The organism is Geodermatophilus aquaeductus (assembly GCF_900182545.1).
Classification (GTDB): Bacteria; Actinomycetota; Actinomycetes; order Mycobacteriales; family Geodermatophilaceae; genus Geodermatophilus; species Geodermatophilus aquaeductus.
This window is the reverse complement of sequence record NZ_FXTJ01000011.1, coordinates 57,247-149,428: the sequence shown is the minus strand read 5'-3', so window position 1 is coordinate 149,428 and position 92,182 is coordinate 57,247. Positions and strand designations below refer to the sequence as shown.

At 75.6% G+C, this 92,182-nt stretch carries 78 protein-coding genes, 1 tRNA gene and 1 pseudogene; 38 read left to right on the top strand and 42 right to left on the bottom strand.

Annotated elements, in window-relative coordinates; genetic code table 11:
* The first annotated feature begins 634 nt into the window (after positions 1 to 634).
* The 4 genes from mobF (at position 635) to FN207_RS21680 (ending at position 6,225) form a co-directional block, all read left to right on the top strand.
* Positions 635 to 4,255 carry a MobF family relaxase gene (mobF, locus tag FN207_RS21695; protein ID WP_246066253.1) on the top strand — a complete coding sequence of 1,207 codons (3,621 nt, stop codon included), beginning with the start codon at positions 635 to 637 and terminating at the stop codon, positions 4,253 to 4,255.
* A 162-nt stretch (positions 4,256 to 4,417) separates the two neighbouring features.
* A complete protein-coding gene (locus tag FN207_RS21690; protein WP_142460526.1) occupies positions 4,418 to 4,645 on the top strand; it encodes a helix-turn-helix transcriptional regulator in 228 nt (75 codons plus the stop codon).
* Between the two features lie 169 nt (positions 4,646 to 4,814).
* Positions 4,815 to 5,033, top strand: coding sequence for a helix-turn-helix domain-containing protein (locus tag FN207_RS21685; protein WP_142460525.1), 219 nt, complete (start codon positions 4,815 to 4,817; stop codon positions 5,031 to 5,033).
* 97 nt (positions 5,034 to 5,130) lie between these two features.
* A complete protein-coding gene (locus FN207_RS21680; protein ID WP_185938480.1) occupies positions 5,131 to 6,225 on the top strand; it encodes a site-specific integrase in 1,095 nt (364 codons plus the stop codon).
* Between the two features lie 77 nt (positions 6,226 to 6,302).
* On the opposite strand, the gene FN207_RS21675 is transcribed toward FN207_RS21680, so the two are convergent.
* Together FN207_RS21675 and FN207_RS21670 are read right to left on the bottom strand one after the other, a co-directional pair.
* Positions 6,303 to 6,389 (bottom strand) — tRNA-Ser (locus FN207_RS21675).
* Between the two features lie 49 nt (positions 6,390 to 6,438).
* Positions 6,439 to 6,846, bottom strand: coding sequence for a YkvA family protein (locus FN207_RS21670; RefSeq protein WP_142460523.1), 408 nt, complete (start codon positions 6,844 to 6,846; stop codon positions 6,439 to 6,441).
* Between the two features lie 221 nt (positions 6,847 to 7,067).
* Between FN207_RS21670 and FN207_RS21665 the strand changes: the two genes are divergently transcribed.
* Positions 7,068 to 8,861, top strand: a complete 1,794-nt coding sequence (locus tag FN207_RS21665; RefSeq protein WP_246066252.1) for a helicase-related protein — start codon at positions 7,068 to 7,070, stop codon at positions 8,859 to 8,861.
* Here FN207_RS21665 and FN207_RS21660 read toward each other — a convergent pair.
* The 8 genes from FN207_RS21660 to FN207_RS21625 form a co-directional block, all read right to left on the bottom strand.
* Positions 8,858 to 9,925: an ABC transporter ATP-binding protein gene (locus tag FN207_RS21660; RefSeq protein WP_246066250.1), complete on the bottom strand. Its 1,068-nt coding sequence runs from the start codon at positions 9,923 to 9,925 to the stop codon at positions 8,858 to 8,860. The two genes, FN207_RS21665 and FN207_RS21660, sit on opposite strands and share 4 nt — an antisense overlap.
* The gene (locus tag FN207_RS21655; protein WP_142460522.1) at positions 9,922 to 10,920 is read right to left on the bottom strand and encodes an ABC transporter ATP-binding protein; all 999 of its coding nucleotides are present in this window, start codon (positions 10,918 to 10,920) and stop codon (positions 9,922 to 9,924) included. Before FN207_RS21655 ends, FN207_RS21660 begins: the two co-directional genes overlap by 4 nt.
* Positions 10,917 to 11,855, bottom strand: coding sequence for an ABC transporter permease (locus FN207_RS21650; RefSeq protein ID WP_142460521.1), 939 nt, complete (start codon positions 11,853 to 11,855; stop codon positions 10,917 to 10,919). Before FN207_RS21650 ends, FN207_RS21655 begins: the two co-directional genes overlap by 4 nt.
* Positions 11,852 to 12,784 carry an ABC transporter permease gene (locus FN207_RS21645; RefSeq protein ID WP_281282155.1) on the bottom strand — a complete coding sequence of 311 codons (933 nt, stop codon included), beginning with the start codon at positions 12,782 to 12,784 and terminating at the stop codon, positions 11,852 to 11,854. Before FN207_RS21645 ends, FN207_RS21650 begins: the two co-directional genes overlap by 4 nt.
* 8 nt (positions 12,785 to 12,792) lie before the next feature.
* Positions 12,793 to 14,316 (bottom strand): ABC transporter substrate-binding protein, encoded by a 1,524-nt coding sequence (locus FN207_RS21640; RefSeq protein WP_142460519.1) that lies wholly within the window; start codon positions 14,314 to 14,316, stop codon positions 12,793 to 12,795.
* Positions 14,317 to 14,433: 117 nt separating this feature from the next.
* Positions 14,434 to 16,209 (bottom strand): glycoside hydrolase family 2 protein, encoded by a 1,776-nt coding sequence (locus FN207_RS21635; protein ID WP_142460518.1) that lies wholly within the window; start codon positions 16,207 to 16,209, stop codon positions 14,434 to 14,436.
* An 83-nt stretch (positions 16,210 to 16,292) separates the two neighbouring features.
* Positions 16,293 to 18,017, bottom strand: a complete 1,725-nt coding sequence (locus FN207_RS21630; protein ID WP_142460517.1) for a fibronectin type III domain-containing protein — start codon at positions 18,015 to 18,017, stop codon at positions 16,293 to 16,295.
* A gap of 280 nt (positions 18,018 to 18,297) precedes the next feature.
* Positions 18,298 to 19,374: an ABC transporter ATP-binding protein gene (locus FN207_RS21625; RefSeq protein WP_142460516.1), complete on the bottom strand. Its 1,077-nt coding sequence runs from the start codon at positions 19,372 to 19,374 to the stop codon at positions 18,298 to 18,300.
* A gap of 225 nt (positions 19,375 to 19,599) precedes the next feature.
* Here FN207_RS21625 and FN207_RS21620 point away from each other — a divergent pair, with 225 nt between their 5' ends.
* Both FN207_RS21620 and nagA read left to right on the top strand, forming a co-directional pair.
* Entirely contained in the window at positions 19,600 to 21,075 is a 1,476-nt protein-coding gene (locus FN207_RS21620) for a glycoside hydrolase family 3 protein (RefSeq protein WP_142460515.1), read from the top strand.
* Entirely contained in the window at positions 21,072 to 22,202 is a 1,131-nt protein-coding gene (nagA, locus tag FN207_RS21615) for an N-acetylglucosamine-6-phosphate deacetylase (RefSeq protein ID WP_142460514.1), read from the top strand. The genes FN207_RS21620 and nagA overlap by 4 nt, the downstream gene beginning before the upstream one ends.
* Here the strand turns inward: nagA and nagB are convergent.
* The 9 genes from nagB to FN207_RS21570 form a co-directional block, all read right to left on the bottom strand.
* Positions 22,199 to 22,981: a glucosamine-6-phosphate deaminase gene (gene nagB / locus FN207_RS21610; protein ID WP_142460513.1), complete on the bottom strand. Its 783-nt coding sequence runs from the start codon at positions 22,979 to 22,981 to the stop codon at positions 22,199 to 22,201. The two genes, nagA and nagB, sit on opposite strands and share 4 nt — an antisense overlap.
* Entirely contained in the window at positions 22,972 to 23,928 is a 957-nt protein-coding gene (locus FN207_RS21605) for an ROK family protein (protein WP_142460512.1), read from the bottom strand. Before FN207_RS21605 ends, nagB begins: the two co-directional genes overlap by 10 nt.
* Entirely contained in the window at positions 23,925 to 24,842 is a 918-nt protein-coding gene (locus FN207_RS21600) for a carbohydrate ABC transporter permease (protein WP_221888343.1), read from the bottom strand. Before FN207_RS21600 ends, FN207_RS21605 begins: the two co-directional genes overlap by 4 nt.
* Entirely contained in the window at positions 24,839 to 25,825 is a 987-nt protein-coding gene (locus FN207_RS21595) for a carbohydrate ABC transporter permease (RefSeq protein ID WP_142460511.1), read from the bottom strand. Before FN207_RS21595 ends, FN207_RS21600 begins: the two co-directional genes overlap by 4 nt.
* A 65-nt stretch (positions 25,826 to 25,890) precedes the next feature.
* Entirely contained in the window at positions 25,891 to 27,216 is a 1,326-nt protein-coding gene (locus FN207_RS21590) for an extracellular solute-binding protein (protein WP_142460510.1), read from the bottom strand.
* A gap of 62 nt (positions 27,217 to 27,278) precedes the next feature.
* Positions 27,279 to 28,457, bottom strand: coding sequence for an ROK family transcriptional regulator (locus FN207_RS21585; protein ID WP_221888342.1), 1,179 nt, complete (start codon positions 28,455 to 28,457; stop codon positions 27,279 to 27,281).
* A gap of 179 nt (positions 28,458 to 28,636) precedes the next feature.
* Positions 28,637 to 29,482 (bottom strand): MaoC family dehydratase, encoded by an 846-nt coding sequence (locus FN207_RS21580; protein ID WP_185938479.1) that lies wholly within the window; start codon positions 29,480 to 29,482, stop codon positions 28,637 to 28,639.
* Complete coding sequence (locus tag FN207_RS21575; protein WP_142460509.1) at positions 29,482 to 30,837, bottom strand: 3-oxoacyl-ACP reductase; 1,356 nt, start codon at positions 30,835 to 30,837, stop codon at positions 29,482 to 29,484. Before FN207_RS21575 ends, FN207_RS21580 begins: the two co-directional genes overlap by 1 nt.
* A gap of 73 nt (positions 30,838 to 30,910) precedes the next feature.
* Positions 30,911 to 32,200, bottom strand: a complete 1,290-nt coding sequence (locus FN207_RS21570; protein ID WP_142460508.1) for an acetyl-CoA C-acetyltransferase — start codon at positions 32,198 to 32,200, stop codon at positions 30,911 to 30,913.
* Positions 32,201 to 32,291: 91 nt separating this feature from the next.
* Between FN207_RS21570 and FN207_RS21565 the strand changes: the two genes are divergently transcribed.
* Both FN207_RS21565 and FN207_RS21560 read left to right on the top strand, forming a co-directional pair.
* The gene (locus tag FN207_RS21565) at positions 32,292 to 32,960 is read left to right on the top strand and encodes a TetR/AcrR family transcriptional regulator (protein ID WP_142460507.1); all 669 of its coding nucleotides are present in this window, start codon (positions 32,292 to 32,294) and stop codon (positions 32,958 to 32,960) included.
* Positions 32,957 to 35,008, top strand: coding sequence for an acyl-CoA dehydrogenase family protein (locus FN207_RS21560; RefSeq protein ID WP_142460506.1), 2,052 nt, complete (start codon positions 32,957 to 32,959; stop codon positions 35,006 to 35,008). The genes FN207_RS21565 and FN207_RS21560 overlap by 4 nt, the downstream gene beginning before the upstream one ends.
* An 18-nt stretch (positions 35,009 to 35,026) precedes the next feature.
* Here FN207_RS21560 and FN207_RS21555 read toward each other — a convergent pair whose 3' ends face one another.
* Positions 35,027 to 35,929 (bottom strand): ABC transporter substrate-binding protein, encoded by a 903-nt coding sequence (locus tag FN207_RS21555; protein ID WP_142460505.1) that lies wholly within the window; start codon positions 35,927 to 35,929, stop codon positions 35,027 to 35,029.
* The gene (locus FN207_RS21550) at positions 35,926 to 37,923 is read right to left on the bottom strand and encodes a putative bifunctional diguanylate cyclase/phosphodiesterase (RefSeq protein WP_142460504.1); all 1,998 of its coding nucleotides are present in this window, start codon (positions 37,921 to 37,923) and stop codon (positions 35,926 to 35,928) included. Before FN207_RS21550 ends, FN207_RS21555 begins: the two co-directional genes overlap by 4 nt.
* A 104-nt stretch (positions 37,924 to 38,027) precedes the next feature.
* On the opposite strand from FN207_RS21550, the gene FN207_RS21545 reads away from it, so the two are divergent.
* Positions 38,028 to 38,756, top strand: a complete 729-nt coding sequence (locus tag FN207_RS21545) for a trimeric intracellular cation channel family protein (RefSeq protein ID WP_142460503.1) — start codon at positions 38,028 to 38,030, stop codon at positions 38,754 to 38,756.
* 27 nt (positions 38,757 to 38,783) lie between these two features.
* The gene (locus FN207_RS21540; RefSeq protein ID WP_142460502.1) at positions 38,784 to 40,007 is read left to right on the top strand and encodes a saccharopine dehydrogenase family protein; all 1,224 of its coding nucleotides are present in this window, start codon (positions 38,784 to 38,786) and stop codon (positions 40,005 to 40,007) included.
* Positions 40,008 to 40,131: 124 nt separating this feature from the next.
* Here FN207_RS21540 and FN207_RS21535 read toward each other — a convergent pair whose 3' ends face one another.
* On the bottom strand, positions 40,132 to 42,861 hold the full coding sequence (locus FN207_RS21535; protein WP_246066246.1) for a SpoIIE family protein phosphatase: 2,730 nt from the start codon (positions 42,859 to 42,861) through the stop codon (positions 40,132 to 40,134).
* Positions 42,862 to 43,028: 167 nt separating this feature from the next.
* Between FN207_RS21535 and FN207_RS21530 the strand changes: the two genes are divergently transcribed.
* Positions 43,029 to 44,123 (top strand): EAL domain-containing protein, encoded by a 1,095-nt coding sequence (locus FN207_RS21530; protein ID WP_142460500.1) that lies wholly within the window; start codon positions 43,029 to 43,031, stop codon positions 44,121 to 44,123.
* A gap of 43 nt (positions 44,124 to 44,166) precedes the next feature.
* Entirely contained in the window at positions 44,167 to 44,340 is a 174-nt protein-coding gene (locus tag FN207_RS21525; RefSeq protein ID WP_142460499.1) for a DUF1059 domain-containing protein, read from the top strand.
* A 21-nt stretch (positions 44,341 to 44,361) separates the two neighbouring features.
* Here FN207_RS21525 and FN207_RS21520 read toward each other — a convergent pair whose 3' ends face one another.
* Positions 44,362 to 45,285 carry an aldo/keto reductase gene (locus FN207_RS21520; protein WP_142460498.1) on the bottom strand — a complete coding sequence of 308 codons (924 nt, stop codon included), beginning with the start codon at positions 45,283 to 45,285 and terminating at the stop codon, positions 44,362 to 44,364.
* Between the two features lie 262 nt (positions 45,286 to 45,547).
* Between FN207_RS21520 and FN207_RS27580 the strand changes: the two genes are divergently transcribed.
* Positions 45,548 to 45,832: an HU family DNA-binding protein gene (locus tag FN207_RS27580; RefSeq protein WP_110004650.1), complete on the top strand. Its 285-nt coding sequence runs from the start codon at positions 45,548 to 45,550 to the stop codon at positions 45,830 to 45,832.
* Between the two features lie 146 nt (positions 45,833 to 45,978).
* Entirely contained in the window at positions 45,979 to 47,235 is a 1,257-nt protein-coding gene (locus FN207_RS21510) for a serine hydrolase domain-containing protein (protein ID WP_142460497.1), read from the top strand.
* A gap of 57 nt (positions 47,236 to 47,292) precedes the next feature.
* On the opposite strand, the gene FN207_RS21505 is transcribed toward FN207_RS21510, so the two are convergent.
* The gene (locus tag FN207_RS21505; RefSeq protein WP_110906659.1) at positions 47,293 to 47,754 is read right to left on the bottom strand and encodes a MaoC family dehydratase; all 462 of its coding nucleotides are present in this window, start codon (positions 47,752 to 47,754) and stop codon (positions 47,293 to 47,295) included.
* A gap of 84 nt (positions 47,755 to 47,838) precedes the next feature.
* On the opposite strand from FN207_RS21505, the gene folP reads away from it, so the two are divergent.
* The 4 genes from folP (at position 47,839) to FN207_RS21485 (ending at position 51,501) form a co-directional block, all read left to right on the top strand.
* The gene (gene folP, locus FN207_RS21500) at positions 47,839 to 48,699 is read left to right on the top strand and encodes a dihydropteroate synthase (RefSeq protein WP_142460496.1); all 861 of its coding nucleotides are present in this window, start codon (positions 47,839 to 47,841) and stop codon (positions 48,697 to 48,699) included.
* Between the two features lie 93 nt (positions 48,700 to 48,792).
* Complete coding sequence (locus tag FN207_RS21495) at positions 48,793 to 49,371, top strand: universal stress protein (RefSeq protein ID WP_142460495.1); 579 nt, start codon at positions 48,793 to 48,795, stop codon at positions 49,369 to 49,371.
* Positions 49,372 to 49,402: 31 nt separating this feature from the next.
* Entirely contained in the window at positions 49,403 to 49,825 is a 423-nt protein-coding gene (locus FN207_RS21490; protein WP_110906656.1) for a PaaI family thioesterase, read from the top strand.
* Between the two features lie 77 nt (positions 49,826 to 49,902).
* A complete protein-coding gene (locus tag FN207_RS21485) occupies positions 49,903 to 51,501 on the top strand; it encodes an AMP-binding protein (protein ID WP_142460494.1) in 1,599 nt (532 codons plus the stop codon).
* Between the two features lie 57 nt (positions 51,502 to 51,558).
* Here the strand turns inward: FN207_RS21485 and FN207_RS21480 are convergent, their stop codons facing one another.
* Positions 51,559 to 52,281, bottom strand: coding sequence for a hypothetical protein (locus FN207_RS21480; RefSeq protein WP_142460493.1), 723 nt, complete (start codon positions 52,279 to 52,281; stop codon positions 51,559 to 51,561).
* 91 nt (positions 52,282 to 52,372) lie between these two features.
* Between FN207_RS21480 and FN207_RS21475 the strand changes: the two genes are divergently transcribed.
* Both FN207_RS21475 and FN207_RS21470 read left to right on the top strand, forming a co-directional pair.
* The gene (locus FN207_RS21475) at positions 52,373 to 53,365 is read left to right on the top strand and encodes an NAD(P)H-quinone oxidoreductase (protein WP_142460492.1); all 993 of its coding nucleotides are present in this window, start codon (positions 52,373 to 52,375) and stop codon (positions 53,363 to 53,365) included.
* Positions 53,366 to 53,439: 74 nt separating this feature from the next.
* Positions 53,440 to 54,342 (top strand): annotated as a pseudogene (locus FN207_RS21470) (IS982 family transposase).
* Positions 54,343 to 54,375: 33 nt separating this feature from the next.
* Here FN207_RS21470 and FN207_RS21465 read toward each other — a convergent pair.
* On the bottom strand, positions 54,376 to 55,605 hold the full coding sequence (locus tag FN207_RS21465; RefSeq protein WP_142460491.1) for a cysteine desulfurase-like protein: 1,230 nt from the start codon (positions 55,603 to 55,605) through the stop codon (positions 54,376 to 54,378).
* 78 nt (positions 55,606 to 55,683) lie between these two features.
* Here FN207_RS21465 and FN207_RS21460 point away from each other — a divergent pair, with 78 nt between their 5' ends.
* A complete protein-coding gene (locus FN207_RS21460) occupies positions 55,684 to 56,229 on the top strand; it encodes a bacterial proteasome activator family protein (RefSeq protein ID WP_142460490.1) in 546 nt (181 codons plus the stop codon).
* 12 nt (positions 56,230 to 56,241) lie between these two features.
* Positions 56,242 to 56,472, top strand: coding sequence for a DUF1707 SHOCT-like domain-containing protein (locus FN207_RS21455; protein ID WP_246066244.1), 231 nt, complete (start codon positions 56,242 to 56,244; stop codon positions 56,470 to 56,472).
* A gap of 13 nt (positions 56,473 to 56,485) precedes the next feature.
* Here the strand turns inward: FN207_RS21455 and FN207_RS21450 are convergent, their stop codons facing one another.
* The 7 genes from FN207_RS21450 to FN207_RS21420 form a co-directional block, all read right to left on the bottom strand.
* Complete coding sequence (locus FN207_RS21450; protein WP_142460489.1) at positions 56,486 to 57,307, bottom strand: slipin family protein; 822 nt, start codon at positions 57,305 to 57,307, stop codon at positions 56,486 to 56,488.
* A gap of 158 nt (positions 57,308 to 57,465) precedes the next feature.
* A complete protein-coding gene (locus FN207_RS21445; protein WP_142460488.1) occupies positions 57,466 to 59,091 on the bottom strand; it encodes a methyl-accepting chemotaxis protein in 1,626 nt (541 codons plus the stop codon).
* A gap of 118 nt (positions 59,092 to 59,209) precedes the next feature.
* The gene (locus tag FN207_RS21440) at positions 59,210 to 60,013 is read right to left on the bottom strand and encodes an HAD family hydrolase (RefSeq protein ID WP_142460487.1); all 804 of its coding nucleotides are present in this window, start codon (positions 60,011 to 60,013) and stop codon (positions 59,210 to 59,212) included.
* Positions 60,006 to 60,908: an HAD family hydrolase gene (locus FN207_RS21435; RefSeq protein WP_142460486.1), complete on the bottom strand. Its 903-nt coding sequence runs from the start codon at positions 60,906 to 60,908 to the stop codon at positions 60,006 to 60,008. The genes FN207_RS21440 and FN207_RS21435 overlap by 8 nt, the downstream gene beginning before the upstream one ends.
* Entirely contained in the window at positions 60,905 to 62,206 is a 1,302-nt protein-coding gene (gene serS, locus FN207_RS21430) for a serine--tRNA ligase (RefSeq protein ID WP_142460485.1), read from the bottom strand. Before serS ends, FN207_RS21435 begins: the two co-directional genes overlap by 4 nt.
* Positions 62,203 to 62,706 carry a MerR family transcriptional regulator gene (locus FN207_RS21425; protein WP_246066242.1) on the bottom strand — a complete coding sequence of 168 codons (504 nt, stop codon included), beginning with the start codon at positions 62,704 to 62,706 and terminating at the stop codon, positions 62,203 to 62,205. Before FN207_RS21425 ends, serS begins: the two co-directional genes overlap by 4 nt.
* Before the next feature lie 10 nt (positions 62,707 to 62,716).
* Positions 62,717 to 63,745 carry an NAD(P)-dependent alcohol dehydrogenase gene (locus FN207_RS21420; RefSeq protein WP_142460483.1) on the bottom strand — a complete coding sequence of 343 codons (1,029 nt, stop codon included), beginning with the start codon at positions 63,743 to 63,745 and terminating at the stop codon, positions 62,717 to 62,719.
* Between the two features lie 72 nt (positions 63,746 to 63,817).
* On the opposite strand from FN207_RS21420, the gene FN207_RS21415 reads away from it, so the two are divergent.
* Together FN207_RS21415 and FN207_RS21410 are read left to right on the top strand one after the other, a co-directional pair.
* Positions 63,818 to 65,248: a GuaB1 family IMP dehydrogenase-related protein gene (locus FN207_RS21415; RefSeq protein WP_142460482.1), complete on the top strand. Its 1,431-nt coding sequence runs from the start codon at positions 63,818 to 63,820 to the stop codon at positions 65,246 to 65,248.
* Positions 65,245 to 65,592 (top strand): metallopeptidase family protein, encoded by a 348-nt coding sequence (locus FN207_RS21410; protein WP_110004666.1) that lies wholly within the window; start codon positions 65,245 to 65,247, stop codon positions 65,590 to 65,592. Before FN207_RS21415 ends, FN207_RS21410 begins: the two co-directional genes overlap by 4 nt.
* A 67-nt stretch (positions 65,593 to 65,659) precedes the next feature.
* Here FN207_RS21410 and FN207_RS21405 read toward each other — a convergent pair whose 3' ends face one another.
* Positions 65,660 to 67,357 (bottom strand): LPXTG cell wall anchor domain-containing protein, encoded by a 1,698-nt coding sequence (locus FN207_RS21405; protein ID WP_142460481.1) that lies wholly within the window; start codon positions 67,355 to 67,357, stop codon positions 65,660 to 65,662.
* Between the two features lie 254 nt (positions 67,358 to 67,611).
* On the opposite strand from FN207_RS21405, the gene FN207_RS21400 reads away from it, so the two are divergent.
* Both FN207_RS21400 and FN207_RS21395 read left to right on the top strand, forming a co-directional pair.
* Positions 67,612 to 67,947, top strand: a complete 336-nt coding sequence (locus tag FN207_RS21400) for a GroES family chaperonin (RefSeq protein ID WP_246066241.1) — start codon at positions 67,612 to 67,614, stop codon at positions 67,945 to 67,947.
* Positions 67,948 to 68,019: 72 nt separating this feature from the next.
* A complete protein-coding gene (locus FN207_RS21395) occupies positions 68,020 to 68,499 on the top strand; it encodes a DUF6624 domain-containing protein (RefSeq protein WP_221888341.1) in 480 nt (159 codons plus the stop codon).
* Between the two features lie 61 nt (positions 68,500 to 68,560).
* Here FN207_RS21395 and FN207_RS21390 read toward each other — a convergent pair whose 3' ends face one another.
* The gene (locus tag FN207_RS21390) at positions 68,561 to 69,013 is read right to left on the bottom strand and encodes a MarR family winged helix-turn-helix transcriptional regulator (protein WP_246066239.1); all 453 of its coding nucleotides are present in this window, start codon (positions 69,011 to 69,013) and stop codon (positions 68,561 to 68,563) included.
* A 58-nt stretch (positions 69,014 to 69,071) separates the two neighbouring features.
* Here FN207_RS21390 and FN207_RS21385 point away from each other — a divergent pair, with 58 nt between their 5' ends.
* Positions 69,072 to 71,183, top strand: a complete 2,112-nt coding sequence (locus tag FN207_RS21385) for an MMPL family transporter (RefSeq protein WP_142460479.1) — start codon at positions 69,072 to 69,074, stop codon at positions 71,181 to 71,183.
* Positions 71,184 to 71,232: 49 nt separating this feature from the next.
* Here the strand turns inward: FN207_RS21385 and pheA are convergent, their stop codons facing one another.
* Entirely contained in the window at positions 71,233 to 72,168 is a 936-nt protein-coding gene (pheA, locus tag FN207_RS21380; protein WP_142460478.1) for a prephenate dehydratase, read from the bottom strand.
* 106 nt (positions 72,169 to 72,274) lie between these two features.
* Between pheA and FN207_RS21375 the strand changes: the two genes are divergently transcribed.
* Positions 72,275 to 73,945 (top strand): GGDEF domain-containing protein, encoded by a 1,671-nt coding sequence (locus FN207_RS21375; protein WP_142460477.1) that lies wholly within the window; start codon positions 72,275 to 72,277, stop codon positions 73,943 to 73,945.
* Between the two features lie 113 nt (positions 73,946 to 74,058).
* Complete coding sequence (locus FN207_RS27370) at positions 74,059 to 76,686, top strand: diguanylate cyclase domain-containing protein (RefSeq protein WP_281282153.1); 2,628 nt, start codon at positions 74,059 to 74,061, stop codon at positions 76,684 to 76,686.
* Positions 76,687 to 76,718: 32 nt separating this feature from the next.
* Here FN207_RS27370 and FN207_RS21365 read toward each other — a convergent pair whose 3' ends face one another.
* Positions 76,719 to 77,828 (bottom strand): MFS transporter, encoded by a 1,110-nt coding sequence (locus FN207_RS21365; RefSeq protein ID WP_142460475.1) that lies wholly within the window; start codon positions 77,826 to 77,828, stop codon positions 76,719 to 76,721.
* A gap of 319 nt (positions 77,829 to 78,147) precedes the next feature.
* On the opposite strand from FN207_RS21365, the gene FN207_RS21360 reads away from it, so the two are divergent.
* Together FN207_RS21360 and FN207_RS21355 are read left to right on the top strand one after the other, a co-directional pair.
* Positions 78,148 to 78,747, top strand: a complete 600-nt coding sequence (locus FN207_RS21360) for a TMEM165/GDT1 family protein (protein ID WP_246066238.1) — start codon at positions 78,148 to 78,150, stop codon at positions 78,745 to 78,747.
* Between the two features lie 61 nt (positions 78,748 to 78,808).
* Entirely contained in the window at positions 78,809 to 80,248 is a 1,440-nt protein-coding gene (locus FN207_RS21355) for a sensor domain-containing diguanylate cyclase (protein WP_142460473.1), read from the top strand.
* Here the strand turns inward: FN207_RS21355 and FN207_RS21350 are convergent.
* Positions 80,229 to 80,786 (bottom strand): TetR/AcrR family transcriptional regulator, encoded by a 558-nt coding sequence (locus tag FN207_RS21350; RefSeq protein WP_185938477.1) that lies wholly within the window; start codon positions 80,784 to 80,786, stop codon positions 80,229 to 80,231. The two genes, FN207_RS21355 and FN207_RS21350, sit on opposite strands and share 20 nt — an antisense overlap.
* Positions 80,787 to 80,852: 66 nt before the next feature.
* On the opposite strand from FN207_RS21350, the gene FN207_RS21345 reads away from it, so the two are divergent.
* The 4 genes from FN207_RS21345 to FN207_RS21330 all read left to right on the top strand — a co-directional run bounded on the left by FN207_RS21345 (position 80,853) and on the right by FN207_RS21330 (position 84,630).
* Complete coding sequence (locus FN207_RS21345; protein ID WP_142460472.1) at positions 80,853 to 81,242, top strand: DUF4188 domain-containing protein; 390 nt, start codon at positions 80,853 to 80,855, stop codon at positions 81,240 to 81,242.
* A 42-nt stretch (positions 81,243 to 81,284) separates the two neighbouring features.
* A complete protein-coding gene (locus tag FN207_RS21340) occupies positions 81,285 to 82,253 on the top strand; it encodes an ABC transporter ATP-binding protein (RefSeq protein WP_142460471.1) in 969 nt (322 codons plus the stop codon).
* On the top strand, positions 82,250 to 83,068 hold the full coding sequence (locus tag FN207_RS21335) for an ABC transporter permease (RefSeq protein WP_142460470.1): 819 nt from the start codon (positions 82,250 to 82,252) through the stop codon (positions 83,066 to 83,068). Before FN207_RS21340 ends, FN207_RS21335 begins: the two co-directional genes overlap by 4 nt.
* Positions 83,069 to 83,484: 416 nt before the next feature.
* Positions 83,485 to 84,630: a hypothetical protein gene (locus FN207_RS21330; RefSeq protein ID WP_142460469.1), complete on the top strand. Its 1,146-nt coding sequence runs from the start codon at positions 83,485 to 83,487 to the stop codon at positions 84,628 to 84,630.
* Between the two features lie 51 nt (positions 84,631 to 84,681).
* Here FN207_RS21330 and FN207_RS21325 read toward each other — a convergent pair whose 3' ends face one another.
* A complete protein-coding gene (locus tag FN207_RS21325) occupies positions 84,682 to 85,569 on the bottom strand; it encodes a haloalkane dehalogenase (RefSeq protein ID WP_142460468.1) in 888 nt (295 codons plus the stop codon).
* A 108-nt stretch (positions 85,570 to 85,677) separates the two neighbouring features.
* Here FN207_RS21325 and FN207_RS21320 point away from each other — a divergent pair, with 108 nt between their 5' ends.
* On the top strand, positions 85,678 to 86,430 hold the full coding sequence (locus FN207_RS21320; protein WP_142460467.1) for a MerR family transcriptional regulator: 753 nt from the start codon (positions 85,678 to 85,680) through the stop codon (positions 86,428 to 86,430).
* A gap of 48 nt (positions 86,431 to 86,478) precedes the next feature.
* On the opposite strand, the gene FN207_RS21315 is transcribed toward FN207_RS21320, so the two are convergent.
* Together FN207_RS21315 and FN207_RS21310 are read right to left on the bottom strand one after the other, a co-directional pair.
* The gene (locus FN207_RS21315) at positions 86,479 to 87,273 is read right to left on the bottom strand and encodes a methyltransferase domain-containing protein (RefSeq protein ID WP_142460466.1); all 795 of its coding nucleotides are present in this window, start codon (positions 87,271 to 87,273) and stop codon (positions 86,479 to 86,481) included.
* A 48-nt stretch (positions 87,274 to 87,321) separates the two neighbouring features.
* The gene (locus FN207_RS21310) at positions 87,322 to 88,830 is read right to left on the bottom strand and encodes a glycerol-3-phosphate dehydrogenase/oxidase (RefSeq protein WP_142460465.1); all 1,509 of its coding nucleotides are present in this window, start codon (positions 88,828 to 88,830) and stop codon (positions 87,322 to 87,324) included.
* Between the two features lie 38 nt (positions 88,831 to 88,868).
* On the opposite strand from FN207_RS21310, the gene FN207_RS21305 reads away from it, so the two are divergent.
* Entirely contained in the window at positions 88,869 to 90,566 is a 1,698-nt protein-coding gene (locus FN207_RS21305) for an FAD-binding oxidoreductase (protein ID WP_142460464.1), read from the top strand.
* Between the two features lie 195 nt (positions 90,567 to 90,761).
* Here the strand turns inward: FN207_RS21305 and FN207_RS21300 are convergent, their stop codons facing one another.
* Positions 90,762 to 92,033, bottom strand: coding sequence for an FAD-binding oxidoreductase (locus tag FN207_RS21300; protein WP_246066254.1), 1,272 nt, complete (start codon positions 92,031 to 92,033; stop codon positions 90,762 to 90,764).
* Positions 92,034 to 92,182: the final 149 nt, after the last annotated feature.

The following is a 92,182-nucleotide window of genomic DNA, read 5'->3' as shown; positions in this document are numbered from 1 at the left end:
GCCCGCCGCCACGCCCGGACGGTCATGCGTGTCGGCGGAGCGCTGCTGATCGTTCTGGGCATCCTGCTCCTGACCGGCTGGTGGGACGCCCTGATCATCTGGCTGCGGGCCTGGCTCGGCGCGACGGGGCTCGGCACGTCCTCGCTGTGATCCGAGCCAGCGGACCGATCGTGCGCAACGACCTCAGCTCACGGGTTTGGGCTCCAGCAGCGGAAGCGGCCGGACTTCCGGCCGACGCTCATGGACATGACCTTCGTGGCTGGGGCGCCACCATCGCCGCCAGGCATGGAGCCACCACCGAGGAGCTCCGGGACCAGGCGCCGGCATTGATGATCGGCGCCTCCCCCCGTAGGGCTCGGGCGCTCCGCCTCAAGGTCCCCACCAAGCGTCCGGACACAATGATCGCGCCTTGCGCTCGCGACAGCGTCCATAGCCACTGACAGCCATCTACCAGCCCGGCATGTTGGACGCCCTGATCTCGCAGTCAACAGCTGCCACCGCCGTCACTCGCCATGCAAACATTTGCTGCAGAACGGCACGCATGCTACCAATATGGGTAGTCCGGGTCCCGCTTCGCGGGGCCCATCGCCGTTTCTAGGGGTGACCTGTTGGTCATTGTTGGGTGGCGTTGAAAATGCACGGCGGAATCAAGGTCTACACCGGTCCGCCGGCGGCTGCCCGGACGTACCTGGAGGCCGATCGCGGCCGGCCCGATGACTACTACCTGGCCGAGGGCACCGGCCTGGCCCGCCGCTTCACCGCCCGCGACGGGCGGGTGCAGGAACGTGCGGCGCTGACCGGAGGGACCTACGAGACGTGGGTGGCCGGCTGCGACCCGGACACCGGCGAGCCACGAGGGCGGCTACGCACCGACGAGCGCGCGGTGCGGTTCGTCGAGGTCGTGGTCAATGGCCCGAAGTCCTGGTCGCTGGCGGCCGCGGTACACCCGGACATCGCCGCGGCCTACGACGCGGCCCAGGACCGCGCCGCCACCGAGATCGTCGGCTGGCTGGCCGGGCACGCCACCACCAGAGTCGGCCCGCGCGGCGGCCAGGTGCAGGTACCGGTCCAGGTGCTGGAGGCGGTGACCGTGCGGCACCACACCTCCCGCGCCGGGGATCCGCACCGGCATCTGCACCTGCAGATCGGCGCCCGGGTGTTCGCCGCCGGAAAGTGGCGCGGGCTGCACACCGTCGGCGTCCGAGACTTCCTCGCCGCGATCAACGGAATCGGGCACGCCGCGGTCGGCTGCGATCCACAATTCCGGGCCGCGCTGGCCGCCCACGGCTTCACCGTGGATGCGACTGGAGAAATACTGGAGCTCGCCGAGTACGTCGGTCCTTTCTGTGCGCGGGCAGCGCAGATCGGGCGCAATTTGGACCGCTACGAACGCGACTGGATCGCGGCGCACCCCGGCGAACAGCCCGGCCCGGCGCTGCGGCGGGCGTGGGATGCCCGGGCGTGGGCCGACGGCCGCCCGGACAAGGTGACCCCCCGCTCGGGCGCCGACCTGATAGCGCGCTGGCGGGCCGAACTGGCCGCACTCGGCTACCGCGACCCCGACACCCCGGTGGAACTACGGCCCGCCTCGGTCGGCGCCCTCGACCGTGACCGCGCCGTCGACCGCGTGCTGAGCCGGCTGGCCGCCGGCCGGTCGGCGTGGAACGCCGCCGACGTGCGCGGCGAGGCCGAGCGGCTCATCGCCGCGGAGGGTGTCGTGGCCGAGGCCGCGGTGCGCAGCGAGCTGGCCGAGGACCTCACCGCCCGCGCCCTGGCCCGCTGCGTCCCGCTGCTGCCGCGCGACGGGGTCCCCGAGCACGTCCGGGCCTGGACCTCGCCGGCGGTGCTTGCGGTCGAAGCCGATCTGTCCGCCCGCCTCGCCGCCCGCGGCACACACCCTGGGTGTGACGTCGACCCCCGGCCGGACCTGGCGGCCGGCCTGGAGCGGCTGGATGCCGGGCAGGCCGCCACCGCGGCCGCGCTCGCCGGGACCCGGCCGCTGGTCGTGGTGGAGGGCGCGGCCGGCGCCGGTAAGACCACCACCCTCGCCACCACCCGCCGCTTCCTCGCGCAGCAAGGCCGGGGGCTGCTGGTGGTCACCCCGACCTTGAAGGCGGCCCGGGTCGCCTCCGCCGAGGTCGGCAGCGCGGCCGGGTCGGCGGCCTGGCTGGCCTTCCAGCACGGCTGGCGCTGGACCGATGACGGGGCCTGGACCCGGCTCACCGCCGGGCAGGCCGACTCGGTCACCGGCGCCGTCTATGCCGGACCGGCCGAGGAGGCGCGGCTGTTCCCCGGGGATCTCCTCGTGGTCGACGAAGCGGGCATGCTGGACCAGGACACCGCCCGCGCCCTGCTCACCGTTGCCGACGAGTGCCGAGTTCGCATGGCGCTACTCGGTGACCGCCACCAGCTCGCGGCGGTCGGCCGCGGCGGCGTCATCGATCTAGCCCTCCGCGCCGCCGACCCGGCCGCCCGCCTGACCCTGGACACGGTGCACCGGTTCGTCCGTACCGACGATGCCGGGCGCACGGTGCCCGACCCCGAGTACGCCGAGCTGACCCTGGCCATGCGCGCCGGCGTCGATCCCGGTGCGGTGTTCGACGCGTTGTGCGCCCGCGGCCAGATCCGTCTCCACCCCGATCCCGCCTCGCCGCAGGAGACCCTGGCCGCCATTGCCACCACGGCCTACACCGAGGGCCAAGAGCTGGCGGTCGTGGTGGACACCCGCGAGCAGGCCGCCGAGCTGGGCGCCGCCATCCGGGACCGGCTGGTCGCCGACCGCCGCGTCGACGACACCCGGACGGCGACCACCCGGGCCGGGCAGCGGATCGGCGTCGGCGACCGGATCGCCACCCGCCGCAACGACCGCACCCTGGGCGTGGCCAACCGCGACACCTGGACCGTCACCGCGGTCGGCCCCGACGGCGAGTTGGTTGTCACCCCTTCTGACACCGTTCCTGCCGACGTCACCCCCGGTGTCACCCCAACCGGCGCAGCAGGCCGGCCGCTGCCCGCCGACTACGTCACCGCGCACGTCGAACTGGCCTACGTGACCACCGCGCACGGCGTCCAGGGCGACACGGTCACCGCCGCCCACACCGTGATCGGCCAGCACACCGGCGCGGCCGCCACCTACGTCGGCATGACCCGCGGCCGCCTCGCCAACACCACCCACCTGGTCGCCACCGATCTGGCCGAGGCGCGGGCGCAGTGGATCGCCGTGTTCCGCCGCGACCGGGCTGACCTCGGCCCCGCCCACGCCGCCGAGCTGGCCGCCGCCGAGGCCGCCCGCTACGCGCGGCCCCGGCCGGTCGACCAGGTCCTGGCCGAGCTGCAAGAGGCGTGGACGGCCGAGCAGCGCTGCCTGGACCGGCTGGCCGTCGAGGAGCCGCTGCGCGACAGGCTGCGCACCGTCGTCGCGCTCGAGGCAGGCCGGGCCGACCGGCTCGAGGCGCTGGAGGCGGCCTATCGGCAGGCAGCAGCCGGCGCCGAACACGCCCGACAACAGGCTGAGGTCAGCGGTGCGATCGTCACCGCAGAGGCAGACCGGATCCGCGACGCGCTGCTCGGCGGCTGGGACGCCGAGTGGACAGCCGCACGCGAGGCCGCCCGCACCGTGCTGGCCGGTCCCGGCCGGCTCGGGCTGCGGCGGGCCACCGTCGCCCGCGCCGGACAGCAGCTGACCGACTGGGCCGACCGCTGGCGCACCCACCTACCGGAGCTCCCCGCCGACACCCACCACATCGCGCAGGTCGCCGGCCGGTTCGACGACCGGCCGGCGACATGGGCGGCGTTCGACACCGCCGCCCGCCGCGCCACCGAAGGCGCCCACCCTGAGTACGCCGAGCTTCGCGCGGCCGTCGATGCCGCTCAGCACGCAGTCGAGCAGGCTCGGCAAGCTCTGGCCGAGGCCCGCCGTCAGCGCGATGAACAGCTCGCCGGCTTCGGTGCCGTGGCCTGGGCCCCCGATCCCGCCGGCCGGCTCGCCGACCTCGACCGCAACATCGCCGCCGACCAGCGCAAGCTGATGGCAGCACGGGTCCGCATCGCCCAGCTGCAGGCCGAACCGGCCCTGGCCGCCCAGTCGGCCGACCGGATCGCACGAGAGCGGGACGCCTGGCGCGTAGCCCACCGCCGGCCGGTCCAGGCGATCCCCCGGCGGTCAGCGCCTGCCGAAGCCGGGGTCGGTGGTCCGCAGCTGCGGCACGAGCTGCCCCCCAGCAGTCGTGGTGTCGGCCCGTCCCTCGGGCGCTGACCGAGGGAGTCTCCAGTAGCGAGACGCAGACTCGGCAGGAGAAGTACCGCAGGGGGACCGGAGCCCGTCGGAAGAAGGTGGCTGGTAGCTGTCACCAAACGCCCCGAAAGACCGCCCTCACAAGCGAAGGCCCACACACGCCGATCAGATGCGGAGTCCGCCATGCCCCCGCCCGACACCGGCCGCGAGCCCGACCTGCTCACCATCACCGAAGCAGCCGAGCTCGTCCGCGCCCCCGTCGCCACCCTGCGCTACTGGCGACACCTGGGCACCGGGCCGCGCAGCTTCCGCCTCGGCCGCCGCGTCCTCTACCGCGCCGACGACCTCCACAGCTGGATCGACGCCCAGCACGACGGCCCGAGCGCCCCCGGCCGGGGCGTCCGGCGGTGAACCCGCGCCACCACTGGCGCACTCACCAGAGTGCGGGGTGCACTGCCCGCCAGGCCAGTGCACCCCTCTGCGGCCCGCTCGGGCCGTGCGGGAGAACCTCGGAAGGTCACCCGGGCCCCCCTCGCGGCTGGTGCCCCTGAACATGGTCCGGACGACCCAGGGAGGGGCCATGCCACAGGCGTCCACCGACGGGCACGTGCCCCTGGGCGACTTCGGTCAGCTGCTCACCGTCGGCCAGGCGGCCGAGTACCTGGGCACCGGGCAGCGCTTCGTCCGCCGCCTCATCAGTGAGCGGCGGATCCCCTACGTCAAGCTCGGCAAGCACGTGCGCCTCGAGCGTTGCGCGTTGGACGCCTTCGTGGCGGCCGGCCGGGTGCCCTGCCGGTAGGGCGTCGACCGGCGGCCACAGACCAGTTCCCTGCAGAGCTGAAGGCGGCCAAGGTCGGAGCATGCGAGCAAGCAGCAGCAGGAGGCGCTTCGGTCGCGTGCGCAAGCTGCCCTCCGGCCGGTGGCAGGCCCGCTACCCGGGCCCGGACGGCCGGGACCGGTCAGCACCGAGCACGTTCGCCACCAAGACCGACGCGGCACGCTTCCTGGCCGTGGTCGAGGTCGACATGGGTCGCGGCGTGTGGCTCGACCCCTTGCGCAGCGGCGTCACGCTCCGCGAGTACAGCCAGGCGTGGCTGGCCGAGCGGACCGTTCGAGGTCGTCCCCTGGCCGTGCGAACCCGCGAGACCTACCAGCACTCCCTCGACCGCTGGGTGCTCCCTGCGCTCGGAGGCCTGCCGCTCGACCGGATCACCCCGGCCGCGGTGCGGCGGTGGCACGCCGAGACGAGCGCAGCCACCGGACCGACGGCGACCAGGCAGGCCTACGCCCTCCTCCACGCTGTCCTGGCCACGGCCGTCGCAGACGACGCGCTCCCCCGGAATCCCTGCCGGATCAAGGGTGCGGGCCAGGCACGCAGTGACGAGCGACCGCTGCTGGACGTCGACCAGGTGCAGCACCTCTCCGCGCACATGCCCGAGAACCTCCGGGGCCTCGTCGGCCTGGCCTTCTGGGCGCACCTGCGCCTCGGCGAGCTGCTGGCCCTCCGCATCGGCGACATCGACGTGGACGCCGGCACCGTGGCCGTGCAGCGGCAGGTCGTGGAGACGGACGCGGGCCCCGTGGAGGGCCCACCGAAGGCGGGTAGCCAGCGCGTCGTCCATCTCCCCCCGCAGGGCGTCTCAGCACTGGCCGAGCACCTGAAGACCCGCTCCCCGGCGCTGCCGACCGCTCGGCTGTTCGTGCGGAGGGACGGAAGAACCCTCCGCGCCCATCACGTGCACGCCGCCTGGAGCACGGCCCGGCGAGCAGCCGACCTGCCCGACGTCCATCTGCACGACCTGCGGCATGCGGGACTCACCCTGGCGGCGCAAAGCGGGGCGACCCTGGCCGAGGTCATGCGACGTGCCGGCCACTCGTCGTCCCGCGCGGCGATGATCTACCAGCACGCGGCCGAGCGGCGCGACGCCGAGGTCGCGGCTCGACTGGGGCGCCTCGCAGCGGGCACCACCTCGAACCGTACGGGCACGTAGCGGGCACGCGAGCGGACGACGGCGCCGGGCGCCCCTCGCCGGAGCTCTCCGGGCAACACAAATCCGCAGGTCAGAAGCGGAGGGCGTGGGATTCGAACCCACGATGGGTGTGACCCCATAGCGGTTTTCAAGACCGCCGCCATCGGCCTCTAGGCGAGCCCTCCTGACCGGTCGAGGCTAACCCGACACGGTGCCCGGCCGGCGGGTGTGCCCTCACGAGGGCAGCCGGGTGGCCCGCCGCAGCGCCGCCAGCCCCTCAGGGGTGCCGGGCCAGTGCCGGGCGACGGCTCCCGCGCCGGCACGCCGGACGACCGACCGCAGCACCAGCGCGACGACGACGGCGTCGTCGGCGTAGCCGAGCACCGGGATGAAGTCCGGCACCAGGTCGATCGGCAGGGCGAGGTAACCCAGCAGCAGCCACAGCCGGATCCGCACCCCGCGCGGCAGCTCGGCGTCGCTGGCCAGCCGGCGCACCAGCCGCAGGACGTCGGGCAGGAGCCGCAGCAGGTCCCGCAGCCGCAGGTCGTCCGGGCGGGTGCCCCACAGCACCGCGACGAGGACCAGCCAGCACAGCAGCAGGCCTCCGGCGACGCCGACCAGCGTCCACGCCCACCCGGGCATCCCGTCCTCCTCCGCCGCCCGGCGCCGCCCGGCGCCGCGGAGTACCGGGCGGGTCGCAGGGCACCAGCGTGGCCCACGACGGCCGGGCGGGCATGATCCGGGCACGCGCGGTGTTGCACCGCGGTCAGGTCGTGCGTCCCGTGCCCGGCCTCCCCCGTACGCCGATCCGAGGACCCCTCCTGCCCGAGACCGCTCCCCAGCCCTCCGTCTCCCGCCGCCGTGTGCGCCCGCCCGCCGGGCAGCGCGCACCCCTGCGGACGACGACCGACCGCACCGACCCGCGCGACGCCGCCCGTGACACCGCCCGTGACGAGGCCCGCGAGGCCGCCCGCCTCGCCGCCCGCGAGGAGCGCCGCGCCCAGCAGGCCTGGGTCGAGGGCGCCGCGCCGGAGCTGCCGGTCCGCGAGACGCCGCCGGAGTCCGTCGTGTTCCACCTCGGCCCCACCAACTCCGGCAAGACCTACGAGTCGCTGCAGGCCCTGGCCGCCACCGGCTCCGGCGTCTACGCCGCACCGCTGCGCCAGCTCGCGCAGGAGGCCTACCTCAAGCTGGCCGCGCAGCTGCCCCCCGGCGCCGTCGGCCTGTCCACCGGCGAGGAGGAGGTCGACCCCTTCGCGCCGATCGTCTGCTGCACGGTGGAGAAGGCCCCGATGCGGGGCGAGCTGCTCGTCCTCGACGAGTCGCACTGGGTCGCCGAGCCCGACCGCGGCCACCACTGGGCCAAGCTGCTGCTCACCGGCGAGTACCGCGAGATGCACGTCATCGCCGCGGCCGAGGCGCACCCGACGCTGTCCCCGCTGGTCGCCGACGCCGGCCGGGTCGACGTCGTCCACCACCGGCGGCTGTCGCGGCTCGACGTCCTGAACGCCCCCGTCCGCGCCCGCAGCGTCCGCCCGCAGACGCTGGTGGTCGCGTTCTCCCGCAAGGCCGTGTACGCCGTCGCCGCCGAGCTCGACAAGCACCGGCCCGGGAAGGTCGGCGTCCTCTACGGCGCGCTGCCCCCGGCCACCCGGCGCGAGGTGATCGAGCGGTTCTCCACCGGCGAGCTCGACGTCCTGGTCACCACCGACGTCATCGGCCACGGCATCAACGTCCCGGCCACCACCGTGCTCTTCGCCGAGACCATGAAGTACGACGGCACCCGCATGCGGCCGCTGCGCAGCTGGGAGGCCGCCCAGATCGCCGGGCGGGCCGGCCGCTACGGCCTCACCGGGCACGGCACGGCCGGCGTGCTCGCCGGCGTCGCGGGCCTGTCGCCGTCGCTGGCGCTGGTGTCCGTCGGCGCCGAGGTGGCCCGCGGCGACCGCCCCAGCGACCTGCCCGACCGCCTGCCGCGGCTGCGCCCGGAGTTGGAGGACCTCGGCGCCGTCGAGGCCGCCGAGCTGCCCGAGGCGCTGGTGCGCTGGCAGGCGTGGGCCCGCACGGCCACCCGCGGCCAGGCGGTGACCCCCGACGACGTGACCGAGTTGGTGCTGCGCGTCGAGGCCCTGCTGCCGCTGCTGCGCGGCCCGCTCGGCGCCGTCGGCGACCTGCAGACCGTCTGGCGGCTGGTCAGCCTGCCCATCGACTACGACCCGCCGCGGCGCACCCGCTGGCTGGTGCTGGCCCGCGCGGCGCTCCGGCACGCCGCCGGCCTGCCGGTCCGGCCGGAGCTCGTGCTGCCCGACGTCCCGGTCGACGGCGGCGTCGAGGACTTCGAGCAGGCCGCCGCGGCCGCGCGCGACGCCCAGGCGCTGCTGCGGCAGTTCCCGGGCGTCGCCGACCTCGACGGCGATGACGCGGCCTGGGTCGAGGAGGAGTGCGCCGAGGCCATCAGCGAGCTGCTCCCCGACGCCATCGCGCTCAGCGGGTCGGGCACCTGCTCCTCGTGCGGCACCGCGATCGCGCCCTGGGTGAGCACCTGCCGCCCGTGCAGCGCGCCCCGCGGCCGCGGTCCCGGGCGGGACGGCGCCCGGCGCGGCCCGCGCTCGGGCTCCCGGCAGGGCCGGCGCCCCGCCCGCAGCGGCCGGGGCTAGCTCGCGGGGTCGCCGGCGCCCACCGGCGCCCCGGGTTCGGCCCGCTGCACGGGAGCGCCGACGACGCCGTGCAGGTGGCAGGCGGCGAGGTGCCCGGGCGCCGACCCGACCGGCTGCAGCACCGGGTCGACGTCGGGACAGGGCTCGAAGACGTCGGGGCAGCGGGTGCGGAACCGGCAGCCGCTGGGGACCCGCGCCGGCGAGGGCACGTCGCCGCGCAGCACGATCCGCTGTCGCGACCGCTCGAGCTCCGGGTGCGGCACCGGAACCGCCGACAGCAGCGCCCGCGCGTAGGGCATCTGCGGCTCGGCGGCGACGGCGGCCGCGGGCCCGACCTCGACCACCCGGCCCAGGTACATGACCGCGATCCGGTCGGAGACGTGCCGCACCGCGGACAGGTCGTGGGAGATGAACAGCAGCGTGAGCCCGAGCTGGCGCTGCAGCCGGCGCAGCAGGTTGAGCACCTGGGCCTGCACGCTGACGTCGAGCGAGGCGATCGCCTCGTCGCACACCAGGAAGTCCGGCTCGCCGGCGAGCGCCCGGGCGATGCCCACCCGCTGCCGCTGACCGCCGGAGAACTCGTGCGGGTAGCGCGCGGCGACCCCCGCGTCGAGGCCGACCAGCTCCAGCAGCTCGCGTACCCGGGCCGCGCGGGCCTGCCGGCCGGGGTGCAGGCCGTGCACCTCCAGCGGCTCGGACACCGTCTGCGCGACGGTGCGCCGCGGGTCGAGCGAGGCGAACGGGTCCTGGAACACCATCCCGGCCCGGCGGCGCAGCTCCCGCAGCTGCTTGCGGCCCATCGCGGTGACGTCGAGGCCGTCGAAGGTCACCGTGCCCCCGGTCGGCGGGACCAGCCGCAGCAGCGCGTTGCCCAGCGTGGACTTGCCGCAGCCGGACTCCCCCACCAGGCCCAGCGTCTCGCCGCGGTACACGTCGAGGTCCACGCCGTCGACGGCGCGCAGCGCACCGGTGGTGCGGCGCAGCGCCCCGCCCGAGCGGACCGGGAAGTGCACCTCGAGCCCGCGCGCGGAGACCAGCACCTCCTGCTCGGCCGGTGACGTCACGACGCCTCCCCCTCCGCGCACCAGGTGGCCGCCCGGTGCGGCAGCTCGCCGCCACCCGCTCCGACGACGGCCAGCGGGGGCTGCTCGGTCTCGCAGCGGGCGTCCCCGCGCACCGGGCAGCGCGGCCAGAACACGCAGCCGGCGGGCAGGTCGGTGGGGGCCGGCGGGGTGCCGGGGATGGTGGCCAGGTCGGCGTCGTCGGCCGTGGCGAGGTCGGGCAGCGCGCCGAGCAGGCCCCGCGTGTAGGGGTGCACCGGCCGCTCGAGGACGTCGTCGACCGTGCCGTCCTCCACGCAGCGCCCGCCGTACATGACCAGCACCCGGTCGGCGATGCCGGCGACGACGCCGAGGTCGTGGGTGATCCAGATGACGCCGGTGCCCTGCTCGGCCTGCAGCCGCTCGACCAGGTCGATGATCTGCGCCTGCACCGTCACGTCCAGCGCCGTCGTCGCCTCGTCGGCGACGAGCAGCGCCGGGGAGTTGGCCAGCGCCATCGCGATGACCACCCGCTGGCGCATCCCGCCCGACAGCTCGTGCGGATAGCGGTCCACCGCGCGGCCGGGGTCGGGCAGGCCCACCTCGCCGAGCAGCTCCACCGCCCGCGCGCGGGCCGCCGCCTTGGACACCGGCCCGTGCGCGCGGAGGCCCTCGGTGAGCTGCCGCCCCACGGTGAGCACCGGGTTGAGCGAGGTCATCGGGTCCTGGAACACCATGCCGACGCCGGGGCCGCGGACCCGCCGCAGCCGCTCGGGCGCCATGGTCAGCAGGTCCTCGCCCTGCAGCAGCGCGCGGCCGGTCACCGTGGCCGTGCGCTCGGGCAGCAGGCCGAGCAGCGCGAGCACCGAGACGCTCTTGCCGCTGCCGGACTCCCCGACGACGGCGACGGTCTCCCCCGGGCCGACGGTGTAGCTCAGCCCGTTGACCACGTGGGCGGTCCCGCGCGGGGTGCGCAGGTCCACCCGCAGGTCCTCGACCTCCAGGAGGGGAGCCGTCACCGCCCGCCCCCGGCCATGAGCGTGCGCTGGCGCGGGTCGAGGACGTCGCGCAGCCCGTCGCCGAGCAGGTTGAAGCACAGCACCGTGACGACGATCGCCAGGCCGGGGAAGACGGCGTACCACCAGGCCTGCTCGATGAAGCCGCGGCCGTCGGCCAGCATCAGCCCCCACGACGGGTTCGGCCGGCGCGGGCCCAGGCCGAGGAAGGACAGCGCGGCCTCGGCGAGCACCGCGAAGGCCAGGCTGACCGAGGTCTGCACGATGATCGGCGGCGCGGCGTTGGGCAGCACGTGCCGGGTGATCAGCCGCCAGTCCGAGGCCCCGACCGACCGCGAGGCCCGCACGTACACCTCCTCGCGCACGCCGAGCACGCTGGCCCGGGTGACCCGCGCGAAGATCGGCACGTAGACGATGCCGATGGCGAGGATCGCGTTGGCCGGGCCCGCGCCGCGGATGGCCACGATGGCGATGGCCAGCAGCACCGCGGGGAAGGCGAACAGCACGTCCATCAGCCGCATGAGGGTGTCGTCGACCCACCGGCCGTAGTAGCCGGCCACCAGGCCGATGAGCGTGCCCACCACGAGGGCGAACGCGACGGACAGGAAGCCGACCCGCAGCGACGTCCCCGCCCCGAGGATGACCCGGCTGAACACGTCGCGGCCGAACTCGTCGGTGCCGAACGGGTGGTCCCGGCTCGGCGGCTGCAGCTGCAGCGACGGGTCCTGCTCGTTGGGGCCGTAGGGCGCGAGCGTCTCGTCGAAGACGGCGACCAGCACGATGAGGACCAGCACGGTGGCCGACACGGCGGCCGTGGGGTTGCGGGCGAGCAGCCCGAGCGTCTCCCGCCACCGCGGACGCGCCGGCGTCGTCGTCGGCAGGGGCTCGGCGGGCGGGGGTGCGGCCGGGGTGGCGCCCGGCGCGGGCAGCTGCGTCATCGGCGGGCGATCCTCGGGTCGATGCGGCTGTAGAGCAGGTCCACCAGCAGGTTGATGACGAGGAAGACCAGGGCGAAGAGCAGGACGGAGCCCTGCAGCACGGGGAAGTCGCGGTCGCGCACGGCCTGGTAGGCCAGCTGCCCGAGCCCGGGCCAGGAGAAGACGATCTCCACGACGACGACGCCGGAGAGCAGGTAGGCCAGCTGCACGCCGGTGACGGTGACCAGCGGCAGCAGCGCGTTGCGCAGCACGTGCCAGGTGAGCACCTGGCGGGTCGGGACGCCCTTGGCCTGCGCGGTGCGCACGTGGTCCTGCCCCAGCGCCTCGAGCATGCTCGACCGGACGAACCGCGTGATGACCGAGCCGGAGACGACGCCGACGGCGATCGCGGGCAGGACCAGCCGCTGCAGCCAGCCCAGCGGGTCCTCGGTCAACGGCACGTAGCCGCCCGACGGCAGCCAGCCCAGCACCCCGGCGAACAGCAGGATCAGCATGATCGACAGCCAGAAGTCGGGCACCGAGATGCCGATCTGGCTGACCACGGTGGCCACCCGGTCGATCAGCGAGCGCGGGTGCAGGGCCGACAGCATCCCCAGGGGCAGCGCGATGACCAGCGCCACCACCAGCGCAGCCAGCGCGAGGGTCAGGGTGGCCGGCAGCCGCTCGCCGATCAGCGAGGTGACGGTGTCCCCGCTGCGGAAGCTGACCCCCAGGTCACCGGTCACCGCACGCCCGGCCCAGGTGAGGTACTGCTGGACCAGGGGCAGGTCCAGCCCGCTGCGCTCCCGCAGGGCGTCGTAGGTCTCCTGGGAGTACCGCGTGCCCAGCGCCAGCCGGACCGGGTCCCCCCGCACCATGTGGATCAGGGAGAAGACCAGGACGCTCACACCGGCCAGGACGACGACGGCCTGGCCGGCCCGCCGGAGCAGGTAGCCGCTCAGGGCAGCTCCACGTTCTGGAAGTCGATCGCGGCGTCTGCCCGCACCTGGTAGCCGGTGAGCCCCGGCGCCCAGGCCTGCACCTCGTCGGGGTTGTAGAGGTACAGGTAGCTGACGTCGTCGACGACGAGCTGCGCGGCCTGGTCGTAGAGGGCCTTGCGGGCGGCCTGGTCGGGCTCGGTGGCGGCCCGGGAGAGCAGGTCGTCGACCTGCGGGTTGCTGTAGCCCTGGTAGTTGCTGCCGCCGGTGGACAGGTGCTGGTTCTCGTAGAAGTCGGCCGGGTCGATGTTGCCGATCCAGCTGAGCATGAAGGCGTCGAACTCGCCCTCGGACTGCCGGTCGAGCCAGGTGGCCAGGTCCTCCTCCTGGATCTCCACGTCGATCCCGATCGGCTCGAGCTGGCTGGCGATCACCTGGGCGGCGGCCACCGTCTCCGGGGACTCGTCGGTGACCATCAGGCCCATCGTGATCGGCGTCTGCACGCCGGCCTGCTCGAGCAGCTGGCGGGCGGCCTCCTGGTCCGGGGTGAACGGCGCGTAGTCCAGGTACCAGGGGCTGCCCTGCGGGATCGCCGTCTGGTTGGGCTGCGCGGCGCCGAACCGGGCGGCCTGCGTGACCTCCTCGCGGTCGACGGCGGTGGCGATGGCGCGGCGGACGTCGCGGTTGTCGAACGGCGGGACCGCGTAGTTCATGGACATGTAGAAGTACTCGACGCTGGTGACCGAGCCGAGCTCCACCTCGTCGTCACCCTCGAGGTCGGCGACGTTCTGCGGCGGCACGTTGTCGGTCCACTGGATCTCGCCGTTGCGCAGCGCGGTCAGCGCCGCCGTCGGCTCGGTGATGTAGCGGAACTCGACGCCGTCGATGCTCGGCGCCCCGCCCCAGTGCTCGTCGAACGCGGTGAGCACGGTGGCGTTGGCGTCGGAGCTCTCCAGCCGGAACGGGCCGGTGCCGTTGGCCTCGCTCTGCAGGTCGAACTCCTCGGCGGCGTTCTCCGAGACGATCGCCATGCCCTTGAACGAGCCGATCTGCGCGAGCAGGTTCGGCGTGGGTTCGGTCAGCGTGACGACAACGGTCCGCGGGTCGGGCGCGGTGACGTCGGAGACGGTGGCGAACCGGTAGGCGTTGGTCAGCTCCTCGTCGATGATCCGGTTGAAGCTGTAGACGACGTCGGCGGAGTCGAACTCGCTGCCGTCGTGGAAGGGAACGCCGTCGCGGAGGGTGAACGTCCAGCTCAGGCCGTCGGGGCTGGTGGTCCAGGACTCGGCCAGGCTCGGCTGCATGGTGAGGTCCTCGGCGCTGGGGACGACGAGGGTGTCGTACACGTTCTCCAGCACCTGGAAGCTCGCGTAGGCGTTGGTGACGTGCGGGTCGAACTGGTCGGGCTCGGCGCTGACCGCCGCGATGAGCACGTCGTCGCCGCCCCCTCCCCCTCCCCCGGTGTCGACGCTCTCCCCGCCGCCGCAGGCGGACAGGAGCAGGGCCGCTGCCGCGGCGAGGGGCAGGAGCCGGTTCGTGCGCACGGGGACCTCCGGAGCTCGACTGGCAGCTGGGGTGGGGCGTCTCGGTGCCGACACTGGCCCGGCCCGGTGGGTTCCGCAGGTCGAGGCGGTGATCGTTGCCCGGCCGTGATCACCGCGTCACACCTCGCCGACCGTGGCCCGCCGGAACGCCTCGACGTCGCACTTGGGCACCCGGTCGGCGGTCAGCAGCCCGTTGACCTCCTGGTAGGTGTCGGTGAGCTGCGTCCAGCAGGCGCCGGCCAGGGCGCTGCTCGCGTGCACCGCCGCCCACTGGGCGCGGTAGCGCTCGAGCAGGTCCTCCGGCGAGCGGGCGTCGGCGTAGCCCCACGGCTCGGTGCGGCCGGGGTCGTCGGAGGTCCCGGCGTTCAGGGCGATCCCGCCGAACTCCGACAGGACGACGGCCCGCCCGGCGACGCCCGCGCGGTCGAGGTCGGCCAGGTGGCCGTCGGGACGGCGTCCGGTGGCCAGGCGCTCGAGGTCGGCGGCGGTGGCGTAGCGGGCGGCCAGCACGGCCGGGTCCTGCTCGTAGTCGTGCACGCCGAGGACCTGCCCGCCGAGGGCCTCCCAGCCGTCGTTGGCCGAGACCGGGCGGGTGCCGTCGAGGGCGTCGGCGGTGGCGGCCAGCGCGGTGAGCAGGCCGCGCTGGGCGCGGTCGGTGGCCGCCTCCTGCACGCCCCACGACTCGTTGAGCGGCACCCAGGCGACCACGCTCGGGTGCCCGCGGTGGGCCGCCACGACGTCGGCCCACTCCCGCAGGAGCCGGGCGGCCGCCGTCGGGCCGGGGCGGTAGGCCGAGGGCATCTCCGCCCAGACGAGCAGCCCCATGCGGTCGGCGAGCGCGAGCCAGCGCGGGTCCTCGGTCTTCTGGTGCTTGCGCACGCCGGTGAAGCCCAGCGCGCGGGTCAGCTCCAGGTCGCGGCGCAGCGCGGCGACGTCGGGCGGGGTGGCGCCGGTGTGCGGCCAGTAGCCCTGGTCGAGCACCAGGCGCAGCGGCACCGGGCGGCCGTTGACCAGCAGGTGCCCGTCGTCGACCTCGACCGAGCGCAGCGCCGTGTAGCTCGCCACCTCGTCGAGCACCTCGCCGTCGTCACCGACCAGCGCCAGCTCGGCGTCGAGGACCACCGGGGACGGGCCCGGCTCCCAGGTCAGGTGCCAGCGGTCGTCGGTGCCGCCGTCGCCGACCTGCAGGGTCCGCTCGACCACCGCGCCGTCGACCCGGACGCTGTCGTCGGCGAGCAGCCGGTCGCCGTGCCGCAGGCGCAGGTGCAGGCGGGCCCCGGTGACGGGGACCGACAGCTCCGCGCGGACGTCGACGCGCATCGTCCGGGGGTCGCCGCGCCAGACGACGTCGGTGACGTGGGCGCGCGCCACGGACTCCAGCCACGGCGTCCGCCAGATGCCGGTGGTGCGCGGGTAGAAGATCTCGTGCGGCTCGTCGCGCCAGTCCTGCTTGCCGCGCGGCGCCTCGAGGTCGCGGGGGTCGTCGTCGGCGCGGACGACGAGGTCGGCGCCGTCGCCGAGGAAGTCGGTGACGTCGACGCGGAACGGCGTGTAGCCGCCCTCGTGCGAGGCGACGTGCGCGCCGCCCACCCACACGTCGCACACCCGGTCGACGGCGCCGAGGTGCAGCACGGTGCGGCGGTCGCCCTGCCGGCCGGGCAGCGGGCGCCGGTACCAAGCGCGGTGCAGCGGGCCGGTCCAGTGCACGCCGCTGGCCGGGGTCTCGGGGGCGTAGGGGACGCGGATGGTGCGGTCGAAGCGCACCGTGCCGGGGCGGCCGGTGAGGTCGGGGTCCGCGGCGAACCGCCACTCGCCGTCGAGGGAGCGCCACGGCCGGCGCAGCAGCGGGCGGGGGTGGGCGGTCGGGTCCATGGCATCGGAGCGGCGGTCCACGGCTCCACCTCACCGGAACCCGGGCCGGACAGCACGGCGGCCGCCGCCCCGCGAGGGGACGGCGGCCGCCGGGAGGGGTGCGGTCAGGCGCGCCGGCGGCGCCCCGCGACGACCAGCCCGCCGCCGACGGCCAGGGCCGCCAGGCCGCCGAGGGCCGGGACGGCGACGTCGGCACCGGTGTAGGCCAGGCCGCCGGTGGTGGCCGCCGCGGTCGCGGTGCCGCCGGTGACCGTGACGGGCAGCGTCAGGAACCGCGGGTTGCCCGAGGGGTCCACGCCCGCGGCGACCAGGGTGTGCGCGCCGTTCGCCAGGCCCTTCGGGAGGGTGACGGTGACGGTGAACCGGCCGTTGCCGTCGGCGACCGCGGAGCCGACCACCTGCGGCGCCGAGTACACGATCAGGCTGACGGTGGAGCCGGGCAGGTAGCCGCTGCCGGAGACCTCGACGGCCGAGCCGGCCGCCACGGAGCCGGACTGGCCGGCCGGGCGGGTGAGGTCGCCGTTCGAGGCCGGGACGGTCGAGGGGACGGCCGGCGCGGCCGGGGTGCCGACCGGGACGACGGCGGAGTCGGTCCCGCTGTGGCCGACGCCGTCGACGGCGGACACGACGACCCGGTAGGTGTAACCGGCCTCGGCCCGCAGCCCGACGAGGCAGGTCAGCGGCGCACCGGCGGGCACCTCGCACACCGTGCTGCGGTCGCCGAACTCACCGCCGCTCGTGATCAGGTCGACGGCGTAGTGGTCGATGCCGTAGGTGCCGGCGCTGGGAGCGGGCGTCCAGCCGACGCGCACCGAGGCGACGCCGGGGGTGGCCGTCACGCCGCCGGGAGCGCCGGGGGCGACGAACGGGCGGGCCGCCACCGGCTCGCTGGGCGTGCCGGTGCCGGTCAGGTCGCTGACCCCGCGGACGCGGATCGCGTAGGTCGTGCCGTTGGTGAGGCCGGTGAGGGTGAAGGCCTGCGTGCGGTACCCCTCGTCCCACGCGGCGTCGGCCGGCAGGTAGTGCACGCCGTCGAGGCTGTACTCCCAGGTGTCGGCGTCGGTGCCGTTCTCGTCCTCGGACCACGTCGGGTCGAAGCGGACGGTCACCCGGCCGTCGCCGTCGACGGCGGAGAGGCCGGTGGGCGCGAGCGGCGCGGTGAGGACGACCTCCTCCTCCACGGGCTCGCAGGGGAGGACCTGGCCCTCGACGCGGCCGTGGAAGCCGACGGCGTCGTACGCGCCGTCCACCTGGTCGGCCAGGCCGGCGTCGACGACGTTGGCGCCCCCGCCGGCGCCCGCACCGCCCTCGGCACCGCCGCCGTCACCGCCGTACGCGACGAGCCGGAAGCCGTCGGGGCCGAGCACCACGGACGCGGCACCACCGCCGCCGCCACCGCCGACGACGACCTCGTCGCCGTCGACCTGGTCCCCGCCGGACCCGCCGTCGAGGTCGGGGTCCTCGGCGTTGGTCCCGCCGGCACCGCCCCCGTCGGCGTCCGCGTCGGCACCGACGGTGCCCGCGGCGAAGGTGAAGGTCTCGCCGCCGGTGACGGCGCTCAGGCCGCGGATCTCGCCGCCGGGCGCGCCGGCGACCGCGGCGCCGTCCTCGTGGCCGGCACCGCCGGAGCCGCCGACGACCCACCAGTCGATGGCGCAGTAGCCGGTCAGGGGGACCTCGACGGAGCCGGTCTCGTCGGCGTCGAAGGAGATGATCTCGAGGGTCTCGGCCGCGGCGGTGCCGGGCAGGCCGATCACGAGCGGAGAGAGGCTGAGCACGCCGGCGGCCGCGAGGCCGAGGGCGCGACGTGGTGGGGACGTGAGCTGCACGTCGACTCCCTGGGTGGGCCCGGTCGCGCCGGGCTCGCTGGTCCGGGTGTCCGGACGCGGCGGAACCGGACCACGGCGCACTCCCCGCGACACGCCGCGCCGCGCACGCCCCCCACCACTGGGGCGCCGCGTGACCCGATCGAGATCGGGAACACGAACGGCCTGCTCGGAACGGCCCTGGAGCTGACGAGCAGCACCCCGGCCGCTCGTGCGGACCTGTCGGTCCCGGCGGCGTTCCGGTACCCGGACGAACTGCTCGCGCCGCGATGCGCCCGCTTGCTCAGGCCGCGATGCGCTCGCCGTCGGCGGCGCGGAACAGGTGCACCGACCCCGGCCGCGGGGCGACCCGGACGACGTTGCCCTTGGCGGGCGGACGGCGGCCGTCGACGCGGGCGGTCACCACGTGCGTGCGGTCGCCGAGCTCGGCGCGGCCGTAGACGTAGGCGTCGGCGCCGAGCTCCTCGACGACGTCGACCTCCAGCGGCAGCCCCACCCCGCCGACCTCGAGGTCCTCCGGCCGCACGCCCAGCACGACCTCCGCGGCGTCGGCGCGGCCGAGCGCCTCGCGGGCCACCGGCACCACCTGCTCGCCCAGCCGCACCCCGCCGTCGACGACCGGCAGGGGGAACAGGTTCATCGCCGGCGAGCCGATGAAGCCGGCCACGAAGAGGTTGCGCGGCCGGTCGTAGAGCTCGCGCGGGCGTCCCACCTGCATGAGCAGGCCGTCCTTCAGCACCGCAACGCGGTCGCCCATGGTCATGGCCTCGGTCTGGTCGTGGGTGACGTAGACGGTGGTGACGCCGAGCCGCCGCTGCAGCTGGGCGATCTGGGTGCGGGTCTGCACGCGCAGCTTCGCGTCGAGGTTGGACAGCGGCTCGTCCATGAGGAAGGCCTGCGGCCGCCGCACGATCGCCCGGCCCATGGCCACCCGCTGCCGCTGGCCGCCCGACAGCGCCTTGGGCCGGCGCTCCAGGTGGTCGGTGAGGTCGAGCATCCGGGCGGCCTCGGCCACCCGCTCGCGGATCTCCGCCTTCCCCACCCCGGCGACCTTGAGCGCGAAGCCCATGTTGTCGCCGACGGTCATGTGCGGGTACAGCGCGTAGTTCTGGAACACCATCGCGATGTCGCGGTCCTTCGGCGCGGCCCCGGTGACGTCACGGCCGCCGATGAGGATGCGCCCGGCGTCGACCCGCTCCAGGCCGGCCAGCATCCGCAGTGACGTGGACTTGCCGCAGCCGGACGGGCCGACGAGGACGAGGAACTCGCCGTCGGCGACCTCCAGGTCCAGCGCGTCGACGGCGAGGCGGTCGGCCCCGTCGTACACGCACGTCGCGGAGTCGTAGGTGACGGTCGCCATCGCGGGTCCTCCGAAGCGGTGTGGAGCGCCGGCGGGATGCATTTCCCGCGCGCACCGGAACGTCGCCCGGCGCGCTGGCGACAGTAGTGCAGCCGAGGGGGTGGGGAAAGGGCCCGCGCGCCATTTCCCGGCCCGCGCGGCGCCCCGTGCCGATATGCTCGCCGTGCGCCATTCCCGGAGCCGTCGGCGCTCCATTTCCCGGCGCCCGAGGGAACGGCGGAGCCGATGTCGGAACTGGACGACCTGGTCGACTCCTGCCTCGTCCCGGGCTTCTCCGGACCGGAGGTCCCCGGCTGGGTCGCCGACGCGCTCGGGCGCGGGATGGCCGGCGTCTGCGTCTACGGCGCCAACCTCACCGCGGGGCCCGCACAGTCCGCGCCGGAGCGGGTCCGGGCGATCAGCGACGCCGTCCACGCCGCCGCGCCCGACGCCCTGGTGACCCTCGACGAGGAGGGCGGCGACGTCACTCGGCTCGACTACCTGGTCGGGAGCGGCTACCCGGGCAACCTGGCCCTCGGGGTCGTCGACGACGTCGCGCTGACCCGCGCGGTGGCCACGGCCGTCGGTGCCGACCTGCGCCGCGCCGGGGTCGATGTCGACCTCGCGCCGTCGGTCGACGTCAACAGCGACCCCCGCAACCCGGTGATCGGCGTGCGGTCCTTCGGCGCGGACCCGGCGCTGGTCGCCCGGCACGGCGCCGCCTTCGTGGCCGGCCTGCAGGCCGCCGGCGTGGCCGCGTGCGCCAAGCACTTCCCCGGCCACGGCGCCACCACCGTCGACTCCCACCTCGGCCTGCCGGTGGTCGACGTCGACCCCGGCACCGCCCGCGCCCGGGAGCTGCCGCCCTTCACCGCGGCCGTCGCCGCCGGCGCGGAGCTGGTGATGACCTCGCACGTCGTCTTCCCCGCGGTCGACGCGCAGCCCGCCACGCTCAGCCGGCGGTGGCTGGTCGACGTCCTGCGCGGCGAGCTGGGGTTCGACGGCGTCGTGGTCACCGACGCGCTCGACATGGCGGGGGTGCGGGCCGCACACGGGATCGCCGGTGCCGGCGCGCTGTCGCTGGCGGCCGGCGCGGACCTGCTGCTGGTCGGCGCCGAGGACGGCGAGGAGCACTGCGCCGCGATCCGGCGGGCGGTCGCCGCGGCCGTGCGCGAGGGCCGGCTGACCGAGGCGCGGCTGCACGAGGCGGTGGGCCGGGTGCGCGCGCTGCGCGAGCGGCAGGCGGCCCGGGCCGCGGGCGCGGTGCCGGAGGGCGACCCCGGTGCGGTGGCCGCGCGGCGGGCGCTGCGGCTGCGCGACGTCGTCCCGCTGGCCGCCCCGGCGGTGGTCGTGGAGCTGCGCGGTGAGGCGAACATGGCCGTCGGCGACGCCCGGTGGAGCCTGGCCGACCCGCTGGCCGGGCTGGGCCTGCTCGCCGAGGCGGTGACCGTGCGCGGCGGCGACCCGGCGCCCGCCGAGGTGGCCGGACGCGCCGGCGGGCGGCCGCTGGTGGTCGCCGTCCGCGATGCCTACCGGCACCCCGACCAGCGCGGATGGCTGCAGACGCTGCTCGCCGCCCGGCACGACGCCGTCGTCGTGGTGCTCGGCATGCCCGACGACGCCGGCCTGACCACCGGCCCCGTGCTGACCACCCACGGCGCGGCCCGGGTGCTCACGCAGGCGGCGGCCGAGGCACTCGCGGGCAGGGCGCTGCGCGGATGAGCACGCTGCTGGCCGGGGCACGGCTGGTCGACGCCGGCGGGGTCAGCGGGCCCGGCTGGGTGCTGCTCGACGGCGACGCCATCACCGCCACCGGCACCGGCCGCCGCCCGGCCGCGGACGAGACCGTCGACCTCGCCGGCGCCGACCTCGTGCCGGGGTTCGTCGACCTGCACGCCCACGGCGGCGGCGGCGCGGCCTTCGACGACGGCCCCGACGCCATCCGTACCGCCCTCGCCGTGCACCGCTCGGCCGGCACCACCCGCTCCGTCCTCAGCCTGGTGGCCGCGCCGCTCGCGGAGCTGGAGACGTCCCTGGCCGGCATCGCCGAGGTGGCCGCCGGTGACCCGACCGTGCTCGGCGCCCACCTCGAGGGCCCGTTCCTCGCCCCGGCCCGCTGCGGCGCGCACGACCCCCGCCACCTGCTCGCCCCCACCGCCGACGCCGTCGACCGGCTGCTCGCCGCCGCGCGCGGCACGCTGCGGCAGGTCACCGTGGCGCCCGAGCTGCCCGGCGCCCTGCAGGCGGTCCGGGACCTCACCGCCGCGGGGGTGGTCGTCGCCGTCGGGCACACCGAGGCCGACGCCGCGCTCACCGCGGCCGCCTTCGACGCCGGCGCCCGGCTGCTCACCCACGCGCTCAACGCCATGCCCGGCCTGCACCACCGCGAGCCCGGCCCGGTCGGCGCCGCGCTGGCCGACCCCCGGGTCAACCTGGAGCTCGTCCTCGACGGCGTGCACGTGCACCCCGTGGTCGCGCGCCTGCTGCTGGCCGGCGCACCGGGACGGGTCGCGCTGGTCACCGACGCGATGGCCGCCGCGGGCGCCGGCGACGGCGACCACCGGCTGGGCGGTCGGGCGGTGCAGGTGCGCGGCGGGCGGGCGGTGGTCGCGGGCACCGACACGATCGCCGGGTCGACACTCACCCAGGACGCCGCGCTGCGCACCGCGCTCGGCGCGGGTGTCGAGCAGGTCGCCGCCGTCACCGCGCTGACCGCCGCACCGGCCCGGACCCTCGGCCTGGAGAGCACCTTCGGCCGCCTGGCGCCCGGCTACGCCGCCGACGTCGTCGCCCTCGGTCCGGACCGGTCCGTCACGGGCGTCTGGGCGGCCGGTCGCCGGGTCCGCTAGGGCCGCTGCCAGTCCGGCTTGGCGGCGTACACCTGGCGGTAGTGGTCGAGCAGGGTCAGCCGGGCGGCCGCCTCCTCGTCGACGACGACGGTCGCCCGCGGGTGCAGCTGCAGCGCCGAGGCCGGGACCATGCTGGTCAGCGGCCCCTCGACGGCCGCCGCGACCGCCTCGGCCTTGGCGCTCCCCTGTGCCACCAGCAGCAGCCGCCGGGCCCCGAGGATGGTGCCCAGCCCCTGGGTGAGGCAGTGCAGCGGCACCTCGTCGGGCGAGGTGAAGAAGCGCGCGTTGTCCGCCCGGGTGCGCGCCGCCAGCGTCTTGAGCCGGGTGCGCGACCCGAACGACGACGTCGGCTCGTTGAACCCGATGTGCCCGTTGGCGCCGATCCCGAGCAGCTGGACGTCGACCCCGCCGGCGTCGGCGAGTGCCTGCTCGTAGGCCTCCGCCGCCGCCTCGAGGTCCGCGGCGCGGCCGTCGGGCACGTGCACGCGGGCCGGGTCGAGGCCCAGCGGGCCGGTGACGTCGCGCGCGATGACGGCCGCGTAGCTCTCCGGGTGCCCGGCCGGCAGGCCCACGTACTCGTCGAGCGCGAATCCGCTGACGCCGGTCAGGTCGAGCTCGCCGGCCGTGACCCGGCGGGCCAGCTCGGCGTAGACGCCCACCGGCGAGGACCCGGTGGCCAGCCCCAGCACCGCGCCGGGCCGGCGCCGCACGACGTCGGCCACCACGTCGGCGGCGACCCGGGCGACGTCGTCGGGACCGGGCAGGACGATCACCTCCACGCGGCCCCCACGGGAGGAGGCGCGGCCTCCCGGGCGGTGAGCGCGGCCCCGACCGGGGCCACCGGCACCCCGGCCGGCACCACCGTCACCCGTCCGGCGATGGCCAGGCTGCGCAGGAACGGCGACCCGGCCGCCTGCCGCTCCAGCTGCTCGCGGACGGCGGTGACCAGCGGCTGGCCCACCTCCGCCACCCCGCCGCCGAGCACCACGTGCTCGACGTCGCAGGTCAGCACCAGCAGCCGCACGGCGGCGGCCACCGCGCCGGCGAAGCGGTCCCGGACCCGCACCGCCGCGGGGTCGCCGAGGGCCGCCGCGCCGAAGACCGCGGCCGCCGCCGGCACCCCGGGCGGGGACGGCCAGGCCGCGTCGAGCGCCGAGCCGGAGGCGTAGAGCTCCAGGCAGCCGCACTGCCCGCAGGGGCAGCGGGGGCCGGCCGGGTCCAGCGGCACGTGCCCGATCTCCCCCGCTCCCCCGCCGTGCCCGCGGCGCAGCCCGCCGCCGAGCAGCAGGCCCGCGGCGACGCCGGTCCCCAGGCCGAGCAGCGCGAGGTCACCGCGCAGGCCGAGCACGCGGGCCGCGCCGACGGCGGCCACGTTGAGGTCGTTCTCCACCGCCACCGGCACCCCGCCGAGGCGGGCCGAGAGCAGCGGCGCCAGCGCCACGCCGCGGTCGTCGATGCCGAGGTTCACCGCGTGCGAGACCGCCCCGGTGGCGGGGTCGACCAGCCCGGGCACGCCGGCGCCCACCCCGGCGAGGTCGTCGACGGCCATCCGCGCGTCGGCGCACAGCTGCTCCACCACCTCGGCGGCGGCCGCGACCACGCCCTCGGTGCCGCGCCGGGTGGGCACGCGGACGCTGCCGCGGACGGTGGCGACGTCGTCGAGGAGGACGCCGAGGACCTTCGTGCCCCCGATGTCGAGGCCGACCGACCAGCCCGGCGCCCTCACCCCTTCACCGCCCCGGCCACCAGACCGGCGCTCATCCGCTTCTGCACCAGCAGGAAGAAGGCGATGACCGGCACCGCGATGAGGGTCGCGCCGGCCATGACCACGCCCCAGTCGGTGGCCCGGTTGGCCTCGACCAGGCCCTGCAGCCACAGCGGCAGGGTCCGCTCGCCGGGGTCGGTCATGACGACCAGGGCGAGGGTGTACTCGTTCCACGCCTGCAGGAACCCGTAGACACCCGAGGCCACCAGGCCCGGCGCCAGCAGCGGGAAGGTGATGCGGAAGAAGGCGCGGGTGCGGGAGAGGCCGTCGACCATCGCGGCCTCCTCCAGTTCGATGGGGACGCCGTTCACGAAACCGCGCAGCATCCAGATCGTGAACGGGAGAATGGCCGCCACGTAGACGATGGTCAGACCCAGTACGGAATTGACCAGACCCCAGTCGTCGAGAACGGCGTACTGCGAGATGAACAACCCCTCCGCGGGGATCATCTGGACGACGAGGACGGTGACGATGAACGCCTTTCTCCCGCGGAACCGGAAACGGCTGATCGCCAGTGCCGCGACGAATGCGAACAACACCGCGAACACCAGCGTCAGACCGGTGACGGCGAGCGAGACGCGGAACGAGGCGTAGAACGACCCGTCGGTCAGCACCTGGCGGAAGTTGGCCAGGGTGCCGTCGAACGGGAAGAAGGTCGGCTCCGGCGTCCGCAGCCGGGCGGTGGGCAGGAAGGCGCTGCTGACCATCCAGTAGATGGGGAAGGCCCACACCAGCGCGACGACGACGGCCAGCGCGCCGAGCAGCCAGCGGGCGGCCCGGGTGCGCGGCCGGATGCGGCGGCGCGGGCGGCGGGCGGGCCGGGCGGGGCTCACCGCCGTCGGGACGGCGGCAGTGGGCGGGACGGCGGCGCTCACAGGTCCTCCTCCCGCAGCATGCGGCGGATGTAGAAGCCGGTCAGGCACAGCGTGATGACGAGCATGACCGTGGCCATGGCGCCGGCCAGGGAGAACTCCCGGGACAGCGAGTAGACGTAGGTGCCGAGCAGGTGGGTCTCCCGGGTCGGGGCGCCGGCCTTCTGCAGGACGTGGATCTGGGTGAACACCCTCAGGTCCCAGATGACCTGCAGCAGTCCGGCGATCAGCAGCACCGGCTTGATCAGCGGCAGCGACAGGTGACGGAACCGCTGCCAGGCGCTGGCGCCGTCGAGCTGGGCGGCCTCGACGCACTCGGCGGGCACCTGCAGCAGCGCGGCGTAGGTCGTGAAGACGACGAACGGCACGCTCATCCAGACCACGATCACCGTGGCCACCAGGTAGAACGACGCCGGCTCGATGATCCACGAGTGCCCGCGGAAGCCCTCGGCGCCGAGCGGGTCCGACAGCAGCCAGTTGACGACGCCGTACTGCGAGTCGAACAGCCACTGCCAGACGGTGAGCGTGGCCAGCACCGGGGTGCCCCAGGCCAGCAGGAGCCCGACCTGCAGCGTGATCCGGGCGCCCCGGCCGACCCGGGTCATGAGGACCGCCAGCGTCACCCCGATCGCCATGGTCAGCCCGGCGTTGACCAGGCAGAAGGCGATCGACCGGCCGATGACGCCCCACACGTAGGGGTCCGACAGCAGGTCGGTGTAGTTGCGCAGGCCCACCCACTCGGCCGGCCGGCCGAACTGCTGGGCCAGGCCGTACTCCTGGAAGGACAGCACGAACTGCCGCGCCAGCGGGTAGCCGAGGCCGACGGCGACCGGGACGAGCGCCGGGACGAGCAGGGCGTAGGGGCCCAGGCGCGAGCGCCAGGGCAGGCGCCGCCGGGGCGGGACGGGACGGGCGGGGACGGGCTCGGCGACGAGCGGGTCCCGCGGGGGTGCCGCCGTCTCGGGCGGCAGGGGTGGCGCGGCCATCGCAGAGGCTCCGGGGCGTCCGGGGACCGGGGAGGGCGGGCGGGCCGCCCTCCCCGGTCGGGCGGTCAGTTGAGCGTCTCCTCCATGAGCCGGTCGGCCTCGGCCGCGGCCTGGGCGACGTCGGCACCGCTGGCGACCTGCTGGAAGAAGTCCTCCAGGATCCGGGCGCCCTCGACGTCGGCCCACTGCTCGGCGGCCGGCGTCAGCTTGGCGTTGCGCGCCGCGGCGAGCGCGGCCTGGGCGTAGACGTCGTCCCCGAGGGCGTCGGCGTACTGGCTGTTGCCGGGGATGAGCCCGTTCTCGGCCAGCATCGTCTGGTACTCCTCGCTGAAGATGATCCGCAGCAGGTCGCGGGCCTCCTCCTGGCGCTGCGACATCGTCGGGATGGCGATGTTCGAGCCGCCGGCGAAGACCGGCGCGCTGGAGCCGGGCTGCTCACCGGGCAGCGGGAAGACGCCGGTGATCTCCTCGTTGCACGCCTGCTGCTCGGCCAGCAGCGCCTCGGCCTCGGGCGAGGTGTCGTCCGGGTCGACGCCCTTGTCGCACTCGGGCAGCGCGATGCTGGACCGGGCCCAGGTCGGGGCGGAGAACATCGCGGCCTGGCCGTTGTTGAAGGCCACCCACGGCTCGTTGGAGTCGGCGTCGCGCGGAGCCCGCGTGGCGTTGGTGAACAGGTCCTGGACCTCGGCCAGGGCCTCCTGCGACTCCGGGCTGGACAGCGCGCCGACCCAGCGGTCGCCCTCCTGGACGGCGAGGTCGCCGCCGTTGCTGAACACCCAGGCCACGCCGTTGTACCAGTCCTGGCCGGGGAACCAGAAGCCGCTGAAGTCCGGCGAGGGGTTGGCCTGCTGCAGCGCGATCGCCGCGGTGCGGAACTCCTCGAGCGTCGTCGGGACCGCGACCCCGGCCTGCTGGAAGAGGTCCTTGCGGTAGAAGACCGCCCGCGCGCCCGAGTAGTAGGGCACCGCGTAGAGGGTGCCGTCGGCGGTGCCGGCGTCGACGAAGCCGGGGAGCAGGTCGTCGCCGCCGAGGTCCTCGTAGACGTCGGTCAGCTCGGTGAAGGCGCCGGCGTAGGTGAACGTCGGGCTCTGCGTGTTGCCGATCTCGACGAGGTCCGGCGTCTGGTCCTCGCTGGACAGCGCCGTCTGCAGCCGCGGCACCAGGCCACTCCAGTCCTGCTCCTCGATGACCAGCGTCATGCCCTCGTGGTCGGCCTCGAAGGTCTCCTTCAGGTAGTCGCGCAGCTCCTGCGGGGTGTCGGTGCCGTTGAGCCACAGCCGGACCTCGGTGTCCGAGGAGGCCTCCGCGGCCTCGCCCCCGCCGCAGGCGGACACGGCGAGCAGCGATGCGACCGCGGCGGCGGCCAGGCCGCCGGTGCGTACTCTTCTCATGTTGGGGTTCCTCCTCGTTTGCGCGGGATGTCTCCGACGTGCACCTGGCCGGCTCGGGGTGGTCACGTCACCCCGAGCTGGCCGGACAGCACGAGGACGGCGGCCCCCGAGAGGGCGCCGTCCTCGCCGAGCGAGGTCATCCGCAGCTGCACCGTGCCGCTGATGACCGGCATGGTCCGCTCGCGGAGGGCGGCCAGCGCCGCCTCCCGCAGGGGGCCGTCCAGGAGCTCCCGCGGGCCGCGCAGCACGACCTCCGGGAGGTTGAGCGCGCTCACCACGGGGGCGAGCACGATGCCGAGCCGCCGGCCCACCTGGGCCAGCGCCACGGCGGCGTCGCCAGGGGCCAGGCCCTCGACGCGCCGGCGGATCGCGGGGACCGACAGCACCGTCTCCAGGCAGCCGGTGCGCCCGCAGGCGCAGGGCGCGGGCCGGCCCAGCGGCGCGCCGTCGACGTCGTCGCGCTCGTCGACGGCGGTGACGTGGCCGATCTCGCCGGCCGCGTGGGAGTCGCCGTGCACCAGCGCGCCGTCGAGGACGATGCCCGCGCCCACGCCGCCGCCGACGGTGAGCACCATGAGCCCGCCGCCGGAGGCCTCGCCGTAGGTGAACTCGCCGAGCGCGGCGGTGTTGGCGTCGTTGGCCACGTGCACCGGCCGGGCGAGCTCCGCCGTCAGCGTGGCGGCCAGCGGGAGGTCGTACCAGCCGCGGTTGGGCGCCTGGACGACGCAGCCGTCGGGGGTGATGACGCCGGGCGAGCCCACGCCGACGCCGAGCACCGGCAGCGGCGAGGCGGCGACGAGGTCGCGGCACAGGTCCAGCAGCGCCGCGACGGCGGCCTCGCCGGTGAGCCCCTGCACCAGCGCCGAGCGGCGCTCGAGGACGGTGCCCGACAGCTCGAGGACCGCGCCGTGCATGCGCTCGTCGTCGGCGAGGTCGACCGCGACGATGGAGAACGCGTCGGTGCGCAGGCCGACGAGGGTGGCGGGCTTGCCCACCCGCGCCTCGGCGCGCACGCCCAGCTCGGAGACCAGCCCCTCGGCCAGCAGCGAGGAGACCAGGTCGGAGACGGTGACCCGGGTCAACCCGGTCGCGCGGGCGAGGTCCGCGCGCGACCGGGGACCGGAGTGGAAGAGGTGCTGCAGCACCATCGACCGGTGGTGCGCCCGCGCGTGCTCGGGCAGGACCTTGCTGGTCGGGCGCAGGGGACGGCGACGCGGGACGGGCGCTGCGTCGGCGGTCACATTTGTTAGGCAACCGTCCTTACATATCCTGTGTCAAGAGGGTGGCCGCCTCGTGGCCGTCCCGTGACCCGACGGTGGCCGGCACGCCGGACCCGCGTCCTGGCTCATCGGAACGCGTCCTGGCTCAGCGTCGACGGTGAGCCAGGACGCATCGAGATCAGGTCACCTGATCGTGCGGGTCAGACCGGGCGGACGGTCCCCACCAGGTGGTCGCCGCCGTCGCCACGGACGGCCACGTCCCACCCGCCGTCGACCGCGGCCGTGGCCAGCCGCACGGTCGAGGGCAGCAGCAGCGGCCTGCGGAAGCCGACGTCGACGGTCAGGGCCTCGGGCAGCCGGCCCGCCAGCGCGGCCAGCGCCCTCGCCTTCACCCACATCCCGTGCGCGATCGCCCGCGGGAAGCCGAAGGCCCGCGCGGTCAGCGCGGAGAGGTGGATGGGGTTCACGTCGCCGGAGACGCGGGCGTAGCGGCGGCCGGCGTCCCCGGGCACCCGCCAGCGGACGGTGCCCGCCGGCAGGTCGCCGACGGGGACGTCGACGTCGGAGGACGGCGCACCCTCCGGCGCCCGCGCCCCGCGGGCCAGGTAGGTCGAGCGGCCGCGCCAGACCTCGGCTCCAACGGCCGAGACCGACGCGCACAGGTCGACCGTGGCCCCGCGCGGGTGGGCGGCGAACCGCTCGGCCCACACCTCGAGGTCCAGCGACTCACCGGCGCCCACCGGCCGCAGCGCGTCGATCCGGTTGCGCACGTGCACCAGGCCCGGCAGCGCCAGCGGGAAGGCGCGGTCGGCCATCAGCGCCACCTGCAGCGGGAAGGTGAGCACGTGCGGGAACGTCACCGGCAGCGCGTCGGCCAGCGGGAACCGGCAGACCCGGGCGTACGCGGCCACCTCGGCGGGGTCGACGGTCACGCCGCGGCGCGCCAGCCGGGTGCCGGGCAGGTCGCCGCCGCGGCCGCGCGCGGTGAGCGCGGCCCGCGCGAACAGCGGCGCCATCGACGGCGCCGCGTCCAGCACTGTGACCATCAGGCCCCCAGCATCGACTGGCCGCACACCCGCACCACCTGGCCGTTGACGCCGGCGGCCGTGGGCGAGGACAGCCAGGCGATCGTCTCCGCGACGTCGACCGGCAGCCCGCCCTGCTGCAGCGAGTTGATGCGGGCGCCGACCTCGCGGGTGCCCAGCGGCATCGTCGCCGTCATCTCGGTGACGATGAAGCCCGGCGCGACGGCGTTGACGGTCGCGCCGCGCTCCGCGAACTCCGGCGCCCACGCCCGCACCATGCCGATGACGCCGGCCTTCGACGCCGCGTAGTTGCTCTGCCCGCGGTTGCCGGCGATGCCCGACTGGGAGCTGACGCAGACCACCCGGGCGCCGGGCCGCAGCACGCCGTCGGCGTCGAGCAGGGCCCGGGTGAGGTCGAGCTGGGCCTGCAGGTTGACCGCCATGACCCCGTTCCAGCGGGCGGCGTCCATGTTGACCAGCAGCTTGTCCCGCGTGATGCCGGCGTTGTGGACGACGACGTCGACCCCGCCGTGCCGCTCGCGCAGGTGGGTGACCAGCCGCGCGGCGGCGTCGGGGGCGGTGATGTCGAGCTGGAACGCCGTCCCGCCGATCTCGTTGGCCACCGCGGCGAGCGACTCGCCGGCCGCGGGGACGTCGACGGCGACCACGTGCGCCCCGTCGCGGGCCATCACGCGGGCGATCGAGGCGCCGATCCCGCGCGCGGCCCCGGTGACGACGGCGACCTTCCCGGCGAGCGGGCGCTCGGCGTCCTCGCCGGCCGGCACGTCGGCGGCGCTCAGCGTGAGCACCTGCCCGTCGACGTAGGCCGACCGCCCGGAGAGGAAGAAGCGCACGGGGCTCGCCAGCGACGCCTCGGCGCCCTCCGGCACGAACACCAGGTTCGCCGTCGACCCGGCGCGCAGCTCCTTGGCCAGCGAGCGGACCAGACCCTCGAGCGCCTGCCGCGCCGCGGCCTGCGCCGGGGAGTCGGCCGTGGCGGGCGGGTCGGCGAGCACGAGCACCCGGCCGGTGGGCCGCAGCCGCTTGACCGCAGGAGCGAGCAGGTCGTGCGCGGCGGCCAGCTGGGCCGGGCCGGTGAGGCCGGTGGCGTCGAGGACGACCGCGGCCGGCCGCTCGCCGTCCCCGGCGCCGTCGGCCGCGGCCGGGGACAGGACCGCGACGCCGGCGTCGCGGAGGACGGCGGTCAGCGTCGCGCGCAGCCGGCCCTCCCCCGCGGACCCGACCACGGCCGGGCCCGGCAGCAGCTGCTGACCGGGCTCGTACCGGCGCAGCACGGCCGGCCGGGGCAGGCCCAACTGCTTCACCAGGGTCGACCCGACGCCGGAGTTGGCGAAGCTCGTGTACCAGTCGCTCACGGGTGTTCCTCTCCGAGGACGTGCACTTCCGCGGAAGTGCGCCGTGCACTTCCGCGGAAGTGCACGGAAGGGGTCAGGACTCGAGGATCGCGACGACGCCCTGGCCGCCGGCCGCGCAGATCGAGATCAGGCCGCGCCTGCCGGAGCCGGCCTCGTGCAGCTGCTTGGCCAGCGAGGCGACGATCCGGCCGCCGGTCGCGGCGAACGGGTGCCCGGCCGCCAGCGACGAGCCGTTGACGTTGAGCTTGTCGCGGTCGATCGCGCCGAGCGGGGCGTCCAGGCCCAGCCGCTCCTTGCAGAACGCCGGGTCCTCCCACGCCTTGAGCGTGGCGAGCACGGTGGAGGCGAACGCCTCGTGGATCTCGTAGAAGTCGAAGTCCTGCAGGGTCAGGCCGTTGCGGGCCAGCACCACCGGCATCGCGTAGGCCGGCGCCATGAGCAGGCCCTCGCCACCGTGCACGTAGTCCACGGCAGCGGTCTGCGCGTCGACGAGGTGGGCGAGCACCGGCAGCCCGTGCTCGGCGGCCCACTCGTCGGAGGACAGCAGGACGGCCGAGGCGCCGTCGGACAGCGGGGTGGAGTTGCCCGCGGTCATGGTGGCGGCGGGGTCGTCCTTCCCGAAGACCGGCTTGAGCTTCGCCAGCTTCTCCACGGTCGTGTCCGGCCGCAGGTTCTGGTCGCGGGTCAGGCCGAGGTAGGGCGTGACCAGGTCGTCGAGGAAGCCGCGGTCGTAGGCGGCGGCGAGGTTGCGGTGCGAGCGGACGGTCAGCTGGTCCTGGTCCTCCCGGCTGATCTCCCACTCGCGCGCGGTGATCGCCTGGTGGTCGCCCATCGCCAGGCCGGTGCGCGGCTCGGCGTTGCGCGGGATCTCCGGCACCAGCGAGCCGGGGCGGATCCTCCCGATCGCCCGCAGGCGGTCCTTCAGCGTCCTCGCGTTGTTCAGCTCGATGAGCGCGCGGCGCAGGTCGTCGCCCACGGCGAGCGGAGCGTCCGACGTCGTGTCGACGCCGCCGGCGATGCCGGACTCGATCTGCCCGAGCGCGATCTTGTTGGCGACCAGGACGGCGGCCTCGAGGCCGGTGCCGCACGCCTGCTGGACGTCGTAGGCCGGCGTCGTGGCGGCCAGCCGCGACCCGAGCACCGACTCGCGGGTGAGGTTGAAGTCCCGCGAGTGCTTGAGGACGGCGCCGGCGACGACTTCGCCCACCTGCTGCCCCTGCAGGCCGAAGCGGGCGACCAGGCCGTCGAGCGTCGCGGTGAGCATGTCCTGGTTGGACGCCTGCGCGTACGCGGAGTTCGACCGGGCGAACGGGATGCGGTTGCCGCCGAGGACGGCGGCCCTGCGGGGCTGGGGCGAGCTCATCGGGGGGACCTCCGGAGGGGTCGGGAGCCATCAGCGCGCTGAGGGCGAGACGATGTGGCCGGTACCGACGGTACACGGTACCGTGGGTTACATGAAAGCCGAGACGGCGAGCCGGCGGCGCGACCGCCGGGACTCGCGGTGGGACGAGCACCGCCGTGCGCGCCGCGAGCAGCTGGTCGACGCCACCGTCGCCGCCGTCGGCAAGCACGGCGCGGGCGTGGGCATGGACGAGATCGCCGCGGAGGCCGGCACGAGCAAGACCGTCGTCTACCGGCACTTCGCCGACCGCAGCGAGCTCTACGTCGCCGTCTGCAACCGGGTGGCGGCCCAGCTCACCGAGAAGCTGCGCGCCGCGATGACCAGCACCGACCACCCGCGCGGGATGGTCGCGGCGGCGGTCGAGACCTACCTGGCCTTCCTCGAGGCCGACCCCGAGCTCTACCGCTTCGTCGTCGCGCACCCGCTGCTGGACCGGCCGGTGGACGCCGACCCCGTCAGCACGCTGTCCGACCTCGTCGGCGACGAGGCCGCCGCGCTCGTGGCCCTCGCCCTGCGGCAGGCCGGCCGCGACCCCGCCGCCGCCGCGCCCTGGGGCCACGGTCTGGTCGGCCTGGTCCGCGCGGCGGCCGACTGGTGGCTGCGCGCCGACCGGCCCATGCCGCGGGCCGACCTCGCCGCCCACCTCACCGAACTCGCCTGGGCCGGCCTCCGCGGCCTGGTGCCCGACTCCCCCGCCCCCCACCCCGAGGAGAAGCAGTGACCTCCACCCTCCCCCGCACCGTGGACCCGGCCCGCCTGCAGGAGGTGCTCGACGGGCGGTGGGCACACGTGCGCCGCGACGCCCGCGAGCAGCTCGGCGACCGGAAGTACGCGCCGGTCTACGGCGAGTCGATGGAGGAGGCGCGCGAGCGGATCACCCGGCTGGCCGGGGAGCTGGCCGCCACCGGCCGGGTCGGCCTGGGCTTCCCGAAGGAGTACGGCGGCGAGGCCGACGCCGGCGGCTCGGTGACCTCGATCGAGATGCTCGCCTACGGGGACCTGTCGCTGATGGTCAAGGCCGGCGTCCAGTGGGGGCTGTTCGGCGGCGCCGTCCAGCTGCTCGGCACCAGGCGCCACCACGACGCGTACCTGCCCGACATCATGAGCTTCGCGCTGCCCGGCTGCTTCGCCATGACCGAGACCGGCCACGGCTCCGACGTCCAGCAGCTGCGCACCACCTGCACCTACGACCCCGCGACGCAGACCTTCGACCTGCACACCCCGCACGAGGCCGCGCGCAAGGACTACATCGGCAACGCCGCGAAGGACGGCCGGATGGCGGTCGTGTTCGCCCAGCTGGTCACCCGGGGCGAGAAGCAGGGCGTGCACGCCTGGCTGGTGCCGATCCGCGACGAGGACGGCAACCCGATGCCCGGCGTCACCATCGGCGACGACGGCCCGAAGGCCGGCCTGCTCGGCGTGGACAACGGGCGGCTGTCGTTCGACCACGTCCGCGTGCCCCGGGACATGCTGCTCGACCGCTACGGCCAGGTCGCCGAGGACGGCACCTACACGTCGAGCATCGAGAACGAGACCCGCCGCTTCTTCACCATGCTCGGCACCCTCGTGCGCGGCCGGGTGAGCGTCGGCGGCTCGGCCGGCTCGGCCACGAAGCTGGCCCTCGACATCGCCGTCCGCTACGGCGAGGTCCGCCGCCAGTTCGCCGCGCCCGGCCGCGACCGGGAGATCGTGCTCAACGACTACCTGGTGCACCAGCGCAAGCTGCTCCCGGCCCTGGCCACCTCCTACGCGCTGTCCTTCGCGCAGGAGGAGCTGGTCGGCACCATGCACGACGTGCAGACGGCGGTCCACGAGAACGGGGAGGCCATCGACGAGGCCGCCCAGCGCGAGCTCGAGTCGCGCGCCGCCGGCCTCAAGGCCGCCAACACCTGGCACGCCACCCGCACCATCCAGATGTGCCGCGAGGCGTGCGGCGGCGCCGGCTACCTCGCCGAGAACCGGCTGCCGCAGCTCAAGGCCGACACCGACGTGTTCACCACCTTCGAGGGCGACAACACCGTCCTGCTGCAGCTGGTGGCCAAGGGCCTGCTCACCGGCTACCGCGACGCCTTCGGCTCCCTCGACGGCTGGGGCCGGGTCGCCTTCGTCGCCGACATGGTCCGCGAGACCGTCCTCGAGCGGACGGCGGCTCGCGGCCTGATCGCCCGGCTGGTCGACGCGGTGCCCGGCCGCGACGACGACGTCCCGCTCCGGGACCGCGGCTGGCAGCTCAAGGTGTTCGAGTTCCGCGAGAAGCACACGCTCGAGGGCGCCATCCGCCGGCTGCGCCGCAACGCCGCCACCGACGGCATGGAGCCGTTCGAGGTGTTCAACAGCGTCCAGGACCACGTCCTGCGCACGGCGCAGGTGCACATCGACCGCGTCGTCCTGGAGGCCTTCGTCGCCGGGATCGAGCGGGCGACCGACCCGGGCGCGCGAGCGCTGCTCGACACCCTGTGCGACCTGTACGCGCTGTCGACGATCGAGGCCGACAAGGGCTGGCTCCTCGAGCACGGCCAGCTCACCCCGGCCCGGTCCAAGGCGCTGACCGGCACGGTGAACGCCCTGCTCCGCGAGCTGCGGCCGCACCTGGTCACGCTCGTCGACGGCTTCGCCATCCCGCAGGAGTGGAAGGCTGCGGCGGTCCTCGAGGAGGAGGCCGCCCGGCAGGAGGCCATGAACCTGGAGGACCAGCGGGTCACCGCGGAGGCCGGCTCGGCCGCGCCGGGCGACACCGCCACCTCGGTCGACGTCCCTCCCGGCCAGTAGCGGCAGGGGCCCAGCCGCTCAGGAGGTGGGCAGGGCGCCGTTGACCGTCACCGCGTCGACGGCGCCGTGCCCGACCTCCCAGCGGTCCAGCAGCTCCTGGTAGACGCCGTCGTCGACCAGCCGCTGCAGCGCCTCGGTGAGGACGTCGCGCAGCGCCGTCCGGTCGGGGGCGACGGCGATGCCGTAGAGCCCCGGCTCGTACTGGGTGTCGGAGACCAGCTGGTAGCTGTTCTGCGTCCGCGGGTCGGTGGTGACGAACACCGCCGGCGGGTAGTCGGCGAGGACGGCGTCCGCCCGGCCGGTGCGCAGCTCGAGCAGCGCGTCGTCGTTGGTGGGCAGCTCGTGGACGTCGATGCGCAGCGCGCACGCCGCCTGCGCCCGCTGCAGCAGCCCGACCTGCACCGTCCCGGCCTCGACGGCGACGCTGCGGCCGCACAGCCCGGACAGGTCGTGGATCCCCAGCGGGTTGCCGCGGGCCACGACGATCGAGGAGCCGGCGCGGAAGTAGTTGACGAAGTCCGCCTGCTGCTCGCGCTCGGCGGTGTCGGTGACCGCGCTCATGACCAGGTCGAAGCGGTCGGCGGCGAGGTCGTCGAGCAGGGTGTCGAAGGACGCGGACTCGAAGCGGACCTCGACGCCGAGCAGTTCGCCGAGGGCGGCGCCGAGGTCGGGCTCGAAGCCGACGATCGTGCGCCCGTCGGGGCCGAAGGACGAGGCCGGCGGGTACGACGGGTCGTTGGCCATGGTCAGGACACCGGCGTCGCGCACGTCCTCGGGCAGTGCGGCGTGCAGCCGCTCGTCCACGGTCACGGCGGGTGCGGCGTCGGCCGGCGCGGCCGGTGCGGCGGTGCCGCAGCCGGCGGCCAGCAGGGCAGTGGCCAGGACGGCGGTGCCGGCGAGGGCACGGCGGGTGCGGGTCACGCGAGGACCTCCACGGAGGGCGCGGACACCCCTGCGGCCGCGCGGGAGAGCTCCGGCCACGGGCGCGGCCGGGAGAACAGCCAGCCCTGGGCGCGGTCGCAGCCGACCGCCCGGAGCCAGGCGGCGACCTCGGGCGTCTCGACGCCCTCGGCGCACACCGACAGCCCCAGGCCGTGCGCGAGCGCGACCAGGGACCGCACGACGGCGGCGTCCTCGGCGGAGCCGTCCACGCCGGTGACGAAGGCGCGGTCGACCTTGACCTCGGTGAGCGCCAGGGAGCGCAGGTGCGACAGGCTGGCGAAGCCGACGCCGAAGTCGTCGAGGGCGGCGCCGAAGCCCATCGCGGCGAGCTCGGCCAGGCAGGCCGAGGCGGCGGCCAGGTCGGCGGGCAGCGCGGTCTCGGTGACCTCCAGGTGCAGCCGCGACGGCGCGACCCCGGCCGCGGCGGCCAGCCCGGCGACGGTGGCGGCGAAGCCGGGCGTCTCGAGGTTGCGCACCGAGACGTTGACCGAGACCGTCCAGTCCTCGCCGGCGGCGGTCCACGCGGCGCAGTCGGCCAGTGCCTGGCCGAGCACCCACTCGGTGAGCGCGCCCATGACGCCGGACTTCTCCAGGGCCGGCAGGAAGTCGCCGGGGCCGACCAGCCCGCGCTGCGGGTGCTGCCAGCGCAGCAGCGCCTCCACGCCGACGGTGCGGCCGGAGGCCAGGTCCACCTGCGGCTGGTAGTGCAGCCGCAGGTCGCCGTCCTCGAGGGCCCGCCGGACGTCGTGCTGCAGCGCCGGCGAGTGCGGCGAGGGGGCGGTGGCGCGGGGGTCGAAGACGACGACGCCGGTGGCGCCGCGCTTGCCCTGGTACATGGCCGCGTCGGCGCAGGTCATGAGCGTCTCGACGTCGGTGGCGTCGGCCGGGTGCATGGCGATGCCGCAGCTGGCCTCGACCGCGAGCGGGACGCCGTCGACGACGGTCTCGACCGACAGCGCGTCGCTGACCCGCTGCACGAGCTCGCGGGCGTCGGCCGGGGCGTCGAGGCCGGGCAGCAGCAGGCCGAACTCGTCGCCGCCGAGGCGGGCGACGGTGTCCCCGGAGCGCACGGTGGCCGACAGCCGGCGGCCGACCTCGACCAGCAGCTGGTCGCCGGCGTGGTGGCCGAGGGTGTCGTTGACCTCCTTGAACCGGTCGAGGTCGACGAGCACGACCGCGGCGGGCGCGCCCCGGCCGATCTCGGCGGCCACCCGGCGGGCGAACAGCTCGCGGTTGGCCAGCCCGGTCAGCGGGTCGTGCAGGGAGTCGTGCTCGGCCTGCGCGGCCTGGCGGCGCAGCCGGCGGGTGGTCGACCAGGAGATCCCGGCGAGGACCACGTAGAGGGCGCCGAGGCCGGCGCCGAGCCGCCAGTGGGTGCGGGTGGTCGCCGCCTCCACCCGGGCGGCGACGGTGTCGTAGGGCAGCAGCAGCTCGAGGACGCCGATGGAGCGGCCGGAGGTGTCGGCCACGATCGGCTGCAGCACGCGGATCATCCGGCCCACGGCGAGGCCGTCGTCGTCGAGCAGGGCGACGTCGGTGCCGCCGGTCGCGGCGGTGGTGAAGGCGGCGCCGGTGGACGGGACGACGTCCTCCCCGGCGGGGTAGTCCGGCAGCGTCTCCTCGGGGCCGATGACGCCGTCGTCGGCGAAGACGACCTCGCCGGTGAAGTCGCGCAGCCGCAGCCGCAGGATCGAGCCGCGGAAGACGGCGAGGTCGGTGGCCATCTGCAGCCGCTCGCGCTCCGGCGCGGTGAGCCCCGTGCCGAGGTCCTGGCCGCGCAGGGCCGGCGCGATCGCCGTCTCCTCGACGACGGCGGCCTGGGCGTGGCCGTACTCCAGGGCGCGGTCGACGGCGTCCTGACGGAAACCGCCGGCGAGGACGGCGCCCAGCACGACCACCGGCACCAGGCTGGCCGCGGCGTAGGCGGCGAAGAGCCGGGTGCCGGCCGCGGTGGCGCTGCGGGACCGGGTCATGCCCCCTCATCGGCCGCCGCGACCTGCGGGTTCACCGCGTCCTCACCCGTCGGGGTGGGGAAGCCCCCCGTCCGGCCGTGCGCGGGCAGGGAGGATGGGCGTCCGTGAGCACCCTCGCCGCGGCCGCCGAGACGCTGCGGATCCCCGCCGCCGTCGACCTGGCCGCGATCGTCGTGGGCGCGCTCACCGGCGGCCTGCTCGCCGCCCGCGAGGGCTTCGCCGTCTCCGGCGTCCTGCTGCTCGCCGTCAGTGGCGGGCTCGGCGGCGGCCTGATCCGCGACGTCCTGCTCGCCTCCGGCCCGCCGGTGGCGCTGACCAACCGCGCCTACCTGCCCGCGGTCGCCATCACCGCGATGGTCACCTTCTACTTCTCCGGCTGGCTGTCGAAGCTGACCGGCCTGCTCGTGGTGCTCGACGCGGTCACCCTCGGCCTGTTCACGGTGATCGGCGCGCAGAAGGCGCAGCTCGCCGGTCTGCCCAGCGCCTCGGTCGTGTTCATCGGGACCCTGACGGCGGTCGGCGGTGCCGTGATCCGCGACGTGCTGCTCGCCCAGCGCGCCGACATCGTGCAGCCGGGGCCCTACAACGCCGTCGCTGCGCTGCTGGGCGCCACGGCGCTCACCGTGCTCGCCGGCCCGCTCGGCCTCGCCCCGATCCCCGTGGCGCTGGTGGTGATCGGGCTGGTCGCGGCGCTGCGGGTGCTGTCGGTGTGGCGCGGGTGGGAGGCGCCGGTCGCCGTCGACCTGCCGGACCGGGCCCGCCGCCGGCTGGGCCGCGACCGGTCCGGGCGGCCGGACGGCAGACGCCGGACGCTGCGCCGCCGGGTGCGCTGAGGGAGCGGCGCCAGCAGGATGGGCGGCATGCCCGAGCGCGAGTACGACGTCGTCCTCTTCGGGGCCACCGGCTTCGTCGGCCGCCTGGTCGCCGCCTACCTGGCGCAGGCCGCGCCGCCGGACCTGCGCATCGCGCTGGCCGGCCGGTCACGCGAGAAGCTGGTCGCGGTCGCCGGCGGCCTGCCCGCCTCGTCGCGGCACTGGCCCCTGGTCGAGGCCGACACCGACGACCCGGCGTCGCTGACCCGCATGGCCGAGAGCACGCGGGTGCTGGTCACCACGGTCGGGCCCTACCAGCGCTACGGCCTGCCGGTCGTGGAGGCCTGCGCGCGGGCGGGCACGCACTACGCCGACCTCACCGGCGAGGTGCTGTTCGTGCGGCAGGCCATCGACCGCTGCGACGCGATCGCCCGGGAGACCGGCGCCCGGCTGGTGCACGCGGCCGGCTACGACTCGATCCCCTCGGACCTGTCGGTGTTCCTGCTGGCCGAGCGGGCGCGCGAGGACGGCGCCGGCGGGCTCACCGACGTCCGCCTGGTCGCCACCGTCCGGGGTGGGGTCAGCGGCGGGACGATCGACTCGATGCGTGCCCAGGTCGAGGCCATGGCGACCGACCGCACGCTGCGCCGGGTCATCGGCGACCCCTACGCCCTCTCCCCCGACCGGTCCGCCGAGCCCGCCACGCGGCAGCCCCCGGACGCCATGCCGCCCGCGCTCGCCGCCGAGGGCCGGTGGACGGCGCCGTTCGTGATGGCGCCGTTCAACACCCGCATCGTGCGGCGCAGCAACGCGCTGCAGGAGTGGTCCTACGGCCGCGGCCTGCGCTACGGCGAGTCGATGAGCACCGGGCGCGGCATCACGGGCGCGTTCACGGCCGCCGGCGTCACCACCGGCCTGGCGGCGGCGTTCGGCGCGATGGCGTTCGCGCCCACCCGCGCCCTGCTCGACCGCGTGCTGCCCGCGCCGGGCAGTGGGCCCAGCGAGTCGGCCCGCGAGAAGGGCTTCTTCCGGATGATCGTCGACGCCGACACCGAGAGCGGCCGTCGCTACCGGGCCACGGCTGCCGGGAAGGGCGACCCCGGCTACGCGGCGACGTCGGTGATGCTCGGCGAGGCCGGGCTGGCGCTGGCCCTCGACGAGGACCGGCTGCCCGAGCGGGCGGGGTCGCTGACGCCGTCGACGGCGCTGGGCGACGTCCTGGTCGAGCGCCTCCGCGCCGCCGGGCACACCTACGAGGTGAAGCCCCTGTAGGGCTGTCGTGCACTGACCCGACCGGATCCCTCCTGCGCCCGCTCGTGCTCTGCCCACCATCGTGGGCAGAGCACGAAGCGGGGGGCGGCACGTGGGCGCGGTGCGGTCCAGCAGGACCGCAGTGTCACTCCACGCGCAGCGCGAGCAGGGCGACGTCGTCCTCGGCGCTGGCCAGGACCATCCGCCCGAGCAGCCGGTCGCACAGCTCCTCGAGCGGCAGCTCGCCGAACTCGCCGAGCGCGGCGGTGAGAGCGGTGGTCCCCGCGTCGAGGTCGCGGTCGCGGCGCTCGACGAGGCCGTCGGTGTAGAGCAGCACCGTGCTGCCCACCGGCAGGGCGCACTCGTGGTCGGTGCGCGTCCGGCCGGGGTCCACGCCGAGGAGCAGGTCCGCGGTCCCGGGGTCGAGCACCCGCACCGCGCCGCCGGGCAGGACCGCCACCGGCGGCGGGTGCCCGGCGCTGGACCAGCGCAGCAGCGCGCCGCCGTCGGCCGTGCGCTCCAGCCGGGCGACGACCGCGGTGGCCATCGACCCCAGCGCCAGCCCCGCCGCGGCACGGTCCAGGCCGGTGAGCACCTCGGCCGGTGAGCCGCCGCCGGCGTAGCCGATCCCGCGCAGCAGGCCGCGCAGCTGGCCCATCGCCGCGGCGGCGTGCCGGTCGTGCCCGACGACGTCGCCGATGGCCAGCACCAGCGCACCGCCGGCCTCGACGAACGCGTCGTACCAGTCGCCGCCGATGTCCGCGCCCTCCGAGGCGGGCACGTACCGGACGACGATCGCGCAGCCCTCGGGCTCGGGCGGCGCGGTGAGCATGCTGTGCTGGAGGGCGTCGGCGAGGTCGCGCTGCTGCTCGTAGAGGCGGGCCGCCTGCAGGGCCAGCCCGGCGCGGCGGCCGACCTCGACCGCGGTCTCGATCTCGCCCGGTGTGTGCGGGCCGCGCTCGGCGCCGTTGGCGGTGCCCAGGGCGCCGATCACCCGTCCCGCGGCCACCAGCGGCACGATCATCGCCGAGCGGGGGTCCAGCCGCAGCAGGGTCTGCGCGTCGGCGGGGTCGGGGAGGGAGCGCGCGATGCGCTCGGCATCGAGCTCCGGGATGACGAGGGGCCGGCCGGTGCGCGTGACCACCCGCGCGGCGTGCTCGTCGCTCATCCCCGTGGCCATCCGGTGCACGTACTCGGCGACGTCGTCGCGGCGGGCGGGGTCACGGTGGGCCCAGGCCACCTCGTGCAGCCGTCCCTGCTCCTCGGTGACGACGATCCAGCACCAGTCCGCGAGCGCCGGCACCACGAGGTCGGCCAGCTGCTCGAGCTGCTCGCCGATGTCGAGGCTGCCCGAGAGCACCCGGCCCGCGTCGGCCAGCAGCTGCAGCCGCTGGTTGGCCTCGGCCATCGCCGCGACCGCGGCGGCCCGCTCGGCGTCGGCCTGCAGCCGGGACACGCTCAGCGCGATCTGCGCGGTCAGCGCGTCGAGCAGCTCGACGTCGTCGTCGGCGAAGTCGTGGTCGGTGTCCCAGACGACGACGAAGCTGCCCAGCGGCCGGTCCTCGACCCGCAGCGGCAGCGCGGCCATCGCCCGCAGGCCGAGGGCGGCACCGATCCCGGCCATCTGCGGGAACCGGGCGACGGCCTCGTCGAGGTCGCGGAACAGCAGCCGCTCGCCGTGCCGGGCGGCGTACTGGGTGGGCAGCTCGTCGTCGAGCTCGGCGACGACCGCGTCGGGTGGCAGCTCCACCTCCGCCTCCGCGGCCGCGGCCGCGACGGTGTCGGCCAGGCCCTGGGCGAGGTGTACGCGCAGCGGCCCGGTGCCGTCGAGGACGGCCAGCGCGCTGGAGGACGCCCCGAGGACCCGCGCGCCGCGCAGCGCGATCTCGGCCAGCTCCGACGGTGCGGTGGCGTTGGCCAGCTGGGCGGCGACCTCTGCGATGGCGGCGGCCCGCTGCACGGCGGCCATCCGGCGGGCGGCCTCGGCGCGGGCGTCGGTGACGTCGACGACGGTGCCCAGCACGCGCACGCGCTCACCGCGGGAGTCCTGCACGGCGCGGCCGCGGGACACCGTCCACCGGACCGTGCCGTCGGCGTGCAGGGCGCGCGCCTCGACGGCGTACTCCCCTGGGCCGGCGAGCGCCTCGGTCATGGCCGAGCGCACGGCCGCGTGGTCGTCGGGGTGGATCCGCTCGGCGAGCATGCCGTCGATGTCGGCGATCTCCAGCGGCCCCTCGATGCCGTGCACCGCCGCGCAGCGCTCGTCCCAGTGCAGGACGCCGGTGCGCAGGTCGTACTCCCAGATGCCGACCGCGCTGGCCTCGAGGGCGACGTCGAGCCGGGCGAGGGAGGCCCCGATCGCCGAGCGGGCGGCGGCGAGCTCCAGCTCGGCGACCACGGAGGCGGCGAGGTGCTCGAGCAGCGCGACGTCGTCGGCATGCCAGGTCCGCGGCGCGGGGTCGTAGACGGCGAGGGCGCCCACCACCCGGCCGGAGGCCGAGACCAGGGGCGTGCCGAGGTAGGCGACGACCTCGCCGGAGGTGACGGCGGGCAGCGCGGACAGCGTCTCGTCGGCCCGCGCGTCGGGGACCGCCAGCGCGCGGCCCTCGCGCACGATGCGCTCGGAGAACGCCCCGGTGAGCAGCGCGCGCCCGCCGACGACGCCGGGCGGCAGGCCGTGTCCCCCGACGACGACGTCGCGGACGGTGAACAGGGTGACCTTGGCGTGCTCTGCACCGAGCAGCCGCGCCGCGAGCCCGGAGAGCCGGTCGTAGGCGGCCGGTCCGGGCACCTCGACGAAGAGCCGGCGGGCGGCGGCGACGCGGTGCGGGTCCTGCAGGACGTCGATCGCCGGGGACGGCTGGGGCACGCTCACGGCCCTCCTCGTCCGCCCGCGGCCCGGACGGCCGCAGCCGACCATGCTGCCACGCGGGGAGGCCGATCGGACGGCGCCGTCCGCAGCCGCGCGGGTCGTCCCCCGCCCGGGTGAGGACGCGCGCCGGAGGGGTCGGGCCCGCGGCGTCCCCGGCCGATGGCCCTCGCATGACGGGGATGCTGACGCGGCGGCTGCCGGACTGCCGCCCCCTGCTCGCCGACCCCGGCGACCTCACGCTGGTGTTCCAGCCGATCGTCGACCTCGCGCGGGCCCGGGTGGCCGGCTACGAGGCGCTCTCGCGCTTCCCGGGCACCGCCGGCCCGGAGGTGTGGTTCACCGCGGCCGCCGACGCCGGGATCGCCGCCGAGCTCGAGGCGCTGGCTCTGCACAAGGCCCTGGCCGCCGTCCCCGACCTGCCGCCGGACACCTTCCTCACCGTCAACGTCGGCCCGCACCTGCTCGACACCCGCCCGGTGCAGGAGGCGTTCGCCACGCGGCCGGACCTGCGCCGCGTCGTCGTCGAGCTCACCGAGCACGCGCCCGTCCACGACCTGGCCGCCCTGCGGGTCCAGGTCGCCGCCCTGCGGGCCCGCGGCGCGCTCGTCGCCCTGGACGACACCGGCTCGGGCTGGTCGGGGCTGCAGCAGCTGGCCGCCCTGCGCCCGCAGCTGGTCAAGCTCGACCGGTCCCTGGTGGCCGGCGTCGACAGCGACCCGGTGCGCCTGGCCCTGGCCGAGATGGTCGGCGAGTTCGCCGGCCGCATCGACGCCTGGCTGCTGGCCGAGGGCATCGAGACCCGCGGCGAACTGGCCGCGTTCTGCCGGCTCGGCGTCCCCCTGGCGCAGGGCTGGCTGCTGGGCCGCCCCGCCGCGGGGTTCGCGCCGCTGGCCCCCGACGTCGCCGCGCTGGTCCGCGGGCACACCGCGCGCGCCCGGACGGCGTCGACCGTGGCGAGCCTGCTGCGCCCGGTCCGCCAGTGCGAGGTCACCGAGGCCTCCCCCGGCGTCCCCCCGGTCGTCCTCGTCGGACCGCAGGGCGAGCCACTCGCGCTGCGGCTGGCCGACCCGCGCACCGGGTTGGCGCACACCGCCCCGGTCTCGCTGCGGGCGCACCCCACCGACGACGTCGCCGCCACCCTGCAGCGGGCGCTGACCCGCTCGCCGGCGCAGCGCTTCGACCCCGTGGTGTGCACCGACGCGGCCGGCGCCGTCCTGGGTCTGCTGCGCGTCGAGGACCTGGCCTCCGCGGCCGCCGCCCGATGACCCCCGCCGCCCGTCCGGGCGAGCGGTCCGCCTGGAGAGACCTGTGAAGACCTTCGCCTGCGGGGACGTCGTCCCCGGCTGCACCGCCCGCTTCACCGCCGGTGACGACGCCGGCATCCTCGGCCAGGTCGCCGGGCACGCCGCCGCCGACCACGGCCTGACCGAGGTCGGGCCGGAGCTGGTCGCCGCCGTCTGCGCGCACATCCGCGCCGCCTGAGGCTCCCGCGGGGCCCCGCGCCTATTCCGAGGCGGCGGTGAGCGCCGCGCGCTCGTCGTCGGTCAGGACGAGGTCCTGCATCGGCAGCAGGTCGGCGACCTGGTCGACGTCGCGGCCGCTGGCGATGGGCGCGGTGACGGTCGGCTGGTCGGCGAGCCAGCGCAGCGCCACGGCGGCCTGGGAGACGCCGTGCGCGGCGGCCACCTCGGCCAGCGCGGCGAGCACCCGGTCGCCCCGCTCCCCCACGTAGGCCTGCGCGCCCTGCGCCCGCGGTGAGTCCACCCGCTCGCCGGCGCGGTACTTGCCGGTCAGGAAGCCCTTGGCCAGCGCGAAGTAGGGCAGGCAGCCCAGGTCGGAGGCGGCGACGACGTCGCGCAGCCCGTCCTCGTAGGCCGGCCGCTCGACCAGGTTGTAGTGCGGCTGCAGCGCCACGTAGCGGGTGATCCCCAGCTTCTCGGAGATCTCCAGCGCCTCGGTCAGCCGCTGCGGCGAGTAGTTCGACGCCGCGACGTACCGGACCTTGCCGGCGCGCACGAGCGCGTCGAAGGCGGTGAGCGTCTCCTCCAGCGGCGTCGACTCGTCGTCGTAGTGGGCGTAGTAGAGGTCGATGCGGTCGGTCTGGAGATTGCGCAGCGAGCGCTCGGCCGCGACCTCGATCTCCGTCGCCGACAGCGGGTGCTCCTTGCGCCCCGGCGAGGCCTTGGTGGCCACCACCATCCGGTCGCGCAGCCCGCGCTCGGCCATCCAGCCGCCCAGGATCTGCTCGGAGCGGCCGTCGCCGTACATCTCCGCGGTGTCGACGAACGGGCTCTGCGTGCTCGGGACGGAGTCGACGAACCGGTCGAGGACGGCGTGCGACGTCGGCTCGTCGGCGGTCCAGCCGAAGACGTTGCCGCCCAGGCACAGGTCGCTGACGGTCAGGTCGGTCCCGGGGATCTGTGGCACGCATCCCACGCTATGTCGGGGTCCCCGGTGCCGCCCGCGGGGGCCCTGGGACGGGTGGGACCGAGAGTGTCGGCTGGGTGTGGTTCGGTGTCTGCACTGGCCAGATGCGCCGTCGGCGTGTCACCGTGCCCCGGGCCGGCCCGTCCTGACGGGACCGGTCCGTCCCGGGCGCCCGTCCGGGACGCCGCCGCATCCTGCGGTCGGCACCCCCCACACGGCGGCCGCCGAGACCGCGCGGCCGCGACGTCCCGAGAGGAAACCCGTGAACAAGGCCGAACTCGTCTCCGCCATCGCCAAGCGCGCCGACGTCCCCAGCGCCACCGTGGACGCCGTCCTGAGTGGCCTGCAGGAGGAGCTCGTCGAGGCGATCACCCGCGGCGAGAAGGTGGCCGTCTCCGGCCTCATCACCGTCGAGCGCACCCAGCGGTCGGCGCGCACCGGCCGCAACCCGCAGACCGGCGAGTCGATCGACATCCCCGCGGCCAACACCGTCAAGGTGACCGCCGGCTCGAACCTGAAGAAGGCCGCCAGCAACGTCCCCGTCTGATCGGCGGCGTCCCAGCGACGTCCCCGTCTGATCCGGGGTCGCCCCGCGAGGTGGCGCCTGACCCGTGTGACCTCGCCCACGCACCGTGGGTCAGGATGCGCGGGCAGGCGCCGCCCGAGGGCGACGGTGCCGGGACGGAGGAGCACGTGGCGAGCGGACTGACCCTGGACACCGACGCGGCCGAGGTCGGTCTCGACGCCGGCCGGCTGGAGCGCCTGGACCGGCGGCTGGCCCGCTGGGTCGACGACGGCCGGCTGCCCGGCTTCCTCGTCACGGTGTCGCGGCACGGCCGGCTGGCGCACGTGGGGCGGTACGGCTCCCGCGACGTCGAGAACGGCCTGCCGGTCGAGGAGGACACCCGCTGGCGGATCTTCTCGATGACCAAGCCGGTGACCTCGGTGGCGGCGATGATGCTGTACGAGGAGGGGGCCTTCGAGCTCACCGACCCGATCGCCAAGTGGCTGCCGGAGTTCGCCGAGACCCGCGTCTACGTCGCCGGGTCGGCGCAGAAGCCGGTCACCCAGCCCCAGGTCGAGCCGATCCGCGTGTGGCACCTGCTCACCCACACCTCCGGGCTCACCTACGGCTTCCACCACGCCCACCCGGTCGACGCGATGTACCGCGCGATGGGCCACGAGTGGGGCACCCCGCCCGGTGCCGACTCCGCCGAGGTCTGCCGGCAGTGGGCCTCGGTCCCGCTGGTCTTCCAGCCCGGCTCGGAGTGGAACTACGGCGTCTCCACCGACGTCCTCGGCCGGCTGGTCGAGGTCGTGTCGGGGCAGACGCTCGACGTCTTCTTCGCCGAGCGGATCTTCCGTCCGCTCGGCATGGCCGACACCTCCTTCGGCCTGCGGGAGGACGACGACGTCGCCTCGCTGGCCCGCCTCTACGCCGCCGTCCCGGGGCAGCCCGGCGGCCCGGCCACCGGGTTCGCGCCGCTCGACGCGATGGGCGAGGCGGCGCACCGCCGGCCGACGTTCCTGTCCGGCGGCGGCGGGCTGGTCTCGACCGCGGCGGACTACCTGCGCTTCTGCGAGATGCTGCGCCGCGGGGGCTCCTTCGACGGCGGGCGGCTGCTGGGCCCGCGGACGCTGGCGCACATGGTCCGCAACCACCTGCCCGGCAGCCAGGACCTGGAGACCTTCGGCCGGCCGCTGTTCGCCGAGACGCCGCTGCGCGGGGTGGGCTTCGGGCTCGGGTTCTCGATGGTGATCGACCCGGTGCGCTACGGCGGCGTCGCCAGCGCCGGCGACTACAGCTGGGGCGGGGCGGCGTCGACGGCGTTCTACGTGGACCCGGTCGAGGACGTCGTCGTCAGCTTCTACACGCAACTGCTGCCCTCGAGCACGCTGCCGATCCGCCCCTACCTGCGCGCGCTGGTCAACCAGGCGATCGTCACCTGAGGTCGTGCACTTCCGCGGATGTGCCCCGGGCACATCCGCGGAAGTGCACGGGCCGGCCTAGAGGTAGCGGCGGTAGACGACGGTGGCGACCATCGCCGGCTTCGTCTGGCCCTCGACCTCGACGGTGACGTCCATGTTCATCGCGATGCCGCCGTCGAACGGCGTCGCGGAGGCCAGCGTGGCGCCGGCGCGGACCCGGCTGCCCACCGGCACCGGCGAGGGGAAGCGCACCTTCTCGGTGCCGTAGTTGACGCCCATGCGGAAGCCGCTGATCTCGACGATCTGCGGCAGCAGCGACGGGATGAGCGACAGCGTCAGGTACCCGTGCGCCACCGGGCCGCCGAAGGGGCTCTCCTTCTTCGCGCGCTCGACGTCGACGTGGATCCACTGGTGGTCCCCGGTCGCCTCGGCGAACTGGTTGACCTGCTCCTGGGTCACCTCGACCCAGTCGCTGTACCCGAGGTGCTGCCCCACGAGGCCCTGCACGCCCTCGACGCCGTCCACGGTGGTCTGCGCCATCGCCCGTCCTCCTGTGTCCTCGTCCGTGTTGCCGGTGGTCTGGTTGGCTGACTCCACCACACGCGCGGGACGGAGGGCGACGGGGTGCTGCGACTGGGCCGGCGGGACGTGCCGGACGGCGGTCTGGTGGTCATGGCCATCGTCAACCGCACGCCGGACTCCTTCTACGACCGCGGCGCCACGTTCGAGCTGGCCGCGGCGGTCGAGCGGGTGGACCGGGTGGTGGCCGAGGGCGCGGACATGGTCGACGTCGGCGGGGTGAAGGCCGCGCCCGGCGAGGAGGTCTCCCCCTCCGAGGAGATCCGCCGCACCGTGGACCTCGTCGCGGCGATCCGCGCGGCCCACCCGGACCTGCCGATCTCCATCGACACCTGGCGCGCCGAGGTCGCGCGCGAGGTCCTGGCCGCCGGGGCCGACGTCGTCAACGACGCGTGGGGCGGCATCGACCCGGAGCTGCCGCACGTCGCCGCCGAGGCCGGCGCCGGCATCGTCTGCACGCACGCCGGCGGGCTGCCGCCACGCACCCGGCCGCACCGGGTCACCTACGACGACGTGGTCGCCGACGTCGTCGCGCGGACGACGGCGCTGGCCGAGGCCGCCGTCGCCGCCGGGGTGGACCGCGAGCGGGTGCTGGTCGACCCCGGCCACGACTTCGGCAAGAACACCCGGCACTCGCTGGAGGCCACCCGCCGCCTCGACGAGCTGGTGGCCACCGGCTGGCCGGTGCTGGTGGCGCTGTCGAACAAGGACTTCGTCGGCGAGACCCTCGACGTCCCGCTCGACCAGCGGCTCACCGGCACGCTCGCGGCGACGGCGGTCAGCGCGTGGCTCGGCGCCCGCGTGTTCCGCGCGCACGACGTCGCCGCGACCCGCCAGACGCTGGACATGGTGGCCGCCATCCGCGGTGACCGTCCCCCCGCGCGCACCACCCGCGGACTGGCCTGACGGAGGCCTCTGTCGCCGGGCGGCCGACCGGCCCATGATCGGGTCGCCCGTGTGGCACCGGGCCGCACGGCCGGCGGTGCTGAGGAGGCCGTCATGACCGAGCACCCCGAACAGGTCGACGAGTCCCGGGCGCGAGGGCCACGCGTGGTGGTGGGCGTCGACGGATCGGCGGGGGCGCGGGCCGCGTTGCGGTTCGCCGTCGAGGACGCCGTCCGCCGGCACGTGCCCGTCGAGGCGGTCATCGCCCACCGCCCGCCCGAGGCGTGGATGGACTTCGACGCGATCGGCGTCGGCGGGTACGAGGAGGCCGAGGCCGCCGCGGCGGAACGGGCCGAGACGTTCACCGCCGAGGTGCTCCGCGAGGTCCCGGAGCCGCACCCGGTGATCCACGTGACGGCCGTCCTCGGGTCGGCGGCGGACGCGCTCATCCGGGAGGCGACGGGCGCGGACCTGCTCGTGGTCGGCAGCCGCGGGCACGGCGGGTTCTCCACCATGCTGCTCGGGTCGACGAGCATGCAGTGCGTCCTGCACGCGCCGTGTCCGGTGACCGTCGTCCACTCGTCGGAGTCGCACCACGAGCGGCTGCACCTGCGCCGCCGCGACGGCGGCGAGCGGGTGCGCGCCCGCCGCTGGCGCTTCCGGGGCGCCGGGGGCCACTCCACCGGCGCGTGACGGGCCGGACCCGGTCGCTAGGTTGCCGCCCATGGCCGCCACCGGGTTCCTCACCGCCGACGAGCTCAACGCCCTGGTCCCGGGCACCCTCCCCGGGCTGCTCGGGCTGACGGTCACCGCGCACGAGCCCGGCCGGCTCGAGGCCGGTCTCGACGTGCGCCCCGACCTGCTCGCGCCCAACGGCTACCTGCACGCCGCGACGGTCGTCGCGCTCGCCGACACCGCCTGCGGCCTGGCCACCCGCGCGCTGCTGCCCGAGGGCGCCGCCGGGTTCACCACCATCGAGCTCAAGAGCAACTTCCTCGGCACCGTCCGCGAGGGCCGGATCGGCACGGTCGCCACGAACGTCCACGCCGGGCGCACCACGCAGGTGTGGGACGCCGTCGTCACCTCCGGCGCCGGGAAGACGCTGGCGCTGTTCCGCTGCACCCAGTCGGTGCTCTGGCCGAGGTGACTCGCGGGTAACCCGCGTGTCCCGCGACACACCGCGGGTGTGAGACTGGCGCCACCCTGAACCCGAGGAGGAGCACAGTGGCTCTGGCCAGTCGTTATCCCGACGTCGCGATCCCCGACCAGTCGGTCCCCGAGTTCGTCCTCGCGGGCGGTGCCTCGCGCCCGGACGCGCCCGCCCTGGTCGATGGTCTGACCGGCGACTCGATCACGCACGGCCAGCTGGCCACCTACGTCGACCGGGTGGCGGCCGCGCTGGCCGCCCGCGGGCTGCGCAAGGGCGACGTCGTCGCGGTGCTGTGCCCGAACACCATGTGGTACCCGGTCGTGTTCCACGGCATCGCCCGCGCAGGCTGCGTGATGAGCCCGATCAACTCGCTCTACACCGCCCACGAGGTCGCCTTCCAGCTGAAGGACTCCGGCGCGAAGGTGCTCGTCACCGTCTCGCCGTTCCTCGACCGGGCGCTGGAGGCCACCGAGCAGACGCCGGTCGACGAGGTCATCGTCATGGACGGCGCCGAGGGCCACGCCTCGCTCCTGGACCTCATCACCAGCGACGCCCCGTCGGTCGAGGTCGACATCGACCCCGCCGAGGACCTGGTCACGCTGCCCTACTCCAGCGGCACCACCGGCCTGCCCAAGGGCGTCATGCTCACCCACCGCAACCTGGTGGCCAACGTCAGCCAGTCCCGCCCGCTGGTGGAGCTGGTCGAGGGCGACGAGCGGATCATTGCCGTCCTGCCGTTCTTCCACATCTACGGCCTGACCGTGCTGATGAACCAGGGCCTGCAGTGGGGCGGCACCGTGGTGACCCTGCCGCGGTTCGACCTCGAGCAGTTCCTGCGCACCATCCAGGACCAGAAGATCACCCGCGCCTTCGTGGCGCCGCCCATCGTGCTGGCGCTGGCCAAGCACCCGATGGTCGACCAGTTCGACCTGTCCTCGCTGCGCAGCATCACCTCCGGTGCCGCGCCGCTGGACGAGGCGCTGGCCCAGGCCGCCCAGGACCGGCTGCGCAAGGGCGCGGCCGACGGCGTCGTCGTCGCGCAGGGCTACGGGATGACCGAGCTGTCGCCGGTCTCGCACACCACGCCCGACGCCACGCGGCTGCCCGAGGGCGTGACCTCGGTGCCCAAGGGGTCGGTCGGCCTGGCGCTGCCCAACACCGAGTGCCGCCTGGTCGACCCGTCGACGGGCGAGGACGCGGCCGCCGGCGAGCGCGGCGAGCTGTGGGTGCGCGGCCCGCAGGTCATGAAGGGCTACCTCAACAACCCGACCGCCACGGCCGACACCCTCGACGCCGAGGGCTGGCTGCACACCGGTGACGTCGCGATCGTCGACGAGAACGGCTGCTACACGGTCGTCGACCGGGTCAAGGAGCTGATCAAGTACAAGGGCTACCAGGTGGCTCCGGCCGAGCTGGAGGCCGTGCTGCTCAACAACCCGGCCATCGCCGACGCCGCCGTCATCGGCGTCAAGGACGAGGAGAGCGGCGAGGAGCTGCCCAAGGCGTTCGTCGTCCGGGCGCCCGGCGCGGAGATCTCCGAGCAGGAGGTCATGGACTACGCCGGCAGCCGGCTCGCCCCGCACAAGAAGATCCGTGCGGTGGAGTTCATCGAGCAGGTGCCCAAGTCCGCGGCCGGCAAGATCCTCCGCAAGGACCTCAAGGCGCGCGCCTAGCGGTTCCCGTCATCGGGCCGGCTCCCCTCAGGGAGCCGGCCCGATGCCGTCGGGGCGTCACCAGGTGGAGCCGAGGACGGCGTCGCGGGTGCGGGCGTGCCGCGCACCCGCGAAGCGCAGGACCGTGCGCGCCGGCCGGGACGCCGTACGCAGCACCGTGACGCGCTCGGCGGGGTGGCAGGCGTCGAGCAGCCACGGCAGCGTGAACAGCGCCTGACCGGCCGGCAGGGAGCGGCGGACGTTCCGCACGATCCGGTCGCGCTCGGCCGTGGGCACGTGCTCGTCGACCAGGGGGAGCACGCCCTCCTCCTCGGTGTCGAGCCGCGCGGCGACCAGATCGGCGAGCTCGGCCAGCGTCAGGGCCAGGGCGGGGGCGCCGGCGCTGACGTCGCGGGCGAACAGCGGCAGCGCCTGCCGGGCGCGCGCCAGCGCGGAGTCGAGGGCGGCGTCCCCACCGGCGCGGCGCAGCTCCGGGGCGCCCCCGGGCAGCACGACCCGCGACAGCGCGGCCTCCAGCCCGCGGCGCAGCGCCGCGTGCGCCCGCACCTCGGCGAGCACGCGCGTGGTCCAGCGGACCAGCTCGCGCTGGCGGACGGGGCAGCAGGGCTCGTCGAAGGCGATGCCGGTGAGGGCGTCGGCGACCACCCGCGTGCCGGTGCGCAGCGCCCGGTGCAGCAGGGCGTGGTCGGTCAGGTCGGTCACCGCGCCGGGGCGGGCCGGGGCGGCCGCGCGGCGGACGGGCGCGGGCGACGTCGTCGTGGGCATGGTCGTCGAGGTCATGGCGGGAACGGTGCCGCAGGCCCCTGCGCGGCGCTTGCGGCCCGCTTGGACGCCACCGGCGGCCGGGCTGCCCACCTCCTAGGGTCGGGGCATGCGTGCGGTGATCGCGAGCGGACCCGGCGGACCCGAGGTGCTCGGCTGGGGCGAGGTGCCCGACCCGGAGGCCGGCCCCGGCGAGGTCGTCGTCGACGTCGCCGCGACCGCGGTCAACCGCGCCGACCTCCTGCAGCGCGCCGGCAACTACCCGCCGCCGCGCGGGGCCAGCGAGGTCCTCGGCCTGGAGTGCAGCGGGATCGTCAGCGAGGTCGGCGAGGGCGTGACCGGCTGGTCGGTCGGTGACGAGGTGTGCGCGCTGCTCGCCGGCGGCGGGTACGCCGAGCGGGTCGCCGTCCCGGCGGTGCAGCTGCTCCCCCGCCCCGCCGGCGTGGAACTGGCCACCGCCGCCGCGCTGCCGGAGGTCACCTGCACCGTCTGGTCGAACGTCTTCCAGCTCGCCGGCCTGCGCCGCGGCGAGGCGTTCCTCGTGCACGGAGGGTCCAGCGGCATCGGCACGATGGCCATCCAGCTCGCCGTGCGGGCCGGCGCGCGGGTGTTCACCACCGCCGGGAGCGCCGCGAAGCTCGAGTTCTGCCGCGAGCTCGGCGCCGAGGTGGGGATCGACTACCGCGACGAGGACTTCGTCGAGCGGGTGCGCGAGGAGACCGACGGCGCCGGGGTCGACGTCGTGCTGGACAACATGGGCGCGAAGTACCTGGCCCGCAACGTCGACGCGCTCGCCGTCGGCGGCCGGCTGGTCGTCATCGGCATGCAGGGCGGCACGCGGGCGGAGCTGGACATCGCCAAGCTGCTGGCCAAGCGGGCGTCGGTGGCGGCCACGGCGCTGCGCTCGCGGCCGCCCGCGGGGCCCGGCGGCAAGGCGGGGATCGTCGCGGCGGTCCGCGCGGAGGTGTGGCCCGACGTCGAGCGCGGGGTGGTGCGCCCGATCGTCGACCGGCGGCTGCCGATGTCGCGGGCGGCCGAGGCGCACCGCGTCGTGGAGGCGAGCGAGCACATCGGGAAGGTGCTGCTGCTGCCCGACGCCTAGATGAGTGAGTCCGTTTAGCCGGGTCGTGATGTGCGGGTCTGGCCAGGACGGGCGGAGGGTGCCAAGACCGTGGTGTGAGCAACGAACTCGACACCCTCCTGACCGCACTCTACGTAGACCTGGAAGACCGGGTGCTGCCGTCGCTGGGCTGGTCGCGGACGCACCGGCGCGGCCGCCGGCCGGCGCTCGGCGATGCCGAGCTGCTGTGTCTGGCCGTGGCCCAGCAGCTGCTCGGAGTGGCCAGCGAACGGCACTGGATCCGCTACGCCCGGGCCCACCTGACCGGAATGTTCCCGCAGCTGCCGGGGCAATCGGGCTACGGCAAGCGGCTGCGCGCCGCCGGGCCACTGATCGCAGCGGTGATCACCGAACTCGCCCGCGACGTCGACTCCTGGCACGACGTGCTGCGGTTGGTGGACTCCACGCCGCTGCCGTGTGCGGCCTCGCGGGAGACCGTGCGCCGGTCGGATCTGGCCGGGCACGCCGGTTACGGCTACTGCGCCAGCCATTCCCGTTACTTCTGGGGCTTTCGGCTGTATCTGATCTGCACCGCCTAGGGCATGCCGATCATCTGGGGACTGGCCAGCCCGAAGATCGGCGAGCGGGACGTTGTGGCCGCCCTGCTCGATCACAACCACCAGATGGTGCGGGCCGGTCAGGTGCTGCTGGGCGACAAGAACTTCGCTGGTCGGGAGTTCGAAGCCGCCCTCCAGCAGGACTTCGGGGTCCACCTCATCCGTCCCGACCGCAAAGACGAACCAACCCGGCACGGCAGCCTGGCCCGTTGCCGGCAGTGGATCGAGGCCGTCTTCGACACCCTCAAAGGCCAGCTGACCCTCGAAGCCCACGGCGGACGCACCCTGGCCGGGGTCTACGCCCGAGTCGCCGCCCGACTGCTCGCCCTGGCCAGCGCCATCTGGCACAACGAGCACATTGGAGCCCCGATCAAGCGCTCCCTGATCGCCTACGACAGCTGAGGCCTTCAGGACTCACTCATCTAGAGGTACGGCCTAGAGCAGCGCGCCCCGCAGCGCCGCCACGGAGTCGATCACGTAGCCGACCTCCTCGGCGGTGTTGTAGTGCGCCAGCCCGAGGCGGACGGCGCCACCGAGTTCGTTGACCCCGAGCGCGTCGAACAGCTCGCGGGCGTAGAAGTCGCCGTCCCAGGCGCAGATGCCGCGGCGGGAGAGCTCGGCGGCCACCTGACGCGGGCGCATGCCGGGCACGGTGAACGACAGCGTGGGCGTCGTGTGCTCGGGGAAGCCGACCACCTGCACGTGGCGCATCGCCCGCAGCGCCTGGTCCAGCCAGTCGAACAGCCCGCCCTCGTAGGCCGCGACCGCCGCCATCGACGTCCGCAGCCGGTCGCGCCGGCTGCCGGTCGCGTCGTCGCACAGGCCGGCCAGGTGGTCGACGGCGGCCGTGACGCCCGCGTAGAGCTCGAAGGGCGGCGTGCCGGTCTCGAAGCGGTCGGGCACCCGGTCGGGGGTGGGCACCAGCCGGTCGGGCTGCAGCTCGGCGAGCAGCGCGGGGTCGGCCACCACCGCGCCCACGTGCGGCCCGCACCACGTGTAGGCCGAGACGGCGACGAAGTCCGCGCCGAGGGAGCCCTTGTCCAGGAACACGTGCGGTGCGGCCTGGACGGCGTCGACGAACACCAGCGCCCCGACGGCGTGGGCGCGGGCGGCGATGGAGGCGACGTCAGGCCGCGTGCCGATGGCGTTGCTGGCCGCGGTCACCGCCACCAGCCGGGTGCGGGGGGTGATGAGCTCGTCGTACTGCCACGTGGGCAGCTCGCCGGTCTCGATGTCGACCTCGGCCCACCGCACGACGGCGCCGACATGCTCGGCCAGCTGCACCCAGGGCCGGATGTTGGCGTCGTGGTCGAGGCGGCTGACCACCACCTCGTCGCCGTAGCGCCAGGTGCGCGACAGCGCCCGCGCCATCGCGTAGACCAGCGTGGTCGTGCTCGGGCCGAGGACGACGCCGGTGGACACCCCGCCGACCAGGTCGGCGACCGCGGAGCGCGCGGCGGCCACCAGACCCTCGGTGCGCGACGACGACGGGAAGACCCCGCCCCGGTTGGCCACCGGCACCCGCATGGCCGAGGAGACGGCGTGCGCGACGCTCTCGGGCATCAGCGTGCCCGCGGGTGCGTCGGTGTGCACGAAGCCGTCGGAGAGGCCGGGGAACAGGCCGCGGACGCGCGCGACGTCCAGCCGTGGTTCCCCCGGGTGCATGCGGGCGACCCTAGTTGGCACGTTCACCGGCCTGCTCCGCGCGTTCGGCGCACAGGTGCGCGGGGCAGGATGGAGGGCATGACGGCACCCGGGAACGGCATGGAGCGTCCGCAGCAGGTCGTCGTCGTCGGTCCCGACGGGCGGCCGGTCGGCGCGATGCCCGTGCCCACCGGCGGCCCCGAGGGCGACGGCGACGGCTCCCCTGGCATCGGCGAGATGGTCGAGCAGCCGGCCAAGGTCATGCGGATCGGCACGATGATCAAGCAGCTGCTCGAGGAGGTGCGCGCCGCGCCCCTCGACGACGCCAGCCGGACCCGGCTGCGCGACATCCACGCCTCGTCGATCCGCGAGCTGGAGCAGGGCCTGGCCCCTGAGCTCTCCGAGGAGCTGCGCCGGATCACCTCGCCGTTCAGCGACGCGGAGACGCCGTCGGACGCCGAGCTGCGGATCGCGCAGGCCCAGCTCGTCGGCTGGCTCGAGGGCGTCTTCCAGGGCATCCAGACGGCGCTGTTCGCCCAGCAGATGGCCGCCCGCGCGCAGCTGGAGGAGATCCGCCGCGGCCGGGCGCTGCCCGGTGGCACGGCCACCCCCGACGTGCGTCCCGGCGGCGGCCAGTACCTCTGAGCCGACGACGCCGTGGCCGATCGAGCCGACGCCGTGGGCAACGACCGCGAGGGGACCGTCCGGCGGGCGGTCCGGGCCGGCGACGACGACCGCGAGGGGACCGTCCGGCGGCTGCAGCGCGGGCTCGCGGAGGGCCGCCTCGACGTCGCCGAGTTCGACGAGCGGGTGCGGGCCGCCTACGCGGCCCGCACCCTCGGCGAGCTGGCCGACCTGACCGCCGACCTGCCCCCGGACCGGTGGTGACGGCGCCCGGCGGCTAGGCCCGGACCGAGCCGTTCGCGGCCGCGGGCGGGACGGCGGCCGGTGGGACGGCCTCGCGCTGCCCGGCGGCCTGGTCGAAGAAGCGCAGCAGCTCGACGGGGAACGGCATGACGAGCGTGCTGTTCTTCTCCGAGGCGACGTCGTGCACGGTCTGCAGCAGGCGCAGCTGCAGCGCGCCCGGGGTGGCGGCCATCGCCTGGGCGGCCTGCGCCAGCTTGGTCGAGGCCTGGAACTCGCCGTCGGCGGCGATGACCCGGGCCCGCCGGTCACGCTCGGCCTCCGCCTGGCGCGACATCGACCGGCGCATCCCCTCGGGCAGGGAGATGTCCTTGACCTCGACGCGGTCGATCCGGATGCCCCAGTCCTCGGTGGGGGTGTCGATCACCGCGCGCAGCTCGGCGTTGATGGCCTCGCGGTCGGACAGCAGCGTGTCGAGGTCGGCGCGGCCGATGACCGACCGCAGCGACGTCTGCGACACCTGCGACGTCGCCCGCACGTAGTCCTGCACGTTGATCGCGGCACGGACCGGGTCGACGACCCGGAAGTAGACGACCGCGTCCACGCCGATGGTCACGTTGTCGCGCGTGATGGTGCCCTGCGAGGGCACGTCGAGGACGAGCGTCTGGATCGGCACCTTGGTCATCCGGTCGGCGAACGGGACCATGACCCGCAACCCGGGCTCGCGCACGCCCGGGAGCAGCCGGCCGAAGCGCAGCACGACGCCGCGCTGGTACTGCTGGACCATCTTGAGACTGGCGCCGGCAGTCACCAGGGCGAGCGCCCCGACCACGATCAGCACCACGAGCAGAGTGGTCATCGTCCACCTCCGCGGCCGGCGTGCCGCGGGGTCCTCCCGCCGCTGCCCGGTCCGTCCCCCGCCACTGTCCCACCGCCCGGCGCGGGGACGGGGGTCCGCGGGAACGGCAGCGGCGCCGCCCCCGGTGGGGACGGCGCCGCTGGCCGGGACGGGCGTTCCTACACCGCGAAGCGGGCGACGGCCTCCTGCAGCTCACCGCTCATGCGGGCGAGCTCGGCCGCGGCGCGCTGGGCGTCGGCGACCCGGGCACCGGTCTGCTGCGTGCCGGTGGCCAGCCCGCCGATCGCGGTGGCGATGTGCCGCGAGCCGCCGGCGGCCTCGGCCACGTTGCGGTTCATCTCGTTGGTGGTCGCCGTCTGCTCCTCCACCGCCGCGGCGATGGTGGCCTGGAAGTCGTTGATCTCGCCGATGACGGCGCTGATCCGGCTGATGGCCTCGACGGCGCCGGCGGTGTCGGCCTGGATGGCCTCGACCCGGCGGGAGATGTCCTCGGTCGCGCGGGCGGTCTCCTGCGCGAGCTCCTTGACCTCGCTGGCCACGACGGCGAAGCCCTTGCCGGCCTCCCCGGCGCGCGCGGCCTCGATGGTCGCGTTGAGGGCCAGCAGGTTGGTCTGCTCGGCGATGCCGTTGATCAGCTTCACCACGGTGGCGATCTCCTGCGAGGAGTCGCCGAGCTTGCCGACCGTGCGGGTCGTCGTCTCGGCGACGTCCACGGCCTGACCGGCGACGCGGGCGGCCTCGGCGGCGTTGTGCGCGATCTCGCGGATCGCCGTCTCCATCTGCGAGGAGCCGGTGGCGACGGTGTCGACGCTGGCGGCCACCTCACCGGCGGAGGCGACGACGGCGTCGGTCTGGTCGGAGGCCGCGCGGGAGAACTCGGCGATGCCGCTGGCGGCGGTGTCGAGCTGGGTCGAGGCGCCCTGCAGGCGGCCGGCGGAGTCGCGGACGAGCACGAGCACGCCGCCGAGGGAGTCCAGCGTCCGGTCCAGCGAGCGGGCGACCTCGGCGAGCTCGCCGCCGCCGGTCTCCCCGGCGCGCACCCGCAGGTCGCCGCCGGCGACCTTGCCGAGCACCTCGCGGATCCGCTCGACCGGCCGGGTCACGCTGCGGGCGACCAGGACGGCGAGCACGACCGACACGACCAGGCCGAGCGCCACGACGACGATCGTCAGCGTCCGGGCCGAGGAGTAGGCCGCGCGGGCCTCCTCGACGGTCTCCTGGGCCGAGGCGGCCGCCGAGGTGGTGGCCGCGACGAGCGACTCCTCGATGACGTCCTCGTTCTCGGACATGGTCTGCAGCAGCGGGAGGGCGTTCGGCGAGCCCAGCGGCAGGGTCTGCAGCTGCGCGAGCGCGGTCAGGTAGGTCTCCGACGCGGTCTGGAAGCGCTCGAAGTCGGCACGGGCGTCGTCGGACAGCGTCATGGCGGCGACGTCCTCGGCGTGGCCGGCCATGGCCTCACCGGCGTCGGCGGCACCCTGCCGCGCGTCCTGGATGCTGGCCGGCGGCAGCGACGGGATCGCGGCGCGGGCGGTCTGGGCGGCCAACTCCCACCAGTCGACCTGCAGCGTGCGCAGACCGTCGAGCGGCTCGGCGCCCTCGGTGTAGACCTGCTCGGCCTTGTCGGCGAGCACGGACATGCGGTGGACCCCGAACACGCCGACGGCCAGCGTGGTCAGGGCGACCACGAGGATGGCGCCGAGCAGCCGGGTGCGCAGGCCCCACCCTCCCGTCGCGGACTCGTCGGTGGTCGTCGCCGTGGGGACGCGCGGGGTGCTCTGGCTCATGGGTCGCCTTCCGTGGCCTCGTACAGGTCGGCACTGGTGCCGGTCGCTGCACACATCGGCAGGAGGCGGCCGACCTTGAGCCGGACGGCGGCCGCGCGGGGTCAGAGGGACGCGGGTGTCAGAGGGACGCGAGGAACGCGGCGACGCCGTCGTCGTCGTTGGTGCCGGTGACGTCGGTGGCCGCGGCGAGCAGGTCGGGGTGGGCGTGCGCCATGGCCACGGCCCGGCCGCCGCCCTCGCGCACCCAGTCGAAGGCGGCGATGTCGTTGGGCATGTCCCCGAAGACGACGACCTCGTCCGGGCCCACGCCGAACTCGTCGGCGACGCGCGCGATGCCGGTGGCCTTGGTGACCCCGCGGGCGGAGATCTCGGCCAGCGCGTCGGTCGAGGAGTTGGTGACCGTGGCGAGGTCCCCCACCACCCGCTCGACGAGCGCGACGAACTCGTCGCGGCCGAGGTCCTCGTGGCGCGCCAGCAGCTTGGCCGCGGGCGCGGCCACCATCTCCTCCAGCGACGCCTCGCCGACGCCGGGCGCGTCGACGTCCCACCGCGGCTGGTACACCGGCTCGTGCCGGAACTCCAGGCCGTACTCGACGGCGAACCAGGTGCCCGGCTGCTCGGCGCGCAGGCCCGCGGTGATCTCGGCGAGCACCGCCGGGGGCAGCGCCTCCTCGTCGACGATCTCGAAGCGGCCGAGGTCGAGCAGCACCGCGCCGTTGCAGCAGACGGCGGTGCCCGACCGCACGACCTGCCGGATGCGGCGCATCCAGCGCGGGGGCCGGCCGGTGGCCAGGACGAGGGGCACGCCGTCGGCCGCCCACCGCTCCAGCTCGGCGACGGTGGCGTCGCTGACGGTGTCGTCGGACCGCAGGAGGGTGCCGTCCATGTCGCTGGCGATCAGCCGGGGGCGCCAGTCAGACACCGGCGAGCACCGCCTCGAGGTAGCGGGCCACGCCGTCGGCGTCGTGGCCACTGGTGAGCCCGCCGGCGGCCGCGCGGACGGCGGGGTGGGCGTTGGCGACGGCGACGGCGCGCCCGCCGGCGTCGGTGACCGCGCCGATCATCGGCAGGTCGTTGGGCATGTCGCCGAAGACGAGGACGTCGCCGAGGCCGACGCCGTGGTGGTCGAGCGCGATCGCCAGGCCGGTGGCCTTGGTGACGCCGGGCGGGAGCACCTCGATGAAGCCCAGGCCCGCGTGCGTCACCTCGGCCTCGGCCGGGTCGACCACCGAGCGGGCGCGGGCGAGCAGCTCGTCCTGGCCGAGGCCGGGCGAGCGCAGGAAGACCTTGAGCACCGCGCCGGTGGGCAGCACCTGGTGGCGGGGCAGCAGGTGCGCCGGCTCGGGATAGGGCCAGTCGAAGCCGTGCTGCACCCGCAGCGGCGCGTGCGCCTCGGCCTGCTCGGCGGCGTCCTCCACGGCCAGGACCAGGTCGCCGGCCACGGACTCGATGCGCTCGATCACCGCGGTCGCCTGCTCCCGCGGCAGCCCCACCGTGCGCAGCACCTCGTCGCGCTCGAGGTCGACGACGAAGCCGCCCTGCGCGAGGACGGCGATCCCCCGCCCGCCGAGCGCGGTGCGGACGCTGTCGAGCAGGCGCGGTCCCCGGCCGGTGACGCCGACGACGGGGATGCCGGCGTCCCAGCACGCCTCCAGGGCCGCCCGCGTGCGCGGCGTGACCTCACCGGCGGAGGACAGGAGCGTGCCGTCGAGGTCGCTGGCGACCAGCCGCGGGCGCCAGCCACCGAGGTCGCCGAGGTCCACCACCCGCTCGGCGTCCGGGGAGGGGACGTGACCGGAGAGGACGGTCCGGCTCATGCGGCCGCCGGCGGCAGCGGGGCGGCGAGCGTCATGCCCGGGGTGAGCACCTCGTGCCCGCCCAGCCACGGCCGCAGCGCCGCGGGGACGTGCACCGAGCCGTCGGCGCGCTGGTGCACCTCCAGCAGGCAGGCGATGGTGCGGGCGATGGCGCACAGCGTGCCGTTGAGGGTGGCCGCCGTCTGCGGCTTACCGTCCTCGTCGCGGTAGCGGATGGCCAGCCGGCGGGCCTGGAAGGTGGTGCAGTCCGAGGTGCTGGTCAGCTCGCGGTAGGTGCCCTGGCTGGGGAACCAGGCCTCGATGTCGAACTTGCGCGCGGCGCTGGTGCCCAGGTCGCCGGCGGCGATGTCCACCACCCGGTAGGGCAGCTCGAGCGCCTGCAGGAACTCCTCCTCCCAGGCCAGCAGCCGCCGGTGCTCGGCGGCGGCCTCCTCGGGCCGGCAGAAGCTGAACATCTCGACCTTGTCGAACCAGTGCACGCGGATGATGCCGCGGGTGTCCTTGCCGTAGGAGCCGGCCTCGCGGCGGAAGCAGGACGACCAGCCGGCGTAGCGGCGCGGCCCGGCCGAGAGGTCGAGCACCTCGTTGGCGTGCATGCCGGCCAGCGCCACCTCGGAGGTGCCCACGAGGTAGAGGTCGTCGCGCTCGACCCGGTAGACCTCCTCGTCGTGCTCGCCGAGGAAGCCGGTGCCCTCCATCGCCTCGGGCTTGACCAGCGCCGGGGCGACGACCGGGGTGAACCCGGCGGCCACCGCGCGGCTGATCGCCAGCTGCGCCAGCGCGAACTCCAGCAGCGCGCCCGGACCGGTGAGGAAGTAGAAGCGGGCGCCGGAGACCTTCGCGCCGCGCTCCATGTCGATGGCGCCGAGCGCCTCGCCGATCTGCAGGTGGTCGCGCACCTCGAAGTCGTAGGAGGGGACCTCGCCCACGGTGCGCAGGGTGACGGCGTCGTCCTCGCCGCCGGGCGGGACGTCGTCGTGGACGACGTTGGCCAGCGCCAGGTGCGCCTCGCGCAGCGCGGCGTCGGCGGCCCGCTGGGCCTCCTCGGCCTCCTTGACCTGCGCGGCGAGCGCCTTGGCCCGCTCCAGCACGGCGGGGCGCTCCTCCTTCGACGCGCCGCGCACCGCCTGCGAGGCCGCCTTCTGCTCCGCGCGCAGGTCGTCGGCGCGCTTGACGGCGGCGCGGCGGGCCTCGTCGGCGGCCAGGAGCGCGTCGACCCGGGACTCGTCGGCGCCACGGGCACGCTGGCTGGCACGGACGACGTCGGGGTGCTCGCGCACCAGGCGCAGGTCGATCACGAGGTCGATCGTAGAGACGCCCGCCCTCGCCCCCGGTCCGGCGTGGCCGGTCCGCCCGGTCCGACGAGGGCGCGGACGTCGTCCCCGCCCGGGCACGCGTCCCGGCCGGCGGCCTCGTCCTCGCAGTCCAGGCCGCGGGTGATGAGGTCCCGGTACTGGTCGATCTTCGCGGTGAGGACGGCGAGGTCCTCGTGCAGCTGGTCCACCTGACGCTCGATCGAGCCCCGCTGCGCCTCGAGCAGCGCCATCCGGGTGGAGTGGTGCTCCAGGCGCCCTCCGCCGAGCTGCACGAAGTGCCGGACGTCGGCCACCGGCATCCCCGTGCGGCGCAGGGCCTGCACCAGCCGGATGAAGCGCATCGCCGCGGGCGGGTAGCTGCGCCGGCCGGTCGGGGTCCGCCCGACCAGCGGGATGAGGCCCTCCCGCTCGTACCAGCGCAGCGTGTCGATGCTGAGGCCGGTGTGCTCCGAGACCTCCCGGATGCCGAGGGCAGTCGTCACGGCCCCCACGCTAGGCCGCGACGTCCAGCACGAACCGCCAGCGGACGTCGCCGGCGGCCAGCCGCCGGAACGCCGTGTTCACCTCGGCCAGCGGCAGCACCTCGACGTCGGCCCCGATCCCGTGCTCGCCGCAGAAGGCGAGCATCTCCCGCGTCTCGTCGCGGCCGCCGGAGCCGGAGACGGTCAGGGAGCGGCCGAGCAGCGCCATCGTCTCGACGTCCAGCCGCTCGGGCAGGCCGAGCAGCACCAGCCGGCCGTCGAGCCGCAGCGTCCGCAGCAGCGGCGAGAGGTCGTGGGCGGCCGAGGCGGTGTCGACGACGACGTCCAGGCTGCCGGCGCGGGCGGCCATCGCCACCGCGTCGCGGGAGACGACGACGTCGTCGGCGCCCAGTTCCCGGGCCGCCTCGGCCTTGCCCGGCGAGGTGGTGAAGACGACCACCTCGGCGCCGAGGGCCTTGGCGAAGCGGACCGCCAGGTGGCCCAGCCCGCCGGCGCCGACGACGCCGACCGCCTGCCCCGGGCCCACGCCGGCCCGCCGGATCGGGGACCACGTCGTGACGCCGGCGCACATCAGCGGCGCGGCGGCGGCCGGGTCCAGGCCCTCGGGGAGCGGGTACACGAAGGCGTCCCGGACGACGTACTCGGTCGAGTAGGCGCCCTGGGTGGGCGTGCCGTCGTGCCGGTCGACGCCGCCGTAGGTGAGCTGGGGGAACTCCAGGCAGTACGGCTCGCGGGAGGCCAGGCACGACGGGCAGCGGCCGCAGGAGTCGACGACGTTGCCCACGGCGACCCGGTCGCCGACCCGGAAGGCGGTGACCTCGGGCCCGACGGCGCTGACCTCACCGGTGAACTCGTGCCCGGGGACCAGCGGCGCGGCGCCGGGCCGCAGCCCCTGCACCGCGTGCAGGTCGCTGTGGCAGACGCCGACGTGGGTCACCCGCACCGCGACGTCGTCGGGGCGCAGGTCCCGCCGCGTGAACTCCAGGGGCCGCAGCGGCCCGTCCGGCCCGGAGGCGGCCCATCCCGTCACGTGTCGCATGCCGGCCATGCTCGGACCTGGAGCGCACTCCAGCGCAAGCCCGGCGGCCGGCGGATGCGGGAGACTGGGGGCATGCGCTTCCTCGGCGGCAACCGCCCGGCCACCGACCTCACCTACGCCGACGTCTTCATGGTGCCGAACTCCAGCACCGTGGGCTCCCGGCTGGAGGTCGACCTGACGACGCCGGACCGGGTGGGCACCACCATCCCGGTCGTCGTCGCCAACATGACGGCGATCAGCGGCCGCCGGATGGCCGAGACCGTCGCCCGTCGCGGCGGCCTCGCGGTGCTGCCGCAGGACATCCCGGTCGACGTCGTCGGCGAGGTCGTGTCGTGGGTGCACTCGCGGCACCCGGTCTACGACACCGCGATCACCCTCTCGCCGCACTCGACCGTGGGCGAGGCGCTGTCGCTGATGACCAAGCGCGCGCACGGCATCGTCGTGGTCGTCGACGGCGAGGTGCCGGTGGGCGTCGTGACCGACGGCGCGTGCCAGGGCGTGGACCGCTTCAGCCAGCTCTCCCAGGTCATGGCCGCGCACCCGCTGACCATCCCGGCCGGCACCGAGCTGCCGAAGGTCTTCGACGTGCTGTCCGAGGAGCGGGTCAGCGCCGCGCCGGTGGTCGAGGGCGAGCGGCTGGTCGGCGTCGTCACCCGCAAGGGCGCGCTGCGCTCGACGGTCTACACGCCCGCCGTCAACGCCGAGGGCCAGCTGCTCACCGCGGCCGCCGTCGGCATCAACGGCGACGTCGCCGGCAAGGTCGGCGCGCTGCTGTCGGCCGGGGTCGACGTGCTCGTCGTCGACACCGCGCACGGCCACCAGGACAAGGCGGTCGAGGCGGTCCGCGCGGCGCGGTCGGTGGCCGGGCGGGTGCCGGTGGTGGCCGGCAACGTGGTCACCGCCGAGGGCACCCGCGACCTCATCGAGGCCGGCGCCGACGTCGTCAAGGTCGGCGTGGGCCCGGGCGCCATGTGCACCACCCGGATGATGACCGGCGTCGGCCGGCCGCAGTTCTCCGCCGTCGAGGAGTGCGCCGCCGAGGCGCGCCGGCTCGGGAAGCACGTGTGGGCCGACGGCGGCGTGCGCCACCCCCGCGACGTCGCCCTGGCGCTGGCCGCCGGCGCCGCGAACGTGATGGTCGGCTCGTGGTTCGCCGGCACCTACGAGAGCGCCGGGGACATCCACGAGGACGGCGGCCGGCTGTACAAGGAGTCCTTCGGGATGGCCTCGGCCCGCGCGGTCAAGGCGCGGACGGCGCAGCAGAGCGGCTTCGAGCGCGCCCGCGCCGGGCTGTTCGAGGAGGGCATCTCCTCCTCGCGGATGTACCTCGACCCGGCCCGCCCGGGCGTGGAGGACCTGGTCGACGGCATCGTCGCCGGGGTGCGCTCCTCGTGCACCTACGCCGGGGCCCGCACCATCGACGAGTTCCACGAGCGCGCGGTCGTGGGGGTGCAAAGCGCGGCCGGCTACGAGGAGGGCCGTCCGCAGCCCACCAGCTGGTGAGGCCGCTCCCGCGCGAGGTCTTCGAGTCGCTGGTCGCCGACGCCCTCGACGCGGTCCCGGCCGACCTCATGGCGCTGCTGGACAACGTCGTCGTACTGGTCGAGGACCGCAACGAGGACGAGCCGGAGCTCCTGGGCCTCTACGAGGGGTACGCGCTCACCGAGCGCGGCTGGCAGTACGGCGGCGCGCTGCCCGACCGGATCATGGTCTACCGCGAGGCCATCTGCGACATCTGCTCGACCGCCGAGGAGGTGGTCGAGGAGGTGACGGTGACCGTCGTGCACGAGATCGCCCACCACTTCGGCATCGACGACGAGCGGCTGCACGAGCTCGGCTGGGGCTGAGACGCCGACGGCCCCGGCGGTCCGCTCCGAGGAGGGGACCACCGGGGCCGCCGGTGGGGGTGTCAGGTCAGCCGCGCAGGGCCTTCCGGCGACGGCTCACGAGGACGAGCGCGCCCCCGCCGAGCAGCGCACCGGCGCCGAGCAGCGCCGGGACGAGCGGCTCGGCACCCGTGTAGGCGAGCTCGCCGTCGGACGACGACGCCGTGGTGACGGCGACGGCGCCGGCCTCGTCGACGGTGACGTCGAGGCGCAGGAAGTGCTGGCTGCCGTCAGGGGCCACACCGGAGGCCACCAGCGAGTGGTTGCCGGCCGGCAGGTCCGCCGGGACGGTGACCTCGACCTCGAAGCGACCCCGGGCGTCGGCGACGACGGTGGTCAGGACGCGGGGCTCGGAGTAGACGATCACCGAGACGCTGGAGAAGGGCATGAAGCCCTCGCCCTTGATCGTCAGCTTCTCGCCCACGGTGAGCTCCGTGTCGGCGCCCTGGTCGGTGGTGAGCCTCAGCGGGGTGCTCGGCACGGTCGTCGGGACGATCGGCGCGCTGGGCACCTGCGGCGTGCCACCGGGGTCCGTCACCGGGGTCACCGGGATGTCCACCGGCCCAGCGGTGTCCGAGCCGGTGTCCGAGCCGGTGTCCGAGCCGGTGTCGCTGCCGGTGTCCGAGCCGGTGTCCGAGCCGGTGTCCGAACCCGTGTCCGAACCCGTGTCGCTGCCGGTGTCCGAGCCGGTGTCCGAACCCGTGTCCGAACCCGTGTCAGAGCCGGTGTCCGAACCCGTGTCCGAACCCGTGTCGCTGCCGGTGTCCGAGCCGGTGTCCGAACCCGTGTCCGAACCCGTGTCGCTGCCGGTGTCCGAACCCGTGTCGCTGCCGGTGTCGCTGCCGGTGTCGCTGCCGGAGTCCGAACCCGTGTCGCTGCCGGTGTCGCTGCCGGTGTCCGAACCCGTGTCCGAGCCGGTGTCCGAACCCGTGTCGCTGCCCGTGTCGCTGCCGGTGTCGCTGCCGGTGTCCGAACCCGTGTCCGAGCCGGTGTCCGAACCCGTGTCGCTGCCCGTGTCCGAGCCGGTGTCGCTGCCGGTGTCCGAACCCGTGTCCGAGCCGGTGTCCGAACCCGTGTCGCTGCCCGTGTCCGAGCCGGTGTCGCTGCCCGTGTCGCTGCCCGTGTCCGAGCCGGTGTCGTTGCCGGTGTCGTTGCCGGTGTCGTTGCCGGTGTCGTTGCCGGTGTCGTTGCCGGTGTCGTTGCCGGTGTCGTTGCCGGTGTCGTTGCCGGTGTCCGGGTCCGTGCTGACGCACTCGACGTCGGAGACGGCGACGTCGACCGGCTCGCTGTCCTTGCTGTCCCGGACAGTCTGGAAGAAGGTCTCGCGGGCCTCGAGGACGATGCGGTAGGTCTCACCGGCGGTCAGCGGGATCCTGGCGGCGAGCCCCTCACCGGAGGGCACCACCTCCGTGAGCTCCTGCCACTTGTCGGGGTCGAGAACCCACTCCTCCGGCGAGCTGCCGGCCTCCGGAGCCGCCGAGATGTTCGCCCAGTACGAGAAGTTCCCTGCGGTCTCCTCATCGATGACGACCCCGGCGAACTCCACCGTCACCGTGGACCCACAGGACGAGCTGTCGATGATGGCCGGGCCTGCCCAGGTCTCGTCCTCCGCAGCGGCCGCGAGGCCGGGGAACAGCACCGAGCTGCCCAGCGCCATCGAGAGACCCGCGGCACCCGCCGCGAGCTGCCAGGCCACCGAGCGGCGGCCCTTCGTTCCTGTCTGCACTCGTCTGCCCTCTGTCCGCTGTCTACCGGCGCCACGGTGGCGCCGGATACGAGGGAAGTTGTATCGGACGGACTGGTGCGTTTCGATAGAGGAAACGATCAAGACCTGCCAAACCCGGATGCGCACTGTGAGAGTTCGCCGTCACAACACCACAGTGATCACAGCAGTCACCCCCGTCGCATTCGTCAGGGCTTGAGCGTCACGGCGAGGCGGAGGCGACCGGGCCGCACGAGCCGCCCGCGTACCGTGACCGCGTGCCATCCGACGTCGTCAAGGGCAGCGGGCTGCCGATCAAGATGCTGCACGACCGGATCCTCGTGTCCCTCCGCAGGGAGGACGGCGAGCGGCGCTCGACCGGCGGCATCCTCATCCCCGCGACCGCCCAGGTGGCCAAGCGGCTGGTCTGGGGCGAGGCGCGGGGCGTGGGCGCGAGCGTCCGGCAGGTGAAGGTCGGCGACCAGGTGCTGTTCTCCCCCGAGGACCAGCACGAGGTCGAAGTGCACGGCGAGGAGCTGGTCATCCTGCGCGAGCGCGACGTGCACGCCGTCGCCGCCGAACGGATCGAAGAGTCCACCGGCCTCTACCTGTAGCGCCGTGTGCACGCGGCGCGGTCCCCGGGCAGGCTGCGGCGCGATACGGGCACACACGGGGAGGACGGCGGGGTGGACGACGCGGCGCTGCGGGCGGAGCTCGAGGCGATGGTCGACGAGCAGCGCGCACTGATGGAGCGGACCGGCGGCGGCTCGGTGGAACCCGCCCCCGTCGAGGCCCGGCGTGAGCGGCGCGAGGTCTTCGTCCGGCACGCCGACCGGCTCGAGCAACTGCTGGCCGACGGCGGCTGGCCGACTCCCGCCCGCGTGGGCGAGGTCGCTGCCCGTGGCGCGTGGCTGGTCGCGCAGCACGCCGACACCCAGCTCTCCGTGCAGCGCCTGGCCCTGCGGCTGCTGGGCGAGGCCGTCGGGCGCGGCGAGGCGCCGGCGCAGCAGCTGGCGATGCTCGAGGACCGGGTCGCCGTCACCGAGGGGCGCCACCAGACGTACGGCACCCAGGTGGCCGACCCCGACCGCCTCGACGAGCGGCGGGCGACCGTCGGCCTCGAGCCCCTCGCCACCCACCTCGCCCGCTACCTCCCGGAGGCATAGGAGGCGATGCGCACGTCCCGGGTGCCGGGACGTGGGTAGAGCTCCCAATACCCAGCCCGCGTCAGGTGTGGGCGACGACGACCTCGGTCATCGCGGTCAGCCACCGGCGGACGACGTGGAGGTCGGCGTCGGAGAACCCGTCCATCGCCGCCACGAGCTCGCGCTGCAGCCCGCCGAAGAAGGCCGCACCCGCCGCCATCGACGCCTCCGACATCTGCAGCACCACGCGCCGGCGGTCGGCGGGGTCGCGGACGCGGTGCACGTGCCCGGCGCGCTCCAGCCGGTCGACCAGCGCCGTCACCGACGCCGAGCTCAGCCCCACGGCCGCACCCAGCCCTCCGGCGGTGAGCGGCTCCCCGCGCCGGGTGGCGTCCAGGATCGCGATGACCGCCCGCACATCGGTGCGGCCGAGCCCGTGCGGCTTGGCGAAGCGCTCGCCCACCGCGTCGAGCTCCACGGTGAGCCGGCGCAGCAGCAGCGCGAGCTCGGCCCGCTCCCCGTCGTTGCGCGCCACCCGCCCACCCCCTAACCTCTCGTTCATCGAGACATTCGGCCGTCGAGAGGATCACACTATGGCGCGCCGGGCCCGCTGGCTGCTCCCCCTGCTCGTCCTGCTGCTGTGGGTGGGTGCCGCAGGCCCGCTCGGTGCGCTCAGCGGGAAGCTGACCGGCCTGCAGGAGAACGACAACGCCGCGTTCCTCCCCGACAGCGCGGAGTCCACCCGGGTGGCCGAGCTGCAGCGGGACTTCTCCCCCACCGAGGCGATCCCCGCGATCCTGCTGTGGGAGGCCGACGAGCCCCTCGACGAGGCCACGCTCGGCGAGATCGGGCAGCGCCTGGAGGAGGCGACAGCGGTCGCCGAGGACGCCGGGTTCCTCGCCGGGCAGGCCTCCCCGCCCATCCCCTCGGAGGACGGCCTGGCGGTCGAGGCCGTCCTCCCGCTGGCCCCGGAGATCGGCGACGAGCTCGTGCCGGTGGTCGAGGAGATCCGGGAGGTCATCGCCGTCGACAGGACCTCGTCGTTCGTGACCGGTCCGGGCGGCATCTTCGCCGACTTCGCCAACGGCTTCGAGGGCATCGACGGCCTGCTCCTGCTGGCCGCCTTCGGCGTCGTCCTGCTGATCCTGCTGGTCGTCTACCGCAGCCCGATCCTGCCGTTCCTGGTGATCGCCACCGCCGGCCTGGCGCTCACCGCCGGCACCGCGGTCGCCTACCTGCTGGCCGACGCCGGGCTGATCACCGTCAACGGTCAGAGCCAGGGCATCGCGTCGATCCTCGTGGTGGGCGCGGCCACCGACTACGGCCTGCTGCTGGTCTCCCGCTTCCGCGAGGAACTGCGCACGGAGCCGTCGCGCTACGCCGCGATGCGCACCGCGCTGCGCCGCTCGTGGGAGCCCATCGTCGCCTCCGGCGCGACCGTGGTCCTCGGCGTGCTGTGCCTCCTGTTCTCCGACCTGGCCTCCAACCGCGGCCTCGGGCCGATCTCGGCGGTCAGCGTCACCCTCGCCGTCGTCGCCGCACTGACGTTCCTGCCCGCCGCACTGGTCCTGCTCGGCCGCGCCGCGTTCTGGCCGTTCCGCCCGCAGGTCGGCGACGAGGTGCGCGAGGGCCGCGGCTGGGCCGGGGTGGCCGCGCTGGTCGGCCGCCGGCCGCGCCGCGTCCTGGCGATCAGCACCCTGGCGCTGGTCGTGGCGGCCGTGTTCGCGCCGAGCTACGACGCCGACGGCATCACGTTCACCGACGCCATCCGCGGCGAGTCGAACGCGGTGGACGGCCAGGAGGCGCTGGGCCGCCACTTCGACGCCGGCGCCGGTGCCCCGACCGTCGTCGTCACCCCGGAGGCCACCTGGCCCGAGGTCGCCGAGACCGCGGCGGCCACCGACGGCATCGCCTCGGTGGTGCCGTTCACCGGTGCCGAGGGCCCGCCGCAGCCCGGCGCGGACCCGCTCGTCGTCGACGGCCTGGTCCGCCTCGACGTCACGCTCGCCGTGGCCCCCGACAGCACCGAGGCCATCGACGTCGTCCAGGACCTGCGGACCCGGCTCGACGACGCCGACCCGGAGGCGCTGGTGGGCGGCGACACCGCGAGCAACCTCGACGCCCGCGAGACCGCCGCCCGCGACCTGCGGGTGATCGTGCCGAGCGTGCTGGTGGTCATCACCGTCGTCCTGGCGCTGCTGCTGCGGGCGCTGGTGGCCCCGCTGCTGCTGGTGGCCACGGTGGTGCTCAGCGTCGGCGCGACGGTCGGGGTGGCCGCGCTGCTGTTCGAGAACGTGTTCGGCTTCCCCGGCAGCGACCCCGGCATCCTGCTCATCGGGTTCGTGTTCCTCGTCGCCCTGGGGATCGACTACAACATCTTCCTCATGACCCGGGCCCGCGAGGAGTCCGAGCGGCACGGCACCCGCGACGGCGTCCTGCGGGCGCTCGCGGTCACCGGCGGGGTCATCACCAGCGCCGGGCTCGTGCTCGCCGCGACCTTCGGGGCCCTGTCGGTGCTGCCGCTGCTGTTCCTCACCCAGCTGGCGTTCCTGGTCGGCTTCGGCGTCCTGCTCGACACCTTCGTCGTCCGGTCGCTGGTCGTGCCGTCGGCGGTGGCGCTGCTCGGCGACCGCACCTGGTGGCCGAGCCGGCTGTCCCGCCGCCGTCCGCAGGCCGAGCCCGAGCGCGAGCTCGAGCCCGCCTGAGCGGGCACGTCCGCGGAGGTGCACCGTGCACATCCGCGGACGTACACGCTCAGACCTGACCGGAGCGCAGCCGGGCCAGCCACTCCTGGGCATCGGTGAAGGCGGCGTCGGCGGCCTCGTCGGGCACCGGCCGGCTGGCGCGGCCGTCGGCGCGCGGATAGGAGCCGAGGAAGCGCACGTCCTCGCACACCCGGTGCAGCGCGGCCAGCGCCTCGCCCACCCGCGCCTCGGCCACGTGCCCCTCGCAGTCCAGCGAGAAGGAGTAGACCCACAGCCGGTCGCGGGTGGGCCGGGACTCGATGCGGGTCAGGCTGATCCCGCGGACGGCGAACTCGCGCAGGACGTCGAGCAGCGCGCCGGTGCGGTCGGTGACGACGGCGACCAGGGAGGTCTTGTCGTCGCCGGTCGGGGCGGGCAGCTCCCCGGGGCGGGACACCAGGACGAAGCGGGTGACGGCGCCCGGGTGGTCGGCGACGTCCTCGGCCAGCGGGACCAGGCCGTAGCGCTCGGCGGCGATCGGGGCGCACACGGCGGCGTCGTGCTCGCCGTCGGCCACCGACCGCGCCGCGGCCGCCGTCGAGGAGGCGGGCAGCGTGGGGACGCCGGGCAGCCGCTCGGCCACCGTGCGGGCCGTCTGCGCCAGCGCGTGCGGGTGGCTCACCACGTCGCGGACGTCCTCGGGCCGCGTGCCGGGGCGGACGGCGAGGACGAAGGACACCGGCAGGAAGACCTCGCGGGTGATGACCAGCGGATCGCCGTCGGCCAGGCCGTCCATCGTGGCCGGGACCGAGCCCTCCACCGAGTTCTCCAGGGGCACCAGGGCGGCGTCGACCTCGCCGGCGCGGACCGCCGCCAGCGCGGCCGGGACGCTGGCCGCCGGCTGCCGCACCCCGTCGGCAGGAGCGACGGCGCTGCTGAGCGCGGCCTCGGCGAAGGTACCCTCGGGCCCGAGATAGGCGAACCGCGTCGGAGGCGTCTGGGGCACCCGACGAGGGTAGTGCGGTCGGACAGGGGTGCGATCCCCGTCCGGGGGGAGCTGCCTCGCCGCCGGCCCGTGCGGCCGGACGCCCGGCGTCGAGGAGGAGGGATGCGTGACCCCCGGCCCCTCTCCCGTCACTGACGGTGATCTCGACGCTGCTCTGTGGTGCCTGCTGGCCGCGAGCGGCCGGGACGACGCCGCCGCCTTCCGCGCCGGCCTCGACGACGTCGAGGCCCGTCTCGATGCCGCCGGCGACCCCTGCTGGGCGGCCTGGCGGCACACGCTGGCCGCCCGGCGCGGCCTCCTCGACGGCGACCGGGACGCCACCGTGGCAGGGGTGGCCGCCGCGCGCGAGGACCTCGGCGGCTGCCCGCCGACGGCCTCGACGGCGCTGGTCCTGGCCTACCTCGCCCACGTCGAGGCGACCGCCGACCACCCCGACTCCGCGATGCTGCTCGCCGTCGACGCGAGCCTGCTCACCGAGCAGCTCGACCCGCCCGCGCCGGCCGCCGGCGAGCCGTCCCGCGCGCTCGCCCAGGCGCACCTGTGGCTGTCGCTGACCCTCACCGCCCTCGATCTCGAGGAGCTCGCCGTCGCCTCGGCCGAGCGCGGGCACCGGGTGGCCGCCGCGCTGCCCGACCCGGCCGACCAGTGGCTGCTGCTGCGGCTGTGCGCCCAGCAGCACGTGGAGCTGGCGCAGACCCTGCGCCGCCGGGGCCAGGCGGACCGGGCGCACGAGCTGGCCGGGACCGCGCTGGCCCGCGCCGGCGACGCCCGCGCGCTCGACGTCGAGCCCGACCCCGACGACCTCGACCTGCTCGACGTCGTCCAGGCGTGGGCGCTGGCCTGCCACGACGACCTCGACGACGCGCTGGGCCCGCTGCGCAGCGTGCAGCGGCGGGTGCACCGCAGCGGCAGCACCTGGCTGTGCGGCTACGCCGACCTGGCCCTGTCCCGGCTGCTCACCCGCCTGTCCCAGGCGCAGACCGGCGGCGGCCACGCCGAGGAGGCCGCCGACCTGCTCGTCGACGCCGCCGGGGCCTTCGCCGCCACCGCCGACCGGCGCCGCTACCGGCAGTGCCTGCTCGAGCTCGGCCAGGCCACCGCCGCCATGGGCCGGCCGGCCGAGGCGCTGCACTGGCTGGACGCCTACCGCGCCGAGACCGGCCGCGCGCACGCCCGCAGCCGGGAGCTGTGGGCGGAGATGTTCGTCCGCCGCAGCCGCCTGCGGGAGGTCGAGCGGCAGGCCGCCGTGCTGCGCCGGCACGCGCTGGAGGACCCGCTCACCGGGCTGGGGAACCGGCGCAGCGCCGAGCGCCGGCTGGCCGGGCTGCGGCTGGGGACCGAGCCGCTGTCGCTGGCCGTCGTCGACGTCGACCGGTTCAAGGAGGTCAACGACGACACCTCGCACTCCCACGGCGACGAGGTGCTGCGCCGGGTGGCCACGCTGCTGCGCGAGCACAGCCGGGTCGGCGACGAGGTGTACCGCTGGGCCGGTGACGAGTTCCTCGTCGTCCTCCCGACGGCCACCCCGGCCCAGGCGCTGGCCGCCGCCGAGCGGCTGCGCGAGGCGGTCGCTGACGCCGACTGGGGCGACCTGGCGCTGAGCGAGCCGATCACCGTCAGCATCGGGGTGGCCACCGCCCCGGCCTCCGACGACGACGCCGCGCCGGGAGGCTGGCGCTCGCTGTTCGACACCGCCGACCTGCACCTGTTCTCCGCCAAGCGGGGCGGGCGCAACCGGGTGCGCGCGCCCGGCCTCGTCGACGGGTCCTCCTCGTGAGCGCCGGCCGCGGCTGGGACGCCAGTGACGCGACGGACGACGGGACCGGCGCCACACGGCGTGCCCGCGTCCGGGTGCTCGCATCCCCGGCCGACGGCGTGCACAGTGCGCTGGTGCCACCGGGAGCCCTGCACCACCGGGTGACCGCCGCCCTCGCCAACTGGCAGCTCGACGACGCCGAGCGGCTGCTGTCGGTCGTCGACCCGTCCTCGCCGTACGAGGCCGGGCCCGCCGAGGCCGGCGCCGCCTCCGCGGAGACCGCGCGCGACCCCGAGCCCTCCCTGGGCCGCGCCTGGGCCGACACCCTGCGCGCCGAGCTGCTGGTCCGCCGGCTGCGCGTCGCCGGGTTCACCCTCGTCGGCGAGCCGCTGGACGCGCCCGAGGCGACCGAGTCCCTCGACCTGCACGCCGGCGTCGCCGACCTCCTCGACGGCGGCGACGGCGCCCGCGACGACGGCGACCCGCGCTCGGAGTCCGCCTCCCACGCCGCGCTCGCCATCGCCCTGGTGCGCTCGGCCAAGGCCGCCTTCGACGCCGCCGACGACGACCTGCAGCGCGCCGCCGGCCTGGCCCGGCACGCCCGCATCGAGCTGCTCTCGCGCCGGATCGACGCGGCGATGGACGAGGCGGTCGAGGCGGCCAGCCTGCTCGACCCCGCCCTGCCGCCGGACGCGCTGCTCGTGGACACCCTGGGCACGCTGGCCGGCGTCCTCGCCGACCTCGAGCTCATGCCGCTGGCGCTGGACTACCAGCGCCGCGCCCTGGAGGCGGCCACCGCGGCCGCGGAGCAGGGCACGCTCGGCCCCGACGACGGCGACCCCGACGTGCTCGTCGCCGGCGCCGCCACCTGCCTCGGCGCGCTGTGCGCGGAGCTGGGCGAGGCCCTCCTCGACGACGGCGAGCCCGAGGCCGCCGTCCCGCACTTCGCCGAGAGCCGCCGGCTGGCCGAGCAGGCCCTGGCGCAGCTGCCGCCCGATGCCGACGGCATCGTCGCCGCGCAGGTGGTCCACGGCGCGGCGCTGGTCGGGCTGGGCGAGCACGCCGCCGCCACCGGCCCGCTGCGCGCCGCCGTCCGCATCGCCAGCGCCACCGGCGACCGCGCACTGCTGGCCTCGGCGCTGCTCGCGCTCGGCCGGGCGCTGCGCCGCCAGGGCGACGGACGCGGCGCCGACGAGCAGCTGGCCAAGGCGCTGTCGCTGGCCACCGAGCACGGCCTGCCCCGGCTGCGCCGGTCCGCGCTGCGCGAGCTGTGCACGCTGCACGCCGAGCTCGACGACGCCGGCCGCGCCCTGCCCTACCTGCAGGCCTATCTCGCCGACGAGCTGGACCGGGTCGACGAGCGGCGCACCCGCTGGGTGGAGCTGTTCGGCCGGCGCAAGAGCCTGCTGGAGAACGAGCGCGCCGCCGGGCAGCTGCGCCGCCAGGCCTACGAGGACCCGCTCACCCACCTGCCCAACCGCCGCTACGCCGAGGCCCGGCTCGACGGCCTGCTCAGCGCGGGCACCACGCCGGCGCTGGCCGTCGTCGACGTCGACCGGTTCAAGTCGATCAACGACGCCGTCGGGCACCCCGGCGGGGACGCGGTCCTGCGCGCCGTCGCCGACCTGCTGCTGGCCGGGTGCCGCGACACCGACGAGGTGTGCCGGTGGGCGGGCGACGAGTTCGTCGTCCTGCTGCCCGACACCACCGCCGAGCAGGCGGAGCGGGCGCTGGAGCGGATCCGCCGCGCCGTCGCCGCCCACGACTGGGCGGCGCTCGGGGTGACCGTGCCGGTGACGATCAGCGTCGGCATCGCCTCGGCCACCCGCGGCGACGACCGGCGGACGCTGTTCGCCGCCGCCGACGGCGTCCTCTACGACGCCAAGCGCAGCGGCCGCGACCGCGTCGTCCGGCTCTCGGCGGTCACCCAGACCCGCGCGCCCGACGCCCCGGCGGACCCGCCGCCGACCGCGCCCGCCCGGCCGGCCACCGTCCGGGTCGGACCCGTGCGGTCCTCGGCGCTGGACCCCGTGGGCGGCTTCGCCCCGCTGCTGGCCGACCCGCCGCTGTCGCTGGGCAGCCCGGGGCAGCCCGCGCTGGCGCCCGCCCCCGACCCGGCCCCGCCGGCCGCCCCGGCCCGGCCCGTGCCGGCCGAGCCCGACGTCGTCTGGGGCGTGGGCCGCACCACCGAGCAGGTGCTCGCGCTGGTCCGTGAGACGCGCGCCGCACACCCGGACCGGCCCGCGCTGGTGGTGCGGGCCAGCGCCGACACACTCGTCGCGCTGGCCGCCGCCTACGACGGGTCGACCACGGTCGACGCCGCGGCGATGTCGGCCGCCGTCGGCCCCGTCCCCGAGCCGCGCGGGCGGGTGGGCGTCCTGTGCGCCGGCACCGCCGACGCGTCGGTGGCCGCCGAGGCCGCGTTCGTCGCGCGGGTGACCGGCACCGAGGTCGTGCGGGTCGACGACGTCGGCGGCCGGCTGCGCCCGCTGCTCACCGACCGCACGCTGCTCGACGACGTCGACTGCCTCGTCGTGGTCGCGGGCCTCGACGCCACGCTGGCGGCGACGGTGGGCGCGATGACCGACGTCCCGATCGTCGCGGTGCCGACCTCGACCGGGCAGCCGGGCTCCTTCGGCGGCTTCGGGGCGCTGCTGACGATGCTCAACTCGGCGTCGCCGGGCGTGGTCGTGAGCAACATCGACAACGGCCATGCCGCCGGCGTCTTCGCCGCCCGCATCGCCAGGCGGACGGCGAGGTAGGCCTCAGCGGCAGAAATGGCCATTTCTGCCGCTCAGGGGGCACGGACGCGGGCGCGCAGGCCGAGGGCGACGACGGGGACGACGGCGAGGAAGAGCACCGCGACGGCGGGCGCCGCGCCCAGCGCCCACGCGCCGAAGACCAGCAGCGAGCTCAGCTCGATGCCCAGGCCCGCGACCGACGTCACCGTGGCCCGCGCCGCGCCCGGCACCTGCTCCTGCAGCCGCGCCTCCCCCACCACCAGCACGGCGAGGTACAGGCCGTAGGACAGCGCGACGGCGGCCAGCGCCACGGCGGTCCCGGTCAGCGCCCCGACCGCGAGCAGGACCGCCGACAGCGCGAGCAGCACGGGCAGCGCCCGGGACGGCAGCTGCGCCAGCCGGCCGGCCAGCGCGGCGCCGGCGGCCCCCGCCAGCGCGATCACGAGGACGGCGGTGGGCACGAGCTCCGTCGGCACACCGCGGTCGCGCGCCATGAGCGGGAAGTACTCCTCCAGCGCGTCGAGCCCGCCGAGCAGCGCGACGGCGACGACCGCCATCCGCAGCGACGGCCGGCGCAGCGCCTCCGCCACGGCCGACCGGAGACCACCCCCACCCTCGCCGTCGTCGTCCCCGGTCGGCGCGGTCTCCGGGAAGCGGGTGGCCAGCGCCGCGGCCGCCAGGCACACCCCCACGCTCGCCCACCCGACCAGCGCGTAGCCGCCGGCCTCGACCAGCACCCCGGCCAGCAGAGCGGTGGGCACCTGCACGAGCAGCTCGGTCGCCGTCGTCGCGCCCTGGACCCGCACGAACGCGTCCTCCGCGTTCACCGCGGCGAGCCCCTCGTAGACCAGCGCCTCGCCGGCGCCGGACACCAGGGCGCCCCCGACGCCCCAGACGACGAACCCGGCGGCGAAGCCGGGCAGGCCCGGCGCGACCGTCCACAGCACGAACCCGGCGGCCTCGAGCACCCCGGCCAGCACCAGCGCGCCCCGGCGCGACCAGCGGTCGGCCAGCACACCGGTGGGCACCTCGGCGAGCAGGCCGGTCACCGACCACAGGGCGAACAGGCCCGACACCTGGGCGGCGGACAGGCCGGTGTCGAGGAACAGCAGCGCGTAGAGCGGGTAGACGGGGGCCAGCCCGGACAGCGCGGTCCAGGCCACGGCCAGGCGGGCCAGTGGCCGCGCGGCCGGCGGCAGGGGGATCCGGTCAGGGCGTCAACGGAATGGCACGGCGCGACGGTAACGGGGCACACACCGGCGCGCACCGGGATTCCCGGCCCCGGTCGTCTAGGGTTGGCGCCCGAGAAGGGGAGTAGCCCCCCGTCCGCTGGTCGACATGCTGGCGGCTCCCGCGGGAGCCGCCCGGTCAGCGGGCCCGCGCCCCGCGCGGGTGGGCGAGACCTTCGGCCGGAGCAGTCGTCGCGCTGCCGGTCGGAGGCACGCGCCCCCGCCCGGCAGTGCCGAGCGGAAGAGAGCACCCGTGATCGTCCTGTCCGTCGTCGTGACGGCGTTCGTCCTCGTCCTGCCGGTGGAGCTGCCGGACAAGACGCTGTTCGCCAGCCTCATCCTGGCTACCCGGTTCCCGCCGCTGCCGGTGTTCGTCGGCGTCGGCACCGCCTTCGGCCTGCAGGTCGCCATCGCCGTCACCGCCGGCAGCCTGCTGTCCCTGCTGCCGACGGCGCTGGTCAGCGGCGTCGTCGCGGTGCTCTTCCTCGTGGGCGCGGTATTGCTGTGGCGCAGCGCGTCCGAGGGGCCCGAGGACGGCGGGGAGGCCGCCGACGCGCGGGAGCGGACGTCGTTCCTGCGCGCAGCCGCCGTCTCCTTCGGCGTGCTGTTCGCGGCCGAGTGGGGCGACCTCTCCCAGCTGGCCACCGCGGGCCTGGCCGCGCGCTTCGACGAGCCGCTGTCGGTGTTCATCGGCGCCTGGGCGGCGCTGCTCACGGTGTCGGGCCTGGCGGTGTTCCTCGGCAAGACGCTGGCCGACCGGCTGCCGGTGGCGCTGATCCGCCGGGTGGCCGCGGTGCTGTTCGTCGTCTTCGCCGTGTTCGCCGTCGTGGAGACCGTCCGCGCCCTCACCTGATCGGGGGAACGCGCCCCCCGCCGCCCTGCAGCCGGGGCACGCACCACCCGTTGCCTGTGCCATGACCGTTCCCCCGGCCACTGTCGAACCCACGGCAGCGCTGGCCGACCTCGACCTCGAGGACCTCGCCCGGGACGCCGAGCTCGCCGCCGTCGTGCGCGTGGCCGCGGCCGTGGCCGGGGTGCCGTGCGCGACCGTGAACGTCCTCGACGCGTGCGAGCAGCACCAGGTCGTGCCGCACGGCTTCCTCGGCTGCTCCTCGCCGCGCGAGGAGTCGCTGTGCGCGGTGATGAACGCCGGCGGCCCGCGCACCCGGGTCCACGACGACCTCGCGGCCGAGCCGCGCTACGCCGGCAACCCCTGGGTGGACGGCCGCCGCGCCACGGTCCGGGCCTACGCGAGCGCGCCGCTCGTCGTCGACGGGGAGACGGTGGGCACGCTGTGCGTCTTCGACACCGCACCGCACGCCTTCGCCCCCGACACCGGGAAGCGTCTCGACGACCTCGCGGCGGTCGTCGTCGCCCTCTTCCAGCGGCGCCGCCAGGCCCGCCAGCTCGCCGACCTCGCCGCCGCCAGCGCGGCCGCCCGGGACCAGGCACAGGCCGCGGCCGGGCACGCCGCCCGCTCGGAGGCCTTCACCCGGGCGCTGCTCGAGTCGCTGCCCGTCGGCGTGGTGGCCGCCGACGCCGACGGCCGACTCACGCTGTTGAACCGACTGGGCCGCGAGTGGCACGGCCTGCCCGAGCGCTACGCCGAGCGGGTCGAGGGGGCGCGGCTGACCGAGGACGTCGTCGACGCCTTCGGCCTGTGCACCCCCGACGGCCGCCGGCTGCGGCCGGAGGAGGTCCCGCTGGCGCGGGTGTACGCCGAGGGCCGGGTCCGCGACGCCGAGATGGCCATCGACCGGCCCGGGCACCCCCTGCGCGTGCTGCGGGGCTCGGGCACCCCGGTGCTCGACGCCGAGGGCCGGCTCACCGGCGCCGTCGTCGCGATGATGGACGTGACCGCGCAGCGGGAGCTCGAGGCCCGGCTGCGCGAGGCCGCCCTGCACGACGCCCTCACCGGCCTGCCCAACCGGGCGCTGCTGCTCGACCGGGTCGGTCAGGCGCTGCAGGTCCAGGCCCGTGAGGGCCTACCCGCCGCGCTGCTGTACTGCGACCTCGACGGCTTCAAGACCATCAACGACACGCTCGGCCACGCCACCGGCGACGCCGCCCTGCTGCGGATGGCCGCGGCGCTGCGCGCGGTGGTGCGCCCCGGGGACACCGTGGCCCGCATCGGCGGCGACGAGTTCGTCGTCCTGTGCCCGGGCACCGCCACCGAGGACGCCGCCCGGCGCCTGGTCGACCGCATCACCGCGACGCTGGCGACGCCGACCGACGGCGGGCCGCCGCTGCGCTCGAGCACCGGTGTGGCCCTCTCCCGGCGCGGCGACGACGCCGACAGCCTGCTGTCCCGCGCCGACGCGGCGATGTACGCGGTCAAGCGCTCCCGTCGCTGACCAGCGCCAGCCGGCAGGCCAGGGCGGCGACCTGCGCGTCGAGGTCGGGCCCGGGGCGGTCCACCCAGCCGGCCCAGAGCGTGACCAGGCCGTGCAGGGCCGTCCACACCAGCGTCGCGTCGGCCCGGGGGTCACGGCTGCCCGACCGGCCGGCGCGCACGCAGGCGTCGACGGCGTCGACGAGGGTGTCGAACGCGACCTCGCCGGCGGGCACCTGCCGCGAGCCGAACATCGCGCGGTAGCGGCCCGGCGCCGACAGACCGCACCGCACGTAGGCGCGGCAGCCGGCCAGCAGCCGCTCGACCGGGTCGGCGACGCCGTCGGTGGCCGCGCGGACGGTGGCCACGAGGTCGGTGAAGCCCTGCGCGACCACGGCGTCGAGCAGGTCCCCGAGGTCGGCGAAGTGCCCGTAGACGGCCGGCGCGCTGACGCCGGCCTCCCGCGCGACGCCGCGCAGGGACACGGCGTCGACCGATCCGGTCCGCTCCACGAGCGCGCCGGCGGCGGTGAGCAGGTCGCTGCGGAGGTCCCGGGCCACGGATTCCACTTTACAGGCGTAAAGCAGCGGGCGTACGGTCGCTTTACACCTGTAAAGGAGGCCGCCGTGCCCGTGATCCCCGACCTGCCCTGGACCGCCCGCCGCGCCTTCGACGGCCCGGGCGTCGTCCTGTTCACCGAGCTGCGGCTGCGCCGGCTGCGCGACGTGCCGCTGTTCATGGCGACCTCGCTGCGGATACTGCGGCAGGTGTCGCGCTCCCCCGGCGCGCGCTCGGCACTGCTGCGCGCGGAGCCGCTCGCCCGGTCCTTCGCCACCGTCTCGTGGTGGGACGACGCGACGGCGATGCGGGCCTTCGCGCGCACCGACCCGCACCGGACGGCGATGCGACGGTGGGCGCCGCGGCTGTCCTCCTTCGGCAACCGGGCACTGCCGTCGACCGGCAGCATGCCGACCGTGGACGAGGCCCTCGCGGCGGCCGCTGCGCCGGCGGCGTGACGGGCGCGGTCGTACCGCCGCGGAGTGGCACCATGGCCGCCGATGGACGCCGCCGTGGAGGTCACCGACCTGGTCAAGCGCTATCCCGGCCGACCGGTCGACGCCGTCGCCGGGGTCAGCTTCACGGTGCAGCGCGGTGAGGTCTTCGGCCTGCTCGGGCCCAACGGCGCGGGGAAGACGACGACGATCGGCGTCCTCACCACCCGGGTGCTGCCCACCGGCGGCACGGCCCGCGTGGCCGGGGTCGACGTCGCGGCCGACCCGGTCACCGCGCGCAGCCGGCTGTCGGTGGTGCCGCAGCGCTCCAACCTCGACCGCTCGCTGACCGCGCGACAGAACCTGGTCTTCCACGCCGCCTACCACGGCATGGGCCGCGCCGAGCGCAACCGCCGGGCCGACGAGCTGCTCGACCGCCTGGGCCTCGGCGACCGCGGCGGCGACAAGGTGGACAACTACTCCGGCGGGATGGCGCAGCGGCTGCTCATCGCCCGGGCGCTGATGCACGCCCCGCAGGTGGTGTTCCTCGACGAGCCGAGCACCGGCCTGGACCCGCAGGCCCGGCTGTTCGTGTGGGAACGGGTGCGCGAGCTCCGCGACGGCGGGGTGACCGTGGTGATCACCACGCACGACATGGACGAGGCGGCGGCGCTGGCCGACAGGGTCGGGATCATGGACCACGGCCGGCTGCTGGCGCTGGACACCCCGGCCGCGCTCACCCGCTCGCTGCCCGGCAGCGCCACCCTCGACGTCGACGTCGAGCGCGCCCCCGGCGACAGCGACGACGCGGTGCTCGCCGCGCTCGGGGCGCTCCCGCAGGCCGAGCGGGTGGAGCCGGTCGCCGACGCCGCGGGCCTGCGGGCCCGGCTGTACCTCTCCTCCGACGCCGCGGGCACGGTCGGCCCGGTGTCGGAGGTGCTCACCTCTCGCGGCGCCCGGCTCACCGGGGTGCGGATCGGCGAGCCCAGCCTCGAGGACGTCTTCCTCAGCCTGACCGGACGGGAGCTGCGATGACCGCCGTCGAGACGCCGAGGACGTCGGCCGGCGCGCCCGCGCGGCCGAACGTGGCGCGGGCGTTCACCGCGCTGCTGTGGCGCGACGTGTTCGTCACCGGCCGGGAGTTCGTGCCGTTCCTCCTGCAGGTGGTGCTGCAGCCGGTCTTCCTGCTGTTCGTCTTCGGCAAGGTGCTCGTGGAGCTCGGCTTCACCTCCAGCGCCTACGCCGACGTGCTGCTGCCCGGCGTCGTGTCGCTGGCCGCGTTCCTCACCGCGCTGCAGAACACCGCGTTCCCGCTGGTCATCGACTTCTCGTTCACCAAGGAGATCGAGGACCGGCTGCTCGCTCCGCTGCCCACCTCGCTGGTCGCCGTCGAGAAGGTCGTCTTCGCGACGCTGCGGGCGCTGGTGGCGGCCGCGGTGATGTTCCCGATCGGCCTGTGGGTACTGGGCGAGCTGCCGGTGACCTGGTCCGACGTCCCGCTGCTGGTGTTCTTCCTCGTGCTCGGGTCGCTGGTGGGCGCCGCGATGGGGATGACGCTGGGCACCTTCGTGAAGCCGAACCGGATCAACGTCGTCTTCGCCGTCGTCCTCACGCCGCTGCTGTTCACCGGCTCCACGCAGTTCCCCTGGCCGGCGCTCGACCAGCTGCGCTGGTTCCAGGTGGTGTGCGCGCTCAACCCGCTGACCTACGTCAGCGAGGCGCTGCGCGCGGAGATGGCGCCGCAGGTGCCGCACCTGTCGCTGGCGGTGTGCGCCCTGGCGCTGACCGGCTTCCTGGTGGTGTTCGGGGTGCTCAGCCTGGTCGGCTTCCGCCGCCGCGCGCTCGACTGAGGCGTTCCTGCGGATCGTGTATCCACCGCCTCTTCGAGGGCGGCGCGAGGGGCACGTCCGAGGCAGGTCGTGACGACCTCGTCTCGCAGGTGCACGGCCCGGCGCGCTCCACTCGGTGAGCCGGAGAAGTCGACCATCGACGCGACAGTGACGTCGTGGTGACGGCGGGCTCCCTACTCTGGCGAGGCGAGTGGAGGGCCACGGCCGGCGATGGCAGCAGCGGTTCTCCGCGACCACGAACGCGTACCCGAACGCGACCGGACGAGTCGCGCCGCTGACCCGTCACCGGTCGCGGGTGCGCGGCTCTCACGGGCTGCGGAGGAGCCCGGGCGGCTGGATCCCGATCCCGCACGGTCACGGAGCCGACGGACGTGGCATCCGGCAGCCTCGCCGGCACGAGTGTGAGGAGTCCTGGGATGGTGGACTGCGACCTGCCTGTCCCGTGCACGCAGACCGTCGACGTCACGGGTACGGCACTGACGATCACCAACACGAGAGGTCAGTTCGGCGGAGACGCCATAGCGGGGTTCGCCGTACACGGCGTGGGCGTGTTCGGTGGCGCCGTCCCGCCGGAGCAGGGCGGCGATTCCTTCACCACGGGCGTCCAGGGTTCGGCTACGGGAGGCATCGGCGTACTCGGCACCAGCGGGAAGTCCTTCGGTGTCATCGGGAGCGGAGGCGCCGGCGGAGTGCAGGGCTCGACCGGATCCGGTGTCGCAGTGCACGGACAGACCGGTGCCGGCACGGCCGGGGTGTTCGAGGTGACCGACGAGAGCACCAACCCGAATCCGGCACTGCTGGCCACGACGATGAGTCTCGGCCCGGCCACCGCCGGCCGGTTCCGGATCGTGAACCCGAACAACCGCGGTGCCGCACTCGATGCCCGGACGTCGGGCGGCGGCCGAGCCGCCTTCTTCCGCAACGAGGCGAACCTGCCGGGTGGCGACACCGCGGTGAGTCTGTGCAACCCGGGCCTCGGCGTCCTCATCGAGACCAATGGGACGGGGCTCCACTCGAGGAGTGGGACGGACTTCCCTGCCGGCGTCTTCGACGGCGATGTGCGGGTCTTCGGGACGTTGACGGCCACCAGCAAGTTCTTCGTGATGGACCACCCGCTCGACCCTGCGAACAGCTACCTCGTCCACGCCAGCGTGGAATCCTCGGAGCAGGCGAATCTCTACACCGGCAACGTGGTCCTCGACGACGCCGGCGAGGCCGTCGTCGAACTGCCGGAGTGGGTCGAAGCGCTCAACGAGGACTTCCGGTACCAGCTGACCTGCATCGGTGGCGCCGCGGCGGTCTACGTCGCGCGGGAGATGTCGCAGGGCAGCTTTACGATCGGTGGTGGCGCCCCCGGGATGAAGGTGTCGTGGCAACTCGTCGGCCGTCGCAAGGACCTCTGGGCGCAGGCACATCCGCTCGTGGTCGAGGAGGAGAAACCCGCCGGTGACAAGGGCCTCTATCGCCACCCCGAGCTGTTCGGCCAGGGTGCGGAGAAGAGCGTCCTCCGGCCGTCCGCCCCGGAGCCGACGTCGCGCGGGGAGATCCCCTCGGGGCGCTGACCTCGCCTGGTCACCGGGCTGTGCCACGTCGCCCGCGGCGAGTCGGGGGCGTCAGGGCAGCGTCGGGATCCAGTCGGCCAGCGCCCGGCCGATCGCGTGCGGCGAGTCCTCGGGCACGAAGTGCGCGCCCGGAACGGTCACCTCGGTGACCGAGGACCACTTGCGGACCAGGTCGCGCTGCCGGCCGACCAGGATGGAGCCCGGCTCGGCGTTCAGGAACAGCTTGGGGACGGCGCTGGTGCGCAGCCAGACGCCGTACCGCGCGACGACGTCGTGCACCGCCGGCGGGACGTTGGCGATGGGGATCTGCCGCGGCCACTCCAGCGTGGGCCAGCGGTCGGCGCGCTCGCGGAACGGCTGGCGGTAGCGCTCGTGCGCCTCGGGGGTGAGCCCGCGCAGCGTGGACGCCGGGAGGATGCGCTCGACGAAGACGTTCTTGTCCAGGACCACGGTCTCGCCGTCGTCCCCGCGCATGGTCTGGAAGATCTTCCGGGCGTCGGCCGGCCAGTCGGCCCAGGTCATCGGGGTGACGATGGCCTCGGTGAAGGCGAGGCCGCGCACCGCCTCGGGGTGGCGCCGCGCCCAGTCGAAGCCCAGCGCCGAGCCCCAGTCGTGCAGCACGAAGGTGACCCGCCGCTCCACGCCGAGCGCCTCCAGGAGGTCGGCGAGGTGCGCGGCGTGCGTGGCGAAGGAGTAGGTGCCGCGCCGGGGGTCGGGCAGCTTGCCGGACTCCCCCATGCCGACGAGGTCCGGCGCGATGCAGCGGCCCAGGTGCTGCACCTGCGGGATGACGTTGCGCCACAGGTAGGACGACGTCGGGTTGCCGTGCAGGAAGACGATCGGGTCGCCCTCCCCGACGTCGACGTAGGCCATCTCGGTGCCGCGGACGGCGATGCGCTGCCGGGGGAAGCGGTCCTCGGGCGAGACGTCGTCGTCCATGCCCGCGATCCTCGCCCAGCGGCCGGTGCCGCGCCGTCCGGGGATCGCGCTTGACCCTGACGCGACGTCAGGCTGTGCACTCATCGTCGTCAGGGAGGAGGGACCCGCGTGAACGTGGGAGAGGTGGCGGCGCTGGCCGGCGTCACGGTGCGCACGCTGCACCACTACGACCGGATCGGCCTGCTGTCGCCGTCGGGCCGCACCGCGGCCGGCTACCGCCGCTACTCGGCGGCGGACCTGGACCGGCTGCACCAGGTGCTGCTCTACCGCGAGCTCGGGTTCCCCCTCGAGGAGGTCGCGACCCTGCTGGACGACCCGTCCGCCGACCCCGCCGAGCACCTGCGCCGGCAGCACCGGCTGCTGCGGGACCGGCTGGAGCGCACGCAGGCGATGGTCGCGGCCGTCGAGAAGGAGATGGAGGCGAGACAGATGGGGATCTCACTGACCCCGCAGGAGCGGTTCGAGGTCTTCGGCGAGCACGACCCCGAGCAGTACGAGGCCGAGGTGCAGGAGCGCTGGGGCGACACCGACGCCTACCGCGAGTCCTCGCGGCGCAGCGCGGCCTACACCAAGGAGGACTGGGTCCGGATCAAGGCCGAGGGCGAGGACCTCATGGAGCGGATGGCCGCCGCGTTGCGGGCCGGCGTCGCGCCCGACTCGGCGCAGGCGATGGACCTCGCCGAGGAGCACCGGCAGCAGATCACCGGCAACTTCTACGACTGCCCGCCGGAGATGCACGCGGCCCTGGGGCGGATGTACGTCGAGGACGAGCGGTTCACCGCCACGTACGAGAACGTGGCGCCCGGCCTCGCGCAGTGGGTGAGCACCGCCGTCCAGGCCAACGCCGCCCGCCAGGGCTGACCGGCCCGGGGCGGCAGAGATGGCCATCTCTGCCGCCCCCGGCCAGGTTCAGACGCGGACGAGGAGCTCGCCGTGCAGCATCGCGAGCCAGCCGTCGTCCGCGGCGGCCCAGCGCAGCCACGCGGCGGCGAGCTCCCCGAGCTCGTCCCGCGTGGCCAGCCCGTAGGCCGTGGCCTGCTCGGCGAAGGCCGACGCCGTCGCGCGGCCGGCCCAGGAGCGGCCCCACCACTCCCGCTCGGCCGCCGACGCGTAGCACCACGACGACGCCGACGCGGTGACGTCGCGCAGGCCCGCGGCGTGCGCCCAGGCGACCAGCCGGCGGCCGGCGTCGGGCTCGGCGTCGTTGGCCCGGGCCACGCGGCCGTAGAGGTCCAGCCACCGGTCCAGGCCCGGGTCGGCGGGGAACCAGGTGGTGGCGGCGTAGTCGACGTCGCGGACGGCGAGCAGCCCGCCGGGGCGGCACACCCGCGCCATCTCGCGCAGCGCGGCGACCGGGTCGGTCAGGTGCTGCAGCACCTGGTGGGCGTGGACGACGTCGACCGAGTCGTCGGGCAGGTCGAGGGCGTAGACGTCCCCGACGGCGAAGGTCACCGCGACGCCCTCGCGCGCGGCGAGGTCCCGCGCCTCGTCGAGCGGGTCGGCCGAGACGTCCAGGCCCAGCACGCGCCCCGGGGCCACCCGCCGGGCGAGGTCGACGGTGATCGTCCCCGGCCCGCAGCCGACGTCGAGCAGGTCGAGCCCGGGCCGCAGGTGCGGCAGGAGGTACCCGGCGGAGTTCTCCGCGGTCCGCCAGCGGTGCGACTGCAGGACCGGCTCGGCGTGCCCGTGCGTGTAGGTGTCCACGCCGGCATCCTGCTCCGCCCGTCCCACTCAGCGAAACAGATCTCCCACTCAGTGAGGCGCGAGGATCGCCTCGGCGGTCGGCAGCGCGCGCTCACGGTCGGCGGGGACAAGACCCAGGCGCACCCGCCGGTCGAGCAGGTCGGCCACGTTCCGCGCCCCCTCGGCCAGCGCACCGAAGCGCAGCTCCCCCACCGTCTCCGGCCGGCCGCCGACCACCGGCTCGGGCCCGAGCGCGGCCACCCGCGGCGCCTCGGTGCCGTAGCGGGCGACCAGCCGGGCGGGCGCGGCGACGGCCGCCAGGTCCGGCGGGGACGCCGCCCCCACCAGCGGCAGCCGGGCGGTGGGCGAGCGCCGCGCGCCCCGACCCAGCCGCTCCACCACGGCGTCGACGGCGTCGGCGGCCATCGCCCGGTAGGTGGTCAGCTTCCCGCCGACGACGGAGAGGACCGGTCCGTCCCACCGCAGCAGGTGCTTCCGGGACAGGTCCGCGGTGGCGTCGCCGGGCCCCGCCCCCGCCGACTCCGGCAGCACCAGCGGCCGCAGTCCCGCGTAGGCGCCGACGACGTCGTCGCGGGTCAGCGGCACGGCCAGCACCCGGTTCACCGTGTCGAGCAGCTGCCGCACCTCGCCGTCGGACGGGACGGGGTCGTCGTCGGGCACCGGCCCGGGCACCGGCTCGTCGGTGATCCCGAGGTACACCAGCCCGCCCGGCTGCGGCAGCGCGAAGACGTAGCGCGACCGCGAGCCGGGCAGCGGCACGGTCAGCGCGGCGAGCGGGTCCCCGAGCCGGTCGGCGCGCACGACGAGGTGCGAGCCGCGCGAGGGCACCAGCCGGATCCCGGGCGCCAGCGCCTGCGCCCACACGCCGGTGGCGTTGACCACCGCGCCGGCCCGCAGCGTCAGCGCCGCGCCGTCGACCTCCACCGCCACCTCGGACCCGTCGACGCCGGCCACCCGCGCCCCGGTCAGCACCCGGGCGCCGTGCGCGGCCGCCGTGCGGGCCAGCGCGACGACGAGCCGGGCGTCGTCGGCGAGCTGGCCATCCCAGAACACCGCGCCGCCGCGGCCGGGGCGCACCGCGGGCGTCAGCCGGGCGACCTCCGCGGCGCCCACGCGGCGGGTGCCGGGCAGCGAGCCGCGCCCGCCGCGCACCGAGCGGCGCACCGCGTCGCCGAGCCGCCCGCCCAGCGCGCCGACGGCGCTGACGTCGCGGCCGGCGGCATCGGGCACGAGGAAGGGCAGCGCCCGGACCAGGTGCGGCGCGGTGGTGCGCATGAGGACGGCGCGCTCGCGGGCGCTCTCCCGGGCCAGGCCGATCTCGCCGTGCGCCAGGTAGCGCAGCCCGCCGTGCACGAGCTTGCTCGACCAGCGGCTGGTCCCGGCGGCGAGGTCGGCGCGCTCCAGCAGCGCCACGGACAGGCCGCGGGCGGCGGCGTCGAGGGCCACGCCGGCGCCGGTCACTCCCCCGCCGACCACCACGACGTCGACGTCCCCGCTGGTCAGCGCGTCGACGTCGGCCGCGCGGCGCTCCGGCGCGAGGTCGGGGTCGCCGGTCACGTGCGGGGTCCCGGTCGGAGCACCGGCAGACTGTAGCCGTGCCCGAGCAGCCGGAACTGACCGTCCAGGGGTGGGGGCCGGGGACGTCCCGCGTGGCCACCGTGACCGCGTCGGAGGGCGCCCCCGAGGGGCAGCTGGAGCTCACCCGCGACCCGGAGCTGCCGCTCCCGAAGGCCGCCCGCCGGCACCTGGCGAGGGAGCTGGGCTGGCAGCCGCGGTCCACCCCGCCGGTCGCCGTCGGCGAGATCCGGCTGGCGCCCTCGCGGCTGCCCGCGGAGGTGCACGAGGCGCTGGTCGCGCTGCTCGGCGAGGAGCACGTGCGCACCGACCGCGAGGCGCGGCTGCGCCGGGCCGGCGGCAAGAGCTACCTCGACCTGCTGCGCCGGCGGGAGGGCGACGCCTCCGACGCCCCCGACGCCGTCGCCCTGCCCGGGAGCACCGCCGAGACCGCCGCGCTGCTCGCGCTGTGCGCCGAGCACGGCGTCGTCGTCGTCCCGTTCGGCGGCGGCACCAGCGTGGTCGGCGGCCTGTCGGGCATCGACCCCGACGACCGGCCCTCGCTCGCGGTCGACCTCGCCCGGATGGCGTCGGTGACCTCGGTCGACGTCGCCTCGTCGCTGGTCACCGTGGGGCCGGGCATGCGCGGGCCGGCGTTCGAGGAGGCGCTCGGCGCGCGCGGCCTGGCGTTCGGGCACCTGCCGCAGAGCTGGGAGTACGCCACCCTCGGCGGCTACGCGGCCACCCGGTCGGCCGGCCAGTCCTCCACCGGTGTGGGGCGCTTCGACGAGCTGGTGGCGGGGCTGACGCTCGCGACGCCGTCCGGCGTGCTCGAGCTCGGCTCCCCGCCGGCGTCGGCGGCCGGGCCCGACCTGCTCGGCCTCGCGCTGGGCTCGGAGGGGGCGCTCGGCATCGTCACCGAGCTGCGGCTGCGGGTGCGCCCGGCGCCGCGGACCCGGCGCTACGAGGGCTGGTCGTTCCGCACGTGGGCCGACGGGCTGGCCGGCCTGCAGCGGCTGGCGCGGCACGACCTGCTGCCCGACGTCGTCCGGCTCTCCGACCCCGAGGAGACCCGCGCCAACTTGCTCAACGCCGGCGGCGCCGGCGCCCGGCTGCTGCGCGGCGCGCTGCGCGCCCGCGGCCGCGCCGACGGCTGCCTGCTCGTCGCCGGCTGGGAGGGGCTCCCGCACGTGGTCCGGGCCCGCCGCCGGGCCGCGGTCACGGTGCTGCGCGAGCACGGCGCGGCGCGCGTGGGCCGCCGGGTCGGCGAGTCCTGGCGGGCGCACCGCTTCGCCGCCCCGTACCTGCGCGACTCCCTCCTGGACGCCGGCCTTCTGGTCGAGACCCTGGAGACGGCGGCCACCTGGACGGCGCTGCCGGCGGTGTACGACGCCGTCCGCACGGCACTGCGGTCCTCGCTGGGCCGGCCCGGACGGCAGCCGCTGCTGATGACGCACGTGTCGCACGGCTACGCCACCGGCGCCTCCCTCTACGTGACCGTGCTCGCCGACCGCGACGACGCCCTGCCGCTGCAGCAGTGGCTGGGCGCCAAGCGGGCCGCGACCGAGGCGCTCCTGGCGGCCGGCGGCACGCTCACCCACCACCACGCCGTCGGGGCCGACCACCGCCCCTGGCTGGAGCGCGAGGTCGGCCCGCTCGGCGTGGAGGTGCTGCGCGCGGTGAAGCAGCGGCTGGACCCGCAGGGCATCTGCAACCCCGGGGTCCTCCTGCCCGACTGATCGCGCGGACGATCAGCTGAGCTCAGCGTCGCGCGTCCTGGCTCACCGTCGGCAGTGAGCCAGGACGCAGCACGACCAGCTCACCTGATCGTGCTCGGCGGAGGGGTCCACCCCGGCGGGGGCAGGGCCGGGGCGATGCCCATCCGGCGGCGCAGCCACGCGGGCGGACGGGGCGGGCGGACGGCGGTCCCCGGCTCAGCCACGGCGGGCCCGCAGCGCGTAGCCGGTGGAGAAGACGTCGTCGGGGTCGACCGCGCGCTTGACCGCGAGCAGTCGCCCGGCGGCCTCCACATCCCACGCCGCCAGCACCTCGTCGGGGCCGGAGACGTCGCCGAGGAAGTTGACCATCCGCCCGGGCGCGGCCCACGGCGCCAGCGCGGCCAGCACGCCACGCCCCACCGCGGGCACGACCTCGGCCAGCTCCGGGACCATCGGGGCGACCACGAACACCGACCAGGCGGCGTCGCGGCCCGGGACGGCGTCGGGCACCCGCGCCGGGCGGGCCAGCGCGCCGCCCATCTGGCGGATCTCGGCCATCATCAGCGGCACCTGCACGTCCGGGCCCGCGACGGCGAGGAAGGCGTCCACGGCCTCGGCGGGGAGGTCGGCGAGCAGCATCCCCTTCTCCCAGCCGGGCATCGGGTCGGTCGGGTCCATGTGCACCGCGTCGAGGGCGGTGGTCGGCATCGGCCCGACGCCGCCGAGCAGCACCTCGCCCGCGGACTCCATCGGCGCGACCAGCGCGGTCCCGAGCGCGGGGTCCTCGCCGGCGTAGACGTAGCGCAGGTGCACCACCGTCTGCCCGCGCAGCGGCGGCGGCAGCTCCTCCAGCGGCGGCAGCCGCAGCACCGCGACCGAGGTGCTGACCTCCTCGGGCAGCGTCGGCGCCCAGGTGCGGTAGGCGTGCAGCACGGCGGCGGCGTCGCGGCCGGCGAAGAACAACCCGCCGGCCACCAGCGCCGGCACCGGGAACAGCTCGAACTCCAGCGCGGTGACCACGCCGAAGTTGCCCTTGCCGCCGCGCACCGCCCAGAACAGCTCCGGCTCGGTGTCGGCGCAGACCGTGCGCAGCACGCCGTCGGCGGTGACCATCTCCACGCTGAGGACGGCGTCGGCGGCGAACCCGTGCTTGCGGCCGAGCGAGCCCATCCCGCCGCCGAGGGTGTAGCCGACGACACCGACGTCAGACGTCGAGCCGCACAGCCCGGTCAGCCCGTGCTCGGCGGCGGCCGCCATCACCTTCTGCCACTTGACGCCCGCCTCGACCCGGGCGGTGCGCCGCGCCGGGTCGACGCTGACGCCCTGCATGCGGCGGGTGGTGATCATCAGCGCGCCGTCGGCGTTGCGCACCGGGCCGTGGCCGGTGGCCTGCACGGCGACCGGCAGGCCCTGCGCGGTCGCGAAGGAGACGGCCGCGGCGACGTCGGCGGCGCAGGTGGCGCCGACCGCGACGGCGGGCGTGTGGATGACGGCGAGGTTCCAGGCGGCGACCTCGGCGGCCAGGCCCTCGTCTCCGGCGACGTAGACCGGACCGTGGACGCGGCCGCGCAGGTCCGCGACCGCCGCGGGGTCGAGGAGGACGGGGGCGTCGTCGAGCGGCGTGCGCGGGTGGGGGC

Excerpts from the sequence above, each read along its gene's own strand:
- mobF (WP_246066253.1), top strand. The coding sequence starts at position 635 with ATGCACGGCGGAATCAAGGTCTACACCGGTCCGCCGGCGGCTGCCCGG.
- FN207_RS21690 (WP_142460526.1), top strand. The coding sequence starts at position 4,418 with ATGCCCCCGCCCGACACCGGCCGCGAGCCCGACCTGCTCACCATCACC.
- FN207_RS21685 (WP_142460525.1), top strand. The coding sequence starts at position 4,815 with ATGCCACAGGCGTCCACCGACGGGCACGTGCCCCTGGGCGACTTCGGT.
- FN207_RS21670 (WP_142460523.1), bottom strand. The coding sequence starts at position 6,846 with ATGCCCGGGTGGGCGTGGACGCTGGTCGGCGTCGCCGGAGGCCTGCTG.
- FN207_RS21650 (WP_142460521.1), bottom strand. The coding sequence starts at position 11,855 with ATGACGCAGCTGCCCGCGCCGGGCGCCACCCCGGCCGCACCCCCGCCC.
- FN207_RS21625 (WP_142460516.1), bottom strand. The coding sequence starts at position 19,374 with ATGGCGACCGTCACCTACGACTCCGCGACGTGCGTGTACGACGGGGCC.
- FN207_RS21620 (WP_142460515.1), top strand. The coding sequence starts at position 19,600 with ATGTCGGAACTGGACGACCTGGTCGACTCCTGCCTCGTCCCGGGCTTC.
- nagA (WP_142460514.1), top strand. The coding sequence starts at position 21,072 with ATGAGCACGCTGCTGGCCGGGGCACGGCTGGTCGACGCCGGCGGGGTC.
- FN207_RS21595 (WP_142460511.1), bottom strand. The coding sequence starts at position 25,825 with ATGGCCGCGCCACCCCTGCCGCCCGAGACGGCGGCACCCCCGCGGGAC.
- FN207_RS21590 (WP_142460510.1), bottom strand. The coding sequence starts at position 27,216 with ATGAGAAGAGTACGCACCGGCGGCCTGGCCGCCGCCGCGGTCGCATCG.
- FN207_RS21580 (WP_185938479.1), bottom strand. The coding sequence starts at position 29,482 with ATGGTCACAGTGCTGGACGCGGCGCCGTCGATGGCGCCGCTGTTCGCG.
- FN207_RS21570 (WP_142460508.1), bottom strand. The coding sequence starts at position 32,200 with ATGAGCTCGCCCCAGCCCCGCAGGGCCGCCGTCCTCGGCGGCAACCGC.
- FN207_RS21565 (WP_142460507.1), top strand. The coding sequence starts at position 32,292 with ATGAAAGCCGAGACGGCGAGCCGGCGGCGCGACCGCCGGGACTCGCGG.
- FN207_RS21550 (WP_142460504.1), bottom strand. The coding sequence starts at position 37,923 with ATGACCCGGTCCCGCAGCGCCACCGCGGCCGGCACCCGGCTCTTCGCC.
- FN207_RS21540 (WP_142460502.1), top strand. The coding sequence starts at position 38,784 with ATGCCCGAGCGCGAGTACGACGTCGTCCTCTTCGGGGCCACCGGCTTC.
- FN207_RS21530 (WP_142460500.1), top strand. The coding sequence starts at position 43,029 with ATGACGGGGATGCTGACGCGGCGGCTGCCGGACTGCCGCCCCCTGCTC.
- FN207_RS21505 (WP_110906659.1), bottom strand. The coding sequence starts at position 47,754 with ATGGCGCAGACCACCGTGGACGGCGTCGAGGGCGTGCAGGGCCTCGTG.
- FN207_RS21495 (WP_142460495.1), top strand. The coding sequence starts at position 48,793 with ATGACCGAGCACCCCGAACAGGTCGACGAGTCCCGGGCGCGAGGGCCA.
- FN207_RS21490 (WP_110906656.1), top strand. The coding sequence starts at position 49,403 with ATGGCCGCCACCGGGTTCCTCACCGCCGACGAGCTCAACGCCCTGGTC.
- FN207_RS21480 (WP_142460493.1), bottom strand. The coding sequence starts at position 52,281 with ATGACCTCGACGACCATGCCCACGACGACGTCGCCCGCGCCCGTCCGC.
- FN207_RS21475 (WP_142460492.1), top strand. The coding sequence starts at position 52,373 with ATGCGTGCGGTGATCGCGAGCGGACCCGGCGGACCCGAGGTGCTCGGC.
- FN207_RS21465 (WP_142460491.1), bottom strand. The coding sequence starts at position 55,605 with ATGCACCCGGGGGAACCACGGCTGGACGTCGCGCGCGTCCGCGGCCTG.
- FN207_RS21460 (WP_142460490.1), top strand. The coding sequence starts at position 55,684 with ATGACGGCACCCGGGAACGGCATGGAGCGTCCGCAGCAGGTCGTCGTC.
- FN207_RS21450 (WP_142460489.1), bottom strand. The coding sequence starts at position 57,307 with ATGACCACTCTGCTCGTGGTGCTGATCGTGGTCGGGGCGCTCGCCCTG.
- FN207_RS21445 (WP_142460488.1), bottom strand. The coding sequence starts at position 59,091 with ATGAGCCAGAGCACCCCGCGCGTCCCCACGGCGACGACCACCGACGAG.
- FN207_RS21435 (WP_142460486.1), bottom strand. The coding sequence starts at position 60,908 with ATGAGCCGGACCGTCCTCTCCGGTCACGTCCCCTCCCCGGACGCCGAG.
- FN207_RS21420 (WP_142460483.1), bottom strand. The coding sequence starts at position 63,745 with ATGCGACACGTGACGGGATGGGCCGCCTCCGGGCCGGACGGGCCGCTG.
- FN207_RS21415 (WP_142460482.1), top strand. The coding sequence starts at position 63,818 with ATGCGCTTCCTCGGCGGCAACCGCCCGGCCACCGACCTCACCTACGCC.
- FN207_RS21385 (WP_142460479.1), top strand. The coding sequence starts at position 69,072 with ATGGCGCGCCGGGCCCGCTGGCTGCTCCCCCTGCTCGTCCTGCTGCTG.
- FN207_RS21355 (WP_142460473.1), top strand. The coding sequence starts at position 78,809 with ATGACCGTTCCCCCGGCCACTGTCGAACCCACGGCAGCGCTGGCCGAC.
- FN207_RS21340 (WP_142460471.1), top strand. The coding sequence starts at position 81,285 with ATGGACGCCGCCGTGGAGGTCACCGACCTGGTCAAGCGCTATCCCGGC.
- FN207_RS21335 (WP_142460470.1), top strand. The coding sequence starts at position 82,250 with ATGACCGCCGTCGAGACGCCGAGGACGTCGGCCGGCGCGCCCGCGCGG.
- FN207_RS21330 (WP_142460469.1), top strand. The coding sequence starts at position 83,485 with ATGGTGGACTGCGACCTGCCTGTCCCGTGCACGCAGACCGTCGACGTC.
- FN207_RS21325 (WP_142460468.1), bottom strand. The coding sequence starts at position 85,569 with ATGGACGACGACGTCTCGCCCGAGGACCGCTTCCCCCGGCAGCGCATC.